At 65.9% G+C, this 112,449-nt stretch carries 94 protein-coding genes and 9 pseudogenes (1 of these 103 running past the window's edge); 51 read left to right on the top strand and 52 right to left on the bottom strand.

Annotated features, from left to right (window positions below; translation table 11 throughout):
• Positions 1-52: 52 nt before the first annotated feature.
• From JKF87_RS12365 to JKF87_RS12330, 10 genes and pseudogenes are all read right to left on the bottom strand, one after another.
• Positions 53-834 (bottom strand): annotated as a pseudogene (locus tag JKF87_RS12365) (transposase); the annotation flags it as partial.
• A gap of 56 nt (positions 835-890) precedes the next feature.
• Complete coding sequence (locus tag JKF87_RS12360) at positions 891-1,430, bottom strand: NADH dehydrogenase ubiquinone Fe-S protein 4 (protein WP_087139585.1); 540 nt, start codon at positions 1,428-1,430, stop codon at positions 891-893.
• A 1-nt stretch (position 1,431) separates the two neighbouring features.
• Entirely contained in the window at positions 1,432-2,052 is a 621-nt protein-coding gene (locus JKF87_RS12355) for a hypothetical protein (protein ID WP_201100191.1), read from the bottom strand.
• Between the two features lie 211 nt (positions 2,053-2,263).
• Positions 2,264-2,911 carry an HdeD family acid-resistance protein gene (locus JKF87_RS12350; RefSeq protein WP_201100190.1) on the bottom strand — a complete coding sequence of 216 codons (648 nt, stop codon included), beginning with the start codon at positions 2,909-2,911 and terminating at the stop codon, positions 2,264-2,266.
• Positions 2,908-4,089, bottom strand: coding sequence for a sigma-70 family RNA polymerase sigma factor (locus JKF87_RS12345; protein WP_201100189.1), 1,182 nt, complete (start codon positions 4,087-4,089; stop codon positions 2,908-2,910). Before JKF87_RS12345 ends, JKF87_RS12350 begins: the two co-directional genes overlap by 4 nt.
• Before the next feature lie 78 nt (positions 4,090-4,167).
• Positions 4,168-7,074 carry an ATP-dependent Clp protease ATP-binding subunit gene (locus JKF87_RS12340; protein WP_201100188.1) on the bottom strand — a complete coding sequence of 969 codons (2,907 nt, stop codon included), beginning with the start codon at positions 7,072-7,074 and terminating at the stop codon, positions 4,168-4,170.
• Between the two features lie 45 nt (positions 7,075-7,119).
• Positions 7,120-8,114: pseudogene (locus tag JKF87_RS18385) on the bottom strand (AAA family ATPase).
• Positions 8,057-8,272, bottom strand: a complete 216-nt coding sequence (locus JKF87_RS18380; RefSeq protein ID WP_307417921.1) for an AAA family ATPase — start codon at positions 8,270-8,272, stop codon at positions 8,057-8,059. Before JKF87_RS18380 ends, JKF87_RS18385 begins: the two are co-directional and overlap by 58 nt.
• The gene (locus JKF87_RS18375) at positions 8,251-8,688 is read right to left on the bottom strand and encodes an ATP-dependent metallopeptidase FtsH/Yme1/Tma family protein (protein ID WP_307417922.1); all 438 of its coding nucleotides are present in this window, start codon (positions 8,686-8,688) and stop codon (positions 8,251-8,253) included. Before JKF87_RS18375 ends, JKF87_RS18380 begins: the two co-directional genes overlap by 22 nt.
• Before the next feature lie 70 nt (positions 8,689-8,758).
• The gene (locus JKF87_RS12330) at positions 8,759-9,187 is read right to left on the bottom strand and encodes a MarR family winged helix-turn-helix transcriptional regulator (RefSeq protein WP_184274099.1); all 429 of its coding nucleotides are present in this window, start codon (positions 9,185-9,187) and stop codon (positions 8,759-8,761) included.
• Positions 9,188-9,443: 256 nt separating this feature from the next.
• Between JKF87_RS12330 and JKF87_RS12325 the strand changes: the two genes are divergently transcribed.
• The 5 genes and pseudogenes from JKF87_RS12325 (at position 9,444) to JKF87_RS18520 (ending at position 14,471) form a co-directional block, all read left to right on the top strand.
• Positions 9,444-9,815: an Hsp20/alpha crystallin family protein gene (locus JKF87_RS12325; protein ID WP_201100187.1), complete on the top strand. Its 372-nt coding sequence runs from the start codon at positions 9,444-9,446 to the stop codon at positions 9,813-9,815.
• 14 nt (positions 9,816-9,829) lie between these two features.
• Positions 9,830-10,239: pseudogene (locus tag JKF87_RS12320) on the top strand (Hsp20/alpha crystallin family protein).
• A gap of 20 nt (positions 10,240-10,259) precedes the next feature.
• A complete protein-coding gene (locus JKF87_RS12315; protein ID WP_201100186.1) occupies positions 10,260-10,751 on the top strand; it encodes an Hsp20/alpha crystallin family protein in 492 nt (163 codons plus the stop codon).
• Positions 10,752-10,865: 114 nt separating this feature from the next.
• A complete protein-coding gene (locus JKF87_RS12310; protein WP_035284124.1) occupies positions 10,866-11,345 on the top strand; it encodes a phosphate-starvation-inducible PsiE family protein in 480 nt (159 codons plus the stop codon).
• Between the two features lie 465 nt (positions 11,346-11,810).
• Entirely contained in the window at positions 11,811-14,471 is a 2,661-nt protein-coding gene (locus JKF87_RS18520; protein ID WP_275945256.1) for an excinuclease ABC subunit UvrA, read from the top strand.
• A 354-nt stretch (positions 14,472-14,825) separates the two neighbouring features.
• Here the strand turns inward: JKF87_RS18520 and JKF87_RS12300 are convergent, their stop codons facing one another.
• The 7 genes and pseudogenes from JKF87_RS12300 to JKF87_RS12270 all read right to left on the bottom strand — a co-directional run bounded on the left by JKF87_RS12300 (position 14,826) and on the right by JKF87_RS12270 (position 21,211).
• Positions 14,826-15,395, bottom strand: a complete 570-nt coding sequence (locus tag JKF87_RS12300; RefSeq protein ID WP_201100185.1) for a type 1 glutamine amidotransferase domain-containing protein — start codon at positions 15,393-15,395, stop codon at positions 14,826-14,828.
• Positions 15,396-15,569: 174 nt separating this feature from the next.
• Positions 15,570-16,697 (bottom strand): annotated as a pseudogene (locus tag JKF87_RS12295) (IS256 family transposase); the annotation flags it as partial.
• 320 nt (positions 16,698-17,017) lie between these two features.
• Positions 17,018-17,407: a response regulator gene (locus tag JKF87_RS12290; RefSeq protein WP_003167695.1), complete on the bottom strand. Its 390-nt coding sequence runs from the start codon at positions 17,405-17,407 to the stop codon at positions 17,018-17,020.
• Between the two features lie 149 nt (positions 17,408-17,556).
• Positions 17,557-18,708, bottom strand: a complete 1,152-nt coding sequence (locus JKF87_RS12285; protein WP_201100184.1) for a serpin family protein — start codon at positions 18,706-18,708, stop codon at positions 17,557-17,559.
• Between the two features lie 119 nt (positions 18,709-18,827).
• Entirely contained in the window at positions 18,828-19,214 is a 387-nt protein-coding gene (locus tag JKF87_RS12280) for a DUF3597 domain-containing protein (protein ID WP_003167697.1), read from the bottom strand.
• A 62-nt stretch (positions 19,215-19,276) separates the two neighbouring features.
• Complete coding sequence (locus JKF87_RS12275; RefSeq protein WP_201100183.1) at positions 19,277-19,894, bottom strand: OmpA family protein; 618 nt, start codon at positions 19,892-19,894, stop codon at positions 19,277-19,279.
• Between the two features lie 66 nt (positions 19,895-19,960).
• Positions 19,961-21,211 carry a mechanosensitive ion channel gene (locus tag JKF87_RS12270; RefSeq protein WP_201100182.1) on the bottom strand — a complete coding sequence of 417 codons (1,251 nt, stop codon included), beginning with the start codon at positions 21,209-21,211 and terminating at the stop codon, positions 19,961-19,963.
• 324 nt (positions 21,212-21,535) lie between these two features.
• On the opposite strand from JKF87_RS12270, the gene JKF87_RS12265 reads away from it, so the two are divergent.
• From JKF87_RS12265 to JKF87_RS12255, 3 genes are all read left to right on the top strand, one after another.
• Positions 21,536-22,543 carry a L,D-transpeptidase family protein gene (locus JKF87_RS12265; RefSeq protein WP_236261331.1) on the top strand — a complete coding sequence of 336 codons (1,008 nt, stop codon included), beginning with the start codon at positions 21,536-21,538 and terminating at the stop codon, positions 22,541-22,543.
• Positions 22,544-22,635: 92 nt separating this feature from the next.
• Entirely contained in the window at positions 22,636-24,687 is a 2,052-nt protein-coding gene (locus JKF87_RS12260) for an AsmA family protein (protein WP_201100180.1), read from the top strand.
• A 173-nt stretch (positions 24,688-24,860) separates the two neighbouring features.
• Positions 24,861-26,050, top strand: a protein-coding gene (locus JKF87_RS12255) for an IS3 family transposase (RefSeq protein WP_201100179.1) whose coding sequence is annotated in 2 segments (ribosomal slippage) — positions 24,861-25,119 and positions 25,119-26,050 — 1,191 coding nt in all. Because the reading frame shifts where the segments join, the coding sequence is not laid out codon by codon here.
• Between the two features lie 163 nt (positions 26,051-26,213).
• Here JKF87_RS12255 and JKF87_RS12250 read toward each other — a convergent pair.
• From JKF87_RS12250 to JKF87_RS12240, 3 genes and pseudogenes are all read right to left on the bottom strand, one after another.
• Positions 26,214-27,596 (bottom strand): sulfatase family protein, encoded by a 1,383-nt coding sequence (locus JKF87_RS12250; protein ID WP_201100178.1) that lies wholly within the window; start codon positions 27,594-27,596, stop codon positions 26,214-26,216.
• 23 nt (positions 27,597-27,619) lie between these two features.
• Positions 27,620-28,251: pseudogene (locus JKF87_RS12245) on the bottom strand (SUMF1/EgtB/PvdO family nonheme iron enzyme).
• Positions 28,170-28,535, bottom strand: coding sequence for an SUMF1/EgtB/PvdO family nonheme iron enzyme (locus tag JKF87_RS12240; protein WP_236261329.1), 366 nt, complete (start codon positions 28,533-28,535; stop codon positions 28,170-28,172). The pseudogene JKF87_RS12245 and the gene JKF87_RS12240 overlap by 82 nt, the downstream one beginning before the upstream one ends.
• 298 nt (positions 28,536-28,833) lie before the next feature.
• Between JKF87_RS12240 and JKF87_RS18350 the strand changes: the two genes are divergently transcribed.
• Entirely contained in the window at positions 28,834-29,844 is a 1,011-nt protein-coding gene (locus tag JKF87_RS18350; RefSeq protein ID WP_236261328.1) for a LacI family DNA-binding transcriptional regulator, read from the top strand.
• A gap of 57 nt (positions 29,845-29,901) precedes the next feature.
• Here the strand turns inward: JKF87_RS18350 and JKF87_RS12230 are convergent.
• The 4 genes and pseudogenes from JKF87_RS12230 to JKF87_RS12215 form a co-directional block, all read right to left on the bottom strand.
• Positions 29,902-31,587 (bottom strand): annotated as a pseudogene (locus tag JKF87_RS12230) (glycoside hydrolase family 3 protein); the annotation flags it as partial.
• A 385-nt stretch (positions 31,588-31,972) separates the two neighbouring features.
• The gene (locus JKF87_RS12225) at positions 31,973-32,935 is read right to left on the bottom strand and encodes a LacI family DNA-binding transcriptional regulator (protein ID WP_201100174.1); all 963 of its coding nucleotides are present in this window, start codon (positions 32,933-32,935) and stop codon (positions 31,973-31,975) included.
• A gap of 71 nt (positions 32,936-33,006) precedes the next feature.
• Positions 33,007-35,223 carry a beta-glucosidase gene (locus tag JKF87_RS12220; RefSeq protein WP_201100173.1) on the bottom strand — a complete coding sequence of 739 codons (2,217 nt, stop codon included), beginning with the start codon at positions 35,221-35,223 and terminating at the stop codon, positions 33,007-33,009.
• Positions 35,224-35,332: 109 nt separating this feature from the next.
• Positions 35,333-36,397, bottom strand: a complete 1,065-nt coding sequence (locus JKF87_RS12215; protein ID WP_201100172.1) for a LacI family DNA-binding transcriptional regulator — start codon at positions 36,395-36,397, stop codon at positions 35,333-35,335.
• A gap of 133 nt (positions 36,398-36,530) precedes the next feature.
• Here JKF87_RS12215 and JKF87_RS12210 point away from each other — a divergent pair, with 133 nt between their 5' ends.
• Positions 36,531-38,147: a carboxylesterase/lipase family protein gene (locus tag JKF87_RS12210; RefSeq protein ID WP_201100171.1), complete on the top strand. Its 1,617-nt coding sequence runs from the start codon at positions 36,531-36,533 to the stop codon at positions 38,145-38,147.
• Between the two features lie 232 nt (positions 38,148-38,379).
• On the opposite strand, the gene JKF87_RS12205 is transcribed toward JKF87_RS12210, so the two are convergent.
• Both JKF87_RS12205 and JKF87_RS12200 read right to left on the bottom strand, forming a co-directional pair.
• Entirely contained in the window at positions 38,380-41,328 is a 2,949-nt protein-coding gene (locus JKF87_RS12205; RefSeq protein ID WP_201100170.1) for a TonB-dependent receptor domain-containing protein, read from the bottom strand.
• A gap of 207 nt (positions 41,329-41,535) precedes the next feature.
• Positions 41,536-44,004, bottom strand: coding sequence for a glycoside hydrolase family 3 protein (locus JKF87_RS12200; protein WP_370874347.1), 2,469 nt, complete (start codon positions 44,002-44,004; stop codon positions 41,536-41,538).
• A 140-nt stretch (positions 44,005-44,144) separates the two neighbouring features.
• Between JKF87_RS12200 and JKF87_RS12195 the strand changes: the two genes are divergently transcribed.
• On the top strand, positions 44,145-46,121 hold the full coding sequence (locus JKF87_RS12195) for a glycoside hydrolase family 3 protein (protein WP_201100168.1): 1,977 nt from the start codon (positions 44,145-44,147) through the stop codon (positions 46,119-46,121).
• Here the strand turns inward: JKF87_RS12195 and JKF87_RS12190 are convergent.
• From JKF87_RS12190 to JKF87_RS12170, 5 genes are read right to left on the bottom strand one after another with little or no spacing between them, the layout of a single operon-like run.
• Positions 46,097-47,518 carry a tannase/feruloyl esterase family alpha/beta hydrolase gene (locus JKF87_RS12190; protein WP_201100167.1) on the bottom strand — a complete coding sequence of 474 codons (1,422 nt, stop codon included), beginning with the start codon at positions 47,516-47,518 and terminating at the stop codon, positions 46,097-46,099. The two genes, JKF87_RS12195 and JKF87_RS12190, sit on opposite strands and share 25 nt — an antisense overlap.
• Positions 47,515-49,506, bottom strand: coding sequence for an alpha/beta hydrolase domain-containing protein (locus tag JKF87_RS12185; protein ID WP_201100166.1), 1,992 nt, complete (start codon positions 49,504-49,506; stop codon positions 47,515-47,517). Before JKF87_RS12185 ends, JKF87_RS12190 begins: the two co-directional genes overlap by 4 nt.
• A complete protein-coding gene (locus tag JKF87_RS12180) occupies positions 49,506-50,825 on the bottom strand; it encodes a CitMHS family transporter (protein ID WP_201100165.1) in 1,320 nt (439 codons plus the stop codon). Before JKF87_RS12180 ends, JKF87_RS12185 begins: the two co-directional genes overlap by 1 nt.
• A 43-nt stretch (positions 50,826-50,868) precedes the next feature.
• Positions 50,869-51,174: an AtuA-related protein gene (locus JKF87_RS12175; protein ID WP_201100164.1), complete on the bottom strand. Its 306-nt coding sequence runs from the start codon at positions 51,172-51,174 to the stop codon at positions 50,869-50,871.
• Positions 51,174-52,496 carry an acyclic terpene utilization AtuA family protein gene (locus JKF87_RS12170; RefSeq protein ID WP_236261327.1) on the bottom strand — a complete coding sequence of 441 codons (1,323 nt, stop codon included), beginning with the start codon at positions 52,494-52,496 and terminating at the stop codon, positions 51,174-51,176. The genes JKF87_RS12175 and JKF87_RS12170 overlap by 1 nt, the downstream gene beginning before the upstream one ends.
• A gap of 103 nt (positions 52,497-52,599) precedes the next feature.
• Between JKF87_RS12170 and JKF87_RS12165 the strand changes: the two genes are divergently transcribed.
• The 24 genes and pseudogenes from JKF87_RS12165 (at position 52,600) to JKF87_RS12050 (ending at position 76,226) form a co-directional block, all read left to right on the top strand.
• Complete coding sequence (locus tag JKF87_RS12165; RefSeq protein ID WP_201100162.1) at positions 52,600-53,499, top strand: LysR family transcriptional regulator; 900 nt, start codon at positions 52,600-52,602, stop codon at positions 53,497-53,499.
• A 185-nt stretch (positions 53,500-53,684) separates the two neighbouring features.
• Positions 53,685-54,791, top strand: coding sequence for an IS110 family RNA-guided transposase (locus JKF87_RS12160; protein WP_201100161.1), 1,107 nt, complete (start codon positions 53,685-53,687; stop codon positions 54,789-54,791).
• A gap of 514 nt (positions 54,792-55,305) precedes the next feature.
• Positions 55,306-57,363, top strand: a complete 2,058-nt coding sequence (locus tag JKF87_RS12155) for a ParB/RepB/Spo0J family partition protein (RefSeq protein WP_201100160.1) — start codon at positions 55,306-55,308, stop codon at positions 57,361-57,363.
• A gap of 537 nt (positions 57,364-57,900) precedes the next feature.
• Positions 57,901-58,107: a hypothetical protein gene (locus JKF87_RS12150; RefSeq protein WP_201100159.1), complete on the top strand. Its 207-nt coding sequence runs from the start codon at positions 57,901-57,903 to the stop codon at positions 58,105-58,107.
• A gap of 604 nt (positions 58,108-58,711) precedes the next feature.
• Positions 58,712-59,008: a DUF736 domain-containing protein gene (locus tag JKF87_RS12145; RefSeq protein ID WP_201100158.1), complete on the top strand. Its 297-nt coding sequence runs from the start codon at positions 58,712-58,714 to the stop codon at positions 59,006-59,008.
• A 65-nt stretch (positions 59,009-59,073) separates the two neighbouring features.
• Positions 59,074-60,009, top strand: coding sequence for an ArdC family protein (locus JKF87_RS12140; protein ID WP_201100157.1), 936 nt, complete (start codon positions 59,074-59,076; stop codon positions 60,007-60,009).
• A gap of 137 nt (positions 60,010-60,146) precedes the next feature.
• Positions 60,147-60,428, top strand: coding sequence for a helix-turn-helix transcriptional regulator (locus JKF87_RS12135; protein ID WP_201100156.1), 282 nt, complete (start codon positions 60,147-60,149; stop codon positions 60,426-60,428).
• Positions 60,425-61,000 (top strand): DUF2840 domain-containing protein, encoded by a 576-nt coding sequence (locus JKF87_RS12130; protein ID WP_201100155.1) that lies wholly within the window; start codon positions 60,425-60,427, stop codon positions 60,998-61,000. The genes JKF87_RS12135 and JKF87_RS12130 overlap by 4 nt, the downstream gene beginning before the upstream one ends.
• Positions 60,997-61,533: a S26 family signal peptidase gene (locus JKF87_RS12125; RefSeq protein WP_307417942.1), complete on the top strand. Its 537-nt coding sequence runs from the start codon at positions 60,997-60,999 to the stop codon at positions 61,531-61,533. The genes JKF87_RS12130 and JKF87_RS12125 overlap by 4 nt, the downstream gene beginning before the upstream one ends.
• Positions 61,530-62,192, top strand: coding sequence for a lytic transglycosylase domain-containing protein (locus JKF87_RS12120; protein WP_201100154.1), 663 nt, complete (start codon positions 61,530-61,532; stop codon positions 62,190-62,192). Before JKF87_RS12125 ends, JKF87_RS12120 begins: the two co-directional genes overlap by 4 nt.
• A 252-nt stretch (positions 62,193-62,444) precedes the next feature.
• On the top strand, positions 62,445-64,169 hold the full coding sequence (locus tag JKF87_RS12115; protein ID WP_201100153.1) for a DUF3363 domain-containing protein: 1,725 nt from the start codon (positions 62,445-62,447) through the stop codon (positions 64,167-64,169).
• 21 nt (positions 64,170-64,190) lie between these two features.
• Positions 64,191-66,173 (top strand): conjugal transfer protein TraG, encoded by a 1,983-nt coding sequence (locus JKF87_RS12110; RefSeq protein WP_201100152.1) that lies wholly within the window; start codon positions 64,191-64,193, stop codon positions 66,171-66,173.
• Positions 66,174-66,181: 8 nt separating this feature from the next.
• Positions 66,182-66,631 carry a ribbon-helix-helix protein, CopG family gene (locus JKF87_RS12105; RefSeq protein ID WP_201100151.1) on the top strand — a complete coding sequence of 150 codons (450 nt, stop codon included), beginning with the start codon at positions 66,182-66,184 and terminating at the stop codon, positions 66,629-66,631.
• A 264-nt stretch (positions 66,632-66,895) separates the two neighbouring features.
• Positions 66,896-67,831, top strand: coding sequence for a P-type conjugative transfer ATPase TrbB (gene trbB, locus JKF87_RS12100; RefSeq protein WP_201100150.1), 936 nt, complete (start codon positions 66,896-66,898; stop codon positions 67,829-67,831).
• Positions 67,832-67,864: 33 nt separating this feature from the next.
• Entirely contained in the window at positions 67,865-68,182 is a 318-nt protein-coding gene (locus JKF87_RS12095) for a TrbC/VirB2 family protein (protein WP_201100149.1), read from the top strand.
• Entirely contained in the window at positions 68,182-68,448 is a 267-nt protein-coding gene (locus JKF87_RS12090; RefSeq protein ID WP_201100148.1) for a VirB3 family type IV secretion system protein, read from the top strand. Before JKF87_RS12095 ends, JKF87_RS12090 begins: the two co-directional genes overlap by 1 nt.
• A gap of 1 nt (position 68,449) precedes the next feature.
• Positions 68,450-70,893, top strand: a pseudogene (gene trbE / locus JKF87_RS12085) (conjugal transfer protein TrbE).
• 11 nt (positions 70,894-70,904) lie between these two features.
• Positions 70,905-71,633, top strand: coding sequence for a P-type conjugative transfer protein TrbJ (gene trbJ / locus JKF87_RS12080; protein ID WP_201100147.1), 729 nt, complete (start codon positions 70,905-70,907; stop codon positions 71,631-71,633).
• Positions 71,633-71,902 carry a putative entry exclusion protein TrbK-alt gene (gene trbK-alt / locus JKF87_RS12075; RefSeq protein ID WP_201100146.1) on the top strand — a complete coding sequence of 90 codons (270 nt, stop codon included), beginning with the start codon at positions 71,633-71,635 and terminating at the stop codon, positions 71,900-71,902. The genes trbJ and trbK-alt overlap by 1 nt, the downstream gene beginning before the upstream one ends.
• On the top strand, positions 71,899-73,263 hold the full coding sequence (gene trbL / locus JKF87_RS12070; protein ID WP_201100145.1) for a P-type conjugative transfer protein TrbL: 1,365 nt from the start codon (positions 71,899-71,901) through the stop codon (positions 73,261-73,263). Before trbK-alt ends, trbL begins: the two co-directional genes overlap by 4 nt.
• The gene (trbF, locus tag JKF87_RS12065) at positions 73,260-73,946 is read left to right on the top strand and encodes a conjugal transfer protein TrbF (protein ID WP_201100144.1); all 687 of its coding nucleotides are present in this window, start codon (positions 73,260-73,262) and stop codon (positions 73,944-73,946) included. The genes trbL and trbF overlap by 4 nt, the downstream gene beginning before the upstream one ends.
• Positions 73,946-74,899 (top strand): P-type conjugative transfer protein TrbG, encoded by a 954-nt coding sequence (gene trbG / locus JKF87_RS12060; protein WP_201100143.1) that lies wholly within the window; start codon positions 73,946-73,948, stop codon positions 74,897-74,899. The genes trbF and trbG overlap by 1 nt, the downstream gene beginning before the upstream one ends.
• Before the next feature lie 44 nt (positions 74,900-74,943).
• Positions 74,944-76,008: a TrbI/VirB10 family protein gene (locus JKF87_RS12055; protein ID WP_201100142.1), complete on the top strand. Its 1,065-nt coding sequence runs from the start codon at positions 74,944-74,946 to the stop codon at positions 76,006-76,008.
• Between the two features lie 2 nt (positions 76,009-76,010).
• Positions 76,011-76,226: a DUF2274 domain-containing protein gene (locus JKF87_RS12050; protein WP_201100141.1), complete on the top strand. Its 216-nt coding sequence runs from the start codon at positions 76,011-76,013 to the stop codon at positions 76,224-76,226.
• Positions 76,227-76,254: 28 nt separating this feature from the next.
• Here JKF87_RS12050 and JKF87_RS12045 read toward each other — a convergent pair whose 3' ends face one another.
• The 3 genes from JKF87_RS12045 to JKF87_RS12035 form a co-directional block, all read right to left on the bottom strand.
• Complete coding sequence (locus tag JKF87_RS12045) at positions 76,255-77,508, bottom strand: Fic family protein (protein ID WP_307417948.1); 1,254 nt, start codon at positions 77,506-77,508, stop codon at positions 76,255-76,257.
• A gap of 514 nt (positions 77,509-78,022) precedes the next feature.
• Entirely contained in the window at positions 78,023-78,940 is a 918-nt protein-coding gene (locus JKF87_RS12040; RefSeq protein ID WP_201100140.1) for a LysR family transcriptional regulator, read from the bottom strand.
• Between the two features lies 1 nt (position 78,941).
• Complete coding sequence (locus tag JKF87_RS12035; RefSeq protein ID WP_201100139.1) at positions 78,942-79,544, bottom strand: GntR family transcriptional regulator; 603 nt, start codon at positions 79,542-79,544, stop codon at positions 78,942-78,944.
• A gap of 432 nt (positions 79,545-79,976) precedes the next feature.
• On the opposite strand from JKF87_RS12035, the gene JKF87_RS12030 reads away from it, so the two are divergent.
• From JKF87_RS12030 to JKF87_RS12020, 4 genes are all read left to right on the top strand, one after another.
• On the top strand, positions 79,977-80,465 hold the full coding sequence (locus JKF87_RS12030; protein WP_201100138.1) for a helix-turn-helix domain-containing protein: 489 nt from the start codon (positions 79,977-79,979) through the stop codon (positions 80,463-80,465).
• Between the two features lie 93 nt (positions 80,466-80,558).
• Entirely contained in the window at positions 80,559-80,681 is a 123-nt protein-coding gene (locus JKF87_RS18510; protein ID WP_275945255.1) for a hypothetical protein, read from the top strand.
• A gap of 51 nt (positions 80,682-80,732) precedes the next feature.
• Positions 80,733-81,371, top strand: coding sequence for a lasso peptide biosynthesis B2 protein (locus JKF87_RS12025; protein ID WP_201100137.1), 639 nt, complete (start codon positions 80,733-80,735; stop codon positions 81,369-81,371).
• 176 nt (positions 81,372-81,547) lie between these two features.
• Positions 81,548-83,095: an asparagine synthase-related protein gene (locus JKF87_RS12020; protein ID WP_201100136.1), complete on the top strand. Its 1,548-nt coding sequence runs from the start codon at positions 81,548-81,550 to the stop codon at positions 83,093-83,095.
• Here the strand turns inward: JKF87_RS12020 and JKF87_RS12015 are convergent.
• The 5 genes and pseudogenes from JKF87_RS12015 to JKF87_RS12000 all read right to left on the bottom strand — a co-directional run bounded on the left by JKF87_RS12015 (position 83,037) and on the right by JKF87_RS12000 (position 90,021).
• The gene (locus JKF87_RS12015; RefSeq protein WP_201100135.1) at positions 83,037-85,520 is read right to left on the bottom strand and encodes an alpha/beta hydrolase family protein; all 2,484 of its coding nucleotides are present in this window, start codon (positions 85,518-85,520) and stop codon (positions 83,037-83,039) included. The two genes, JKF87_RS12020 and JKF87_RS12015, sit on opposite strands and share 59 nt — an antisense overlap.
• 6 nt (positions 85,521-85,526) lie before the next feature.
• Positions 85,527-88,475, bottom strand: coding sequence for a TonB-dependent receptor (locus JKF87_RS12010; protein ID WP_201100134.1), 2,949 nt, complete (start codon positions 88,473-88,475; stop codon positions 85,527-85,529).
• A gap of 72 nt (positions 88,476-88,547) precedes the next feature.
• On the bottom strand, positions 88,548-89,312 hold the full coding sequence (locus JKF87_RS12005) for a FecR family protein (RefSeq protein WP_236261353.1): 765 nt from the start codon (positions 89,310-89,312) through the stop codon (positions 88,548-88,550).
• Between the two features lie 63 nt (positions 89,313-89,375).
• Positions 89,376-89,519: pseudogene (locus JKF87_RS18340) on the bottom strand (DUF4880 domain-containing protein); the annotation flags it as partial.
• A gap of 16 nt (positions 89,520-89,535) precedes the next feature.
• Entirely contained in the window at positions 89,536-90,021 is a 486-nt protein-coding gene (locus tag JKF87_RS12000) for an RNA polymerase sigma factor (RefSeq protein ID WP_201100132.1), read from the bottom strand.
• Between the two features lie 73 nt (positions 90,022-90,094).
• Between JKF87_RS12000 and JKF87_RS11995 the strand changes: the two genes are divergently transcribed.
• Both JKF87_RS11995 and JKF87_RS11990 read left to right on the top strand, forming a co-directional pair.
• On the top strand, positions 90,095-90,376 hold the full coding sequence (locus JKF87_RS11995; protein WP_317134893.1) for a helix-turn-helix domain-containing protein: 282 nt from the start codon (positions 90,095-90,097) through the stop codon (positions 90,374-90,376).
• Positions 90,377-90,443: 67 nt separating this feature from the next.
• Positions 90,444-90,665: a helix-turn-helix domain-containing protein gene (locus tag JKF87_RS11990; RefSeq protein WP_201100131.1), complete on the top strand. Its 222-nt coding sequence runs from the start codon at positions 90,444-90,446 to the stop codon at positions 90,663-90,665.
• Between the two features lie 271 nt (positions 90,666-90,936).
• Here JKF87_RS11990 and JKF87_RS11985 read toward each other — a convergent pair whose 3' ends face one another.
• From JKF87_RS11985 to JKF87_RS11955, 7 genes are all read right to left on the bottom strand, one after another.
• On the bottom strand, positions 90,937-92,574 hold the full coding sequence (locus tag JKF87_RS11985; protein ID WP_201100130.1) for an Eco57I restriction-modification methylase domain-containing protein: 1,638 nt from the start codon (positions 92,572-92,574) through the stop codon (positions 90,937-90,939).
• Entirely contained in the window at positions 92,534-93,097 is a 564-nt protein-coding gene (locus tag JKF87_RS11980; protein WP_201100129.1) for an HNH endonuclease, read from the bottom strand. Before JKF87_RS11980 ends, JKF87_RS11985 begins: the two co-directional genes overlap by 41 nt.
• 25 nt (positions 93,098-93,122) lie before the next feature.
• Positions 93,123-93,818, bottom strand: a complete 696-nt coding sequence (locus JKF87_RS11975; RefSeq protein WP_201100128.1) for a hypothetical protein — start codon at positions 93,816-93,818, stop codon at positions 93,123-93,125.
• Complete coding sequence (locus tag JKF87_RS11970) at positions 93,811-96,243, bottom strand: sensor histidine kinase (RefSeq protein ID WP_201100127.1); 2,433 nt, start codon at positions 96,241-96,243, stop codon at positions 93,811-93,813. Before JKF87_RS11970 ends, JKF87_RS11975 begins: the two co-directional genes overlap by 8 nt.
• Positions 96,244-96,451: 208 nt before the next feature.
• On the bottom strand, positions 96,452-98,248 hold the full coding sequence (locus JKF87_RS11965; protein WP_201100126.1) for a hypothetical protein: 1,797 nt from the start codon (positions 98,246-98,248) through the stop codon (positions 96,452-96,454).
• Entirely contained in the window at positions 98,248-99,075 is an 828-nt protein-coding gene (locus JKF87_RS11960; RefSeq protein WP_201100125.1) for a hypothetical protein, read from the bottom strand. The genes JKF87_RS11965 and JKF87_RS11960 overlap by 1 nt, the downstream gene beginning before the upstream one ends.
• A 187-nt stretch (positions 99,076-99,262) precedes the next feature.
• Complete coding sequence (locus JKF87_RS11955) at positions 99,263-100,324, bottom strand: site-specific integrase (protein ID WP_201100124.1); 1,062 nt, start codon at positions 100,322-100,324, stop codon at positions 99,263-99,265.
• A 113-nt stretch (positions 100,325-100,437) separates the two neighbouring features.
• On the opposite strand from JKF87_RS11955, the gene dusA reads away from it, so the two are divergent.
• Together dusA and JKF87_RS11945 are read left to right on the top strand one after the other, a co-directional pair.
• Complete coding sequence (gene dusA, locus JKF87_RS11950) at positions 100,438-101,454, top strand: tRNA dihydrouridine(20/20a) synthase DusA (RefSeq protein WP_201100123.1); 1,017 nt, start codon at positions 100,438-100,440, stop codon at positions 101,452-101,454.
• Between the two features lie 221 nt (positions 101,455-101,675).
• Complete coding sequence (locus JKF87_RS11945; protein ID WP_307417954.1) at positions 101,676-102,176, top strand: 3D domain-containing protein; 501 nt, start codon at positions 101,676-101,678, stop codon at positions 102,174-102,176.
• Positions 102,177-102,257: 81 nt separating this feature from the next.
• On the opposite strand, the gene JKF87_RS11940 is transcribed toward JKF87_RS11945, so the two are convergent.
• From JKF87_RS11940 to JKF87_RS11930, 3 genes are all read right to left on the bottom strand, one after another.
• A complete protein-coding gene (locus tag JKF87_RS11940; protein WP_201100121.1) occupies positions 102,258-103,175 on the bottom strand; it encodes a hypothetical protein in 918 nt (305 codons plus the stop codon).
• A 91-nt stretch (positions 103,176-103,266) separates the two neighbouring features.
• Positions 103,267-103,590: an Mpo1-like protein gene (locus tag JKF87_RS11935; protein WP_201100120.1), complete on the bottom strand. Its 324-nt coding sequence runs from the start codon at positions 103,588-103,590 to the stop codon at positions 103,267-103,269.
• Positions 103,591-103,665: 75 nt separating this feature from the next.
• The gene (locus JKF87_RS11930) at positions 103,666-105,549 is read right to left on the bottom strand and encodes a DEAD/DEAH box helicase (protein WP_201100119.1); all 1,884 of its coding nucleotides are present in this window, start codon (positions 105,547-105,549) and stop codon (positions 103,666-103,668) included.
• Positions 105,550-105,768: 219 nt separating this feature from the next.
• Between JKF87_RS11930 and JKF87_RS11925 the strand changes: the two genes are divergently transcribed.
• The 3 genes from JKF87_RS11925 (at position 105,769) to bioB (ending at position 107,998) form a co-directional block, all read left to right on the top strand.
• On the top strand, positions 105,769-105,978 hold the full coding sequence (locus JKF87_RS11925) for a flagellar basal body rod C-terminal domain-containing protein (RefSeq protein ID WP_201100118.1): 210 nt from the start codon (positions 105,769-105,771) through the stop codon (positions 105,976-105,978).
• Positions 105,979-106,079: 101 nt separating this feature from the next.
• Positions 106,080-106,892: a glycoside hydrolase family 16 protein gene (locus JKF87_RS11920; RefSeq protein ID WP_201100117.1), complete on the top strand. Its 813-nt coding sequence runs from the start codon at positions 106,080-106,082 to the stop codon at positions 106,890-106,892.
• Between the two features lie 128 nt (positions 106,893-107,020).
• Complete coding sequence (gene bioB / locus JKF87_RS11915; protein ID WP_201100197.1) at positions 107,021-107,998, top strand: biotin synthase BioB; 978 nt, start codon at positions 107,021-107,023, stop codon at positions 107,996-107,998.
• Between the two features lie 9 nt (positions 107,999-108,007).
• Here bioB and JKF87_RS11910 read toward each other — a convergent pair whose 3' ends face one another.
• Positions 108,008-108,691 carry a winged helix-turn-helix transcriptional regulator gene (locus tag JKF87_RS11910; RefSeq protein WP_201100116.1) on the bottom strand — a complete coding sequence of 228 codons (684 nt, stop codon included), beginning with the start codon at positions 108,689-108,691 and terminating at the stop codon, positions 108,008-108,010.
• A 68-nt stretch (positions 108,692-108,759) separates the two neighbouring features.
• Here JKF87_RS11910 and JKF87_RS11905 point away from each other — a divergent pair, with 68 nt between their 5' ends.
• The 5 genes and pseudogenes from JKF87_RS11905 to JKF87_RS11890 all read left to right on the top strand — a co-directional run bounded on the left by JKF87_RS11905 (position 108,760) and on the right by JKF87_RS11890 (position 110,574).
• Positions 108,760-109,194: a VOC family protein gene (locus tag JKF87_RS11905; protein ID WP_236261350.1), complete on the top strand. Its 435-nt coding sequence runs from the start codon at positions 108,760-108,762 to the stop codon at positions 109,192-109,194.
• A 36-nt stretch (positions 109,195-109,230) separates the two neighbouring features.
• Entirely contained in the window at positions 109,231-109,731 is a 501-nt protein-coding gene (locus JKF87_RS11900) for a VOC family protein (protein WP_201100114.1), read from the top strand.
• Between the two features lie 3 nt (positions 109,732-109,734).
• A pseudogene (locus JKF87_RS18335) lies at positions 109,735-109,908 on the top strand (ATPase); the annotation flags it as partial.
• A 61-nt stretch (positions 109,909-109,969) separates the two neighbouring features.
• A complete protein-coding gene (locus JKF87_RS18330) occupies positions 109,970-110,197 on the top strand; it encodes an SRPBCC domain-containing protein (RefSeq protein WP_236261349.1) in 228 nt (75 codons plus the stop codon).
• Between the two features lie 29 nt (positions 110,198-110,226).
• The gene (locus JKF87_RS11890; RefSeq protein WP_201100113.1) at positions 110,227-110,574 is read left to right on the top strand and encodes a DUF1428 domain-containing protein; all 348 of its coding nucleotides are present in this window, start codon (positions 110,227-110,229) and stop codon (positions 110,572-110,574) included.
• A 3-nt stretch (positions 110,575-110,577) separates the two neighbouring features.
• Here the strand turns inward: JKF87_RS11890 and JKF87_RS11885 are convergent, their stop codons facing one another.
• Together JKF87_RS11885 and rpoD are read right to left on the bottom strand one after the other, a co-directional pair.
• Positions 110,578-111,336 carry an extensin-like domain-containing protein gene (locus tag JKF87_RS11885; RefSeq protein ID WP_201100112.1) on the bottom strand — a complete coding sequence of 253 codons (759 nt, stop codon included), beginning with the start codon at positions 111,334-111,336 and terminating at the stop codon, positions 110,578-110,580.
• Between the two features lie 97 nt (positions 111,337-111,433).
• Positions 111,434-112,449, bottom strand: the 3' portion of a protein-coding gene (gene rpoD, locus JKF87_RS11880) for an RNA polymerase sigma factor RpoD (protein WP_201100111.1). The gene runs 928 nt beyond the window's last position; the window shows 1,016 of its 1,944 coding nt (coding positions 929-1,944); its start codon lies off the right edge, out of view; the stop codon is at positions 111,434-111,436.

The raw sequence follows: 112,449 nt of genomic DNA, 5'->3' as shown, positions 1-112,449 counted from the left end.
CTCGCAAGCGGTGCGCTCGTGACGTCCATCACGAACCCCAAAAGGGGGTCCCTATTGCACGCCGATAGGGGGTCCCTTTTAGACGCCGATTGACAACCAGCGCCAGGCATTCGCGGGTGCAGTTGTCGATCACCGTCAGGATGCGGAAGCGCCGCCCGTCCGTCATCTGGTCAGAGACGACCCGGAGGGCGGCGCGTAGCAGCCAAGTCCAGCGACCAGCGCTGGTTGGCGACCAGCGGCAGGTCCAGCGGTCGCCGCGTGCCCATCGCTCGCTTCCGGCCGCCGCGCCGGCGCACCGTCAGCCGTTCCTCGCGATAGATCCGCTGAACCCGCTTCTTGTTGACCGCATGGCCCTCGCGCCGCAGCAGGACGTGCAGGCGGCAGTAGCCGAACGGCGACGCTCCTGGGCGAGGGCCCTCAGCCGGTCACGCAGGGCGCCGTCGTCCGGGCGCGTCGCCTGATAGCGCACGCTCGTCCGATCGACGCCCAGAACACGGCACGCCCGCCTTTCGCTCATCTCGTAGGCGGCTTGCAGATGACCAGCCGCCTCGCGCCAGCCGGCGGGCGTCACCACTTTTTTCCCAGCAGGTCCTTCAGGGCCACGTTGTCCAGCATCGCGTCCGCCAGCATCCGCTTGAGCCGGGCGTTCTCGTCTTCAAGCGCCTTCAGCCGCCGAGCCTCCGACACGTCGAGCCCGCCGAACTTGGCCTTCCATTTGTAAAAGGTCGCCGAGCTGACCCCGTGACGCCTACACACCTCCGCCGTCGTCACTCCGGCCTCCTGCTCCCGCAGGATCCCGATGATCCGCTCTTCCGTGAACCTTGATCGCTTCATTCTGTCCGTCCTTCGTTGGGGCGGACTCTAGCTATTCCTGGAGGAGTTTCAGGGGGTCACGTCACCGTCCACGCCGGAGGATCAGAGGCGGGGAAGGATTCGAGCGAGGCTTCGAGGACCGGATCGAAACTCTCCCTGTCGCTGGTAGACGGGTTGGCCGTGCTCTCATGCTGGACGCCTCTTGAGAGGCCGCGATCGGGGCGGAAGGGGACCCGGAAGGCTCCCGGGGCATCGACGCCCCTGTGCAGCCGGTGGCGCGTCTCACCCGCCCAAGGGTTCGCCATCCGGGCTCCCCCAGCGTCCTCGCGCACGACATAATGCCAGTCCTGCCGCTCTGCGAAGTCCACGGCGCTGTCGCGATCCGGAAACTTCAGCCGAATCGGACGATAGGGATCGCCGCTGGACGTGTATCCCATCAGCGGCTCGATCTGCGGCGGCCGGGACGGCTCGAACTCGAGAACCCAGTAGTTGGGCCGAGGCGCCGATGTCATCGCGGAACGGGCAGGACGGTAGATGATTGCCGTCGGCACGTCCCAGGATGGCTGATCGGTTCCGGGAATTTTCGGCGGGAATGGTGGGCGATTATGGCCGCGCATATCAGTTCTCCCGGGTGTCGGTGGATACGAGAAGGTGACGTTCGAGATCGTCGAGTTTTTCCATTCGCCTCGAATTCAGGCGAACGGCGCATTCGGTGTTCTGCGAAGGAAAGGCAGCAGCGTGCAGGACGTCCGACCGCATCGCTATCGTGAGATCGGCGACGGCATTCATCACGCCCTCTCCGTCCCCGTCCGAGAGCGTGCCGTCAGCAAAACCGGACTGCAAGCTCTCCAGTACCTGCTCGAAGCTGGACACGACCCCTGCACTCGCGACCACAGCCAGCTTGTGGCTGAGAACACGCAGTTCATCGATCAGCTTCGCATCGTGCCTTGCGGTTTCCACGATCTCTGCGACCTTCTCGATACAGGCCATGTAAATGTCGCATTGCTGCTGGAGGATGATGACCCTTCCTTCCTTGCGAAGCTCGAGATCGGTCTGGCGATTGAGAAGCGCCGCGGTCAGAATGATCGTCACGACAGCGCCGAGGAAGATGAGCGTCATCTCCTGCGCGAAAGGCAGTATGTCTTCGGCAAGATACATCGAACGAAAAACGAAAACGATTCCGATGCCCAAGGCAGCGGCCGCAGCAGCAAATGCCAAGTCAGGCAGGCGGTTCGACATCAGCACCCCGCATTTTCGGTGTCAGTTGGCATGCACGGCTTTGCATCGGCGTCCGGCGCCTCTGCGTCCCGGTGCCGCGGGAAGATTGGCGTCGGACCGCTGCCGAACGGATTGAAGCCGGTACTCAGGCAACGGTCGAAGATCGTTTCGTCCCATCGGGTGAAATCGTGCTCCTCGCCGGCAAGTCGCCCGTCATCCACCACAGGGCACCTCACGCCTTTGCCGATGGGGGAGCGTCATCGAAGGCCGCACCGTCCGAACGATCCGCCTTGCGAAGCCGTAGCCCGAGGAGGATCATCATCACCCCGAAGACCGCGGCGTAGAAGCCGATCAGCCAGCCGAGCGCGAGGAAGCTTTCGACCGGGCGCGTCAGCAGCATCCAGGTCACGACGACACCGAGAACGACCGAGAGAAGGCCGCTCAGGATCAGCCAGATTTCGCCGTTGATTTCCTTTCGCAGGCGGATCGCTGCCGCGATCTCGAGGGCACCCGAGAACACGGACCAGAAGGCAATACTGGCCCAAAGGAACGTCGCTAGGACGAGTGTGGCAACGAAGGGCGAGATCACGACGACGATTCCCGTGGCGATGCCGAGCAGGCCGCTGACCATGAGCCAACCCCACCGCCGGCCCTTCCGGATGTTGCGAATGGCGGAGATCAGGCCTAACACGCCATCGGCGAAGGAAAAGGTGCCGAATACCAGCGTCAGAGCCAGGAGCGATTGAGCCGGCATCAGGAACGCAAGCGCGGCGATGATCACCGCCAGCACGCCGCGCAGGATGACCAGCCACCAGTTGCGCGTCAGCGTGCAGAGCATGTCTTCGATGTCCCGGGCCGGGTTGAGCGAGTTGATGTTCATTCGATGCGTCCTCCTGGATGATCGGGCGAGCTTTCGGCATGCGACAGGATGGCCGCCTCGCCGTGCATCGCAATGACGATCCGCTGCCGTTCGAGGATCGGTTGGGGCAGGCGCGCCGTGCGGGCGATTTCCTGTTCCAGGTTCGCGGTTTCGACGGTTTCGCCCGCGAACCCGGCCTCGTTCAGTTTCGCGCGAAGAAAGGCGGCCGCGGACAGGGCGATCCGGTCGACCTCGGCCGCATCCAGGCCGAGCGCCGCGGCGGCCTCGGCCGGCGTGCTGTCGGCAAGGTGGATCCGCTCCAGCACGCGGCGCCAGAGCGCCGGAAGCTGGGCCATCGCGCGATGCAGCGACTGCGCCAGTTCATGCCGCTCAGCTTCTCTCTCGGGATCGGTCACGCTGTCGTCCGCGACGAGATCCTCGAGCCGCAACACGTCGTCGGGCTGGTGGAATTCGGACAATTCCTGATCGGCTTCGGTCGGATCCTCTGCGGGCTTCTCCGGCTCGGCGTCGAGCGAGGCGGCGTCCTCGGGCAGGGCCCGGCGGGCCGCACGTCCCTCCTCCTCGATGGTCTCGTGGGCCAGCCGCAAGAGCCAATCGCCGACCGAGAATTCCGTCGGCCGCGTCTCGAACCGTTCGAGCCCCTTCAGAACCATCGCATCGACCAGATCGTCGACCCCGAGCCTGCCCGGCGGCACCGATCCGCCGGCTTCGAGATAGGTCAGTTCGCGCCGGACGGCGTCATGGACCCGGTCCAGATGATCCTCGATCAGGTCGAAATACATCGCCCGCCGGTTCGACTCGGCCGCATCGCGTGCCGGGGGCAGAAGCGCGCCGATGCGGCGGCGACGGGCCGGGCGCTTCCAGTCCGGTTCATGCTTGAGGCGCGCCACATACCGGTCAACCCGCTGGCGCAGGTCGGCAAAGGCCTTGCGCAGGACAGGCTCGATCTCGACCCCCTCTTCCTGTGCCGCGATCACGCCCGAGGGCAGTTGGAGGCGCAGGCTGACCTGGATGCGCGTCTTGCCGCTCGTCTGGGAGGCGACGACTTCGAGCCGGACGAAATCCTCGCGGAAGCTTACAAGATGCGGTTCAAGTTGCCGCACCTCTTCCTCGATGACCTCAGGCGCGCGCTGTTGGCCGTGCCGGTCGAGATTGCGAAATGCTCTGATGACTTCCATGCCGTATGACCTTGCTTGTCGCTTTTTGACGAAATGAGCCGGCGCGACCGTCATCGCGCCGGCCAGTCCTTCACGACGTCATCCGGTAGACTTATCGCCCTTGGACTGCTCCTTATCATTGGCGTCGACTGGGACATCGGGCGTCGGAGCGTCCACCTTGTTTTCGGCAACTGCGCTGGACTCGCCGATCCCGGCTTGGGCCGGATCGTCCGGGCTGTCTTCACCGGTGTCCCTTGCGATCTTTTCGAACACGACCTTCTGTTCGTCCGCTGACCAGGCGACGCGGACCTTGTCGCCATCCTTGATCCGCCCCGAGAGCAGTTCGCGAGCCAACTCGGTCTCCAGCTCCGACCGGATCAGCCGGCGTAGCTCGCGGGCACCGAATTCGGGACGGAAGCCGACCGCGCCGAAGTGATCCACGACGCTCACATCGAGTTCGAGTTCGACGCCCTGGGTGAGGGCGGTCCGCTTCACCCGGTTGAGCTGCAACTCGACGATCTGGCGGATCTCCGACTGATTCAGCGAATGAAAGACGATGATCTCGTCGATCCGGTTGATGAACTCTGGCCGGAAATGACCGCGCAACACCTCCATCAGTTCGGATTTCTGCTTGGCCTCGTCGAACTCCCTGCTGCCCCGTTTCGTGAGGTTGCGCTGGATGATGTCCGAACCGAGGTTCGAGGTGGCGATGATGATAGTGTTAGTGAAGTCCACCACGCGGCCCTTGCCATCTGTCAGGCGGCCATCGTCGAACACCTGAAGCAGGATGTTGTAGACATCGGGATGCGCCTTTTCGATCTCGTCGAAGAGCACGACCGAGTAGGGCCGACGGCGCACCTTCTCCGTCAGCTGCCCGCCTTCGTCGTATCCGACGTAGCCCGGAGGTGCGCCAACCAACCGGGCAACCGAGTGGCGCTCGCCATACTCCGACATGTCGATACGGATCATCGCATCCTGGTCGCCGAAGATCACCTCGGCGAGCGTCTTGGCCAGTTCCGTCTTGCCAACCCCGGTTGGCCCGAGAAACAGGAAGGTCGCAGTCGGACCGGAACCTTCGCGCAGACCCGCACGCGCCAGGCGCACCGCATCGGCCACGGCGCGGATCGCTTCTTCCTGGCCGATGACGCGCTCGTGCAGCTTCTCCTCGAGCTTGAGGAGTTTGTCCTTCTCCTCGGTGGTCAGCTCCGTGACCGGAACGCCGGTGATCTTGGAGACGATCTGCGCGACGTGATCGGCGCGCACCTCGGCGGTCGCCGAAGCCTGGTCGCGCTTCCAGATTTCCAGAAGCTCGTCCAGCTCCTTCTGCTTCTGCTCCAGCTCCTTCTTCAGTTCTGCTGCTCGGTCGAATTGCTTGCGGGCTGCGGCATAGTCCTGCTCGCGCTTGATCTGCGCGGCTTCGGCCTCCAACTCCTGGACGTCCACAGGGCGCGCTGTGGCGCTGATCTTCACCCGTGCGGCTGCCTGATCGATCAGGTCGATCGCCTTGTCGGGCATGAAGCGGCCAGTGATGTAGCGATCAGAAAGCTCGGCTGCCGCGACGATGGCCTCGTCGGTGATCGTCACCTTGTGGTGCGCCTCCAGCGTGTCGCGCAGGCCGCGCAGGATCATGATGACCTGAGCTACCGTGGGTTCCTCGACATAAACCGGCTGGAACCGTCGCTCGAGCGCCGCGTCCTTCTCGATGTATTTCTGGTACTCGTTGAGCGTCGTCGCGCCGATCAGGTTCAGTTCGCCCCGCGCCAGTGCCGGCTTGAAGGTGTTGGCGATGTCGAGACCACCTTCGCCACCGCCCTGGCCGGCGCCGACGATGGTGTGGATCTCGTCGATGAACAGGATCAGGCTGTCCTTCTCCTCGGTGATCTCCTTGAGGATCTTCTGGACTCGCTCCTCGAACTCGCCGCGATACTTCGACCCGGCCACCATCGAGTTGATGTTGAGCTCGACCAGCCGCTTGTCGCGCAGCGCCTCGGGCACTTCGCCCGCGACGATCCGTTGAGCAAGTCCCTCGACGATGGCAGTCTTGCCCACGCCGGGCTCGCCGATCAGCACCGGGTTGTTCTTTTTCCGGCGGGCCAGCACTTCGATCGTCGTCTCGATCTCGCGGGCGCGGCCGATGACGGGATCGAGCTTGCCCTCGCGAGCGAGCTTCGTCAGGTCACGGCTGAACTGGTCGAGATCGGGCGTGCTGGAAGACGCCTCCACGCGGCCTTCCTCGGCTCCCTTGCCCACGACCTTGGTCACCTGCTGGCGAAGCGCCTGCGGTGTCAATCCGTATTTGCGCAGGATCGACGCGGCCAGGCCTTCACCTTCCTCGGCAAGGCCGATGAGAAGGTGCTCGGGACCCACATAGGAATGGCCGAGTTCGTTCGAGGCGATGAAGGCCCGGTTCAGCGCGTCCTTCAGGCGAGGACTTACGCCGATTTCGCCTTCCGTCTTGGCGTCTCCACGCTTCGCTTCCTTCTCGATCTGGCGCCGCAGATCGTCCACATCGACCTTGAACTGTTCCAGGATCGTCTTGACTACGTCAGACGAGGTCAATGCCAGAAGCAGATGTTCGGTATCGACCTCGCTGCGCCCGAATTCCCCGGCCTTCTGTGCGGCATCCTGCAGCAGCTTGTTGCCCTGTTCGCTCAGCCGGTCGGCGATGGTGCGTCCGCCGCCGCGCCGCGATCCACGCCGCGGCGCGCCCTCGCCGAAAGTGGCGTCGACGACAGCGTCATCGCCATCACCCATAGAGCCGAGCGTGCCGCCTCGCAGCGGACTGTCACCAAAGAGGCTGCCGAAACTGCTCTCGCCGAAGAACTCGTCAAGAAGGGAACGCCGTCCGAACAGGGACTCCAGTGGCGAGGCGCTGCGCCCCGACCGGCGCGCCATTTCGCTGTAATGCTGGTCGCAAAGCTCCATGTTCTGAACCCTGCCGTTCACCGAGGCGCGCACACGCGCCGTCGCCGGGCGACCGCAAATATCGCAAGCTCCGTTTGCCATTCGTCTTCTCCGTCTTCATTATCCAGTCAGGTGCCAGTGACAGTGTCACGCAGCGACCTGTCTCTCGTTGCAGGAGATCCTGCGCCGATTGCTCGAGAAGATCCAGATTGGTTTCAAGAAAGGTGAGGGTGCGCTTAAACACGCCATCCACGATGTCGCGCACCTTCGCGTCCATCCGCTCAGCATTGGCGTCGCTGTAGCGGCGGTTAGCCAGGAACACTGGTCGCCGGTGCCGAGAAAGCCGGGCCGATCGGTGTCGTAGCTGACATGCCCGAGGTCTTCGTCCATCCCGTACCGCGCGACCATGGCGCGGGCGATGTCGGTCGCCTTGACCAGATCGTCCGCCGCCCCGGTCGAGACATGATCGTAGATGATCTTCTCTGCTGCGCGCCCGCCAAGCAGGACTGCGATCTTGGTTTCGAGTTCCTCCCGCGTCATCAGGAAGCGGTCCTCGGTCGGCGCTGGATGGTGTAGCCGAGCGCGCCAATCCCGCGCGGTATGATCGAGACCTTGTGCACCGGGTCCACCCCCGGCAGAGCCATCGCCACCAGCGCGTGCCCCATCTCGTGGTGCGCCACGATCTCGCGTTCGCGCGGATTGAGCACGCGGTTCTTCTTTTCCAACCCGGCGATGATGCGTTCCACCGCATTGTTGAAGTCGTCCATCGTCACCGCATCAGCCTTGCGGCGCGTGGCGAGCAATGCTGCCTCGTTGACGAGATTGGCAAGATCCGCGCCGGAAGAGCCGGGAGTAAGAGCTGCGACCTTCTCGGCATCGACGTCTGGGGCGAGCGTCACTTTCTTCATGTGCACGTTCAAGATCTGCACACGCCCCGTCTTGTCGGGCCGGTCCACCAGCACCTGACGGTCGAAGCGTCCCGCACGCAGCAGCGCGGGGTCGAGAATCTCGGGTCGGTTGGTGGCGGCCAGGAGCACGATGCCCACTGAAGGGTCGAAGCCGTCGAGCTCGGTCAGAAGCTGGTTCAGCGTCTGCTCACGCTCATCATGGCCACCGGCGATCTGGCCGGAGGAGCGCGCCATCCAAGAGCGTCGAGTTCGTCGATGAAGATGATTGCCGGGGCCGATTTCCGGGCCTGCTCGAACAGGTCGCGCACCCGTGCGGTACCGACGCCCACGAACATCTCGACGAACTCTGATCGCGAGATCGAAAAGAAGGTCACGCCGGTCTCGCCTGCCACCGCGCGCGCCAGAAGCGTCTTGCCGGTTCCCGGCGGCCCGACGAGCGATATGCCTTTGGGGATATGAAGCCGCCAAAACCCTGCTTGTCGGCGAACTTGCGGAACAGCAGCATCCAGATTCCGAAGAAGACAAGCGCTGGCGCCACCCAGGAAATCAGTGTGCCGAAAAAAGTATTCTGAGGAACGCCCGTGATCTCGACGCCGGAGCGGTCGATCCGCTGCAGGATCCCGGGATCCACGACCGTCGTCACGAACTGGCTCTTGCCGTCGACGAGTTCGGTGAAGGCGCCGGTGATGGTGTCTGACCCGACCGCGACCGACGCGACCCTGCCGTCCTCGAGATAGGTTTCGAATTGGCTGTAGCTGATGGGAGCCACGGATTGCCAGCCGGCGATCAGATCCTGGATGAAGATCACAGCTATGAAAGCATCACCCAGTACCAGATGCTGTATTCGGTCTTCTTTTCCAAACGGTTTTTCCTTTTCCCTAGCGCCCGAGCCGCGCCCTGATCCGCTCGAGCAGCGCCAGCAGAATGCGCCTCTCGTCCGCCGACAGATCCTGCAGGATCTCATCTTCGAGCGCCGATTGCCGCGGCTCGAGCTCCTCCAGCATCGCCCTGGCCTTTGGCGTTGCCGTGACGATCTGCGCCCGTCGGTCGTCGGGTGACGCCCACCGCTCTACCCAACCGCCCCGTACCATGCGATCGACGAGCTGGCCCGCAGTGGCCCGGCCCACCTCCAGCCGCCCGGCCAGATCGCCGATGGTCAGCCCGGGCGAATCCTCGACATGTGCCGCCCCCATCCAGGACAGGCGGGTCAGGCCGCTGTCGCCAATCTCGTTGTCAATCCGCTGCTGGATGAGCTGCGCGACCCGGTGGATCGTCGTCCCGATCAGGGCGAGATCAGAAGTGATCAAGGGTATCTTTCCTCCGTCTGCATGAGAAACAGGATAGACTGCGGTCCACCCAAAGTGCAATGCAAGCACCATATATGCTTGCATAATAAATGGGCCCGCCTATCTTGATGGGCGGTCTCCGAACCGACATCCAGCCGGCACCGTTGCCCGGTCGGACCATGCCGCCGGTTCGGGGGCATCGATCAGCAACAGGAGGCCAGCAATGCTCTAGCCGACATATCTGTGCCGCAGCGATCCCTTCGCGCTGATGCCCTCCATGATGCGCGATCTCGACCGCGGCTTCTGGCCCCCGTCCCGCGCGGCGTTCCCGGCGGTGAATGTGTGGCAAGGCTCCGAGGCCGTCGCCGTCACTGGTGAACTTCCCGGTATCGAACCGGGCGACATTGAAATTTCGGCCAAGGACAACGTCCTGACGCTGTCGGGCGAACGCAAGCTGCCCGAGGTTCCCGAAGGTGCGCGCTGGCACCGCAACGAACGCGGTTATGGCAAGTTTTCCCGCGCTATCCGCCTGCCATTCACGGCTTCGGATGACAAGGTGGAGGCGAAGATGACGAAAGGCGTATTGCGGATCGCCATCTCCCGTCCCGAGGCAGAAAAGCCAAAGAAAATCGAGATCAAGGCAGCCTGATAGGAGCTGGAACGATGAGCACCGACATCACGCAAGCCACCGAAAAGACGCCGACCGACGCGCCCGAGACCGCCGGCGGCGGCGGCGGCGGCGGCGGCATCTACCGCCCGCTGACCGATATTGTCGAGACCGATCAGGGTGTCTCCATGATGCTCGAAATGCCTGGGGTCGCCGCCGATGCGGTCGAAATCACACTCGAAAACCGCGTGCTGACGATTCGCGGCAAGGTTGAGCCGATGCGGCCAGAAAACCTGGAACTTGCCTATGCCGAATATGGCGAGGGTGATTTCGAGAGGGCTTCACGCTTTCCGAGGATTTCGACCCCGACAGGATCGAGGCCGAGATGCGCGGAGGCGTCCTCACTTTGACGCTCCCCCGAGCCCCTGAAGCGCAGCCAAAAAGGATCGCCGTCAAAGGCGCCTGAAAATCGAAGGAGACACCATCATGCAGATCAAGGACCTGATCCCCTGGGCGCGCAAGGACGGCGCGCCAGACGCCAAGAGCAGCGAAGACGACTCGATCGCGACGCTCCAGCGCGAAATGAACCATGTGTTCGAGAACTTCTGGAACCGGGTCGGTCAGTTCGAATGGCCCTGGGGCAGCGGCGAAGCCAAATCTGACATGGTTGAGACCGACAAGGCGATCGAAGTGTCGATCGAGCTGCCCGGCATGGAGATGAAGGACCTCGAGGTGACGGTCAACGATGACATGTTGACTGTGAAGGGGGAGAAGAAGATCGAGCGCCAAGAGGAGAAGAAGGGATACTATCTCTCCGAGCGCAGCTACGGCGCGATCTACCGGACAATTCCGCTCCCCCCCGGTGTGGATGGCGAAAAGGCGCAAGCATCGTTCAAGAACGGGGTTCTGACGATCAAGCTGCCCCAGACTCCCGAGGCGCAGGCCAAGGTCAAGCGCATCGAGGTCAAGAACGGCTGATTTGCCACATGGGGGTCGCCGGTTTGCGGCGTCCCCTCCGCTCCGTGCGATATCGCACCGTCTGGCAAAGCCCCGGGGAGCCTGTCTCTCCGGGGCGGCTTTCTAGAGGCAATCATGAAAGACTCGCAACGATCCGGGCTGACCCGTGAACAATGGTCGGCGATGACGCTCTACGAGAAGTTCGAGCAAGTTGTCATCTTCGTCCTCAGCGTCATCATTGCGGCGATCATCGTGGCGTCGGTCTGGGCGCTGATGCGCGAAGTCGTGAACCGCTTGCTTCTGGGGGCATTCGACACGCTCGACTACGCCACTTTCCAAGTGGTGTTCGGCATGATCTTCACCGTGGTGATCGCGCTCGAGTTCAAGCGCTCCCTTCTTGTTGCGACCGAGCGCAGCTTGGGGATCCTCCAAGTCCGCACGATCGTGCTGATCGCGCTCCTCGCCATCGCGCGCAAATTCATCATCCTGGACCTCAGCGAGACGGAATCATCCAAGATTGCAGCACTCGCGGGCGCGGCGCTTGCGCTCGGCGCTGTCCACTGGCTGGTGCGCGATCAGGACCGACGCGAACTCGGAGGCCACGAGACGCGCTGACCAATACCTCCGCCAGCCACCGCCTGCTCAATTTCGTGCAATCGGCGCTGCTGCTCGGGCTCATCAGGTCATTCACTACTGACCCGCCGATCCGAAGCGGCGCGAGGCGCTCGGATCGACAACTCGGCCGTCATCATGGCCCGACCCCGGCCATGATGAAGCGCGCTCTGGCAAATGGGCAACGCGTCGCGATGCGGTAACAAGCGCCGAAGTGCGGTCGTTACATGCCGATAGCGGCACGGACCAGGGCCGCCTGGCCCAGGCGCTTACCAGCGGAGTGTGTCTGGCCTCGTCGCGCGACCCAACGGGAAAATGGTTTTGGTCTAATGCTGGAAAAATATTTCATAGGTGCCGAACATCGGGCCAGCCTGGCCGCTGGATGTATTGAGTCGGAAATGCATTCCTCTGTTACCCGACTGTGATGAACCCAGGGGCCGCACGGGCGTATAGGGCAGGAAGACTGAATTGAAGAACAAGAATATTCACGCGACGACGCCGATCACCGATCATGGGCATACGGGACCGTCCGCTTTCGTGCAGGTTCGCGGCGCGCGCCAGAATAACCTCAAAAATATTGACGTCGATGTACCGCGCGACGCCTTCGTGGTGTTCACCGGCATATCGGGCTCGGGCAAGTCATCGCTCGCGTTCGGCACCCTTTATGCCGAAGCCCAGCGGCGTTATCTGGAATCTGTTGCGCCCTATGCCCGTCGCCTGATCGACCAGGCCGGCGTGCCGGAGGTCGACGCGATCGACGGTTTGCCGCCTGCGGTCGCGTTGCAGCAGCAGCGCGGCTCGGCCAACGCGCGATCCTCGGTCGGCAGCGTGACGACGCTCTCCAGCCTGGTGCGGATGCTCTATTCGCGCGTCGGCGAATATCCGCGCCATCAGCCGATGCTCTATGCGGAGGATTTCTCCCCCAACACGGTCGCGGGGGCCTGCCCGACCTGTCACGGCATCGGGCGCGTCTATGACGCGACCGAAGAAACGATGGTGCCCGACGACACGCTGACGATCCGGGAACGCGCAGTCGCCGCCTGGCCGGCGGCATGGCATGGCCAGAACCTGCGCGATATCCTCGTGTCACTCGGCTATGACGTCGATACGCCGTGGCGCGACCTGCGGAAAAAGGATCGCGACTGGATCCTCTTCACTGAAGAGGCGCCGACGGTGCCGGTCTATGCGGGCCTGACGCCCGAACAGACCCGGACGGCGCTCAAACGCCGCATGGAGCCGAGCTACCAGGGCACCTTCACCGGCGCGCGCCGCTATGTGCTGGAAACCTTCGCCAACACGAAAAGCGCGCTGATGAAGAAGCGCGTCTCGCAATATATCATCGGCCGCGATTGCCCGACCTGCGACGGCAAGCGCCTGAAGCGCGAAGCCCTGTCGGTCAAATTCGCTGGCCTCGATATTGCCGAGTTCGGCGACCTGACGATGCTCAAGCTGAAGGACTTGCTGATGCCCGTCGCGCATGGCGCGTATGGGGCGGTCTCAGCCCCCTCAAAGGGCCATGTTCTGGAAAAAGCGGCCCGCGATGCAGCGGTCGAACAACGGGTTGCGGCGGGCGGCTCTGCGCACAAGAGCGCGCCCGACGTACGCCGCACGCCCAATCTCTCCGACGAGAAGCGGATCGCCGCCCAACGCCTTGCCTGCGAATTGATCGAGCGGCTCGAGCCGCTGATCGATCTTGGCCTCGGCTACATTTCGCTCGACCGCAGCACGCCGACGCTCTCCTCCGGAGAGCTGCAGCGCTTGCGGCTTGCCACCCAACTGTCGTCACAGCTTTTCGGCGTGGTCTATGTGCTTGACGAGCCTTCAGCAGGGTTGCACCCGGCAGATGGCGAAGCCTTGCTCACTATCCTCGAACGTCTCAAGGCGGCGGGTAACTCCCTGTTCGTCGTCGAACATGATCTCGACGTGATCCGGCGCGCGGAATGGCTCGTCGATGTCGGGCCAGGAGCCGGAGAAAAGGGTGGTGAAGTCCTCTACAGCGGGCCGATAGAGGGGCTTGCCCACGTCGAGACTTCGATCACCCGCCGCTACCTGTTCGCAGAGCCGCTCCGCAGTGAGCGCACACCGCGCGATCCCAAGGCGTGGCTACGCTTGGAAGGGATCAGGCGTAACAATCTTCAAGGTCTCGACGTTGAGTTTCCCATCGGCTGCTTCACCGCTGTCACCGGCGTTTCGGGATCGGGCAAATCCAGTCTTGTCAGTCAGGCGCTGCCCGAGCTCGTCACGGAACACCTCGGCGGCTCTCCGGTGGCCGAGGAGGAGGATATCGATCCTCTGCTCGACGTTGCTCAGAACGATACTGAAGGACGCATTGTCGCGGGCATGGAGCATGTTCGCAGGCTAGTGCGGGTCGATCAGAAACCGATCGGCCGCACGCCGCGCTCGAACCTATCCACCTACAGCGGCATGTTCGACCATGTGCGAAGGATCTTCGCTGATACGCCGCTCGCCCGCCGGCGACACTATAGCCCGGGCAGGTTCTCGTTCAACGTCGCGCAAGGTCGCTGCCCTGTGTGCGAGGGCGAGGGATACGTCATGGTGGAGCTGCTGTTCCTGCCGAGCGTTTTTGCGCCGTGCTCGACCTGTCATGGCTCTCGCTACAACCCGCAAACGCTCGAAGTCGAATGGAACGGGCGCAATATCGCCCAGGTGCTCGAACTGACGGTCGACGATGCGTGCGATTTCTTCGCTGACGAGGCGTCTGTGATGCGCTCCCTCGACGTGTTGCGGGAGATCGGTCTTGGCTATCTGAGGCTCGGACAGCCGGCGACCGAGCTGTCTGGCGGGGAAGCGCAGCGCATCAAGCTGGCGGCTGAACTGCAACGCGCTCAACGCGGCAACACGATCTACATCCTCGACGAGCCAACTTCGGGGCTTCACCCCTCCGATGCGGACCGGCTGATGCAACATCTGCAGGGCCTCGTCGACGCCGGCAATACGGTTGTAGTCGTAGAACATGACATGCGCGCCATCACACAGGCAGACTGGATCATCGATCTGGGACCGGGGGCCGGGGAAGACGGTGGCCGTATCGTTGCCAGCGGCGTCCCTGGCGTCGTTGCGGAAGCGGAAGGCAGTCTCACCGCCCCCTATCTTAAAGCGGCGCTGTAGGTCGTGAACCTAGTCGGTATCCAGGTCGCAAGAACAGCAGAGCTAGTGTGGTGGCGGTCGGTCGGCTGGGACCGTCCGGTAACGGTCGGGAGGCCACGAGGGGACCGAACCTGGAGTCGACTATGTGAAAGAACCCGGACCCTACAATGGGTCAAGCCTAGAAGCCTATCGGAGCCGCCGAGGAGTTCACCGCGGTTGACGCGACTTAACATTTGGATGCTCGTCCGGCGCGCCGTGGTCGTCTGATACGCGGCGTAGCGGATGACCATCATCAGCGGCCATCCGCTACGCCTGTCTCGCGTGGACCTTCTTCCGTGAGCGGGCCTCAAATGGTTTGCCGAGGCCGCCCCGTCTTTAGTTGCCGGCTGCGAGCCCAGCGCTCACGCCTGCCGCGACTTCCTCTATGAGTTTGGCACAGAAGGCGGGTAAATCATTGGGGTCGCGGCTTGTGACAAGGCCGTTGTCGACTACGACTTCGTCATTGACCCATGTACCGCCGGCGTTCTCGATATCGACCTTCAGCGTTGGGTAGGACGTCAAGGAACGCCCCTTAAGCACGTCAGCCTCAATCAATGTCCAAGGTGCATGGCATATAGCCGCAACCGGTTTTTTTTGATCGAAGAAAGCCCGGCTGAAACCAATTGCCTCGACGCTGCCGCGCAGCTTGTCGGCGCCGACAGTCCCTCCGGGCACAACAAGTCCGTCGAAATCGTCGGCTTTGACCTCGGAAAACGTCTTGTCGATAGTATAGCTGCCGCCCTCGTCAAGATCGCTATTGACTGTGCGAGCCTTGCCCGGCTCAAAACTGACCACGGTCACTTTGCCACCAGCGTCCTCGACAGCTTGCTTGGGCTTCGAGAATTCTGGTTCTTCCGTCCCGCGGGGTGCGATCAGAATGGCAACTGATTTGCCTTCCAAAGTCATAATTTATTTCCTATTCCGTCGAAAACTAAGGTCAGGCGCCCGGCTTGAGCACGACCTTCGTCCAACCAGTATCGCGCTCGTCGAAATGCTTGTAGGCGTCTGGCGGATGCTGTCCCATGGATTGGTGTAGCTGGCGCTGATCGTCACGGTGATGCTCGGCGCGGGCCTGCTTGATCAGGATGCCACGGCGGGCAGGCTAATGACGGGATCATCGCCTATCGCTGCGATGGTTTCCAGCGTCATGTATCGGGCGCGTTGGACCGCCCATTCGTCGTTCTGTTCCAGCAGCAAGGCCCCGACCAGGCGGATGATGGCCTCGTCGTTGGGGAAGATGCCCACGACATCCGTGCGGCGCTTGATCTCACCGTTCAGGCGCTCGATCGGGTTCGTCGAATGCAGCTTGGCCCGGTGCTCCTTTGGGAAGGACATGTAGGCGAGGACGTCGTGCTCGGCGTCATCCATCAGCGTGGCCAGCTTCGGCACTTTGGGCCTGATCTGGTCGGCCACGGCGCGCCACTGGGTGCTGGCGGCCTCGGCGGTGTCCTGGGCAAAGGCGGTGGCGATGAAGGCCGACACGACCCTGCGCCCGCTCTTTCCGGCATGGGCCAAGGCGTTGCGCTGGAAATGGACGCGGCAGCGCTGCCATGTTGCGCTGAGAACCTTGGAGACAGCGGCCTTGATGCCTTCGTGGGCGTCCGAAATCACCAGCTTCACGCCCCGCAGGCCGCGCCGGGTCAGCTTGCGCAGGAACTCGGTCCAGATCGGTTCGGCCTCGGAGGTGCCGATTTCCAGTCCCAGAACCTCGCGCCTGCCGTCAGTGTTCACGCCGATGGCGATGATGACAGCCACCGACACGATCCGCCCGCCACGCCGGACCTTGAGGTAGGTGGCGTCGATCCAGACATAGGGCCAATCGCCTTCGAGCGGGCGGTTGAGGAAGGCCTTCACCTTGCCGTCGATCTCTTCGCACAGGCGGCTGACCTGGCTCTTGCTGATCCCCGACATGCCCATGGCCTTGACCAGATCATCGACGGACCGCGTCGAGATGCCCTGGACATAGGCCTCCTGGATCACCGCCGTCAGGGCCTTCTCGGCCATGCGCCGCGGCTCGAGGAAGCCTGGAAAGTAGCTGCCCTTCCGCAGCTTCGGAATGCGCAGCTCGACAGTCCCGGCACGGGTCTCCCAGTCCCTGTCGCGATACCCGTTGCGCTGCGCCCGGCGTGCGGGGTCCTTCTCGCCGTAGGCCGCGCCCGTCACGGCGCCGACCTCCAGTGCCATCAGCCGTTCGCACGAAAAATCCACCGCCGACCAATGCCTCTGCGGGTGACTCCCATCGGATGCTCATGCGACACTGTGCTTCCGTGCCCGTCATTGGAGGAAAGGAATATGGCGCGTTACATTCTTGACTTGCAGAGCCCCGATCCCGGCATCACACCCTCGGAGACTCTCGCTGCAGAGTCGGACGATGAAGCGATAGAAATGGCTCGCCTTCGGCTATTGCTCACGAACGACTTCGCCGTCGTGAAGGTTCGACGGAAGGACCGGGTAGTCGGCACGTTTCGGCGCGATAGCGCCGCTCTCGATTTCACACCAGGCCCCTAAGCTGCGGGTCGTCGTGGCGATCAGCCGACGGCCGTCCTTTTCGGGAAGGCGCGGACGAGATCCGCGACGGCTTCCATCGTGTAGGGTTTGGCGATGAAGTGACCCCGTTCCGGCAGATCCTCCGGAGCCGGACGTTCCCTGCCGGAGGTGACGATCAGCTGAACGTCGGGCCTTTGCCGATGAACCTGGGACGCCAACGCCATGCCGTCGCGCGGGCCCGGCATGTTGATGTCGGTAAACAGGACCGAGATTTCAGGATGACGCTCCAGTATATCGAGCGCTTCTTCGGTCTCGGCCGCCTCGTATGTTTGGCAGCCGATATGATGAAACGCCTCGGTCGCGTCCAGACGCAGCAAGGCTTCGTCATCGACGACCAGAATGACCTGCTGCGGGGTGATGAGGGCGACCATCCTCACACAACCGGGTCTGACAGCCCTTGTTCCATATGGTTTTGTTCCGAGATTGCATGGCGCCCTTGAAAGCACATCCCTCCAAGCCAGAGACGCGTCAGGACGACGCATGTGAGGATGCGGCGCCCGGGGAATGCCACGTGTGGCCGCTAGGCTGCCGGCGCCTCCGGGCGGTTGATGCGGCCGAGGAAGAGAATGGCGCCGGTCTCCTTGTCGCGGATCAGAAAGAGGAAGGGGTGGTCGGCGCGGAAGGTCGGTGGCGGCGTCACAGGCGCGCTCGTCTGTTCGACGGCGATCCCGGTGGCCGCAGCCGCTTCCGTCCCCTTCTCATCGATCCTCAAGAAGGTCTTGTGCACCACCTGGCCGATCGCCAGAGGGGCGTCGGCGATGCCACGGAAGTCGGCGCCATCGGCGAAGGCGATCCCCATGCCCAGCATGGTCAGTTGCGGGATAAGATCGTAGCTGAGCGCCGTCTCGGTCTTTGGAAGATAAAGCAGGACCCGCCGAGGCTCCTCCTCATCAAGTGCAATGAGCCAGCCCGCAAGATTGGCGCTGAGTTGAGCCTCCACGTCCGACAGGCCGCCGCGCGTGCGCGGCAGGATCACAGTCATCGACAGCCGATCGCCCCTATAAGGGAGATCGATGGCCTGCAAGGCCCCGGTTTCCAGCAGGCGCAGGTACCCACGCTGATACATCATCGGCGTCGACAGGCGCGAGCCATCGGCCCGGTAGAATGTTTGGTCGCTTGTGTTGGAGGCGTTGAACGGTTGGGCCCAATCACCCAGGAAATAGACCGCGTTGGTGACGATCAGGCGCGTGGCGTCGTTGATGCTGGAAGGGCTGAGCAACTCCGGGATGCGCCTGCGCGTCTGTCCCGAGACCCAGGCGTTGATGCGCCCGGCCGCCTCATCAGGCGCGTCCCGAAAATCCACGGGCCGGGCCAGGGCGCCGTAATCCCGCTGGACGCTCTCAACGAAATCGGGTTTGAGGCCAAAGCCGTCCTGCACCCACACCGCGTTGGCGACGCTGAGCGTGGTCTGTCCGTCCTCGCGCTCGAGCGAACGCAACAGTGCGCCCAGGTCTGCGTCGAGCGAGGGGCTGTCGGGGAGACTGAGGCTGCTCAGGAGGGCTGTGCGCGTCTGGCCCCGGGCTCCCGCCGAGACCACCCCGAAGGCCCCCATCAGGCTGACCGGAGAGATGACGACATTGTCGTCTCCAGCGCGCAACTGGTCGTAGAGCCTCACGCCGAGCGTTTGCCCGCTGAGATCGGCCGGCGCGTTGACCGCGGGCGCATCGGTCAAAACAGGGTCATCGGGAAGAGATGCCGGAGCCGTCGTGCAGGCGGACGCCGCCAGGGCGAAGGCGGCCAGGGCTGCAGAGGCCCCTAACCGCGCAACGTCGCCCTGTCGCCGCCGGACCATCAGTCCCTCAGGCTTGCCGGGACCTGCCCGCCGTTCTCGGCCAACTTGGCCCAGACCGCACCGGAGAGGGCGATGTTCTGCTCCGCGGATCCGTGAGGACCGGCATGCACGCCGAGTTCCTCCGCAAGGTCCTTGCGAGCGGCGAGACTGGAGTCGAGATCCAGCAGCTTCAGGAGGTCGACGATGGAGGTGCGCCAGTTGCCGCCGCCGCCCTTCATCTCCGCCATCTGGGACAGGACCTGCTCGACATCGACCGGTTGGGAAGCGACAGGGGCCGCCGTCGGCTGCACAGGAGGGGCTTGAGGTGTGGGCGCCTGGGGCGCCGCCGGCGTCTCAGGCTTCTTGTGCCCTGTGATCTTGTCCCAGATTTTTCCGAAAATACTCATGATCGACCTCGATGTGCGTGTGTTGGGATCCCGGGCGCGGATCGCGCCCGGGGTCATAGGGATCAGCGTTGGACGACAACCAGTTCGGTGCGGCGATTCTCCGCCAGCCCGCCGGCCGTGGCGTTGCTGTCGACCGGGTTGGTCTCGCCACCCGAAAGCGACTCGATACGTCGTCCATCCACGCCTGAAGCGATCAGAGCCGACCGCACCACATCCGCCCGAGCCTGGGCCAGCGTGCGATTGGCGGCATCGGACCCGCGTGCATCGGCGTAGCCGTAAAGCCGGACGTGCGCGTTCGGATAGCGGCTGAGGACGGCGGCCACGGCCTGGATTTCGGGCCGATCCTGAGGACGGATCGTGGATGCACCCGTATCGAAGTTGACGCGCTCGAAGGCGAAGGTCCGCGGCGCGGCGTCAGTTCCGGCGAGATAGGCGTCCAGGCCTGAGACGCCGGCGGGGCTGGCGGGACCCGCGGTCGGCGGCAGAACGGGACCGGTTTCGACGGGGAACGCAGCGGCGTCCCTCACTGCCGGATCGACCGCCGCACGATCATCACCGCAGCGCGTGAGCAGGAGAAGCAGAAGCAGAAGGACCACGGCTCCGATGATCCACGGAAGGTATTTACGCCAAGAGGGCGCCACAGGATCCAGGCGGGGATCGCGATCTCGGTTGTCGGTCATGTCGGGCTCCTTGTTGGAAGCGAAGTCAAAAGACCGGGCCGCGAAATGCGGCCCGGTCCGGGAGGGTTATTGCGGCGGGATCTTCGTGACCTTGTCGGCCCACATCTGAGCCACTTTGCCCGCCGCGTCGCGTCCGCCGAGACCAAAGGCCAAGGCCGCGGCGACCGCCGCGGCTCCCAGGATCAGGCCGAAGGCGAGAAGAACGATGTCGTCGGCGATGCCCATGAAGCGCAGGCCCATGGCCGTCGCCAGCGCGATCGTGGCCCAGCGGACCAAGGTCGACGCGAAACCGTCGGCGCCGCCAGTCCCCTTGTTGATCAGGTTGGCCAGAACGCCGCCGATCAGGACGCCGGCGGTGATGATGATCCCGCCGACGATGACATGACCCGCCAGCGCCAGGATCTCCTGGAGGGTGACGGCGATCGTGCCGAACTGCAGCAGCTTGGCGGCCTCGACCGCGGTGAAGGCGACGATCGCCGCCATGGCGATCTTGCCGACGATGGACGACGGCGTCAGGGCCTTGGGCGTCTCTCCGCCGAGCGCCCGAGCCGTGGCGGGCGTGACGTCGCCGGCATAGGGCGCGGAGGCAGGAACGGGTTGGGCCGGCGTCTCGGCAGTGGCCGTGAGGCTGGTCAGGCTGGAGATGCTGCGATCGAAGCCGGTGGCCGGCAGGATGCGTTCGATCAGCTGGGCGACCCAGCGACCGATGAACCAGCCTACAGCGAGGACGATGGCGGCGGCGAGGACGTGGGGAATCGCCGCCAGGACGGTCGAGAGGACGGCCACGGCGGGAACCGTGAGGGATTCGATGCCGAGCTGTTCCAGGGCGGCGATGGTGATCGGGATGAGGATCAGGACGAACACCAGGGTACCGATGGCCGTGCTGACACCGGTCGATCCGGTCGCCTTTGTCAGACCGGCCTTCTCAAGCCAGCGATCGGCGTTGGCGGCCTGCAGGGCGGCCTCGACGACCCGCCTGGCCAGGGTGGCGACGACGAAACCGATGAAGAAGATCAGGACGGCGCCCAGCACGCTCGGGACGAAGGCGGCGACCTGGGTCAGAAGGGTGTTGAGGGGGGTGACGACCTGGCCGAGGTTGAGGACGCCGAGCGCCGCGACGACGCCGAAAAGCAGGATCAGCCAGAAGGCGACGTCGCCCAGGCTAGCGCCGATAGAATGTTTGGGATTATCGCTGGCGGTCGCTTTCGAGGCGCCCGGAATGCGGTTGATGCCCTTGGCCAGCGCCCATTTGACGGCCTTGCCGATAAACCAGGCCGCGACCAGGATGACCAGGGCTCCGAGCGCCTTGGGGCCCATTCGTAAATGAGCGCGTTCCAGCCGATGAACTCGTAGTTTGCCGTTTGCATTCAACCCTCCACGACGCTCCCTCGCAAGCGTCGCCGAACTAACGGTGCAAAGCTGAGGGGGTTCCGCCTGGCGATGGCTTTCACGCGGGGAACCGCCCATAAGCAGTCGGGTTGGTCGATCGCTACTCGTCGCTCACAGTTCTGGATTATGATGTTCATTCGCGTCATCCCGCTTTCACTGTTGGTAGGGCTGGCCGCCTGCGGCGCGCCGTCTCCTGACCAAGCGGCTCGGCCGGAACCTGCGCCCGTCGCTGTCGCTGCGCCAGAGCGTCCGATGGCCGCGGGCCTGTCGCGGCAGGCGATCGAGGCCGCGACATTCGAGCCGCCGGCGAAGCTGTCGCCTTCTAACGCGCCCGCGGCGACGCCAGGGTCGACGCCGCCTTTTGCAAGCACGCCGACGCAGGTCCCAGCGGGTGAGGACGTCGTTCCCACGACACCAGCACCGACCGCAGCCCTGATCCGGGCGCAGATTCTCCTGGATCGCTCGCCCTTTTCGCCCGGAGCCATCGATGGTCTGGACGGGGAAAACATGCGGCAGGCGATCGCGGCCTTTGAGACCGCCAATGGTCTGACCGTCGATGGGCAGCTCGACGCCGAAGTGTTCAGCCGCCTGGCGGCGGACAGCCGGCCCGTACTGAGCGACTACGTCATCACCGCCCAGGACCTTGCAGGTCCCTACATTGGGGCCCTGCCGGACGACCTTGAGGGCAAGGCGCGGCTGACTGCGCTCGGATACGCCACGCTGAAGGAAGCGCTGGCGGAGCGGTTCCATATGACCGAGGCCCTATTCGACGCCCTCAATCCCGGCGTCGATCTCAGCCGGGCCGGGCAGACCATCGTGGTGCCGGCGGTGGCGACGCCGTCGCTGGCCGAAGTCGTGAGGATCGAGGTCGACAAGACTTCCAGCCGGGTCACCGCCTTCGATCGCTCGGGCGGCGTCCTCGCCGTCTATCCCGCCACCATCGGCAGCAGCGAGCGGCCGGCGCCGACGGGGAACCTGAAGGTGGTCGGCGTGGCCAAAGCGCCCGACTACACCTACGACCCGTCGCGCCTGAGCTATAGCGATGGGAAACAGAAACTGGTGGTCGCCGCCGGGCCCAACAATCCGGTCGGCGTGGTCTGGATCGACCTGTCACGCGACACCTACGGCATCCACGGTACGCCGGATCCCGAACTGATCGGCAAAACCGCGTCCAATGGCTGCGTGCGCCTGACCAACTGGGACGCACAGCAGCTGGCGGCGGCGGTGAATCCCGGCATGGATGTGATCTTCCGCAACTGATCCGCCGCCCCGCACGCCACAGCTAAGGTCTTGATTTCCTGACACCAACCTTACGCTGATGCGTTGGAGCGCTGAGTAGGGAGATTTCGACCTTGACCGCGACATCCAAACTTCGACTGTCCTGGGACGCCTTTCGGACGAGAACCCTGGCGCGCGCGGGGGTTCGGGCCGGGGAATGGCGCGACTGGGTCAAGGCCAACGATCCCGTCTACAACAGCTTTCGTCATCCCGGGCGGACGGAGAAGATCGCAGCTTCGATTGTGATGCTGCTGATCGCCGCGATCGTGATCTTCTTCCTCCTGTTCGACTGGAACTGGCTGCGCGGGCCGATCGGCCGGTGGGCCTCCGCCAAATATGATCGCGAGATCGCCTTGCGCGGCGACCTGGACGTCAAGTTGTTCACCTGGGCGCCTACGGTGATCGTCAACGATCTGAAGTTCGGCGGCCCGCAGTGGGCCAAGTCGCGCGACACCGCCACAGTCTCGCGCATCGAGGCCTCGGTCCGACTGCGCAAACTGTTCGCGGGCCAGATCGAGATGCCTCTGCTCTCCTTCACCCAGCCCGAAGTCTATCTCCTCGCCACGAAAGACGGTCGCCAGAGCTGGGAACTTGAGCCGAACAAGCCCGACACCGGCGAAGGCATGAAGCTGCCGGTCATCCAGCAACTCATTATCCAGAACGGCCATATCGTCATAGACGAACAGAAACGGGGCCTGACCCTCGACGCCTCTGTCGACGCCCGCGAGACCGCCAACGACGACGACGCCGGCTTTGTTCTGGCCGGCGAGGGCTCGGTTAATCGCTCGCCCCTGACGCTGCGGATCGAGGGCGGACCCTTCATCAACATTCGCCGTGACCGCCCGTATCACTTCAACGCCCTGATCGAGGGCGCGCGGTCGAAGTTGACCGCCGACGGCGCGGTCACCCGACCCTTCCACCTGGGCCAGTTCACCTCAACCCTGACCCTCCAGGGGCAAGACCTCAGCGACCTGTACCTGCTGACCGGCGTGACCCTTCCCAATACCCCGCCCTACCGGCTGGCGGGGGCGTTGAAGCGCGACGACAGCACCTGGACCTTCAACGACTTCACCGGCCGGGTCGGGTCGTCCGACCTGTCCGGAGACGTCAAGGCCGAGACGGGCGGCCGCCTGCGGGTGGAGGCGCAACTCGCCTCGCAGAGGCTGGATATCGACGACCTCATGGCCATCTTCGGGGCCCGGACCCAGACGAATGCGGCCGGCACCAACACCACCACGGTCAGTTCGGGCGCGCCGGGCAAGCTGTTGCCTGACGCCACCTTGAACGTCGATCGCTTGCGGACGATGGACGGGAGCCTGACCTACCGGGCGGCTTCGGTGAAGGCCAACGAGATGGACATTCGTGCAGTGCGTCTGGGCGCAGAACTTGAAGCCGGGGTCCTTAACCTCAATCCGGTCGCCTTTACCTTCAATCGAGGAAGCCTGACCGGAACGGCGCGGATCAACGCCGCGCGGGACATGCCCTACAGCGCCATGGACTTCCGGCTTACCGGCTATCCGCTGGAATCCATCGTGCCTGCGAAGAATGGCACGGCGCCGATCACAGGCCAGGCCACCGGGCGGATGCGCCTTGAGGGACCGGGAAACTCGATCCATCGGTTCGCCGCCGCGTCGAAGGGTTCGGTCAGCCTGGTGGTGCCGAACGGAGAGATGCGCTCAGCCTTCGCCGAATTGCTCGGCATTAACGCCAGCGCGGGACTGCTCAAGCTGCTGCGCGGCGACCAGTCCAAGGCCGACATCCGCTGCGCTGTCGCCGACTTCAACGTCTCCAACGGCGTCGCCCGGGCCCAGACCCTCGTGGTCGATACGGATGTAGTTCTGGCCAAGGGCTCGGGATCGATCAATCTCGGAGCCGAGACACTCGACCTGAAGATCGACGGCGACTCCAAGAAGCCGCGTCTGCTGCGGCTCTGGACGCCCATTCTGGTCAGAGGATCGCTGACCTCGCCGCAAGTGGGTGTCGATACGGGTCAGCTAGTGACGCAGGGCGGTCTGGCGGCCATCGTCGGCGCTGTCGCGGCGCCGGTCGCGGCCCTGTTCGCCTTCGTCGACCCGGGGCTGGCCAAGGACGCTAACTGCGGCGCGCTTATCGCTAGCGCAAAGTGAGCCACTGGACGGGACGCGGGACCCTGCGCCGCGAATGAGCAAAAGGTTCTCGAGTACGGAGCGTCTACGTCGCGACCATTCGATCGCCAACTACCCGGCCGGACGGGACTGACGTGACCCCCTGAAACTCCTCCAGGAATAGCTAGAGTCCGCCCCAACGAAGGACGGACAGAATGAAGCGATCACGGTTCACGGAAGAGCAGATCATCGGAATCTTGCGCGAGCAGGAGGCCGGTGTCCCGGTGGCGGACCTGTGCAGGAAGCACGGGCTGAGCTCGCCGACCTTCTACAAGTGGAAGGCCAAGTATGGCGGCATGGACGTGTCGGAGGCCCGTCGTCTGAAGGCGCTGGAAGACGAGAACGCCAAGCTGAAACGGATGCTGGCGGACTCGATGCTGGACAACGTCGCGCTGAAGGATCTGCTGGGAAAAAAGTGGTGACGCCCGCTGCGCATCGAGAGGCGGCGGCGCACCTGCAGTCGGCCTACGAGATGAGCGAACGGCGGGCCTGCCGGGTGCTGGGCGTTGATCGGACGAGCGTGCGCTATCAGGCGACACGACCGGACGATGGCACCCTGCGCGATCGGCTGAAGGCCCTGGCCCAGGAGCGTCGGCGGTTCGGCTATCGTCGTCTGCACGTGATGCTCCGGCGCGAGGGCCATGCGGTCAACAAGAAGCGGGTCCAGCGGATCTACCGCGAGGAAAAGCTGACGGTGCGTCGGCGCGGCGGGCGCAAACGCGCGATGGGCACAAGGCGGCCGCTGGAGATTCCTCTGGTCGCGAACCAGCGCTGGTCGCTGGACTTCGTGTCCGATCAGATGACCGACGGGCGGCGCTTCCGCATCCTGACGGTGATCGACAACTGCACACGTGAGTGCCTCGGACTCGTCGCCGACACCTCGCTGTCGGGCCGGCGGGTGGCGCGCGAACTGGACGCCATCATCCTGCGACGCGGGCGCCCCGAGACGATCATCAGCGACAACGGCACGGAATATACGTCCAACGCCATCCTGGCCTGGGCCGACGGCACCGGCGTGGGCTGGCATTACATCGCGCCGCGCAAGCCCCAGCAGAACGGCTTCAACGAGAGCTTCAATGGCCGCCTGCGCGACGAACTGCTGAACGAGACGCTGTTCCGGTCCCTGCCGCACGCCCGTGCCGTGCTCGAAACCTGGCGGCGCGACTACAACGAAACCCGGCCGCACTCGAAGCTGGGATGGCTGACGCCGCAGGCTTACGCAGATGCGCTCAACGGACAGATCGGCCGGTCCGCTGCGCTGGTTGAAGGCTGCGCTGACCGGCCTCTTGCCAACCCCACCAACCCCAGTTCAGATCAGCAAAGGACTCTCGTTATGGCTGGATGAGAAACGGGGGTCACGTCAGTGGGCACCCTCGCCAAGGTCTGCCAGGGCCCGAGGACCATCTCAAATGAACGACCGATTCTATGTGCTATTTCTCATAATCGCGTTTATGTCGAAAAACGCATAATCAGAATTTATGTTTTAAATCGCATAAATATCAACTATGCTAAACCTCCTCCGTGTCCCAGACGCCGTGGTACTGGATATACTTCACCTGGTCCCGAGTGATGGAGAAGGTGGTCGGGGTCTGTGGGAATGTCCATTCCCAGTAATATTCGTAGACGAAATCTTCGGTGTCCCACGCCTGGGCGCTCGTCTTGCCTTCGACGAGGTCAAGGAAGCTCTTGCCTTCCATCTGCGTGGGCTCGGCGACGCCGGCCGCCTCCAGGAAGGTCGGCGCCAGGTCAAGATTGCGCACAACGGCGGAATTGACCGCACCCGCCGGAACGCGGCCAGGCGCATAGACGACCATGGGCACCCGCACCGACGGCTGGTAGGCGTTGCGTTTATCGATCAGGCCGTGGTCGCCGAACAGGAAGCCGTTGTCGCTGTAGAAGACGACCATCGTCGTGTCTTCCAGGCCATTGGCGCGAAGATAGGTCAGGATTCGTCCCAGGCTGTCGTCGACCGGGGTCAGGGTCCGGTAGATGTCGCGCACCTGCTCTCTCAGATCGCGATCCGTGTGATACGGGAAATCCGCGCCATGCCAGCTGTTGCGCTGGTTTCGCACCCACACCGGTTTTCCCCGGTTGTTGTCTGGCGTGTCCGCCATCGACGCCGGCAGTTGGATGTCCAGATCGTCGTACTGATGCGCATACCGCTCCGGCGGCACGGCGTCGGAGTGCACCGCCTTGTGTGACAGATAGAGGAAGAACGGCTTGGAGGGATCGCGCCCGCGTTCAAGCCAATCCATGGCGTAGTCGGTCAACTCATCGGTGATGTAGCCTTGCCGAGAAACAGACTGGCCATCCACGTTGAGCGTCTGCCTTTGGCCGGCCGCGACCTGGGCGGGGGACAGCATGTCTGTGGCGAAATAGGTCCCCTGCCCTTTGAAACTGACCCATCGGTCGAAACCGGCCCGGGGCGCGTCAGTGTCATTGCCCATGTGCCACTTGCCGAAGAAGGCGGTCTGGTATCCGGCCTGTTGAAGATATTGAGGGAAGAAGATCAGCCCCTCTTCCGAAGAATGATTGTTGTCGATGACACGGTGGTTGCGCGCGGTCTGCCCGGTCAAGATGGTCGCGCGACTCGGCGAACACAGCGACGACGTCACCACCGCATTGGGGAAGTAGGTTCCGTTCTGCGCCAGATAGTCGATGTTGGGCGTTTGCAGTCCCGGCGTCAGAAACCCCATCGCGTCGAAACGTAGATCATCGACCAGGACGAAGACCATGTTCATCGGCTGCGTCTGTTTCGCCTCGGGCCGAGCTGGGGTGGAGACTGCGATCGGCCGTTGCGCCGCCGCAACTTGGTCGGCCAACGCCGGCTGGGCTGCGAGACAGGTCGCGGCGAGCATGACGGCGCGAAGCCGTTTCAAGGTCGAGTTCATGGACGTCTCGTCAAAATGATGGATCAGGCCGCGCGAACCACGCAGCGAAAGCCGATGTGGCTGGTGGAGGAATCGACCGCTTGCGGATGTCGCGCGGCGGGGCGGTAGCGGCGGCAGTAGTTGTCTGCACAAAGGTGGGAACCGCCCTTGAGCACCTTTCGCCCTTGTCGATCATGCGGAAGGGTTGGATCCAGGCTGTCCTCGCGGCGCGGTCCGCGAGGATTGACCGGGGCGCAGCACGAAGGCGTCTTGCCGGCGGATGGACTGGCTAGGGCGTACCAATCGGCGGTCCATTCCCAGACATTGCCGATCATGTCGAACAGGCCGTATCCATTGGGCGGAAAGGCGCAAACCGGGGAGGTCGTGCGAAACCCATCCAGCACGAGGTTCTCATGCGGAAAGGCGCCCTGCCAATAGTTGGCGAGTATTTGGCCCTCCGGCTCCAACACGTCGCCCCAGGCGTAGTCCGCTCCGTTCAGCCCCCCCGGGCGGCGAACTCCCACTCCGCCTCGGTCGGCAAGCTCTTGCCCGCCCAGGCGGCGTAGGCCTTGGCGTCCGCGAAGGCGATCTGGGTCACGGGATGATCCTCGCGCCCCTCGACCGAACTGCCAGGTCCCTCGGGGCGGCGCCAATCGGCCCCGAGGCGAAATCCCACCAGTTGCCAGGATTGTCGAGACGAACGGGAGACGCGGGGCTGTTGAAAACGAGAGAGCCGGGATGGTCCAGAGCCGGATCCATGCCTGGATAAGCCGCTGGATCCGGCGCGATCTCGGCCAAGGTGACATGGCCCGTCTTCTCCACGAAGGCCGCGAACTGGGCGTTGGTGACGGGGGTCTCGTCGATCCAATACGGACCGACGCGCACGGGCCGCAGCGGCGCCTCTTCGGGATAGAAGGTCTCGCATCCCATGACGAAAAGACCGCCTTCAAGTCGGCGCATGTTTGAAAGTCGGTCGGCGTCCGACGTTTTCTGCCGACGCGATTTGGAAGCTGACAAAGCCTTGTCCTTACTCTTGCCGACAGTCGGCGACAGGACCTTTTCGGAGCCCGAGACAAACGCCAAACGCTTCCTACCGATCGACTGTCAGTTTATCGCTAAAACACATGGGCGGCGCAGGTTGTCAAATACTTCGACGCCCCACCCATTGACGATTGCGTGCGCAGGAGCCACGCCACTGCTGATGAAGGATGTCCGATCAGCCTTACGATCGCCCCGGCGCTCCACCCAGGCCGTCACCATGCAGGACGTGGCCGATCGGGCCGGCGTCTCGGTCATGACCGTGTCCAATGTCCTGACCGGGAGGAAGTTGGTCAGCGAGCCGACCCGCGCGACCGTGTTGGAGGCGATGGAGGCGCTTCGGTACGTTCCGAATATCGCCGCTCGCAGTCTTGCGAGCGCAGCACCGGAACGGATCGGCGTCCATTTCCGTGACGTGGAAAACGCGTTTCTCAGCGCGCTCGTCATCGGCGCGGTGAACGCCACGTCGCGGCTGGGCGCTCAGATGCTGGTTGGACGGTGGAGCTCGGATCCGGAGGCCTCGCCTCTCAACGTCCTGCGCCAACTCGTGCGGAGCGGCGCCCAGGGCGTCTTGATGGCGCCCCCCTTCTGCGAAGCCCTGACGGTTGAGGAGATGGCTGAGTTTCCGAACGTCGCGCTGATCGGGCTATCGACCGGCGAAACGCTTCCACGGCTGGCCAGCGTTCGAATTGATGATCGTCAAGCGAGCTTCGACATGACCAGCCGGCTCGTCGCCTTGGGCCATCGTCGCATCGGCTTCATCAAGGGTCCGCCTAACCACCTCAGCAGCGGAACGCGCTTCGACGGCTACCGGCAGGCGCTCCAAAGCGCGGGGCTCGAATTCGAACCCAGCTTCGTAGCCGAAGGCGAGCTGACATTCGATTCCGGCCTGATCGCCACGGCGAAGTTGCTGGGCGGAACGGTCCGTCCCACCGCCATTTTGGCGTCCAACGATGATATGGCCGCCGCCGCGATCAACATCGCCAAGGAAGGTGGATTGCGCGTACCCGAAGATCTGTCTGTTGCGGGTTTCGACGACAGTCCGCTCGCAATCCGGGTCGTGCCGAAACTAAGCTCCGTCAGACAACCAGTATCGCAAATGGCGGAGCAGGCCATACGCCTTCTGATCGATCAGATACGCGACCCCGGCGGTGCACAGGCGATGGTCACCCATATGGTCGACCACCAACTGATTGAACGCGATTCGACCGGCCTCGCGCCCGGCCACTAGCCGTGACTGTATCCGGGCGCCGGCTGAGGCCTCAGCGGCCTTTCGCCCCAAGCCATAGCCTTGCGGATACAGCGGCGCCGAACTGTCGTCGGGCCGTGCGGGATCCTGCGCCTGAACGGCGGCCATGCTCGACGGCAGTTCAAAGGGGAGACGCCCTTCCCCTTCCGCTCGACCGGTTACGACATCGAGCACGGCGGCGTCGCTGGCGCCGAAGGTGGCGATCAAGACGTCCGCCTTGTCGCGGACATTCGTGAGAATCGCCGGTCGATCCAGGTTCACGGCCACGGCGCTGCGGCGGGCTCGCCGCGCCTGCTTGATCGCCTCATAATCAGGATCGCCGTCACGGAAGTCCAACCGCCCCTCATTCTGACGCATGCCGAAAAAATGATACGGATGCAGGCGTTCAAATGGGGCGTTCACGCGCACGACCGCCAGATCGGCTTGAGCCGGATCATCGACCACGGTCCAGCCGCGGCTCAAGGCTTCGGCAGGGTCCAGATTATAGAGCCACACCTTTGACACCTGAACGTCCGATCCCACACGCTCAAGCACCACCTGCGCCTTGCGCTGCGCTGCGTCAGCCAGCGACTGGGAAGCCGGGTCCCCGACCACTCTCGCGGCGGCTTTGGGATCGACGTACGGACTGTCAAACAGACCAAGTTCGAACTTCAGTCGCATGATACGCCGCACGGCGTCGTCAAGGCGGGCGGTCGGCACGAGCCCTTCGCGCACGGCGTCCATGAGCATGGCGCCGTCGTTGACGCCGCCGAATTGATCGATGCCGGCGATCACCCCCTTGGCGAACCGCTGAGGTTGGCTGAGGGTTTCCACCCCCCACGGCATGCCGATATCCTTGCTCTGCTGAGGGTTCTCCGCAGTCGGCGCCGAACAGGCCGTGTCGCAATCGTTGGTGATCGCCCAGTCGGAGAGCACCAGTCCGTCGAACCGTTTCTCGACCCGCAAGAGGTCGGTCAGCAACTGCTTGTTGAACCCCGCCGCGACAGGTTCCAGCGGTTCTCCCTTAAGGGTCACGCCCTCTAGGATGGGATAGGTGGGCATCACGCCAGACGCCCTCGCGTTGAACGCGCCCTCAAACGCCGCGACGTGTCGAGCGAAGCTGGCGTTGTCCAGCCGGGCGACCCGTCCATAGACATTATGGCCGTCAAACCCGTTGGGCTGGGCGCCATAGCCGACCCAATGCTTGACGACAGTGGCGACCCCGGCCGCACCGGCGCCCGTGCGCCCTCCCTGGAACCCTTCCACATAGGCCTCCACCATTCGCGAGACGTGGGACGCGTCGGAACCGAAGGTCGCCGTCACGCGCGGCCAGCGGGGTTCGCTGGCTAGGTCAGCTTGGGGCGACAGGGCCATGTGGATCCCGACGGCCCTGTACTCGCGTCGCGCCGTATCGCCGAAGCGACGAACCAGATCCGTATCGCCGATCGCGGCGAGACCTAAAGTCTCTGGCCAAAGCGAGAAGCCGCCGCCCGCCGTGCTGGCGCCCAAGACCGCCTGAAAATGATTGCGCGGATCGGTGCTTATCGTAACTGGAATACCGAGTCGGGTCCCTTCTGCGATCCGCTGAACCGCATTGTTCTCCGCCGCGAGTTGTTCGGGCGGAACGACCAAGCGGGTGATAAAACTGTTGAGATGCCGCTCACCGATTAGCGTCCCGATCTGGGCGAGGTCATAGCGTTCTCCCCCATGCCCCAGAGCGTCTCCAGCGGGCAGACTGCCATGCATCATGGCCCCCACCTTTTCCTCCAGCGTCATCCGGCCCAGCAGGTCGTCCGTCCGCTCTTCGACCGTGCGACTGGCGTCCTCGTAGACGTCCATCCGCCCATTTTTGTTCAAATCCCGGAAGGACCCCGACTCCGCGTGCGCGGTCTGAACCGCCGCCGTCATGGCGGAGATGGCGCATAAGGCGATTTGCAATTTCATGAGCTGTTTTCATCCCAACCGCATCAAACTTGGTTTAGCGCTATACCTTGCCTCATGACATTGTTCAAACCGGCGGATTAAAGAGCCGATCGTTTACGCGCGCCGACGTTTCCTTGATCTTGCGAAATCCGAACGTTTGAGCGGCCGGGAAGAGCGCGGGCGTCACAGATGACCGGCGCATCATCACCTATGTGCTCGTGACGCCGCGTCCATCCTCAGACGTAAACACCGGCTGAAAACGAACGGGCGCCGCTTGGACTTCCTGGGTGAGGATATCCAGAGCAGCGTGCGCCATGGCTTCGAGCGGTTGAACGAGGCGCCTGATTTCGGGGGCCACCAGACTGACGCTGCCGCTGTCTTCCAGACACGCGAGTACCGGGCGTCGGCTGGCGGGCTGGGACTTGAGTGCTGTGAGAAGGCCGAGGGCCAGCGCGTCGTGGTCGGTCACGATCAGAGCGGGCGATTCGTCTTCCGCGACCAGGCGGCGCCCCCATTCCAGTCCAGCCCCGAAATCGCTGGAGGGCGCAGGGCAAAGTCGCACGGTGTTGGCGGCGGCCAAGACGGCCTCGCGTCTCTGGCGGGCCAGCCAGCCGTCCGCCTCACTGTGGACGAACGCCGCAGCGCCCCCGTCGACTGTCTCCAACAACGTGGTCATGGCCTGGGCATGATCGATCGAGACGAGGGCGCCGGCCAGCGCAGGATCGGCGTCGATGCGGACGAACGACACGGATCGCTCGGCCAGCATGGCCAGCACTCTCGGATCATCCGCCAAGGGACGCCAAAGGACCACGCCTTCAGGACGCAAGCGGTCAATCAGTCCCTCGACATAGGTGACCGCGCCTCCGCCAAGCGGGGGACGATCGACGATCAGATGTCGGCCCAGTTCGCGGCATCGCTCGACGGCGTGACGCTGGAAGCGCCCCGGCAGGTCGGACGTCCCATGACCGATCAACATAAGCACCATGAAGGATTGAGCGCGGGGAAGCCCCCGCGCAAAGGCGTTGCGTCGAAAGCCCAGCGTCTCAACCGCCTCCCGGACGCGTTGCGACGCCTCCGCGCTGACATAGGGCTGGTTGTTCAGCGCCCGCGACGCGGTCATCACCGACACGCCAGCCAAGGACGCGACATCCTTGATGGTCGGTCGGGTCAAGGGACTGAAACCTCACCTGTCATACGGTTGCTTCTGCGGCCTGGACTCATCGCTCGTCAATGGACCCGGCGTCACGGCCGAATCCGCGACGCACGAACCCGCGCCTCACCATTTAGGCGGGGAGACGTCGCATCGGTCCCGACAAACACCTTGTAGTCCCCGACCGGAACGGACCACCCAGGACGCTGCGTGTCCCAGTTCCCCAGCAACCGTCGATCAGCCGTCAAGGAAACGGTACGGCTTTCGCCCGGCGCAAGCGACACCGGCTCGAAGCCGATCAGGCGTTGCTGCGATCGGCCCGGCGACTCCGTCAAATAGACCTGCGGCACGTCCACTCCCGCACGATCGCCGGTATTGGCCACCTTAAAGCTGATGGTCAGGGTGTCGCCGCCTTCGACCTTCAGATCGCTGTAGGCGAAGTCCGTGTAGGACAGGCCGAAGCCGAAGGGGAACAGCGGGCGCGCGGCCTTGGCCTCGAACCAGCGATAGCCGACGTCGGACCCCTCGATCGTATAATCGACCGGAAAGCTCGGCCGCGCCTGGCCCATCGCGACGAGGCCGGCTGACGGCTGGTCGATGCCTGGAATGACAGGCCGAGGCAGTTGATCCACGGAGGCAGGGAAGGTCACCGGCAGTCGACCAGACGGATTGACGTCGCCGAACAGGATGTCGGCGATCGCCTCGCCGCCCTTGGCGCCCGAGTACCAGGCCTCGAGCACCGCCGGCACGCGCTCCAGCCACGGCATCACCACCGGCCCGCCGGTCTGGAGAACCACGATGGTGTTGGGGTTGGCGCGCGCCACGGCTTCGATCAGCGCTTCTTGATTGCCCGGTAGCGACAGGTCGGGCACGTCCACCGCCTCGGTGGTCCATTGACCGACGAAGATAATGGCCAAATCAGCCTTCGCCGCTAGGCCGACGGCCTCGGAGACATAGCGGCCGTGGGCGAACCGAACGGTGGCGTTCGGCGCCTCGGCCTTGATCGCCGCCAACGGCGACGACCCGTGATACAAGGCGTTGCTGAACGGCCCCATGGCGTTTTCGCCGCCGATGCGGACCGTGGCAGCCGGCCCGCCGGGCGCGGCGACCTGCGAAGATCCGCCGCCAGACAAGACGCCCACATCCGCCTGATCGCCGATCACCACGATGTTGCGGGCCGTGCGCGCAAGCGGCAGCAGATCACGCTCGTTCTTCAATAAAACCACCCCGCGTTCGGCCACGCGGCGCGCCACCTGAGCATGGGCGTCGAAATCGATGACGCCACCTGGCTGAGGCTGGTCGTCGAACATGCCGGTGGAGATCATGGTGCGCACGATCCGGTGCGCCGCATCGTCCACCCGTGTGACATACCGCGCGTCGCCGCCCGCCACCGCCTCGGTCAGCAGGCGTCCGAAATAGGGTTCCCGGTCAAGCTGCTCGCCGGACTGTTGATCCAGGCCGTTCAGCAGGGCCTCAGTCGAATGCACCGCCCCCCAGTCTGACATCACCCAGCCCTCGTAGCCCCAGTCGCGCTTGAGCACGTCGCTGAGCAGGGTCGGGTTCTCGCAGGCATACACGTCGTTGACGCGATTGTAGGCGCACATGACCGAACCGGGCTGGCCACGCTCGATCGCCAGTTGGAAGGCCAGCAGGTCGCTTTCGCGGCCTGCTGCCTCGCCGATGTTGGTGCTGTGGAAGTTGCGGCCGGTCTCGTTGCCATTGAAGGCGAAATGTTTGATGGTCGAGATGATGCGGTTGCTCTGAATCCCGCGAATAGATTCACCCGCTAGGACTCCGGCCAGAAGAGGATCCTCGCCCAGATATTCGAAGTTCCGGCCGTTGCGCGGGTCTCTGACCAGGTTGACACCGCCCGCAAGCAGGACGTTGAAGCCCTTGGCGCGGGTCTCGGCCCCGACCATGGCCCCACCCTCACGCGCAAGTTCGGGATCGAAGGTGGCCGCTAGCGCCAGGCCGGACGGCAGGGCGGTGGCGCCGTCGCCTCTGAGCCCGGCCACCCACGACACGCCTAGGCTGGCGTCCGTCTCCTTCAGAGCCGGCACGCCTAGACGTTCGACACCCGGCACATAGCCTGCGCCGGGAATTGCCCCTTCGGGGATCGGCGTGTCGCCGAAGAACGGCAAAGGCATGGTGCCGTGTAGCAACGACAGCTTCTCTTCCATTGTCATTTGCCCGACCAGGGCGGCGGCGCGCGCATCGGCGGCGGCGGCTTGGACTTGGGCCTGCGCATCGATCGGCGCGACCAAGGCGGTGGCGGCCAGAAGGGCGTGAGCGAAAGGTCTGAAAGTCATTTCCGTCCCCGTGGGCCCGCCTCGTGGCGCGCCTCATTGTTGTTAGACAACGTTACCATATCTAGTCGGTGGATTTTGGCAACTGGGATCGTAGGGTGGGGATCGAGTTTCAGCCGATCGGTACGGTATGGGGCGCTGCTGCGCTTTGGCCGTCTAACAGGCTATACGGCAACAGAACCGACGTCAGCCCCCTCCCCTCGACTAGAGCGTCGGCCACGTCCATCGCCGCCCATGCCATTTGCGTCAGCGGTTGGCGCACGGTGGTTAGGGTCGGCCAGCCCGCCATGACCGTCCGAAGCCCATCGAAGCCGACGATCGAAAGACTGGCTGCGGCAGGATCTTCGGACCGCAGCCGCGCGGCCCGGCGCACGCCGACCGCCATCATGTCATTGGAGGCGAAAACGGCGGTCGGAGGCTCGTCCAGATCCATCAAAGCCATCGCGGCCTCGAAGCCGGACGCCTCGGTGAACCAGCCCTGCCGAATCAGCCTTGGATCGATCTCGATTCCGGCGGTGCGCAGGGCGCGAACATAGCCCTGACGGCGCGCTTCCGCCGCGCCATGGCCAGGGTGGCCGCTGATCAGGGCGATGCGTCGATGCCCCAATGTCAACAGTCGCTGGGTCATCTCAGCCGCCGCCGCCTCGTCATCCATGCCCACGTAGAGGCAGCGGTCCAGGTCGAGGGTCGGCGCAATGCGAACCACCGGCGCGCCGGTGGCCTCCAGCGCCGAGATGACCCGCATATTGTCCGCCAGCGGCGTCGGCAGGATGAAGGCGTCCTTTGTCAGGCCGCCGGTCACGGCCCGGATCTCCGAGTCCAAATCAGCGTCCGCACGGACAATCTCGATCACCAGACTTGACCCGAGCGCCTGGCAACGGTCGATCAACCCTGTTTCCAGCTCGGCCAGATAAGCTTGGTTTTCGAGAAAGCCCTCGGCCGTCGCATAGGTGACAAGGCCGATCAGTCGGCTGCGCCCGCCACTCAGCCCGCGTGCGGCAAGGTTGGGCGTGTAGCCCAAGGCGACGACAGCCGCCCGCACGCGGTCGCGCACGTCCGCTCTTACCCCCGCCTCGGCGTTGAGGACACGCGACACCGTCTTGAAGGATACGCCGGCTCGGGCGGCGACATCCTTGATCGTCGGCTTGCGCGAGGTTGAAATCGGGGCTTTCGTCACGACTTGAGACTAGGCCGCATCAAAAGCGTTCGCCAGCCGGAAACCGGCTTTGGCTTGACGCCGCTTCGGAAAGCGATAGCGTGACCGGTAACGTTGTCAGCGCCAATCAGAGCGCCATCGGGAGGGACTACTCATGACCATACAATTTATCCGGTCTAGGCATCGCGTGGCCGGACGCCGGGGCGCCGCGCTCGCCGCCGCCTCAATCGGGGCTCTCATGCTCGCCGGCGCGACCGGCCAGGCCCAGGCCCAGACCCAGGCCGGCCCTGTCGCCACGACCACGACGGGCCAGGTCGCCGGTGTCACCGCAGAAGGCGTCACCGCCTGGAAGGGCATTCCCTTCGCCCAGCCGCCCGTTGGCCCGCTGCGTTGGCGTGCGCCCCAGCCGCCGCGCGCTTGGTCGGGCGTGAGGCCCGCAACTGAATACAGCAACGATTGCATGCAGATTCCCTTTGCTGCCGACGCAGCGCCGTTGGGGACGCCGCCGGCCGAAGACTGCCTTTATCTGAACGTCTGGAAGCCGGCTGACGCGCCAGCCGACGCCAAACTGCCTGTCGTGGTCTGGATTTATGGCGGAGGCTGGGTGAACGGCGGCGCTTCTCCCGCAGTGTATAGCGGCGCGCCGATGGCCAAGGAGGGCGTGGTCTTCGCCAGCTTCAACTATCGGCTGGGTCGCTTCGGCTTCTTCGCCCATCCCGCTCTGACGGCTGAGAACGCCGACAACGGCCATCTGGGCAACTACGGCTACATGGACCAGATCGCGGCCTTGAAATGGATCCAGGCCAATATCGCGGCCTTTGGCGGCGACCCCGACAACATCACCATCATGGGCGAATCGGCCGGGGGCGGATCGGTTCTGAACCTGATGACGACGCCCCTGGCTGCAGGCCTGTTCGACCGCGCTATTTCCATGTCGGCGCCCGCGCGCATGGACTCCAGCCTGAAGCCGCTGCACGCCGAGGGCAAGCCCGACGCCGAGGATGACGGCCAAGGCTTCGCCGAATGGGCGGGCGTCACCGGCGACGACGCTCAGGCGTTGGCGGCGCTTCGCGCTCTGCCAGCCGAAAAGATCGTCGAAGGCACCGGCATGGCCACCCGCCCCGTCGCGCCCGCCAGCGGCCCGATGATCGACGGCAAGATCATGGTAGGGGCCGACAGCGTCTTCCGCGCCCAGCAACAGGCGCGCGTTCCTCTGATGATCGGCGGCGTCACCGCCGATATCGGCTGGGGCCCGCCCCTGCCCCGCGACGAGATGCTGGCCCGCTTCCCTGACCCCGAAGCCGCCCGGGCCGCCTATGGCGACATCACCCCGGATGAGGCCTTCCGCTACTCCATCTATATGGACTCCTTCATGATCGAACCGGCTCGGTTCATCGCCCAAGAGCAGACCAAGGCAGGGGCGCCGGTCTGGCACTATCGCTACGGCTATGTGGCGGACACGATGCGCAGCGAATGGCCCGCCGTTCCCCATGCCACGGAAATCCCATTCTTCCTGGAAACGATCGACGCCCGGTATCCGGATAAGGTGACGCAGGCGGATCGCGAGGCCTCCAAGCTGATCGCCTCCTACATCGTCAACTTCGCCCGCGCCGGCGACCCGAACGGCGCCGGCCTGCCGAGCTGGCCGGTGTTCGACGCACAGTCTCAACCGGTGATGCGCTTCAACAACGATGGCGTCGAAGGCGGTCCCGATCCATGGCGTGCGCGACTGGACGTGACCCAGGCTGCGGCCGAAGCCACCCGCAAGTAACACGCAACCTTCCTAAGGGTGCTAAACTGACGGCGTCGCGATCATCGCGACGCCGTCTTCTTATGTCTGACAATTTGGCGACGGCGCCGCTCAGCCAAGCAATGCGCTGGCGGCGCACGCCCCACTGAACGTCCCTAGCGCGTCTCTTGCACTCGGCATCTCGGACAAAAAAGGGCCGCTGCAGAAAACCGCAGCGGCCAAGCCGGCGCTCAGGATGCCGGGGAAGAGACGCCTAGAAGCTGGCGGTCAGTTGGGCGCTGAACGTGCGACCGTAGGGGTGCGAATAGGCGCCGTTGAACACCGACTGGCTGGTGATCACGATCGGCGGATCTTCATCCGTCAGGTTCTGGATTGTCAGCGAGGCCCGAAGCCCCTTTACGAATCCACCCGCCGGCGCCCGGAATTCGGTGGCGTAGGCCAAGGTGGCGTCAGCCGTGACCCAGGCATCGACCTTTTGAGGCGTGATGGACGATCCCAGGGAATCGACCGCCAGATCATTCGTGTAGCCGCCCGTATAGTTGACGAACAGGTTGCCGCTGAACTCACGCCAGTTGGCGCCGAAGGACGCCCGGCCCCGCCATTCGATCGGCGTGCTGTAGAAGCCCAGGCGATCCTCGAACGGCTGCCCCTCCACGACCTGCTGCTCGTTGCTCATCGTCCAGCTGGCCGCCAGCGAGGCGTTGACCGACAACTCGCCGAACCGGCGATCGTAGAAGACGCTGGCGTCGATACCGTCCTGGCGCGTCGCCGCCAGATTGGTGTTGCGCTGGTCGATCAGCACATTGACGGCGCAGAAGTCTGGGATGCCGCCGTACAGCAGGGTGCGACCCAGGTATTGCTGCAACAACGGATCGGCCGTCGTCAGGTCGGCGTTCGAGCAGGTGGTCGGGTTGTTGATGGGGATGATATTGGCCGCAAAACCCCGATAATCGGGATAGAGGCCGGCCTGATACGCCCCCAACGCATCCGGAGACGCGATACGGCCCGTGTAGCGGATGTTGTAGTAGGTGGCGTTGAAGGTGAAGTCGCCCAGTTCGAGATCGCCCCCCACGGACCAGTTGGTGGCTTCTTCGGGCTTGAGGTCCGGGTTCGACCCCAGAACCAGCCCGACATTCGCCAAGGTCAGCCCCGCGCCCGGCAGGTTCAGGAAGCCGTTCGTCACGCGCGGGTCGCTATTGGACGACGGGAAGCCGAACGAGGACGAATAGGCGAACAGATTGACGTCCGGCAGCGACGGCGCCCGGAACGACGTGCCCCAGGACCCTCGAAGGCTGAAGGTGTCAGTGACATCCAGGGTCACGCCGATCTTGGGATTTGTGGTGTTGCCCACATCGGAATAGTCGTCATAGCGGACGGCCGCATCGACGATCAGGCTCTGGACCAGCGGCACGCCCATTTCCGGGCCGATAAGCGGCACGTAAAGCTCGCCGAAAGCCGACCATATGGTCCGATCCAGCTTACTGGTGGCCTCGGTCGTATCGAACTCGAAAGCATTCAGCGCCGTACGATTGGCTCCGTTGACATTGTAGTTGTAGGCTTCGTTGCGTTCGCCGCCGAAAGCCGCCCGCACCGTGCCGCCCGGCAGTTCGAACAATGGTCCGTTGAACTTGATCACGATGTCGTCCAGGCCGTTCCCGCTGCTCTGGATATTGTCGCCCAGCAGCGTCGCCAGCTGCGCGTCCGACAGCGGGGCGCTGCTCAGCGGATTGATGTCGCCTGTATTGATCCGATACTGCAGAGCCGTTGGGTTGAGATTCAACCCCGTCTGACAATAGTTGCACGCTTCATCCCGCCCGAAGGTATAGGACGCGTCCATCTTCCAATCAAAGGGCAGAAGCGCCCGGAAACCGGCGGTTATGCTGTAAGTTTCAGAGTAGTTGTTGAAGTTGCTCGTCCCGAAATCCTTAATGCCACTATATTGCACATTGAGGTTCGCCCCCGGCGCAACTCCGGGAATTCCGCTGATGTAGTAGGGATTCGGTGTCGCCGTGACGTTGCCGGCCGCATCATAAAGGAACGGCGACAGGGTGACGTTCTGGTTCACCGAAGCCAGAGAGCGCGAATAGGTCTCGCGCTTGCTGTAGGAGGCCTGCAGGAAGCCTTCGATGTGCCGGCCGAACTGCTGGTTGGCGAACAGCGAGAGTTGGTGTTTTTTCTGCTCGCCTACATAGTCGGTGTACTCGGCGGAATCCGTCAGATTGGGACGGTTCAACAACAGGTCCGAGGCGGACAGTCCGACGTTCGCGCCCGTCGGAAGACCGTAATAAGTGTAAGCGCCCGCTCTTGGCAGGGTCGGGTTCTGCGAACCGTCGGCGTTCTGGACATAGATGTTGGCGGGCCCGGAGACCGTCGCCGTCGTTCCGTTCAGCCGGTTGTCCGGCCCGCCGTATCGGGTCAAATCCTGCATCAGCAGCGGATTTTCCGATCGCAGATAGGCATCACGTGAGGTGTATTCATACGCCAGCAGCACATTGCCGCCGCCCATGCCGCCCAGATCGCCCCACATCTTGCCGGTCGTGAACGACGGAGAGTACTCGGTTCCGCCGGTCTGGTTGGTGACGCGAAGCGACGCCTCGACGCCTTCGAAGTCCTTGCGCAACACATAGTTGACCACGCCCGCGACGGCGTCGGAGCCGTAGAGCGCCGAAGCGCCGTCGGCGATCACTTCAACGCGTTCCACGGCGGCCAACGGCACCTGGTTGGCCTCAGTGAAGTTCGAGGCCGCGCCCGTTGCGACGAGACGGTGGCCGTCCACCAGCGTCAACGTCGCCTGGGCGCCGAGGCCGCGAAGGTTGATGGCGTTGCCCTGTTGGGAATTATAGGACCCCTGCGTCCCGCCTTCGCGGAAATCGCCGAGGTTTTTGACCTGCGGCAGGGTCCGGACCGCGTCGGCGACGTTGCTGACCCCGGTTCGCAGGATTTCCTCACGCGACAGGGTGACGGTTTCGCTGCCGACCGGCTTAACACCCGAGATGTTGGTCCCGACGGCGGTGACGACAATATCCTCGACGCTGGCGACATCACCGTCTTCCTCGGTCTGCGCGGCCTCGCCGGATTGGGGCAAAGGCGTCTGCTGCGCCCAGGCTGCGGGCCCAAAAAGGGTCGTGGCCAGCACGGCGCCCGCCGCAGTGGTCAGCCAACGCGCACGACGGTTACGGGTGGATTGAATGATCGTCTTCATGGTTTCCCCTCCTGACGCGCTCCCGACGCGCCTATTGTTTCGTTGCGGCGCAAGTCGGCGCCGAGCGCGGGTTCAGCCGCGCCATCTGTCTTGGAAAAACGGAAAGCCGCTTCCTTCCCTGCCGCCCGGACGCTCTGTCGGCGCCTCAAGCATGACAGCGTTCACATACCATCGAACAGCTGCAATGACAACGATACCAGACTCGTTTCACAGGGTCTTTTTGGGACAGGGGACCTCGGGCGAGGCCGGTGCGTCCGACAAGCGGATATCGGCGAGCGAGACGGTCAGCGGCGCCGTGGAAACGAGACTGAACGGTTGATCCACGGACCGCAGCTCCACGCCGCTTTGCGCCAGGCAGCGCAAAGGAATGGATATGGCGCGCCACTCGCCGACCGGTCCGGTCAGCGGCGCCAGATCGACGAAGGTCATGCCCATGCCCGTCCACAGGGCGCCGGTGATCGGCGTTTCGACACGGGCGCGGAACGTCAGGGCGCGATCGGCGCGCTCGGACAGGTCGATCCGGTCCCCGCCGATCCCAACCAGGGCCTGGCCCGAGAAGGCGAGCCGCAGGCTGTCTTCCTGGATCGCGCCGTCGGTCGGAGACCAAGCCACCGAGGCGCTGGCTCCGCGAGGCGACGTCACCGCCGTGACGCCCGCCGCATCGCGAATGCTCATCGTCCAGGGCGGCTGGAAACGGCCGGTGACGAAGAAGCGGTCCAGATTGACTGGCGGCAGATCGACGCCAGACACCTCGGGAAGCGTCCCGACCGAACCGGGCTTGGCGTAGGACAGGCCGTATCCATAGGCGAACAGCGGGTCATATCCCGGCTGGCCGACGTTGAGCGGCGTGCCCTCAGCCGTCCGCGGCCAGGAAAAGGTCAGACGGCCGGTGAAATCATGGGCGACCTTGCCCGACCGGTCCGCCACCAGCACATCGGCCACGCCCTGCCCTTGGGTTCCCGGCAGCCAGGCCGAAACGAAGGCGTCAGAGGCGTTGATCTCCGGGTTCATCCACAACGGGCGTCCCGTCAGGAAGACGGCCACAGTCGGCACGCCCGCCGCCTTCAACCGCTTCAGGATTTCGAGCGGTTTTTCGGGCCGGTAGTCCAGATGGCGAACGTCGCCCTGACCTTCCGCATAAGGCGTCTCGCCGAACACGACCACAGCGACGTCCGGCTTGTCCTGGAACTCGCCGTCGGCGCTGAGCGTCGCCTCACCCCCGGTCGCAGCCACAGCGTCCCTCAATCCAGCCCAGATCGACTGGCCGTTGGGGAAGTCGACGTTGCTGTTGCCCGTACCCTGCCAACTGATGGTCCAGCCGCCCGACGCCTGGCCGATGTCGTCGGCGTCGCCGGCCACCAGGACACGCGCGCCCGGCCGGATGGGAAGGACCGACCCCTCATTCTTCAGCAGCACCAGGGATTTTCGCACCGCCTCGCGGGCCAGCGCCAGATGATCCGGCGCGCCCAGACGATTCAACTCGCCCGCCAAGGCGTAGCGCGACGGTTCGAACACGCCCGCCTTGACCTTCACCCGCAGGATGCGGGTCACGGCGTCGTCCAGCACGGCCATCGGGATGCGCCCCGAGCGCACCTGGGCCAGGGTGTTGTCATAGAGGCCGCGCCAGCTATCCGGCGCCATATACATGTCCAACCCCGCCTCCAACGCCTCCGGGCAGCTGACGGTGGTGCAGCCCGGAAGTTGGCCGTGGGCGTTCCAGTCGCCGACGACGAACCCTTCGAAGCCCAACCGCCCCTTCAGCACATCGCGCAGGATGGTCGGATTGCCGGTGTGCTTGACCCCGTTCCAGCTGGAGAAGGACGCCATGATCGTCAGGGCGCCCGCATTGATGGCGTCCGGATAGCCGCCCAGGTGGATGTCGATCAGTTCGCGCTCGGTCACCTTGAAGTCGCCCTGATCATGGCCGCCGTCCGTGCCGCCGTCGGCCAGGAAGTGTTTGGCCGAACTGACGACACGTTCCGGGCCGATCGGCCGATCCGCCGACAGCACGCCCTGCAGACCTTCGACCATCGCCCCGGCGTAATCGACCTGAACGTCCGGGATCTCAGCATAGCCTTCCAGCGTGCGGCCCCAACGATCGTCCCGCGGCACCGCCAGGGTCGGGGCAAAGGTCCAGTCGGCCCCCGTGGCGGCGATCTCCTCGGCTGTCGCCGCGCCGATGCGCCGGATCAGGTCGGGATCGTGCGCCGCTCCCAGACCGATATTGTGCGGAAAGATGGTCGCGCCGAAGATGTTGTTGTGGCCGTGGACTGCGTCCACGCCGAACAGCAGTGGGACGCGCGCCCCCGGACGTTGCGCGGCGGCGGCGCGGAAGGCCGCAGCCAGATCGACCCACGCCTGGGCCGGGGCGCGGTCGTCGCCTCCCGGACCCGATGTGCCGCCCGCCAGGACTGATCCAAGCGGATAGGTCAGCAGATCTTCCGGCTTGATCGACGCGATGTCGGCCTGGATCGTCTGGCCGACCTTCTCTTCGATCGTCATCCGGGCCAGCAGGTCGCGCACAAAGGCTTCGGTCCGCGCGTCGGTCATAGCGGCGGGGCTGTGAGCCGCCGGCCACATCTCGGGGTGGGCCCGCGACGCCTCGGGAACGGGCGCCCCCGCGCCGGCCGACTGCATGGCGATCGTCAAGGCTGCGGCGATGGCGGTCGTGTTCATCATGATCTTCTCCCCCGCGGCGAACGCCGCGCTGTTTTCGCCCCTTGCGAGGTCTTTCGTTTTCGGTCCTGATAACCGGTTGATCTCACGCTAGGTATTGATGGTAACGTTGTCAACGCAACATCCGAGAGGCTGCGTCCATGCCCGTTTCCGTCCTGTCCCTGGCTCTGGCCGCAACCCTGGCCGCGGCTTCGCCTCCGCCCGAGCCTGTCGATGCCGCACCGGCGATCCTCAAGGACGGAAAAACCTTTCGCGACCTGGACCGCAACGGTCGTCTCGATCCCTATGAGGACCACCGGCTGGACGCGGACCGGCGCGTCGCCGACCTTCTGTCGCGCATGACGCTGGAGGAAAAGGCCGGCGCGGTGATGCACGGCACGGCGCCGACGCCTCAGAGCGTCCGTGGCGGCGTCGGCGCAGCGGAAACCTATGATGTCGCGCGGTTCGAGACCCTCAACCGCCAGCGCCATATCAGCAGCGTCATCACCCGTCTCAGCGCCGCGCCCAATGTCCTGGCGGCCCAGAACAACGCGCTGCAAAGCGTCGCCAGCGGGTCGCGCCTGGGCATACCGGTGACGATCAGCACCGACCCCCGCAACCATTTCCAGCGCACGGACGGCGCAAGCCTGGCGGCGCTCGGTTTTTCGCAATGGCCGGAACCTCTGGGCCTGGCGGCATTGGATGACGCCGAGATCGTGCGCCGGTTTGGCGACGCGGCGCGCCGGGAGTATCGGGCGGTCGGCATCCACATGGCCTTGTCGCCCCAGGCCGACCTGGCCACCGAGCCGCGCTGGTCCCGCATCAACGGCACGTTCGGCGAGGATCCCGCCCGCGCCGGCCGCATGGTCCAGGCCTATGTCGTCGGTTTCCAGGGCGCAGCAGACGGCCTGCGCCCGGACGGGGTCGCGGCGGTTGTGAAACACTGGGTCGGATACGGCGCCGCGCCGCAAGGCTGGGACGGCCACAACCATTATGGCCGGTTCTCGCGCCTGGGCGACACCGAACTGGCGACCCACATCCAGCCCTTCCTGGGAGCCTTCGCGGCGGGCGTGGCGGGCGTCATGCCGACCTACAATATTCTGCAGGGCGTCACCCTCGACGGGGCGCCGATCGAGCCGGTCGGGGCCGGCTTCAACCACGGGCTGCTGACCACGCTGCTGCGGGATCGCTACGGCTTCAAGGGCCTGGTCGTGTCGGACTGGGCCATCACCAACGATTGCGGCGACAACTGCCGCACGGGCGCGACGCCGCACGGCTTCGGCGACATCGCCATGCCCTGGGGTGTGGAGGATATCACCGAGACCGAGCGCTTCGCCAAGGGCATGAACGCCGGCGTCGATCAGTTCGGCGGCACCGAACAGACGGACCGGATGGTCGAGGCGGTCCACCAGGGTCTGGTTCCCGAAGCGCGTTTGGACCAGGCCGTCAGCCGAGTGCTGCGACTGAAGTTCGAACTCGGCCTGTTCGACCGTCCCTTCGTCGACCCCGCTGCGGCGGCGCGCATGCTGGCCGACCCGGCGCGTCAGGCCATGGCCGACGACGTCCAGCGCCGCGCCATGGTGATGCTGGAAAATCGCCTGCCCGTCCCCGTCTTGCCCGGCGCCCGCGTCTATCTGCATGGCGTCGCGCCGGAGGCGGCCCGCGCCGCCGGCCTGATCCCGGAGGACACGCCCGAGGCGGCGGATATCGCCCTGTTCCGCTTGGCCGCGCCGTTCGAAACGCCGCACCCCAACTTCTTCTTCGGCAGCCGCCAGCACGAGGGCGCTCTCGACTTCCCAGTCGACGATCCGGCCGTGGCGGACCTGCGGCGCGCCGCCGCCGCCACACCGACGATCGTCAGTATCTATCTGGATCGTCCCGCCGTGCTGACGTCGTTGAAACCGCTGGCCGGCGTCCTGATCGGCGAGTTCGGCGCCTCGGACGCCGCCGTGCTGGACGTGGCCATGGGTCGGACCCGCGCCGAAGGCCGGCTGCCCTTCGCCCTGCCCGCGTCGATGGATCAGGTCCGCGCCCAGGATCCCGCCCGTGCCGACGATCTGGGCGCGCCCCTCTATCCGCTCGGCTACGCCTGGATGGGACAGGCGGGCGCGCATCAGTCGTCCAGCCGTTCGAAATAGAGCGGACGTCCCGGCCGGCCGTCGGCGAAGCGCGTCTCCAGCCGCTCGGGCGCCTGGCCGGCTTCCACCCAGGCTTCCAGCGCCGCCTGCAGCCCTTGGGGCGCCGCACCCGGCCCGCCGCCGCAGTGGCTGACACCCGGCGCGATGAACAGGCGGTGGAAGGCGGCGCTGTCGGAGGTCGCCTGCCTCACGCCCTCGGCATAGGCGATGGAGTCGCGTAGCGGCACGACCGGATCGGCGCCGCCATGCCACTGGATCAGCTTGCCGCCCTTGGCGCGGAAGGCCGAAAGGTCAGGATTCTCGGCGTCAATCATCGTGGCGAGCCTCGCGTGCGCGCGGCGCCAGTCGGCGTCGAAATCGAAGTCGCGCCAAGTCCAGTCCGCATCATCGAAGGCCCAGACGCGCCAGAAGCCCTCGCGCGCCGGACGGGTCGGATCGCGGGGGTCGGCCCAATAGGCGGCCCAGCCCGCTTCGCTGCCCGGCGGCCAGCCGAAGGCGATGCGCTCACCCGTCCTGGGATTGGTCGCGCCCGCATACATCCGGCGCAGGGCGGCGACCTGTTCAGTCGTCAGACAGTCGGGCCGGTCGTCTCCGGCGCAATCCAGCACCGCCGGGTCGAAGGCGCAGTCCTGCGACGCCGTGACCCAAGGCTGGTCCGGGTCATCATCCGGACGTCGGCAGGCGGCGATGGACGCCTGGCTGATCATCGCCAGTTTGGACGCCGGCAGGATCTGGCGTCCGTCGGCGTCGTGGTTCTGCACGAATTGCCACAGGAAGGCGGCGTTCAACCGGGTGCGATAGTTGCCCGGCGCACCCGCCAGCACCCCGTCGAAGTCGTCCGGATAGCGCTGCGCCTCCATCAGGGCCTGATGCCCGCCGGTCGAACAGCCGTTGAAATAACTCCAGTCCGGCGCCCCGCCGTAGAAGGCGGCCACCACGGCCTTCGCCTGGACCACGCTGACATGAACGGCCCGATGGCCCCAGTCCACGATCGCCTCTGGACGGCCGACTGCGAAGTCAGGATCATCGCCCGTGTGTCCCGTATCGGTGCCGACCGCGACCGCGCCGTCGCGCAGCGCCTCGACCATGCCGAAATACGGCAGAGCCGAGCTGTAGCCCCCATTGCCGGACATCCGCAGCCGGCCGGTCCAGTCGCTCAGCGGCAGCCAGACCTCGAAGCCGATCTCCGACCCTCCGACAGGGCGCGCCTTTCCCGCTACACGGCAGAAGGCTGGCGTTTCCGGAAGCGAGCGGGTCGTCTCCGGCGGCGTCCAGGCGCCGGCGGCCACCACCTCAGTCGTTATCTCGGCGTGGTCCAAGTCGACGCTGGCGAGGGCCTCGCAGCGGTCCTGCGCGGGGGCCGTCGCGACCAACATGGCGGACACCAGATTGATCATGGCTGCACCGCGTGGACCAGGACATTGCTGGCCTGAGCCTCGACGATCAGCCGCTCAGCGTCCTGCGGCGTCAGGAAGCGCTGCGCCGTCAGGTCGGCGGCGGCGGCGCGGACCGCACGAACATAGCCCTCATGGTCGCCGTATCGCTCTTGCAGCGACAGGCGCGGATCGCCCGACGCCTCGCGCTCAGCGCGGGTTGGCGCGAACGGGATGAAGCCGCCCTGGAAGCCGCAGCCCCGCCCTGCGTAATAGCCTGCCGCCTGGACGTTCCAGCCCAGATAGGTCCCCAGGGGCGCGCGGTGCTGGACCGACATGGCGCCGACCCGTTCGTTGCCGTCGGCGTCCACGCGGGGAACACGGGAGGGCACGGCGCGGCTGACCGTCGGCGGCAGTCGCGTCTGGACACCCGACAGGTCGTCGGGATCGAACCCCTCGCCGAAATCATAGTGCAGGAAAGCGTTGAACTTTCCGTCCGGCGACACCGCTCCGGGGATGGAGGGGAAACCCATAGCGCGGGCTGTCGGTTCGACCAGTTCGCCCGTCGCCAGCATGGGATAACGGCTCGGCGGCGGCTCGATCCCCCGTGCCACCCAGGCCGTCAAGGTCCCGGTCAGCGCCCGCAGAGTATCGGTCGTGGGATTGGGATTGCCCGGTAGCCCGCAGCCATAGGTCTGCGATCCCGCCAACTCGAAGCCGCCCGCGCCGCCGCCGTGCGTCGTGCCGGGGAAATAGTATCTCCGCACGGTGTCCGGCAGGGGAATGTCGGCGGCGGCGTCTGTCCCGACCAGGTTGGGCGACATCCGCAACCCCCAGAACTCTGCCGAGGTGAAGGTCTCGAAAACCTTGGGACAGGTCTGGTCGCGGGTACAGCGCGTCAGCAAGCTGGTCGGTCCGCGGCCCCGGAACTTGTCGTCATAGACCGACCACCACAGCGGCCCCTCGCTGCCGGGTTCGTAAAGGCCGGCGGCGCCGCCGGGCACGGCGAAGCGGAAGTTCAAGGGCGTGTGTCGAGCTGCAATCTGCGGGTTCAGTCCGTCGAAGACGCGGCGTCCCTGCTCGTCCGTGTTGAACCCCAGGTGCAGGAAGCTGCGGAGGAAATTGCCCGCTTGGCTGACACCCACGCCGATGGTCCAACGCACCTCCCCCGCCAGCGGATTGCCGTCTTGCTCGGTCGCATGGCGCAGGAAGGCGACGAGGTCTCGCGTCGCAGCGAAGCCGACGCCCAACACCAGCGGATCCTTGGCCGTATAGGTCAGTTCGTAGGCATAGGCCGGGTCGAAGCCGTCGCGCAGACACAGCTTCGTCGGGTCGGGCACGCCCGGAAACGGCGTCCCGGCGCAGTCGGCGAAAGCCCAGGCATCGCTCGCCACCGTCTGTGCCGGCGCGTCGTCGCTGCGCTTGCGGATCAGCCTCGCCTCCGTCGTCTCCAGACTAAGCGGCGCCGGCCTCGCCGCGCCGCCGCCGAGACCGCCGCGAATAGGCAGGGTCAGGGCTCCCTCCGGCGCATCCACAAACCGCACCAGTACAGACCCGATCAGCGGTCCGCCGTCGGCCGCGTGTGCGACCGGAACCTGAAGCGTCTGCAGGGACGGCGCGGGCGCAATGTCGCCCTGCCAGCCGCTGGCGACGTGAATGTGCCCCTCGGGATCACCGCCCAACCGCATATTGCCTCGGTTGGGCGCGTCGTAGACCAGAAAGCCGCTGCGCCGTGCCGGATCAACTGGCCGACTGAAGGCGAAGGTGCCGGCGTAGTCGATCTTGCCACGCGCGTTCCGGGGCGTGAGCGCCAGATCGGTGATCGGGGCGTTTCGAGGATCGGCGGGATCCAACTCGCCTTCGAACCGACCCGAGACGCGTTCAAAGGCGCCGGCCTGGCCGAAGAGGCCGTCGATCGGCGCTCTCGCCTCGATCGTCAGCCGGGTCACCCCGGCCTGGGCGGGGGCCGCAAGAAGTGTCAGGACGACAACCGCTGTGGTCAGGCGTTTCATCACAGGGCTCCGGTAAGGGCGGCGACCGCGGTCATGACCAGGGTGGTCCCGAACGCCCATTTGAAGACGAACCGCTGGTGATCGCGCAGGGTTACGCCGGACAGGCCGATCAGGATGAAGGTGGATGCGGTCAGCGGGCTGAGCGGAAAGCCGGTCGTCATCTGCCCCATCAGGGCGGCCCGACCGATGGCGACGGGGTCGTGCCCCACGGCCGCAGCCGTCTCGGCGAAGACCGGAAGAACCCCGAAATAATAGGCGTCCGGCGTGAAGACCAGGCTCAACGGCATGCTGGTGAGCGCCACCAGTCCGCTCAGCCAGGGCGTCAGGAAGGACGGCAGGACGCCGGCGAGAACCCTGGCCATCGCCTCGATCATTCCTGTGCCGTTCAGCACTCCGGTGAACACGCCTGCGGCCAGGATCATTGAGACGACCAGGACCACGCTGGCGGCATGGCTGGCCAGTTGCGCCTGCTGCGCCTCCCAGCCGCGCCGGTTGACCGGGAGGGCGATGGCGAAGGCGCTCATGAACAACAGGAAGGGCGGAATGGCCGGCACGGGCACGACTTCGGCGTAAAGGTCGCGGAACAGCAGCACGATCAACACCACCGTCAGGACCGCATTGAAGACGAACAGTCTGTCCACGCGCACGGGTTCGCGCACCGGCGGCTCTACGGGCGCGACGCCGCCGGCTCTGGCTCCGACGACCGCCAGCCGCTGGCGCTCGCCCCGCCCCATCAAAAAGGCCGCCAGGAAGACCCAGGCGATCCCGGCAATCATCGCCGGCAGCAGCGGAAGAAAGACCTGCTCCACCCCAGCGTCCAGCGCCGTCATCGCCCGCGCGGTCGGGCCGCCCCACGGCAACAGGTTCATCACTCCCGCCGACAGGGCCACGACGGCCGGGAGGATCAGAGGGTTCATGCCCAACCGACGATGCACAGGCAGAAGCGCCGTGATGGAGATCAGGAAGGTCGTCGCCCCGTCTCCGTCCAACGCCACCAGCATCGGCAGGGCGGCAGTCGCCAGGCACAGCCGCACCGGATCGCCCCGCACCAGCCCGACCAGGCCGCGCACGATCGGCTCGAACAGGCCGACGTCGATCATCAGTCCGAAATACAGGACCGCAAACATCATCAGGGCTGCCACCGGCGCCACGGTCCGCAGACCGTCGGCGCTCATCTCGGCCAAACCGCCGCCGAAACCGCCGATCAACGCCGCAGCCACCGGCACCAGCACAAGCGCCGCCAGCACCGACGTTCGCGTAAACAGGATCAGCGCCAGGAAGACGCCGATGGTCACGAAGCCCAGTATCGCCAGATCCAAAACCCTATCCTCCCCCGAGCGTCGCGGACTTCGCCGCGTTTGCTCAATCCCCCAGTTCGACGCCGAGCAACCAGGCTCCCAGACATTTGCCGTGCGCGTCCAGTGACGCAGAGCGGGTGACGCCCCCCGCCAAGGCGCCCTCGATGACGAAATTCAGCGCTTTGAGACCCGGCAGTTCATGCCTGCGGATCGGTTGATCCGGGTCCAGGCACAACCTTTCGCGCACCCGGTCTTCGGTCAGGCCGCGCTGAAGCCGATCATAGTCCTCCGCCCGATAGGCGATGACGGCGATGTTGGACACGTCGCCCTTGTCGCCCGTTCGCGCATGCGCCAGGTCGCGCAACAGCATCAGCTGATCTCCCAATGCAGGGCCTGCGACACGCGCGTACGGTCAATCAGGCCGGACACGATGCCGATGACCGGCCGCACCGCCGTGGAGACGCCGCCGCCGCCGGACGGACCATTGGTGTAGAGCGCCGCCACCTCGCGCCCGATGCGACGCGCCTCGGCCTCGGTGCGCATGCGGCAGGCGGCCCGGGCGCGCACCTCGCTAGGCGCCGCCACGGCGGCGGCGCCTCTCGCCACGGCGTCGATCCCGATCAGGTCGAACCGGGCGTCCAGCGGCTCCAGCCCGCACAGGGCCAGCCGCTCGTCCACGATCGACAAGGCCAGATGCGCGCGCTCGACGCAGCCGGGACCAGCATATGAAATCTGTCCCTCGCCCAACCAGCCGTCGTCCACCCCGACAGAGACCTTCAGCTTTCTAGGGCGCGGGCCGCCGCCGCCGCCGCTCAGGGCCACCTGATCTTCCCCCAGGTCGGTGAAGACGATGGTGCTGAAGTCCGCGGTCACATCCGGCGTCAGATAGGCCTGAGGGTCGTGGAGTTCGTACAGCAGTTGTTCTGTGCAGGTGGCGACCGACACGCACCCACCCGTATTCTCGAGCTTACCCAGAACCGCAGAACCGTCGTCGCGCACCTCCGCGATGGGGAAACCCAGACGCGCCAAATCAGCGACGTCCTTGAACCCCGGATCGGCGAAATAGCCGCCCGTCAGCTGCCCGGCGCACTCCAGCAGGTGACCGACAGCGGTGCCGCGCCCGAGCCGATCCCAATCATCAGCCCGCCACCCGAACGCATGCACCATAGGCCCCAGAAACAGCGATGGATCGGCCACCCGCCCGGTCAGGACGATATGGGCGCCCTCATCCAGCGCCTGGGCGATCGCCTCATGTCCCAGATAGGCGTTCGCCGACACCACGTCCTCGGTCGGCGGCGGCTCCTGTCCGAACGGCTCCAGTTCATCGATCCGGTCGCGCACATCGTCGCCGACGACGGCGGCGATCTTCAAGCCGACAAGGCCGAGGTCTCGCGCCACCTCGGCCGCCCGCCGCGCTGCGCCCTGCGGATTGGCGGCGCCCATGTTGCTGACGATCCGCGTTCCATTGAGGTAGCAGGCCGGCAGCACCGCGCGCAGCCTTTCCTCAAGCAAGGGATCGTAGCCGCCGGCCTGGTCCGCCTGACGCGCGCCGACCGCCAGGGCGATCGTCCGCTCCGCCAGGCATTCGAACACCAGAAAATCCAGCCGTCCTCGCTCGGCCAGATCGACGGCAGGATCGATCCTGTCCTCTGAAAAGCCCGCCCCCGAGCCGATGCGTATCGCGGTCCCCATGAGAGGCATCAGGGCGCAAGCTTAGGCCAGACGCAAAGACCAATGACGGATCGCGCCATGCACAAAACGCATGACATCAGCTTTCATCATGCTAGGAACACCCATGCCGCTTAATCTGCGCGACCTTCAACACTTCCTCGCGATTGCCGAAACCGGCAGCTTCACCGAGGCCGGTGCGCGCCGCGCCCTGTCCCAGCCCGCTTTGAGCCGCGCCATTCGCCAGTTGGAAGACAGGCTGGGCGATCGCCTGTTCGACAGGGACGGTCGCGGCGCGCGCCTCTCGCCTGCGGGCGCGCGGCTGATGCCGATAGCGGTCCGCTTGGTGCGAGAAGCCGAACTGGGGCTGGAAGACGTCTCGGCCTTCATCAGGGGATCACGCGGCCGGCTCTGCGTCGCCGCCCTGCCCTCTCTGGCCGCAACGCTTCTGCCGGGTCCGCTCGCCGCCTTTCAAGCCGAGTATCCGGACATCGACATCAAGATACTCGACGGTCTGGCGATGAATGTCGAAACCGCTGTCCTGGAGGGTCACGCCGACCTCGGCTTGACGATACGCCCTCTGCCTAACATCGATCTGTCCTACCAAGAATTGCAGGAAGACCTCTTCGGCGCCGTGCGCGCCAACGATCGCCCGGACCTCGACGTCCGATCATGGGCTGACATAACAAAAACGCCCTTCATCGCCATGGCCTTGCGCAGCAGCGTCCGCCAGGCCACGGATCAGGCCTTTCTCCAGGCGGGCGTCTCTGTGCGCCCTCTCTACGAATGCGGCCACCTCGCCACCGTGGGGGCGCTCGTGGGCCGCGGCTTAGGCGTGACCGCGCTGCCGAAGTTGACCTTGCGCCTTCTGCCAGAGCCCGACTTTCTCTGGACCCCTCTGGATGCGCCGACGACCAAACGATCCGTCGGCTTCGTCACCCGCCCTGATCGGCGCTCTCCTACCGTCGAAGCCTTGATCCAACATCTTACGACTCCACATCATAGCGCGAATGCACAGTGGGCTTAAACCACGACCTCACGAACCGTTCGAGATCGACCGTTATTTTCCAGACCCGAATGGACGGGGAATCAGTCCGTATAGAATCGTCGCTGGCATTGATCTCGACGCCGCCCAGCTAAGTCCGTATGTCCTTTCACTCGTCCGGTCTGGTGCCGGATGCTGCAGCCTTCAGCAGCGCCGAGGAGGAAGGAATGGACACGGTCTTTGTTGGGCTCGATGTTCACAAGGTGAGCATCAGCGTTACGACGGCGGAGGATGGTCGCGACGGAGCCGTCCGGTTTTGCGGCGAGGTCGCCAACACGCCGGAACAGGTTCGCAAGCTCGCAGAACGACTATCGCGCTCGGGCGACCGCCTGGAGTTCTGCTACGAGGCCGGCGGCTGTGGCTACGGGATCTACCGCCAGCTGACGGAGATGGGGCATGGGTGCCTGGTCGCGGCGCCGACGCTGATCGCGCGCAAGCCCGGTGACCGCATCAAGACCGATCGGCGGGATTCCCAGATGCTCGCGCTCCAGCATCGCTCGGGCGGCCTGACAGCCGTCTGGGTTCCCGACGAAGTGCACGAGGCGATGCGCGACCTGGTCCGGGCGCGGGGTGATGCGGTGATGGCCTTGATGCGGGCGCGTCAGCAATTGCTGGCGTTTTTGCTGCGCCATGGTCGGAGCTACCCGGTCGGCAAGCCATGGACTCTGAGGCACCGCCGATGGCTGGCAGGTCAGGCCTTCGAACAGGATGCGCATCGCATTGTCTTTCAGGATTATGTGGAGGCAGTCTGGGCGTCTCAGGACCGTCGTGATCAGCTCGAAGCGCGGATCTCCGCCATGCTGGCAGGCTGGTCACTGGCGCCGTTGGTCGAGGCGCTTCGGGCGTTACGCGGCCTCGACACCATCTCGGCCGTCAGCTTCGTCGCGGCCGTCGGCGATCTCAGCCGGTTTGAGAATCCGCGACGCCTGATGGCCTATCTCGGCCTGGTCCCCTCTGAGCATTCCAGCGGCGACCGCATCCGGCGCGGCGGCATCACCAAGACCGGTAACCGTGAGGCGCGCCGCATGCTGGTGGAAGCGGCCTGGAGCTATCGCTATCCGCCGCGGGTATCGACCGGCAAGACCGACATCGTCTCTCGTCAGCCGAAGGTCGTGCGGGAAGTAGCGTGGAAGGCCCAGGTGCGCCTGTGCGACCGTTATCGCCGGCTCAGCGCCGGCGGCAAGCGGCCGACGGTCGTCATCGCCGCCATCGCCCGCGAGCTGTCCGGCTTCATCTGGGCGATCGGTCAGGAGGTGCGGCCAGCGGCGCCTTGAGCGCCGAGCCCTGGCCCGTCAGGCCGGGGGCGGAGCGGAAGGTCAGGGACATCCTCGAGAGCCCAGTGGGCCGGCCATGAGCCGACGCCCGAGCTAAGTCAGAGGTCAGCCCGCGACGAAACGCGTTCATGCGGTACCCAACACGCGAATGGAAGACTGATCGACCGTCGCCAGCGCCGCTCCGCCCCCAACCTGACGAAACTCTCACCCTGCCCATCTCCGCGCCTGCAGCGCGGAGGGATTTCGCACGCCCAGACACTTGAAAAAGGACATGGAGGGCTCCGCCCTCGCGCGGGTCAGGGTGAAGCGGCTCCGCCGCCGGCCCGACCGGTCTCCCCCACCTTCCGCGCGGACCAGGGGGCGAGCCATCCGATGTGGTTCACGCTTGTGCAGGTCGGGCGATCCCCCTCCGGTCGGTCCGCCCTGGCCCTTGCTACCCCGGTCTCGCCGACAGGCAGGGTTTCAGGCGCGCAGTCCGCGTGCCTGCAAACCCTTGCCCAAAGGAGGCAGAGACATGAACGCTCAATCCCACGACACCCCCGCGACCGCCGCGACGGACGCCTCAGCCCTGCTCGGCGCGACCCTCATCGTCCCGCTGAACCGGCTGAAGGCCTCTCCGCGAAATGCGCGCAAGACGCCGCATGCCACGGCGGCGATCGAGGCCTTGGCGGCCTCGATCAAGGCCAAGGGGGTACTGCAGCCGCCCGTGGTCGAGATCGAGCGGAAGGCTGACGGCACGCCTTCCGGGGCCTATCTGGTCACCATCGGCGAAGGGCGACGACAGGCGCTCCGCCTGCTGGCCAAACGCACGGCGATCAAGCGAACCCACCCGGTGCGGGTGACCGTGGACGAGACCAATGACGCCCACGAAATCTCGCTGGACGAGAACGTCACGCGCGAGGCCATGCATCCGGCCGATCAGTTCGAAGCCTTCCGGCGCGTCTCAGAGGAAAAGGGTTGGGGCGCCGAAGAGATCGGCGCCCGGTTCGGCGTCTCGGCCCAGGTGGTGCGTCAACGGCTTCGGCTCGGCGCGGTCGCGTCCGAACTGATCGCCGCCTATCGCGCGGGCGACCTCTCGCTCGAACAGCTGATCGCCTTCGGCGTCAGCGACGACGGCGTGCGCCAGCGCCAGGTGTTCGAGCAGGTCGGACCCCATGCCCCCTCCCACGCCATCCGCCGCGCCATGACCGAGACCAAGGTTCGCGCCGACGACCGGCGCGCCCGCTTCGTCGGCGCCGCCGCCTATGAGGCGGCGGGCGGCGTCATTCTCCGCGATCTGTTCACCGAAGATGGCGGCGGCTGGCTGGAAGACCCCGCCCTTCTCGACCGACTGGCCGCCGAAAAACTGGCCGACCTCGCCGAGGACGCCCGCGAACGCGAGGGCTGGGCCTGGGCCGAGGCCCATGCCGACTTCCCGCACGGAACCGGCTATGGCCGGGTCTGGCCCGAGCCGGTCGAACGCTCCGAAGCGGAGGTCTCCACCATCGCGGCGCTCGCGGAAGCCTACGATGCGATCATCGCCGAAGCGGGAGAGGACGGCTTGACGCCGGAACAGGACGCGCGGCTGGAAGAGATCGACAACGCCTTGCAGGACCACGGTCCCGACGTCGCCTATCGGCCCGACGACCTGTGCCGCTCGGGCCTGATCGTCACCCTCGGCCACGACGGTCTGGCGCGGTTCGAGCGCGGTCTGGTCCGCGCCGAGGACGCCCTGCGGCCCTCCGATCCGGACGCGACCAAGGCCGGTCTCGGGAGGGCGGCGGACGCCGACGACGCGACGACGACGGGCGACGAAGCGCGCAACGCCGAGGCCGACGAGGAACGAGCGCCGCTGTCGGAGCGGCTGGTGATGGACCTGACCGCGCATCGCACCGCCGGGCTTCGCGCCGCCCTCGCCGCCGCGCCGACCGTCGCCCTGACCGCGGTCGTCCATGCGCTGGCCCTGCAGGTCTTCTATCCCGGCCATGAGCAGGCCGCGCCGTTGCAGGTGCGGCTGATCCGGACCGGACTGGAACGGCTCGCGCCCGGCGTCATGGAGGGTCCGGCGGGCCGCGCCCTCGCCGAACAGGGCGAGGCGTGGGCCGCGCGCCTGCCCGCCAAACCGCAGGACCTGTGGGCGGTCTTGACGGCCCTGCCCGGCTCGGAGGTGCTTGACCTTCTCACCTATTGCGCGGCGCTCGGCCTCAACGCCGTGCGCGACCCGCATGATCGGCGCCCGGCGGCGTGGGCGCAGGCGGAGGTGCTGGCGACGGCCCTGTCGCTGGACATGACCGCCGTCTGGTCGCCCACGGCGGCGTCCTACTTCTCGCGCGTCTCCAAGGCGCGGATGCTGGAGGCCGTGACCGAGGCCCGTGACGCCGCTGAGGCCGAGCGGATCGCCGGGTTCAGGAAGATGGACATGGCCGAGGCCGCCGAACGGCTGGTCGAAGGCACGGGCTGGCTGCCGATCCTGCTCCGGACCGCGCCCGCCGAGCCGGACACGGTCTCGGAACCGAACGACGCCAGCGCGTCAGAGGACGAGGCGGATTCGGCGGCCGTCGATCCCGACGCCTATCCCTTCGCGGCGGAATAGGACGCCGCGAGGTTTGAGAAAGGGGCCACGCCCGAGAGGGCGCGGCCCTGATCTGTCCAGCCACCTATCCGCCGCCCTGCCAGTCCTCTGTCGATGGGGTCGATCCGGCATTCCGCCGGAAAGGGGTCAGCCGCATCCGCGCGCCCGCCGCGCGGGTGCGCGACCGCCCCGACCGTCCCGACCGGCGGACGGACGGACCAACCGGCCGACGGTCAAACCCGGCGGGCGGGCAGTCAAGACAGGCCAGACGACCAAGAGGCGTGACCCGTCACGCGTCCGCGCCGAGTCCGCGAGCGCCGGGAGACCGTCGTCGCCTCGCGGCGTCATCATCAGGCCCCGTCACGCCCAACGCGGCGGCGCGCGTCGCGCCCCCAAAAGACCAGTCGTAACCCCCGCCATAGCTGACGCGGCCGGGGCCATGCTACGCGCCCAAGGATTGCACGATCCGCGCGCCCCGCAGATAGTCGCCGAGCGGGCCTCGACGCGCCTTCAGGCCGACCGCGCCCGCCTCGCCGATGTCCGCCGACAGGAGAGGGAATGACCGTCGAACAGCTGATCGCCGTCCTGTCGCGCCTGCCGCCTCAGCTTCGCGTCATCATGCCGGGCGAGATTTTCGAGTTCGAGGACGTCCACGCCGCCTTCGTCGATCTCGTCTGGTTCGATGGTCAGGCGTGGCGACTGACCGACGAGCGACAGGCGGATCGGACCGAGGTCGTGCGACTCTTCGGACCGGACGCGCCCTGAGTCTCGATCCCGGCGACACGGCCTCGCCGCCTGCACCACAACCCGCCCTGAGCAGGCTGAAATCGCCGTCGCTCTCGACCATGCAGGCGTAGATCGGTGCCAGCAGACGGCATCGCCTGATCCGCTTTGTAGATCGTTGCGGTTCGTCTGAACGGTCGTCTTCCCCATCGGCGGTCGCGCGCCGCCTTCGCCGCCCCGGTTCCGGAGCGCCGCGTCCTGCGGTACCGATCATCGTCCGGCAGGCGGTCTGGTGCACACGCGCCTGTGGTCAGCCCCCCGCATCAACGCCGTCGCCTGCGCCGATGAAGGCTCCAAGCCTCGCCTTGTCCGCCTCTCTCGGACGGCCCGATCACGCCGCGCGTGGCCTCTCCTGGCTTGATCTGTCCAATCGTCCCCCGGTCTTCGCAACCGTCGACGACGACTTTCTTCCCCGGCCTTCGGCCTCCTCGCGAGACAAGAAAGACGTCGCCTCCCGGTCCTTTGCCAAGGCTTCGGGCCCCGCGGCGCCTGCGGCTGCGGGGCTGCGGACCGGCGTCCGCTCGGCCTGCCGATCGCCATCGAGGCCGCGGCTGGCGCGGCCCGATCCGCAAAAGGAGAGACGAACATGGCGACCATTGGAACCTTCACCCGCACCGACGACGCCTACGCGGGCGCCATCAAGACCCTGAGCCTGAATGTGCGCAACGCCCAGCTCCGGCCGAACGACAAGAGCGACGACAAGGCCCCCGACTATCGGATGTTCTCCGGCGCCATCGAGTTCGGCGCCGCCTGGAAAAAGACCTCCCAGGCCAACCGCGACTATCTGTCGGTCAAACTGGACGATCCCAGCTTCCCCGCCCCGATCTACGCCTCCCTGGTCGAGGTGGACGGCGGCTTCAGCCTGATCTGGTCGCGCAACTGAGCGCACGGGCGGCGGCGCCGAGGCGCCGCCGCCTTCCCTTTCAACCCTTGTCTGGAGAGGACGTCATGACCCGTCCAACCCCTTCCGCTCGTCCCGATGTCCACGCCGACATCACCACCGCCATCCTCGCCGATCTCGAACGCGGCGTCCGCCCCTGGGCCCGCGCCTGGACCGGCGCCGGCGCCGGCGCCGGCGCCGCCCAACGGCCCCGACGCTACGACGGCCAGCCCTATCACGGGATCAATGTCCTCCCCCTGTGGGCCAGCGCCGCCGATCGGGGGTTCGAACGCTCCACCTGGATGACCTTTCGTCAGGCCCTCGCGCTCGGCGGCTGTGTCCGACGCGGCGAGACCGGAACCCGCATCGTTTTCGCCGGACGCCGCGAAGGTCCCGCATCACCGTCCAACGACGCGGCCGCGTCCGACGACGACCGCCCCGTTACCGACGCCAGAGGCGCCGTCTTCCTGAAGCGCTACACCGTCTTCAACCTCGAGCAGATCGACGGTCTGGAGCCCCGCTATCCCGCGCCGGAGCCGTTCCCCGAGCCCATGCCCGACGCGCGGGCCGAACATTTCCTCTGCGCCGTCGGCGCCGACATCCGACACGGCGGCGACACTGCCTGTTATCTGCCGCGCGAGGATCGCGTGCGCATGCCGCACCTCGCACGCTTCGAAACCCTCCAAGCCTACTACGCCGTTCTCGCCCATGAACTGATCCATTGGACCGGCCATTCCAGCCGGCTGGACCGTCTGGGCGGCCTCGTCCGTTTCGGCGACAGCGCCTATGCACGCGAGGAACTGGTGGCCGAACTGGGCGCCGCCTTCCTCTGCGCCGACTTGGGCCTGTCTCTCCAACCCCGTCGCGACCACGCCGCCTATCTGGCGTCCTGGCTGAAGGTGCTCGGCGACGACAAACGCTTCATCGTCGCGGCCGCCGCCCATGCCGAGCGCGCCGCCGCCCTGCTGAGCGCCCTCGCCGGAACCCTCGACCCTCCAGGCTGAGGCGCGACACGGCCGATGCCCGCCCGGCATCGGCCGATGCCCGTCGGCCGACTACCCGCACACCCCGTCTCGCGAAATCCTGCGCGCGTCCGGTGCGTCGCCGCTCAGCGCCGCGCCTCCCGTCTCAGGAGACCGCCATGACCGACGCCGTCACCCCCATGCCGCCGCGCTTTCTGCGCACCCCCGAGGCCGCTCGCCATCTCGGTCTGTCCGGCCGCACCCTGGAAAAACACCGCTGCTACGGCACCGGCCCGATCTATCGCAAGATCGGCGGCCGGGTCGTCTATGCCCTGTCCGACCTTCAAGCCTGGGCCGATCGCGGCGCGCGAACCTCGACGGAGGCGGCCGTAGACGATCCGGTTCTGCCCGCGCGGCGCCCGGGATCGGCGGTCGGTTCGTCCTCGGGACTGGGGCGATGAGCGGCCCGCCGCGCAAGTCGGACGGGTCCGATCCGGTGCGCGCCCCCCGTCCCGCACCGCCGCTCGCGCTCGTCGCAGAGACAGCTTGCGTCGCGCGCGACGCCCTCACCTGGGTCGAACTGATCGACGACGAAGGCCGCGCCGAACGCTGGATCCGTTTCGGCGCCGTGGCCGAGACCCACAGGGTCAGCGCCCATAATCAGTTCGTCGGTTTCGCGCCGGGCGCCGTCTTCGCCTATGTCCGCTGGGCCTGCGGCCCGCGCGGCGCCGTGGGCGCGAGGCTGGATATCCTGCAGGCGGTGGAGCGCGGCGCGGCCCGTGTCGCCATCCCCGGCGTCACGCCCGGCGCCGTCAGCCTGCTGCGGCTGAACGGCTGGTCGCGTGTCCGTCACGCCCTGGCGGTGATCGACGCGGTCGCGGAAACCGGCGTCGCGCTCGAGGCGGTCGCGCCGGATCATTGGCGTCACGTCCACAACCGGATGACCGCCGGACTTCTGCCTCAGGCCTATAGCACGGCGCGACACCGGGCCCTGAAACTACGCCAGGCCCTGGCCGGGGACGGTCGCTCGTGAGCGCGCGTCCTGCCTCGCCTCGCCGCGTCCTGATCCTCGGCGCAGCCGCCGTCGGCGTCGGGGCCGTCGCCTTTTCCGTTGTCGCGCCGCCGACGCCGCGCCTGATCTGGAACGCCAGCGCCAGCGCGCCGATCGGCCTCTATCGGCTGTTCCCCGACGCGCCCCTCGTCGTCGGCGCGCGCGTCGCCTATCGCCCCACGCCGGACCAGGCCCGACTGTTCGCGCATCGCCATTATCTCCCCGACGGCCTGCCGTTGCTCAAACCGGTCGCCGCCGTCGCACCGTCGGTCGTCTGCCGCAAGGGCGAGACCCTCATGATCGACGACCGTATCGTCGCCCAGGCGCGGCGGAGCGATCGAGCCGGCCGCCCTCTGCCGGTCTGGTCGGGCTGCCGGACCTTGAGCGCGGACCAGCTCCTGTTGCTGGCGCCCGACAACCCCGACTCGCTCGACGGCCGATACTTCGGGCCGGTCTCCCGCACGCGAATCCTGGGGCCTGTGACGCCGCTGTGGCTGCACGGAGCGGGCCGATGAGGCGCCGCTCTTGGGGTTTGATCCTGGCGCTGGCCGGGATCGCGACCGGGCCGGGCGCCCTTGCCCCGGCGTCGGTCCACGCCGCGTCGCCGTCGGATTGGACGACGGATCGGGCGCCGTCCTCGCAACCCTACGAGGCGCTGATCGCCGAGGCGGCCGATCGCTTCGGCGTGCCAAGAACTTGGATCCGGGCCGTGATCCACGCCGAAAGCGACTTCGATCCGGATGCGGTCTCGTCGGCCGGCGCGCTCGGCCTGATGCAGCTGATGCCCGCCACCTATGCGGAGATGCGCAGCCTCCATGGCCTCGGCGCCGACCCTTTTCTTCCCCGCGACAACATCCTCGCCGGCGCCGCCTATCTGCGCCATCTGCATGATCGCTTCGGCTCGAGCGGCGTCCTGGGCGCCTATAACGCCGGCCCAGGGCGCTACGCCGAGCATCTACGCACCGGCCGCGCCCTACCCGCCGAGACCCGGATCTACGAACAGCGCGTGCGTCGCGCGCTCGCGCGAGAGGCACGCGTCGAGGCGGTCTCGGGCGTCGGAAATCCCTCGCCTGCGCCGCCCACAGCGCCGCCAGACCCCTATGCCTCGCCTCTGTTCGTCCGTCGTGCGGCGCCGGCGCCGTTCGCCGCCCCCGCCGCCGCCCTCACCCTGTGACGGTCCCCATCGGCGCTGCGCCGTCGACGGCTCGATCGCTTCCTCTGGGTGACCCGGAATGAACCCCAAGGTGGTCAGACAGCCCGAAAGACAGGGATGGCAAGATAAAAGCCGCAAGGTGCGGCCTGGGGTGAGGGAGGGATTTCCTCGCCGTTTCAACCGCTTGGCGCAAGGCGCGCATCGAAGCCGCACCTTGCCGGGAGACCGAACCGACGAGAATCGTTGGAAAACCCACACCTTGTCGAGGGCGTCATGACCCGCGACGAGGATTTCGAGCCGACGCCCGGCCGGATCCGCGATCGGGGCGTCTCGCGCCTGCCCACCGCCCTCAACCAGATCAAGGCGGCGACCCAGCGCGCCGGCGGACGCGGCTCCGGCTCAGGACGCGCGCTCGGCGCCGGGCCCAGCACCTTCGGCCGCGGTCGATCCGCCGCCCTGCTCGCCCGCCACGTCGCCGCCCGCCGGACCGTGGTGATCAAGGCGCGGGTGGTGCGGCAGGCGGCCGGTCGCGCCACCCTCGGCGCCCATCTGCGATATCTGGTGCGCGACGGGACCACACGCGACGGCGCCGCAGGCCAGCTGTTTGACGCCGAGGCCGACGGAGTGGACCGCAAGGGGTTCGCCGAACGGGCCGCTGACGACCGCCACCATTTCCGCTTCATCGTCTCGCCCGAAGACGCCGACCAGATGGCGGATCTGCGGGGCTTCGCACGCGACCTGGTCAAGACCATGGAGGCCGATCTCGACACGCGCCTCGACTGGGTCGCCGTCGATCACTGGAACACGCCCCATCCCCATGTCCATCTGATCGTGCGCGGCGTCGACGAAACCGGCGCCGACCTGGTCATCAGCCGCGACTATATCGCCCAGGGTCTGCGCGGCCGCGCCGAAGCCCTGGTCGAGCGCGAGCTCGGTCCCCGCAGCGAACGCGAGATCGCCCGAGGCCTGGCCAAGGACGCATCGGCCGATCGCTGGACCCGGCTCGACCGCCTCCTCGCTGCGGAGGCCGGGCGCAACGACGGCCTGATCGACCTGCGGCCGGTCGGTCGCGAAGCGGCGCCGGCGCCCTCGCCCGTGCGGCTGGCGCGGCTTCGCAAGCTCGAGGCCCTGGGCCTGGCGCGGCCCGCCGGCGTCGGACGTTGGCGCCTGTCGCCCGAGGCCGAGCCGACGCTCAAAGCCCTGGCGCGGCAAGGCGACATCATCGCCCGCCTGCATGACGCGATGACAGCGGACGGACGCGCCCACACCCCGCCGGTCTGGTCCGCCGAGGAGACCGCCCAGACGGTGATCGGACGGGTGGCCGCGCGCGGTCTGGACGACGAACTGACGGGCACAGGCTATGTGCTGATCGAAGGGCTCGACGGTGGCCTGCACCACCGCACCCTTCATGACGCCGCCCTGCCCGATCCCCCCATCGGCGCCATCGTCGAGGCGGCGCCGGCCAGGGGCGCGGGCCTGCGCCATCCGCATCTGCGCGTCCGCACCGATCTGGCCCTGGACCGTCAGGTCGAGGCGGACGGCGCGACCTGGCTTGATCGCCTCCGCGTCGATCCGAACCGGCCGGCCTTCGGCGCCGGATTCGGCGTCGCAGTCGCCGAGGCTTTCGAAAGACGAGGCGACTGGCTGGTCGCCCAGGGTTTGGCGACACGCACCGCCGACGGCGTGACGCCCCGCCCTCATCTGCTGGCCAAACTGTCCGCGCGCGAGCTCCAGGCCGCCGCCGCCCGTCTCTCCAATGAGACCGGCCAGCCCTATCGCCCGGACGCCCTCGCCTCTGAAGACGCCGTCTATCGCCGGCGCCTGATCCTGGCCTCGGGCCGGTTCGCCCTGCTCGACGACGGCCTGGGGTTCACCCTCGTGCCCTGGCGTCCTGCCATGGACCGCCATATCGGCCAGGCCCTGCCGTTCGAGCTTCGCGGTCGGAGCGGCCCCGGCGCGCCTCCCGTTCCCGCACGCAGTCGGGGCCCCTCGGTCTGACCCTCCACACAGGAACCGCCCATGTCCGCCGGACGCATTCTCTGGGGCCAGATCGGCCTGGTCCTCGCCCTGGTCCTCGCCGGCGTCATCGGCGCGGGCCAATGGACGGCCTGGCGGCTCGGTTATCAGGCCGCGCTCGGCGCGCCCTGGTTCGCTGTCGGCGACGTGCGAATCTATCCCCCCTTCGCCTTCTTCTGGTGGTGGTTCGTCTATGACGCCTACGCCCCGAACATCTTCCTCGAAGGCGCGGGCGTCGTGGTGTCCGGCGTCGCCCTCGCCGTGTCGTGCGCCTTCGCCATGGCGGTGTGGCGATCGCGCGAGGCGCAGGCCGCCACCACCTACGGCACCGCGCGCTGGGCGGGAACGACCGACGCCCGTGCGGCCGGGCTGCTGGGCGAGGACGGCGTTGTGCTGGGCCGGCTCGACGACCGCTATCTTCGCCATGACGGCCCCGAACATGTGCTGTGTTTCGCGCCGACCCGGTCGGGCAAGGGCGTCGGCCTGGTGGTGCCCAGCCTGCTGACCTGGCCCGGCTCCGTCCTGGTCCACGACATCAAGGGCGAGAACTGGACCCTGACCGCCGGTTGGCGCGCCCGCTTCGGTCCGGCGATCAAATTCGATCCGACCGACCCCGCCTCCAGCGCCTACAACCCGCTCGCCGAGGTGCGTTTGGGCGCGCGCGAGGTGCGCGACGTCCAGAACATCGCCGACATCCTGGTCGACCCCGAAGGCGCGCTCGAACGGCGCAATCACTGGGAGAAGACCAGCCACGCCCTCTTGGTGGGCGTCATCCTCCACGTCCTCTATGTCGAGCCGGACAAGACCCTGGCCGGGGTCGCCGCCTTCCTGTCCGATCCCCGCCGCCCGATCGAGGCCACGCTTCGGCGGATGATGACGGCCCAGCACCGCAAGGAAGGCCCGCATCCGGTCGTGGCCGCCGCCGCCCGCGAGCTCCTCAACAAGAGCGAAAACGAACGCTCCGGCGTCCTGTCCACCGCCATGAGCTTTCTCGGTCTCTACCGCGACCCGATCGTGGCGCGAGCGACGGCGCGCTGCGACTGGCGCATCGACGACCTCGTGGGCGGTGATCGGCCCGTCAGCCTCTATCTGGTCGTGCCGCCCTCCGACATCAGCCGCACCAAACCCCTCGTGCGCCTGATCCTCAACCAGGTGGGGCGCCGGCTGACCGAGGACCTGGAGGCGGTTCAGGGACGTCGGCGGCTGTTGATGATGCTGGACGAATTCCCGGCGCTCGGCCGGCTCGACTTCTTCGAGACCGCCCTGGCCTTCATGGCCGGCTATGGGATCAAGGCCTTTCTGATCGCCCAGTCGCTCAACCAGATCGAGAAGGCTTACGGCGTCTCCAACGCCCTTCTCGACAACTGCCACGTCCGCGTCGCCTTCGCCGCCAATGACGAACGCACCGCCAAGCGGATCTCCGAGACCCTGGGCACGGCGACCGAGCTGCGCGCCATGCGCAACTACACCGGCCATCGTCTGTCGCCCTGGCTCGGCCATCTGATGGTGTCGCGCCAGGAAACGGCCCGGCCTCTGTTGACGCCCGGCGAGGTGATGCAGCTGCCGATCGACGAGGCCCTGGTGCTGGCGGCGGGCTGTGCGCCGATCCGGGCGAGCAAGGTGCGTTACTACCGCGACCGCGAGCTGAGCCGCCGCGTCCTGCCGCCGCCTCCGCTGACGTCGGCCGGCCCCGGCGCAGAGAACGCCCACACCGGAGAGGGCGTGAATGGCGTGGCGCCGGAACGACAGGCCGGGCGATCTTCACCCCAGACCAAGCCGGCCGCGTGGGAGGACAGCGCCGCCGAGGGCGGACCGCGTCAGGAACCCGCCCTGGAGGCCCCCGCCTTCATCGACAGCCCCCTCGCCCCCACCGAGACGCCGGCCATCGATGACGACGAGGCGCCCGCCGTCGATCCGACCGACGCGACCCTGCGGCGCGCGGCGCGCCAGGCCGCGCTCGATCCCGACGACGGCATTCCCCTGTGAGGCCCCCGATGCGCAAACCCTTCCTCACCGTCTATCTGGATCCCAAGCTGCTCGAGGCGCTGGAGGCCTACGCCAAGAAGCGGGGCGCCCCGAAATCGACCGTGGCCGAGGCGGCCATCGCCGGATTCCTGACGCCAGACGCCGCGGATCAGAAGGAAGCGGCCGTGACGCGTCGGCTCGACCGTCTGGACCGGCGCGCGGATCGGTTGGAACGCGACCTCGGGATCGCCGTGGAGATGCTGGCCCTGTTCATCCGCTTCTGGCTAACCGCAACTCCGAGCCTGCCGGACGCGGCTCAGGCTGCGGCCCGGGCCAAGGGGCGGGAGCGCTACATCGGTTTCATCGACGCCTTGGGGCGGCGGTTGTCGCAAGGTCGATCATTCGCCAGAGAGGTCGCGGACGACGTCTCCGGATCGCCCGACGCGGGCTCGTCCACAGCCGCAGACGTATCGCCCTGACGGAGGACGGGACGCCCCAGGCGATCGCGGCCCTGAGCGCATCCGGGCGCGGGAGAAGAGACGCGCCCTCAGTCCGGTCGGCTGATCGCCGCCCTCTTGGACCGACGTCCCGAGACCCCGGTCTCAGCGGGGGCGCCGACAAACGCAAGTCATTGCACGCCCCTGTACGACGACGCCATTTGGGCTGTTGCAGACCGATCAAATTCGCTCCCCTTAGTCGTCCCGTTCGGGATCGCGTCACGGTCCCTCAGCCGGAGCGCCGCGATGATCGCCGACCGAAGCCTGCGCATGCTGCAGACCGCGCTCGGCGCCGCCATCGGCGCCCTGCTTGTGGATGACGATGTCGTCGAGGTGATGTTGAACCCGGACGGCCGCATCTGGACCGATCGTCTGGGCGTCGGGCTGGCCGACACCGGCCATCGCCTGTCCGCCGCCGACGGCGAACGCCTCATCCGTCTTGTCGCCCATCAGGTCGGCCTGCGGGTCGACGCCGACCACCCTCGGATTTCCGCAGAACTGCCGGGCGGGGAACGGTTCGAAGGCCTCATCGCACCGGTCGTGGCGGCGCCCAGTTTTGCGATCCGCAAACCGGCCGTGGCGGTGTTTCGTCTCGACGCCTATGTCGCCGCCGGGGTCATGACCGAACGCCAGGCCGATGGTCTGCGCGAAGCCGTTTCGAACCGAAAGAACATCCTGGTCGTCGGCGGCACCTCCACGGGCAAGACCACCCTGGTCAACGCCCTGCTCGCCGAAATCGCCGAGAGCGGAGACCGGGTGGTGCTGATCGAGGACACCCGCGAGCTCCAATGCGCCGCGCCTAATCTCGTGGCCCTGCGCGCCAAGGACGGCGCCGCCACCCTGGCGGATCTCGTCCGTTCCGCCTTGCGGCTTCGGCCCGACAGAATCCCCATCGGCGAGGTGCGCGGCGCCGAGGCGCTCGACCTGATCAAGGCTTGGGGCACGGGCCATCCGGGCGGCGTCGGCACCCTCCACGCCGGCTCCGCCATGGGGGCGCTCCATCGGCTGGAACAACTGACCCAGGAGGCCGTGGTCACCGCGCCGCGCGCCCTGATCGCCGAAACCATCGATCTCATCGCCGTGCTCGCCGGCCGGGGCGGCGCGCGCCGCCTCACGGAACTCGCCGTCGTCGACGGTCTGGCGACCGACGGCGCCTACCGGCTGACCCGCCTCGAACCCTGACGCCTTCCCAACCCCAAAAACTGGAGCTTCGCCATGTCCCGCCTGCCGCCCCGCGCCGTCGCCGCCCTCGCACTGGCCGTGGTCCTCGCCGCCGCCTCGCCTGCCCTGGCCGGCGGATCCGCCATGCCCTGGGAGGCCCCGCTTCAGTCGATCCTGGAATCGATCGAGGGGCCGGTCGCCAAGATCATCGCCGTGATGATCATCATCGTGACCGGCCTGACCCTGGCCTTCGGCGACACCTCCGGCGGCGCGCGCCGAATGATCCAGATCGTCTTCGGCCTGTCCATCGCCTTCGCCGCCTCCTCCTTCTTCCTGAGCTTCTTCTCCTTCGGCGGCGGAGCCCTGGTCTGATGACCGACCTGCTGCCCGACGACTTCACCGCACCACTCCATCGGTCCCTGACCGAGCCCATCCTCCTGGCCGGGGCGCCGCGGGCCATCGCCATCGTCAACGGCACCCTCGCCGCAGCGCTCGGCCTGGGGCTGAGGCTCTGGCTCGCGGGACTGGCGGTCTGGCTCGTGGGCCACGGGCTGGCGGTGTGGGCGGCGCGGCGCGACCCGGAGTTCGTCGAGGTCGCCCGCCGCCACCTTCGCCTGCCCGGCTATCTGGACGTCTGACATGCTGGACCTCAGAGAATATGCTCGACGGCCGCGCCGACTGGCCGACTTCCTGCCTTGGGCGGCCCTGGTCGCGCCTGGGGTGGTGCTGAACAAGGACGGGAGCTTTCAGCGGTCGGCGCGCTTTCGGGGTCCCGATCTCGACTCCGCCATGCCGAGCGAACTGGTCGCCGCCGCCGCTCGCCTGAACACCACGCTTCGACGCCTCGGCTCGGGTTGGGCCCTCTTCGTCGAAGCCCGGCGCGATCCCGCCGCCGACTATCCGCACAGCCTGTTTCCAGACCCCGTCTCCACCCTGGTCGAGGCGGAGCGCCGGGCGGACTTCGAGGCGGAAGGCGCCCATTTCGAAAGCGCCTATGTCCTGACCCTGGTCTGGATGCCGCCCGCCGAAGACGCCCGCCGCATCGAACGGTGGCTCTATGACGGGCGTCCCACAGGGCAAGCCGATTGGCGCGAGCATCTGACGCTGTTCACCGATCGCACCGATCGTTTGCTCGCCCAGATCGAAGGCGCGCTTCCCGAGATCGCTTGGCTCAACGACGCCCAGACCCTGACCTTCCTGCACGGCGCCGTCTCGCCGCGCCGCCAGGGGGTCCGGCCGCCCGAAACGCCGATGCACCTGGACGCCCTGCTGGCCGACAGTCCCCTCTCCGGCGGCCTAAGCCCCAAGCTGGGCGACGCCCACCTTCGGATCCTCACCATCAGCGGCTTTCCGACCGCGACCTGGCCGGGGCTGCTCGACGAACTGAACCGGCTGGCCTTTCCCTATCGCTGGTCCACCCGGGCCTTGTGCCTGGACAAGACCGACGCCGCCAAGATGCTGGGCCGCATCCGACGCCAGTGGTTCGCCAAGCGCAAATCCGTCGCGGCCCTGATCAAGGAGGTGATGACCAACGAGACCTCCGCCCTATTGGACAGCGACGCGGGCAACAAGGCCCAGGACGCCGACGACGCGCTGCAGGACCTGGGATCGGACGGGGTCGGCTATGCCGTGGTCACCGCCAGTCTCGCCGTCTGGCACACCGATCCGGCCGTCGCCGACGCCCGCCTTCGTGAGGCCGAGAAGCTGATCCAGGCGCGCGATTTCACCTGCACGGTCGAGACTCTGAACGCAGTGGACGCCTGGCTCGGCGGATTGCCTGGGCACCTCTACGCCAATGTCCGAACAGCGCCGATCTCCACCCTGAACCTGGCCCATATGATGCCCATGTCGGCCGTCTGGGCGGGCCCGGCGACCAATCCCCATCTGGATGGCCCGCCGCTCTTTTTCGCCCGGACCGAAGGCTCGACCCCGTTCCGCTTCTCAACCCATGTCGGCGATGTCGGCCACGCCCTCGTCGTCGGTCCGACCGGCGCCGGCAAGAGCGTGCTCCTGGCCCTCATGGCCTTATCATTTCGTCGCTATCCGGCCGCCCAGGTCTTCGCCTTCGACTTCGGCGGCTCGATCCGGGCGGCGGCGCTGGCCATGGGCGGCGACTTCCACGACCTGGTGGCCGCGATCTCGGGCGACGCCGCAGGACTGACGCTGCAGCCCCTCGAAGGCGTCGACGATCCGAGCGAGCGCAACTGGGCCGCCGCCTGGATGGCCGATCTCATCGCAAGGGAAGGCGTGAGCGTCACCCCCGACCTCAAGGACCGGATCTGGAGCGCCTTGGAAAGCCTGGCGGGCGCCCCGGCGGCGGAACGCACGCTTACGGGCTTCACCGCCCTGGTCCAGTCCCAGGAGATCAAACAGGCGCTATCGCCCTATACGCTGGCGGGGCCTTGGGGACGACTGCTGGACGGCGACAGCGAACACCTCGGAACCGGCGCCGTTCAAGCCTTCGAGACCGAAGGCCTGTCCGGGTCCGCCGCCGCCCCGCCGTGCTCGCCCATCTCTTCCATCGGATTGAGGCCCGGCTGGACGGCCGCCCCACCCTGATCATCGTCGATGAAGGCTGGCTCGCCCTCGAAGACGCCAGCTTCGGCGCCCAGCTGCGCGAGTGGCTCAAGACCCTGCGCAAGAAGAACGCCTCCGTGGTCTTCGCCACCCAGTCCCTGGCCGACATCGCCGACAGCGATCTGGCGCCCGTGCTGATCGAGAGTTGCCACACCCGGGTCTTGCTGCCCAACGCCCGGGCGCGCGAGCCCCAGATACAGGCCGTCTACCGTCGTTTCGGACTGAGCGACCGCCAGATCGACATCCTGGCCCAGGCGACGCCGAAGCGGGACTATTACGCCCAGACCCGCGGCGGCGACCGCCTGTTCGAACTCGGTCTGGGGCCGGTCGCCCTGGCCTTCTGCGCCGCCTCTTCGAGCGACGACCAGGCGACGATCGCCCGCCTTCTCGAAGAGGGCGGCCGAGCCGGGTTCGCCGGGGCCTGGCTGCGCCATCGCGGATTGCCGTGGGCGGCGGACCTGCTGCCCGACCGCCCTGCGCCGTCGTCAGACTTCACCACCCCCTAGGAGCCAACACCATGTTCCGTTCTCGCCTTGTCGCTCACGCCTGCGCCGCCGCTCTTCTTCTGGTCGCCGCGCCAGAACTTCTGGGGATCGATCAGACCGCCTCCGCCCAGGTGGTGGTCTATGATCCCACCAACTATTCCCAAAATCTCCTTCAGGCCGCCCGGGCCCTGCAGGCCGTCAACAATCAGATCCAGTCCCTCCAGAACGAGGCGATGGCGTTGACCAACCAGGCCCGGAACCTGGCGAGCCTGCCCGTGTCGTCCCTGGCCGCGCTTGAGGACCAGATGGCGCGCACCCGCCAGCTCATGCGCGACGCCGAGGGGCTCGCCTATGACGTCGCCGAGATCGAGACCGCCTTCGCCGCCCGGTATCGGCCGAGCGATCTGAGCCTGGACGAACAGGCGCTCATTGCGCGCGCGGAGCAGCGCTGGAGCGATTCCGTGTCCGGCCTTCAGGACTCGCTGAAGGTTCAGGCGCGCGTGGTCGAGGGCTTCGATCAGACCGGGACCGAGATGCAGCGTCTGATCGACGCCAGCCAAGGCGCCGTAGGCGGGCTTCAGGCGGCGCAGGCAGGCAATCAACTCCTGGCGCTCCAGACGAGCCAACTGGCGGACCTGTCCGCCCTCGTCGCGGCCCAGAGCCGCGCCCAGGCGCTGGAGGCGGCGGACCGCGCCGCCGTCCGCGCCGACGCCAAGGTGCGGTTCGCCCGGTTCATGGGCGAACCGACGGGGCCCCAGTGATGCGCGCCAATCCCATGGGCGCCGCCACGGCCGTGATCACCATCGCGGCGCTGGCCGCCGCCGCCTTGGCGGCGAGCGCGCCCCCGCGCCACGCTCCGCAGTCCGCCGCCGCGGCGCCTCCCCCTGTTTCAAGCGCCCTGGCGCGCTGCCGGACCCTCGGTGAGGCCGGGGGCGCCGACCCGACCTGTCAGGCGGCCTGGGCCGATCAGCGCCGACGCTTCTTTGCGGGACCGACGACAACCGCGTCCGCAGGGAGCGCAGAGCGATGAACGACGTCGGCGTCATCGATCGGTTCTTCGAAGTTTTCGGCCGCTACATCGACAGCGGCTTTGGCCTGCTGGGCGGCGAAGTCGCCTTTCTGGCCTCCACCCTGGTGGTGATCGACGTCACCCTTGCGGCCCTGTTCTGGGCCTGGGGGCCCGGAGACGACATCCTCGCACGGCTGGTCAAGAAGACCCTCTTCGTGGGCTTTTTCGCCTTTCTCATCGGCAATTTCCAACGCCTGGCCGACATCGTCTTCGCCAGCTTCTCGGGCCTCGGGCTCAAAGCCTCCGGCTCCGGCCTCTCCGCCGCAGACTTCATGCGCCCCGGCAAACTGGCCCAGACCGGCGTGGAGGCCGGCCGGCCGCTGCTCGAGGCCGCCGCAGAACTTTCCGGCTTCCCCGGCCTGTTCGAGAACTTCGTCCAGGTGATGGTTCTGATGGTCGCCTTCCTGATCGTGATCGTCGCCTTCTTCCTTCTCGCCGTCCAACTCTTCGTCACCCTGATCGAGTTCAAGCTCACCACACTGGCGGGCTTCGTCCTCATCCCCTTCGGCCTGTTCGGCCGCACCGCCTTCCTGGCCGAGAAGGTGCTGGGCAATGTCGTCGCCTCGGGGGTCAAGGTGCTGGTTCTGGCCGTGATCGTCGGCATCGGCTCGACCCTGTTCGAGAGTTTCACCCGCGACTTCGCCGGCGCTCCACCCACGCTGGAAGACGTGATGGCCATCGCGCTCGCGGCCCTGACCCTGATGGGACTGAGCATTTTCGGCCCTGGCATCGCCACGGGTCTCGTCTCAGGGGCGCCCCAACTCGGCGCCGGCGCGGCAGTCGGCGCCGGCCTCGCCGTCGGCGGTCTCGCAATGGCCGGCGCTGCGGGCGCGCGCTTGGCGGCGGCTGGCGGGTCCAGCCTCGCCGGCCGCGCCGGCGCCGGCGCCGCGGCCTCTCGCGCCACGCCGTCGCGCGGCGGCTCTTCGACAGGAGGGACCGGTCCCGCACGACCCACCGGCCCCTCCGGCGGATCGCCTCCGAGCGCGCCGCCTGTCAACGGCGCCGCTGCCGCCGCAACCGGCAAACCGTCTGCCCCCTCCGCCCCGACCACCCCGCCTGCGGCTTCCTCGTCGCCGGCGGCCCCCGAAACACCGTCGCCGACACAGCCCGCGACGCCCTCCGAGTCGTCGCCCGCCCCAGGCGACCCTGCCGCTCGAGCGGCGACGGCGCCCGCGGCAGGTGCGGCCAAGCCGGCCTGGGCCCGCGCCATGGAACGGCGCCAGGCGGTCAGCCGCGGTCTCACCACGGCCGTCCATGCCGTCCGGTCGGGCGACCATGGCGGCGGCGGCGGATCTGTCTCTCTGTCTGAGGATCGCTCATGACCCCCTTCAAACGGGCCTCGGCCCATTATGGCGAAGCGCCTGCGCCGGCCACGCCCTATCAACGCGCCGCACAGGCCTGGGACGAGCGGATCGGGTCCGCACGGGTTCAGGCCCGGAACTGGCGCCTGATCGCGCTTGTCTCTGTGGTCACGACAGGCGGCCTCGCCGCCGCCCTGGTCGTGCAGTCCGCTCGAGGCGTCGTGACGCCTTGGATCGTCGAGGTCGATCACCGGGGCGAAGCCACGGCCGTGGGTCCAGCCCTCGCCGGCGCGCGACCCGATGATGCGCAGATCGCCTGGCATCTGGGTCGCTTCATCGAGCAGGTCCGCAGCGTCTCCGCCGATCCGGTCGTGGTGCGCGAGAACTGGTTGCGCGCCTATGACTACGCCACCGATGCGGGCGCTCAAACCCTATCGGATCATGCGCGACGCAACGACCCCTTCGCGGAAATCGGTCGGGTGCAGGTCGGCGTCGAAATCTCCAGCGTCATCCGCGCCTCGCCGGCGTCCTTCCGGGTCGCCTGGATCGAGCGTCGCTATGTCGACGGCCAACTGTCGGACACCAGCCGATGGACCGCCATCGTCACGGTGACGATCCAGACGCCGCGAACTGCGGATGCGCTGAGGCGCAACCCGCTCGGCCTCTACGTCCAAGCTCTGAACTGGTCCAAGGAACTCTCCTGATGAAACGCCTCGCTCCGACGGCACTGACGGCCGTCCTCGCCCTGGGGGGCTGCGTCGCCCACGCCTCGCCCGCCCTGATCGCCGCCACCCTGTCTCCACCCGCCCCTCAAGCGAAGGGGGAGACGATCGACACGCTCTCCGACGCCATTGCGACCGGGCCCGTGCTGACGCCCATCGCGCCGACGATCGCAGATCCACGACCGCCGGAGGTTCGGATCCAGGACGCCAATGCGTCGGCGCGCGTCGAGCCCGCCCGTCTCGATTACGACCAGTCATCCCAGGTGTATATGTTCGCGCCGCATGCCCTTTATCAGGTCTATGCCTCGCCCGGCCGCGTCACCGACATCGCTTTGCAGCCCGGCGAGACCCTGTCCGGCGCGGGCGCGATCGCGGCAGGCGACACCGTCCGCTGGATCATCGGAGAATCCGTGAGCGGCGCGGGCGCCGAGATGCGCGCTCACATCCTCATCAAGCCGACGCGCCCGGACCTGACCACCAACCTGATCCTGCATACGGATCGCCGGACCTATCTGCTCGAGCTCCAGGCGCGGCCGGACGTCTATATGGCCTCGATCGCCTGGCGGTATCCGCAGGACGAGACTCTGGCGCTGAGACGGGCCGACGCCGTACGCGACGCCCTCGCCCAGGAGCCGCGGATCGATCTGGCGAGCCTCAACTTCGAGTATCGGATCGTGGGCGACGCCGTGCCTTGGAAACCGCTTCGCGCATTCGATGACGGCGCCCGGGTCTTCATCGAATTTTCCGATGACATCGACCGGGCGACGTTGCCGCCTCTGTTCCTGCACACCGAAGACGGCGCAGCGCTGGTGAACTATCGGATCCAGGGCCGCCGGCTCCTCGTGGATCGCCTGTTCGACATCGCGGAACTCCGCCTGGTCGAGGGGCGCCGCGATCAGGTGGTGCAGATCCGCCGGGCGGATGCGCGGCGATGAGCGAGGCCGTCCCCGTTAAACCTGAGACGGAGGTGGCTAAGGCCATGCGCCTGCGTCCATCGCCGCCGCCCGTGATGCGGCTGTCTCGCAAAGCTTTGTGGGTCGGCGGCGGGATTGTCGCCAGCATCGGCGGCGGTCTTTTGCCGTTCGCCCTCCGCGAGACCCCGTCGGCCGGCCCGCCGGCCGGTGAACTCTATCGCCCGGCGACGCCCCCGCCCGAGGCGGTGAGCACCCTGCCGCAGGACTATTCGGGCCCGAGATTGGGTCCGCCCCTGCCTGGCGATCTCGGTCACGCCATGTTGGACGCCAAGACGGCCGACACCACACCGCTCGAGGACGGCCGTGGCGCCGCAACGGCGCAGACCAGCGAGACGCCGGCCCAACAGGCGAAAAGACGCGCCGAAGACCAGGCGGTGCAGGAAGGGGAAGCCGCCCGCACCAGCGAACTGTTCCACGGGCGCGAGGGTCGCGGGTCGGGTTCGACTGAGAACCTACAAGCGATCAGCGACACCGCGCCGCCCTCGGCCCCCAGCCCCGAGACATCCGGGACCGGCGATCTATGGCCCGGCACCGTCATAGCCGGCGCCCTCATCACCGGCCTCAGATCGGATATCACTGGACCGGTCCTGGGCCAGATCACCGAAGATGTCGTCGACAGCAGGACCGGCGACCGCGTCGTCATCCCGAGAGGCGCGCGCTTGATCGGGGCCTATGACGCCCAGATCGATCACGGCCAGACGCGACTACGGCTGACCTGGTCGCGGCTGGTCCTGCCGGATGGACGTACCCATGCCCTCGACGCCGCCGTCGCGAGCGACCCCCAAGGCTATGCCGGGCTTGAGGATCGCGTGGACAACCGCTGGGGCGAGCGGATCAGAACCGCCGGACTGACGACGCTTCTTTCCGTCAGCGCCGCCGCCGCTGACGGGGATGAGGACGATCGTCTGGTCCGCGCCCTGCGGGAGGGCGCAGGGTCCGGCGTCGACCAGGTCGGCCGTGATGTGCTCGCCCAGGGCCTGTCCGTACCGCCGCGACTGACGGTGCGGCCTGGCTTTCCCTTCCGGATCATTCTGACCGAGGCGCTCACCCTCGCCTCCACGGGAGACTGACAATGTCCAAGTTGAAACTCGCCGGGCTGCAGGACGACACACCGGTGAAGGTAACCGTCGAGCTGCCCGCCAACGTCCACCGGGACCTGCAAACCTATGCCCGCATCCTCGCCGAGGCGGAGGGTCAATCGTTTCAGTTTCAGCAATTGATCGGACCGATGCTCAGTCGATTCATGGCGACAGACCGGAGCTTTATCGCCGCCAAATCCCGAAGCTGACTTAAGCCTCGGCCCTCGCCCTCAGACCTCAGCCCTGACCAAAAGTGTCTGCGTAGAGTCGTTCGACGCGTTCGGCCTCAGCCTGGGTGAGCGCGGCGAATTCTCGCGTCTGCGCGCGTTGGGACAGTCGGCCGTCGTTCTGCGCAAGGAATTTCTGAAGGAGTTCGATCTGCGCGGTCGGCATGTCGGCGATCCCCTGGATCCCCAGGGCGAAGGCGTCGAACGCTTCAAGGAAGCGCACCTCGTCGGGCAGGTCCCGCTCAAGCGTCTGCTGCACGCACTGGTAAAGGAAGGCGGCATGAAGGGTCGCGTCGAAATAGCGATAATAGTCTGCGGTCGCGTTCAGAACCTCGACGTTGCCTGAGGCGGTGGCGCGCCACTCGATCAGCGGAAGCAGCGGCGCCGAATAGGATTCCAAAACCCGCCTATAGGCGTCGATCTCGCGAAGAATCGCCGCGCTCACAGGGAAAACCAAACCTGGGGGACTGAAGCCCGCAGCGGCAAGAGCGTGATGGATCAGCCAGCGATGCAGGCGGCCGTTTCCATCGACATAGGGGTGGACGTAAACAAAGCCGAACGCCAGACTCGCGGCGGCGATGACCGGATCCATCCCGCCTCGGACCGTGCGATCCGCATAGGCGATCAGGCCCTCCATCAGATCTGCCAGATCCTCGTGACGGGCGCTGATGTGGTCGGGTATCGGCTGGTTGCTGTAGCGATCGTGAGCGCCGACGAAGCCTCCTTCAGTGCGAAGGCCCAGGCGCACAAAACGCGCATCCCCGATCACCACCCTTTGCAGCCTATTGAGTTCGGCAAGGCTGAGCGCGCGTGTCCCGGCCTGGGCGATCGCCTGTCCCCAACGCGCGGTTCGCTCGCCCGACGGGCTCTCGCCTTCGATGGCGAAGGATGAGCGGGAGTCGTTCAACAGGATGAAGGCGGCGGCGCGCGCCATCAGGTCGGGGCGAACGCGACCGACGGCGGCGCGCGCTGCGTCGCCGAGACCTTGCTCCACCAGCGCCGTAAGTTCCGGCGTTCTGCGCACCAAAGGACAGAAGGCCCGAACGCCGGGGAGATTGTTGATCACCCGATGACGCGGAGACGGCGTGCCTTCGCTCAAAGCAAATTGCTGGTCAGGATCCAGGATAGGGACCGCCCTCACCGTTCCGGGATCAGGGATGTCGAGCCGGCGCTCCGTGCGCCATTCGTACAGGAACCAGAGTCTTCGCGCGAAGCCGCCCGTGGGCGTCGCTCGAATCAGAACTTCGAACGCCTGCGGCGCCACGGCGTCGAACAGGGCGGCGAGGACCTGAAGGTCGATCCCCTCGTATCTGAAGGCGAAGACGAGTTGCGCGCCCATGTCCGCAGCGGGTTGATGGCGCGGCGTCAGCATCCGCCATTGATCGTCTGAACGCGGGTGATGCCGCTCCGCTATGGCGGCCAGCCGCGGCGGGAGAGGCACGCGCAGATCATACCGCTCGATCAGGGCGGCGTATCCCGCCGGGACGCCCGGTTCGGGCAAGGGCCTGCCGTGAAAATCCGTCACAGCCCGCGCAGACCAATCACCCATCTTCTTTTCCGTAAAAAACGTTCAGAGAGCCACGGCCAGATTGCGCAATCCGATCAGCGCCTGCGAATATCTATCACATAAATTCAATAATGTGAAAATCGATCATTCCGAGCTATTCTCTACGGTCGGCGCCGGACCAGATCAGACAAGGCTCCACGCACCTCGCCAATCCTCATGTCGATCAAACCACCGCCTATCCGCCTGGCGCGTCAGGCACGTCGATGACGTCCTAATCGCCGCTCTTTGACGAGGCGGCGAGCCGCTTGGCGGAACTGACGAACCGGCGAAGGGCGGGATTGTCATTGCCTGGAGACCAGGCGGCCGCGACGATCAGGGGCGCTTCCCGCTCAAAGGCGAGCGGTCTGAACACCAGTGCGCCATCCGACTTCAGGCTCGACAGAACGCCAGACCCAAGAAGCGTCAGTCCGAGTCCCATCCGGGTCTGCTCCAGCAGAAGGCCTGCGCCGGCATCCTGGATATCGACCTCCAACTCGGCCTGATGCCGACGGGCGATCTCCGAAAACAGGCTTCGGCCGATGTCGCGCTCGCTGATCAACAGCTTGGCTTTCGGGATGTCGGCGACGCAGACGACCTCTGCCGCAGCGCAGGGATGATTGACGGGCAGGGCGATCAGCAGCCGTTCACGCCAAAGCACGGAGACGTCGAGACCGGTGACCGTCATTCCCTCCGGAAGCATCGCCACGTCCAACCGCCGATCCGCAACGGCGTCGAGATGATCAATGGCGCGCCCCTCGACCATCTCGATCGTGACGGCGGGGTGGGCGCCGTGAAAGCGCTCGATCAGATTGAAAAGGCCGTCGCTCAACATCGAGAAGGTCAGACCGATCCTAAGATGACCGGATTGGCCCGCGCCCGCCGCTCGGGCGTCGGAAATGGCCAGACGAAGACCGTTCAGAACCGCGTCGACCCGACGCAGGAACTGCCGTCCGGCATTCGTGGGCTCAGCGCCGCGCGTGCTGCGATGGAACAGGGACACGCCCAGTTCCTCCTCGAGCCCGCGAATACGCCGGCTGACGGCGGACTGTTCCACCCCCAGACTTTCAGCCGCACGCCTGAAGCCGCCCAATTGCACCACCGCCATCGACCACCGCAAACTCGTCAGGTCGAGATCGACGGGGTTGGGCATGTCAGAGCTCGCCGTCGTCGGGCGGCGCATGGGCCACCTCGAAAGCGAGCTCCGCCGCCGCCGAAATGCGCGCTTGGTGAAAGCTGTCGATCAAGGCGATCAGCCGCTCCATGCGATTGTCCGACACGGCCTCGAGCATATCGCGTGTGGCTGTCTCCCGATCGCCAAGCACGTGATGTTCAGCGGCCTCAAGCCGCTCGAGGTGAAGACCGACACGACGAAAAGCCCGGGCGCGCACGCCGTTGCCGCCCCGTCCAACGATCCAGTCGAACAGACCAGGCAGGTCTTCTGGAAGTGCCGATCCAACCGAGGGGGCGGTCAGGGCCTCAAGGCTCAACAGCAGACAGTCCCGCCGAAATCCATACCAGTCACGAACAGCGCCGGCGTCGAGCCGCGACGCGGTATAGCCGGCGGTCGGGGCGCGTTCGACCAGTCCGGCGCCGCAAAGCCAGGCCAGGGCCTCGCGCACGGGCGTCGTCGATAACCGCAAGCGCTGCGCCTCATACTGAATGACGATCGGCGCGCCATCCCCGTATCGCCCTTCCGCGAGGCGATGACGCAGGGACTCCAAGGCGGTCGAGAACGGATCGCGGTTGCGGACCATGGCTCGCTCGAACTGTAATCGGAGCCGGCACTATCCGGAGGCGGATGATTCCCTCCAAGCTGGAAGGCGGCGATCATCGCCTCTCGCCCCCAATGTTTGCGCAGGCGCGCACCTTTTGTTCGCGCAGATCGTCAACGGGCTTCGCTCAGCACCCGGCCGGTTGTCTCCCCCGCCCTCAGAGACCGACGATCATTCGGTTTGAGCAGACTTGAGATCATCACGTCCGCCCGTCCCCTCTTTCTCTGGACTTTGCACCGCTAGCCGTTCCCACAGCGGCTCGACCTCATCCCACCGGCTGAACCGCGACCGTTTTGTTCGCTGTTGCGCCAAATATGCTCAGAACGCGTTGCGATCACCTCTTGCGTGACGCAACTTACCGTTGATCATTGTGACCCGTGCGTTCGACGCCGTCGTTCGAAGGAGTGCTTCTGCATGCCTCAGACGCCTATCGACTCCCTGCGCGACGGGCGGCTGCTGTCTCTGGCGATCAAGGACGTTCGCAACCATCTCCGCCTCAGCGCGCGTGAGGTCGCTGGTCGCATGAACATGGGACTTCGCGCCTACCAACATTTTGAAGCGGGGCGCAACAAGCCGAACCTCGAATACATCCACCGCTTCTGTGAAGTGACGAAGAGCGATCTCTTCGCCCTGCTGGGCGCCTTGATGATCGGCTCGCCGCAGTTCGCATGGCGCACCGCCGAGAACAAGTTGATGACCATCCTCATGGTCGCCTTAGGCGACTACAATGAGACGATGGGTGATCGCATCCTGGATCAGGATCCCCGCACCTTCATCATCGCCGTCGAGGCCATGTTCGAGCGACTGAAACGCGACGCCGACGAACGCGACGAGGAAGCCAAGCTCTGGTTGGAGCAGGGGGAGCGAACCCTGAGAACGAAACGTCCCAAGCCGGGGCGCTAAATATACGTCGGATATAGCTTCACCTCCGACGCCGGTCGGGTCTCTCTGATTGGAGCGCCACATCCGTGACGCGCTTTCAAAAGGAAGACCACCATGACCACCCAGACCCGTATCAAGCTGATCGCGTTCGGCAGCGCCCGCGCCCTGACCCAACAGGACGTCGAAGGCATGTTCATCGAACTGTCCGGCCGTCCCAGCAAGACGCCGGCAGCCTGAGCGCCAGTGGGGCGATCGACAGACCAACGGTCGCCCCATTTTGCTGACCCCATGGAAGTCGCCCTCGCCGAAGATGTGCATATGGCCTGGATCGGCCGCGACATTGTCGTGCTGAGCGTCAGGGAGGACGTCTATGCCTGCCTCGTCGGCGCTGCAGACGTCATCCGCCCAACGCCGTCCGGCGCCCTCTACATTCTTCACGAGGACGCCGCACGTGACCTTCACCAGGCGGGATTGATCACACTTCATCCGCCGACCGGGCCGCAGCCTGCCGCCATCCCCCCAGCCTCGGATCTGCACGGCGGCTCGACCTCGCTCCTGGCCTCCGGCGCGTTTCTGATTTCAAGCCTATGGCTCGGCCGTCGCTATCACCGCAAACCGCTCGTCGCCATCCTCGCGACAGCGCGGGCCATGCGCCCACATAACCCGCGCCCATTGACGGACGCCCGGCTGCGTCGGCTCGCCGCGACATTCGAGCGCGCCATTCCCTGGCTCCCGAGGCAGGAGGCCTGCCTCCACCGCGCCTTCCTCCTGTTCAGCCTTCTCGCCCGGCATAGCGTCGCCTGCGACTGGGTTTTCGGCGTGAGGACCTGGCCGTTTCTGGCCCACTGCTGGATCCAGGTCGGTGAGGTGGTGGTTGGCGACGACCTGGAGCGCGTGCGCCGCTACACGCCGATCCTCGTCGTCTGATGGACTGCCGCTTCCTTGTTCTCATCGATGCGACGGACGCGCGCTCGCCGACGTCGCTCCGCCTCTCCGCCCATGTTGCGCAGGCCGGCGGCGCCGTCATCCCACTAGGCCGCCGGGCCTGGTTGGCTGTGGGCGGGCCCCGCCCGCCTTCCGTGCGCCGGCTCGGGGACTGGATCGTGGTGGGCGAAACAGCGCCGACCGGGATCACACACGCCCTCCGGTCCCCGACGCCGCAGGAAGTCGTCGATGACTATTGGGGGCGGTACATCGCCCTTCACCTCGACGAGACCGACCATCCCTGTGGGATTCTCCGCGATCCATCCGGCGCGCTGGAATGCGTGATCTGGCGCGTGGACGACGCCATCGTCCTGGCCTCTGAGACTCCGGACTGGATGCTCGCCGCTACGCTTCCCAGCGTGGGCATGGACTATGACGGCGTGGGCCGTGTTCTTCGCAATCCGCTGGCGGCCTGGGACAGGCTTCTTTTGACCGGCGCCGAGTCCGTTCTGCCTGGGACCTATCAGCCGCTGCGCTCGGGGTGCGCGCCGCAGGTCCTTTGGTCGCCGTCGGACTGGGCGCGGCGTCGACTGGACCTTTCGATCAAGGACAAGAAGGCGGCGCTCAGGGACGCCGTCGATCATGCAGTTCAAGGTTTGGCGCGCGACGATACAGCGATCGCCTGTGAGGTATCGGGCGGGCTCGACTCCAGTCTCGTGGCCACCAGTCTTGTCAGCCAAGGCCAGACGGTCGGCGCCTGGCTCAACACCTATGGCGCCGATATCGAGTCAGACGAGCGACATTACGCGGCCGCCTTGGCCGATCAGCTTGGCGTCACGGTCACAAGCCTGCCGCGTCGCGAAGGCGGTTTCACCCGCGCCGCTTTGCGCGCCATCTCTCAGGGCCCCAGACCAGGCTACAACGGCATAGATTTCCTTCACGACCAGGACGCCGCGGTCATCTGGCGGACGCAGCAGATCAAGCGTGTCTTCACCGGCAAGGGCGGCGACACAGTCCTGATCTCAAGTTTCGACGAGCGGGTCTTCGCGGATCTCTACAAGGCGCGCGGCGCGGCCGCCCTGTTCGCACCCAGCCTGCCGCGGATCGCGCGCCGCACGGGCCGCTCCGTCTGGGCGATTGTCGCGGAAACCCTGCGAGGCGCCGACGCAGTCCATATCCGCCCGGGCTCGAATCTGCTCAGCCCCGACCTGCCGGTCGGCGACGTCCATCCCTGGCTGGCCGGCGACGAGTTCGGACCAGGCAAACGCGACCAGATCGCCGGCGTCGTCGATGGTCTGTGCTTCAGCGCGCCCTCCTTTCAGACCGAGGTCGTCGACATGGTCCATCCCTTGCTGGCGCGGCCCGTCGTCGAACTCTGCCTGCAGCTGACCACGACGGACCTGACGCTCGGGCGAAGCGATCGTCGCCTGGCGCGCGACGCCTTCGCGGACCGGTTGCCGTCTGAAATTCGGAACCGGCGAAGCAAGGGCGATCACACCGCCTTTTTCGGTCGAATGATCGCCAACAGCCTCGAGGTTCTCCGCCCTTTGCTTCTTGAGGGGCGTTTGGCCAAGGCAGGCCTGATCGACCGGGCCGGGTGCGAAGCCGCCCTGCAACTGGATGACCTGATCTGGCGCGGCCGCTATGGCGAGTTGCTCAATCTGATCATCATGGAAGCCTGGACGTCGACCTGGGAGGACCGCCTGGCGGCCCTGCGACAGAACTAGGGTCCAGGGTTTCGGCCAACCAACCCAGGATTTGGGCGTAGAGGTCCCGCTGATTGGCGGGGCTCCAGAGAAAATGGCCCTCGCCCCAATAGGTGATCAGCCGCGCCGCCTTGGCTTGCCGGTGGAGGGCGGAAAACATCTGTTCCGGCTCGCTCATGGACACGAAATCCCGATCACCGGTGATCAAAAGAACCGGCGTCTGGATCCGATCTGCGTTCAACACAAGACTTGCGTCCCGATAGGCTTGTGGCGCGCGCCAAGGCGGCGCGCCGATCCCGCCCTGCCCCACCTCGACCCAACCCATCCGATCCAATAACGAGAGCCCTTGCTGAGGATCGGCGCGCTCGATGGGTGAGAACTCTCCCCATTTGCTAAAGAAATTCGTTCCTGCGGACGAGGCGATAATGCTGCGATAGCGCGGGGTTTCCGTCGCTGCCTTCAAGGCGCCGTATCCGCCGAAACTGTGTCCGAACAAGGCGAGCCGATCCCATGGCAGATCGGGTTGCAATCCACGCGCGGCCGCGATGGCGAGGTCGAGGCTTTCGCGATAGCCGTCCGCAGGGCCGACCGCCGACGGATTGTCCGGCGCCGCCGCTTGCAGCCAGGCATAGCCGGCGGACGCGATCACCAGAGGATTCACCCCGACGACGAAGTCATCCAACTGAAAGGCGCGCCCCGCCGAAGCCGCGCCTGGATAGCCGCTGACGACCACGCCTTTGATCTGCGAGGTCGGCGTTTCCGGCGGCAGATAGAGCAGGCTGTGAGTTCGCCGGCCGTAGCGGTCCAGATGCGACACCGTCACGATCGTCGCCGTCGAACGACTTGTCATATTCAGGTTGACGACATCGAGCTGACGCTCCCGCCCCGCCCGGAGGAGCCAGAGCGCCGTTGCGCCCCGGTCGCTTCGGCTGATGATCGCCGCAGAACGGGACACAGCGTAAAGTCGATCTGGGGCGGCGGCGATGGGATCGCCCAACGTCGTCTCGTCGCCATCGGACGTGACGATGGCCAGATCGCCCCGACCAGTCTGGACGGGCGACCAGTCACGCGGCTCGGGCGCGTTCAGCCGCTGGCGCAAGACCTGTTTCTCCGTCGCCATTCCGGCCGCAGAGACCGCCTGATCAGGTCCAAGCCGAACCGTCGTTCCCGAGAGCGCCAGCCGCCAGACGGCGCCGTCTGCGACAAAGGTCAGACCGTCCGTGTCGGCGCCGCTGAAGGTCGCCGGGGCCGTCGCCAGACCCGCCGTCAGCGTCTTCGGCCTGTCTCCGCCAAGCCGCCACCAGTCGAACCGCCCGTCCTGAGTCCGGGCGTAGAGGATCGGATCTGCGCCCAACCAGGTCGCGCGCACGCCGTGCAGGAGATCGATCGCCTCGCCGACCACGAGCGGCTGTAGGCCGTCGTGGAGGTATCGGGTGACTTGACCATTGTGCGCAGAGACGGCTGTCAGCCCTCCGGCGGACCAGATTTGGTCGTCCCGCCGCGACCACACCAGAACCGCCCCTCCATCCTTACGCCAGCTCAGGAGATGCGGGGCTATGTCGAGCGGCTGTATCGGCGTCACCACCTTGCCCGACGAAAGGGTCACGACCGACAACCGCGAACGCACAGGAAACGCGCTCTGGACGAGGGGAGCCTCTGGGCTCAACGGGACGGGCGCCCCTGCGGTCAGGACGGCGATCCGCGCCCCGTCTGGTGCCATCGAGAAATCCAGGACCCGGCCCTCCGCAAGGCGGCGGAATTCGCCGGATTGAACGGACCACGACACCAGACGAGCAGCCTGCGCCGCCTGATCACTGCCGGCGACCCCGTCGTGGGTGTCCACGACAGTGCTGGTCCGTGTGCGACCCTCGGCCATTCGTCGCCACCGGGCCGACACCGAGGTGGGCGGACTATATTGCCGCATCAACCAGGGCAGCCCGAGGTCGTCCAGAACCGCGAGAACCAGAGTCTCGTCGTCGGCCCAGGCGGCGGTCGCGCCCGTCGCCGACAGGTTCGGCGTCAGCCCGGTCCACCGCACGGACCGATCCTGCATGTCGACGACGCCCGCTTCGAACCGGTCGCCCTGCAGGCGATAGATCAAGAGCCGACGTCCGGAAGGCGACCAGGGGCCGAGCACATGGCCCCGGCCTTCGGACGCATCGAGCAACCGCTGGGGCGGGCGATGATCGGACAGGCCGAAAACCCACAGTTCGGATGTGCTCCATCCGGACCAGTAAGAAAGGTCGAAACGGCTCGACATCGCCCAGCCGTCGCGCCGCTCGTAGACGCCCCAATGACCATCGGGAGAAAGAGACGCCTCCCCGAACGACGACATGGTCATCAGATCATCGATGGTGACCGCACGCGCCTGAGCTGCGGAGAGCCCAGGCGCGAGGATCAGCACCGCCGCGGTCCAGAGGGCCGCCGCGCGCCAGCATCCAAACATGACCTGCTACCAGCGCTTGGTCATCTGGAGGGCGACGACCCGGCCGAGCATGTCCGCCTGGCCCGGATCAAAGCCATAGCCGGTCGATGAGTTGTAAAAGGGCGGGTCCGCGTCGAACAGGTTCTGGACGCTGAGCGCGATGTCGATCTCCCGGAGCGGTCCGACGTCGGGCGCCCAGCGCAGTTGCGCATCGGCCGTATTCCAGGCGTCGATGCTTTGCCCCGTCGCATCGGTCGCCCCGGCCACATGGCTCCAGTGCAGCGATGCGCCCCATGCGCCTGACGTCCAGCTCGCCCCTGCCCGCGCGCGCAGTTCGGCGGGATAACCCACCTGCCCCAGACGATCCGTCGGTCGCGCCGCGGCCGTGAGCTGGGTCTCATAATCGAGCAGCTGACTGGCGGACGCGTCGAGATCAAACCTTTGGCCGCCGATCGTCAGGGGATAGGAGGCGGTCAAATCGACGCCGCGCACCGTGACGGCAGCGGCGTTGACCCATCGGGCGTCAAGGATGAGCCCATAGGAGGTCGCCGGAAAGGCGGTCAGCGCATAGCCCGGATTGGCCCGAAACCCTTCGACCAGGGCGAGATCCGCCGCGTCGTTCGACGGATCGACCCGGGTCACGAACGGCGCCAGTGCAGGGTCCGTCAGGGCGTTGGCGAGACTGGCGGCGAGAGGCTGCGAAATCCGGTCCGTGAACCGGGTGTCGAAATAGCTCACGGCGAGGCGTGCGCCGCTCTGCGGCCGATAGTCGAAGCCGGCCGTCAGGGTCTCCGCCTCTTCGGGTTCCAGATCGACATTGCCGCCATAGCGATAGATGGCGAGCACGCGGGCGCCCGTGCTGTCCGTCACGAAGGTCGGCGCGCCCCTCTCCGGGTCGAACATTTCCGGCAAGGCCGGGGCGCGGAAGGAGGTCCCATAGCTCGCTCTCAGCGTGAGCGGCTGCGTCGGCGACCAGACGATTCCGAGTTTGGGATTGGAGGTCGAACCCTGATCCTCATACGCCTCGATCCGCCCCGCAAAGGACAGTTCAAGCCGATGCAGGCCAGGCCGTTCGCCTTGGGTCACGAGCGGCACGCGCGCTTCGCCGAAGAGCGCCGACACGTCGCGCGACCGCGCGGGGGTCACGAGCCTGGTCGGCGTCACCGACGACAGGAAGGTTTCGCTTCGGGTGGCGAACCGCTCCTTGCGATACTGGGCGCCGATCGCCACGCGGATGTCTCCGGCCGGCAATCGCCACAGCGGCCCTTCGAACAGGGCGTTGACCGTCTGCGACTGGCTCCGGTCCAGGGCGCCGGAATAGCCCTGACCGACGAAGGCCAGAACCGCCGGATTGTTGGCGGCGCCTGCGCCGAAGGGATTGAAATAGCCGTCCCGCGCCGCGCTGAAAGCCGTGTCGGGATTATCCGCCACATTGCCGAGCGCTTCGGACAGGAAGCCGGCGTGAGCCTGGTTGCGGTTCCAGCTTTCGCCCCGCTCTTCCGCATGGGCGACATAGGTCGACAAGGACCAGTCCCGGCCGAGATCCAGATCGGCGCCGAGCGTCAAGCCGAGACTTTCCGACGCCCCTTCCTGGCGCGTCCCGCCGAGGTCGCCGGAAAACGAATAGGCGATCTGATGCGAGGTCGATCCGTCGGGCGAGACAAAGTGCGGGTTGGCGACGCCGACGTCCAAAAGCGTCACATAGGGAAAGCTGGTGAACCCGTAGTCGCGATGGCTGAAGCGGACATCACCAGACAGATCGACGCGGTCGCCGAGGGACTGCCGAAACCGGCCATACAGACTGACCCGCTCGATCTCCGGCAGGAGATCGACGCCCAGCCCGTTGGCCTCGAGGTTCGACGATCCCGTCGCGAAATCGGCCGGCGTCTCCGCAGCGCCGCTGGCCCCTGGCCGTATGGCGTAGCGAGACACATAGCCGCCGCGCGCCGGGTCATAGGCCACGATATTGCCGGGCGCGCTGAACAGCGTGCGCCAGTCTGACCCGCCGAACGGCCGCAGGTCGCCCGTGGCGGTATAGTCCCGGTCCAGGCTGCTGAGACCGTTGACGGTCTGATACTCGACGGAGAGGAGGGCGGCGCCGGAAGACCAGGCCTTCCCGGCCGTGTGGGCGATCTGCAGATCCTCAGCGCCGCCGCTTGCCGACGAAGCCCGGATGCGGGTCTCCTGCCCGTCAAACTGGCGCTTCATGATGATGTTGACGACGCCCGCCACAGCATCCGAGCCATAGAGGGCCGAGGCCCCATCCAGCAGGATGTCTACACGTTCAACTGCCGCCGACGGCAGGGCCGAAACGTCGGCGAACTCCGCCCTAAACCCGGTCCCCGCCAGACGCCGTCCATTGATCAGGACCAGGGTCGCGTCCGGCCCCAACCCGCGAAGATTGACACCTGTAGAGACGACCGAGTTCGAGCCGGAGCGATCGGCCAGGGTCAGTTTGGCCGAAGGCGACCCGCTCCCGGCGTAGTTCTGCGGCAAGGCGGTCAGCAAATCCGCCACCGTGCCGCGACCGCTAGCGTCCAGCGCGTCCCGATCGATTTGCACGACGGGCGACGCCAGTTCGCCCGACTGGCGCAACAGGCTGCCGGTGACAATGATGTCGTCGACCGCCGCTGGCGGGAAAAGAACTTCGGCGCTCGGCGTCGGCCCGGCGCGTCTCAGCACGATGACGCCCGGGCGAGTCTGGCGCCACGACAGACTGGAGCCCGCCAAGAGCCCATCGAGCGCGTCCGTCACCTTGAGCCGTCCAGAAACGCCCGACGTCTCGCGGCCGGCCACCATTTCGGTGGCGAACAGCAGTTGGTGTTCAGACTGGACGGCGAAAAGCGCCAGTGCGCCTTCCAATGGCCCTGCCGGAATGTCGAAAACGCGTTCGTCCTGCGCGATTGCGGGCGCCGCGAAAGCGACGCAGGCGGCGATGGCGACGGCGCCGAGCCGATGACGGCTGTAATGGATCATGATGTCCTCCCCGACGACGCATTGGTGCGTCGGACCAAGGACGGGTCAGACCCGGCGACACCCTGGTGGGGGTCAGGGATTTTTTGTCCGATGCGGGACGAGTTTGACCGCACCTCCCGGCTGGGGCTGGGCTTCAAGACTGAAAAGGTCCGACGCCGCAGAGACAAAGGCCGTGCGATCGCCGGCTCGGAAGGTGCCGCTGATCACCGTGTCAGCGACGTCCGGTGCGTCGAGCTCGATCTTGTGGGTCAGATAGCGGTTGACCTCGGACACGGCTTTCTGAAGCGGCGTGCCCGAAAACACCAATCGGCCATCTGCCCAGCTCGTCGCCGTCGTCGCATCAATCGGCTGCGCCTTGGCGCCTTGGCGCGTGGTGTGGGCGCTCTGGTTCGGCGTCAGGATCTGATCTGGACCACCGGCCGCCTGCACTCGCACCTTGCCCTCGACCAGCACCACCTCGACACCCTGGCTGCTGCGACGAACATCAAACACCGTGCCGAGCGCAGTAACAGTGGCTCCTCCGGCGGAGACCGTGAACGGACGCCGGGCGTCATGCGCGACCTTGAAAAGCGCCTGACCTTCTAAAAGCTCGACCTTGCGCCCCGCCCCATTCAGTCGGACGCGGATACGGCTGTCGGTGTCGAGACGGACAAAGGATCCGTCCGCCAGCTGGATGGATTTTTGCTCGCCGACATCGGTCTCGAAAGCCGTTTGGGCATAGTAGACTTGATAGACGCCGACGCCCACGCCGGCGAAGACCAAGGCCAGGACGGCGGGACCCAGCCATCCGCCCCCGAACGATCGCCGGGGTTTGGGGCGTCCGGCGTCCTGCAGCATGGCGTGGATCTCAGGATCGCCCTTCAGTTGGCCTATCCGATCCCAGTTCGCCTCCTGCCGTTTGTAGGCGGCGGCGTTCTCCGGGATTTCTCGCCAAGTGAAGAACGCCTGCAGCGCCTCCGTCGATACGGACTTGGAACCCAGTCGCGCGAACCAGTCCGCCGCCTCGCGGTCGGCTGCCGTCGCTGGTTTCTGACTCGCGCTCATCGCGGGTCCTCTCCGATCAGCGGCGCAGATGGTCGTCGCAGTGCTTTAAGGCGCGCGCCATGCGCCACTCGACGGTTTTAACCGCAATCCCTAGTCGCGCAGCGATCTGGGCATGAGTCAAACCCCCAAATCGCGAGAGGAGAAACACCTCTCGGTCCTTTTCAGGGATGGAGCGGACGATCTGCTTAAGGAGGAGGGTTTCGTGGGGGCTGTCGAAAGCAGCGTCCGAACCCGCCGACGCATCGTTAAGGTGCTTTTGGCGGACAGCCTCACGGGCGAGGCCGTCCAAGGCAAGGTTGGAGGCAATGCGCAGCAGAAGGGATTTCGGAGACCGTATGCCGCGGGCTTGATAGGGCCGTATCCGCAGATACGCTTCTTGGACCAGATCATCGGCGGCGTGTGCGCCAAAGCGCGCACCAAGCCGAGCCCGGAGCCACGCGGCATAGCGCCGATAAAGCTCATCGACAGACGATGATGGTGCTGGTTCAGCCTTCTCAGCCACGGGCCCGCCTGCGATTGCATGCTGGGCACAACCTACCGGAAGGGACGATTGGTTACTATAGTGACTGGATGGAATGTCGGCGTTCTTGGCGATTGTCGCCATGGATTTGCGCGAGATCCTCGGTCGCAACGTGCGGCGCGCCCGGCAGGATCGTGGCCTAACCATCGAGGCATTGGCGGACGCTGTCTGCCGCTCGCCCAGTTATGTCGGCCAGATTGAGCGAGCAGCGCGAAACCCAAGCCTAAAAGTGATCGAAGCGCTCTCGGTATGCCTAGGAGTGGAGGCGCACCATCTTTTAGACCCCGATGCGTCAAAGAAACCTACGAGTGTTCGCTCCGAATATCCGCCTCGGTAAAACACAATGATTGAGACAGTTACTATAGTGACTGGTCCGAGACGCGCGCTTGCTTGCGCTAGACCCTATGGGGTTAGCTTCCGATTTCGGACGGAACGTACGCGCTGCGCGGCATGCGCGCGGCATGACGCTTGAAGTGTTGGCCCTCGAGGTTGGGCTAGCCTACAGCTACGTCGGCGAACTCGAACGTGGTCGGCGTAATCCCACCCTTAAAATTGTCGAGCGAATTGCTGATGTGTTGGGGATCTCCCCGCTCGAGCTTTTGGCCAAAGACACAACAGCTAGTTGATCTAGTCATGTACCGCCGTCGCTGGTCCGCCCCGTGATCTTGACCATCACCTCCGGCCCTCGTCGGACGATTCGGCCGAGCCGCGCGCGGGGGGTATGTCGGGGAGAGACCGTGCGATCTGCCTGGCGGATCGGTCAGGCGAGACCGCCACTTTGCTTTCTTCTTCTCCCCGCGTTCGGTGTCGGTGAATTCGAAGAACCACCGGCCGAGATCAAACAGCGGGCGCTTTTGCCAGAAGATCGATCGTCTGATCGGAAGTTGAAGACTGGCCTTATTTCGGGGCGGGCTGTTTGGACAAGGTCCCGGACGCTCCATGACGAAGTCTATGAGCGCGAAGTGTCCGCCAGGCGTCATGCACGACAGCCATGTCCTCAACCGAAAAGCCATGCTGCTCGATCAGCCGCTGATCGCCGTCCAGCGCGAGCCGCTCCGGATCCGACCATCGCTCCGCGGCGGCGAAGTCCTTGAAGGCCGCAGGAGTCGGCTCGCTGTAGTAGAGAGGCAAGGCCCGAAACTCCTTCGGAGTCAGCTCGAGAACACCGCCGCCATAGAAGCGGCCCAGGACTTCGCAGAACAGCAGGGTCAAAGAGTTGTAGAAAGAGTAGCAGAGCGCCTCGACGGTTCTGCCTTCGCCCATGTGGATGACATAGGCGGTATCGGTCACATAGGCGTCGGCCTCGTTCACACACAGGCGCGGATAGGCGAAGGACCGTTTGAAGAAGAGGCCGCGGGATTTCGGCGTCATGGGAATGTGAAACCAGGTCTGGCGATTTCGCGCCTTGTACGACCCGTCCACGCCTGAAGCCTCGCCCTCCTCCACATACCGAACCGCCGCTGGGGTCAGGTCTTGGCGCGAAAACCCGTTGAAATCGATCACCTGGCTTGGCAGGGTCTGGCTCAATCGTGCGAAATCCTCGGCCGTGAAGATCGGCCCCGACGGAAGATAGGCGCTGCGTTTGAGGATCGGTTTCGCCCAGGCCGCAAGCTCTCGCCGTTCCACCGCTTCCCGCGTCAGGATGAAGTAGTCGTTCGCCGCGGTGACGATGCCGGTGTGGCTTCGACAGACATCGGCGACCGTCGGGGCTGTGGACTGGATTCGTCGCAGCAGGGCGGCGGCCTGATCGGTCAGAAGAAACGCCTTGAGATTGATGGCGATCGGAGACCCGGGAGCGTAATCGATCCGCGTGCCGTGCCCCAGGGTCTTCACCTCCAGATTGGCGACATCGTGCACGAAGACGCCGAGGTCCTGCGCCCGGCGGCGGGCGATGATCACGACCGCATCCTGATCGATCTGTTTAAACGCCTTCTCCTTGGGAACCAGAATGTCGATCCGTTCGAATCTGGGAAACACCTCGCGCTGAAGCGCCAGCCCATAGTCGACGTTCATGAGTTCATAGGGGACGACGAAGGCCAGGGCGCCGTCCTGCGACAGCACGCTTTCCGCAGCTATAACGAATGCGGCCCAGGCATTCTTCAGGTTCGGTCGAGGATAGGCTTGGCGCTTGCTAAGCGCATCTAGGGTCTCTGAGAAGCCGACGTCGAAATTCTTGCGCCGAATGTAGGGGGGGTTTCCGACAATAAGGTCGAAGCGCGACCCGGGCCGATCCAGCACATACTGAATGAAATCGCCGCAATGGGTCGCCAACCCCGGACGGCCAGCGGCGAGCGTGTTGAGCCGCTGAGGATCGATATCGATGGCCAAGGTCCGCTCGGGCCGAGCGCCATGGTCGGTCAAGGCCGTCAGAAAAGCGCCGTCGCCAACGCTCGGTTCGAGCACGTCCCCGCTCATGACGACGCCCAGGTGATCGAGAAGCGCGACAAGCGCGGCAGCGATCGGTGCCGGCGTGTAGACGACGCCGTTCAGCCGATCACTGCGCGGGCGCTCCAAAGACCTCTCGGCTGTAGTCATCAATCTGTTCGGAGATCTCTGCAATCGCTTCGAGGAGCGGGACGTAACGGGCGTCGTCGGCCTTAAGGCGATGACGGAGGGACTGCGCCCGCTCCCGAAGGGCATGGAGGGTCTGGATGGCCCAGATCAACCGATGCCGGTCCAGATAGAGTCGCAGGTGGGTGATCATATAGCCGCCGACTGCGGACTTGGCGACAAATCGCCCTTCAGCATCCCGCTCCAGATGGTCGTCAAAATCTGGAAGACACGGGTCAATGAACCCCGCCTGTCCGTCATGTGACTGATCCGGATCGTCGCCGATCCATTTGTCGGACTTGCCGCGATTGCAGTAAGGGCAGCTGTAGACGAGGTTCGTGTAAAGGAACTCGCGCGCCGGAAATCGCTTTTTCGGGGCGAAATGATCGACGTGATAACCAGGCAGGCCGCCGTAGAACCGGTCGCCGTCCCCGCAGTAGCCGCAGGCATGCAGGAAATCCTGCCGGAGCTGCGGCTTGTAATCCTGGTAGCGCGCCCGGTCAGGCACGTCCGGCGTGCGGATCGGGACGTGTCTAGGCACCGCGCGCCTCCTCGTCGTCAGGATACAGCGCTTCCAGGTCGGCGACCAGCCGCTGTGCCTTGCTGACGATGGCCGTCAAGGGCGCTAGGGCCTGTTCCTTCACTGCCGCCGGCACCCGTGTGGTTCCGCCGAGCATCGCCTCGAGCTCATCGTCGATATCGAGCAGTTTCTGGGCCTCGGACGGGCTCAGGGGACCGTTGGACCCGGCCTCGATCAGGGCGAGCAGGCTGGATTCTAGGAAAGCGATATAGGCTTGATGCGCCTCGATCTTGGTCTTGACGCGAAGGAAGAACGGCAAGGACTGGGGCGCCGCATCGGGATCCGGAGCCTGAAAAGACTCGATCTTCGAGTAGATCGAATTCACATCGACCTGAAGCGGCGCGGACCCGGCCGCGTCGGCAGCGAATCCCGTCGTCACGAAACACGGGAAGGCCTTTCGCTGCGCCTGGTAGGCCTGGACGAGCTCCGTCCCCGAATAGGCCACACCGGCCTTATGTTCTGACAGGACGTAGTCGGTGATCAACGCTTCGGGACGATGCGCCTCGATCTCGGAGATTGTGTCGGCCATGTCCGGCGAGGGGTCGAGGACGACGATGTCATGGGCCTCGAAATGCCCGGAAATAAAGACGGCGCGCACCATCTCGTTTCGCGCCGCTTCCTGCTCGTCGATATAGACCAGTCTAGCCATCCGTCCGCCCCGGCGCTGTCGGCAAGGTTATGTCGATGCGGAAGCCCCAACCGTCGCCCGGACGGAAGGCGCGGGCCTGGCCGCCATATTCGCCGACGATCGAGTCCAGGATCCACATCCCTATCCCGGTGCCGCCGGGACTTCCGTTCAAGCCGGTCTTCGTCGTTTCGCCGAAGTTGAAGATGCGGCGCTCTGCCGGGATCGTCGGGTCCAGGCCCGGTCCTGAGTCGGTGTAGCGGATGTCGATGGCTCCGTTTTCGCCACCTGAGACGACCACCCGGATAGATCGATGACCTGGATGCCGCCGGCTCACAAAGGCTTCCACTGAGTTCAGGATGAGGTTGTTGAAGATGCTGTCGAGGTCGATCTCGAAGCCCGAGAGAGAGGGATCGAAATCGGATTCGAACTCGACCTCGAACGCAACCTCACGGGACGCCAGGAATGGCCGCCACGTCGCCTCGATCTGGCGCAGGTGGTCACGCATGTTGATCGGCTTGCGCGTTCTTTTGTCCGCCCGCACGGAGGTCAGGGCGAAGTCGAACCATTGACGCACCTTCTGGTCGCTGGCGTCCCATTCGTTGAGCGTGTTGATCGGGTTGACCGCATCAGGAAGGCCGTCAAGCGCGCCCTGCGGGATCAGTCGGGTCAGGATGGCCTCAAGCGTCTTGGCGCGACCGCCCAGGCTGGTCTGCAACTGACCGATCTCGTGGGAGAAGGAGACCAGCACCGTGCCCAGGGTCGCCAGCGAACGGAGCATCCCCTGCTCGGTCTTGAGCTCGCGGATCTCGTCACGCTGGACCTTGTAGGCGACGGCCAGGGTGACCGCGTCCTCGGCCGTCGCCGTCCGCGGATTCTCATCGATCTTGCGCGCGATGACCGCGCCGGCCGACTTGGCCTCTTCACCCGGGTTGCGACGCTTGTCGAGTTCCAGAAGGTTGGAGAGGATGTGGCTCCGATCGTCCTCAAACTCCTTCACGAGGCGCACGATGAGCTGACGGAACAGACGGAAGCTCTCGTTCTCGATTACGCCTTCGCGGTTGGATTGATCGGAGAGGCCCGGATTGCGCGCCCGGGAAATCCTAACCGTGCCGGCCAGGCTCTGCGGGCTCACGCGCCAGCCCTTGCGAGACGCGGGCGCCGGGTTCAGCGCGACGCGCTGCCCAAGACTGAGCCAGTCATAGGCGCGACCGTTCGGCTCGCCATAGGGTCGAACGAGGAAGTCGTCGCGATAGATCTTGATGCCGCCCTGTTCGTCCAACCACTTTTTGCGCGGGCCGGGCTGGAAGCTCCGGTATGGATATTTCCGCTGGTCCTCGGCCGCAAGCTTGGCGCGCTTGTAGAACAGAAGCGTAAACTCGAACGGTCCGATAGCCTTGAGAGCGGCGATCTGCCGGTCTCCTTCGGACGGGAACCAGTCTGTAAACCGTCGTTCGTAATGGATCTCTCCGGCCCGGAATGCCTCCAGCTGGTATCGCGCCTCCGCCATGTCCGGCAGGTCAAACAGTTCGCTGGGCAGTTCGAACACGCTGAGTTCGTTGCGCGCTATGCGGATGTCGATGACGCCGTCGGACCGGACCTCGGCGACGAGTTTGTAGTCAAAATCATCGAGGGTCTCGGAGCGTACCTCCCCGTAGAAGTCCGGCAGTTGCTCGTCCAGGACCGTGATGGACAGCGGCTTCTGTTCCTCGGGCGGGACCAGCGAGGCTAGGGAATTGAAGAGCCTTGCGACGTCCTTGGCGGCCCAAGTGTCCCGAAGGGCGCTGATGCAGATGGCGGTGCCGGTATTCCAACTGCGCCCCGACGTTCGGGCCGCCTCGATGGCCGGCCAGCTCGGCAAGGTCTGGACGAGGGCTTGGACGGGTTGGTCCACGCTCGACAGAGTGGCCTGGACGTCGTCCAGCACCTTTCCGGCGCCGTCGAAGGCATTCCAGTCCACCTGCCAGTCGAGGGACGTCACGTCGCCCGCGGGATCCAGCGCCGAGGAATGGATGCGGCAGAACGTGCCAAGTCGGTCGAGTGCGAACCGCCCGATCCCCTTTGCGCCCGTGCGCACCCGACCGTCGCCGGAGAAGATATTCTCCTCCTTGAAGTTGGTGCCGATGACCATCCAGTGCTTCTCGATGGTGTCAGCCGTCATGCCGTCGCCGTTGTCGATGATCCAGAGGTCCCGGCTCTGGGCGACACGGGCGTCGGCTGCGGCCCGTTCGCCCTCGTCGATCGCCGAGCGCAGACGGTAGCCGCCCTCGACCGGTTCGTAGAAGGTCGCGGGATCGACAAGGTGAAGCGACAGCCAGACGTAATCGTCGGGATTGGCGATCTCCGGCAGGGCCGGGAACCGGTTGCGGAACAGAATGACGCAATGGTCCGCGTCGGCGTCGTAGGTGTTTTTCACCAGCTCGACGATCGCGCCTTCGGCGTTCGCCACATTCTCACGCCCGATAAGACGCGCAGCCTTGGCCGACACTTTGAAGGCGAGATTCTTTTTGCTCATGCCACGTCCATCGCCCTGCTCGCCTTTGATCGACCCGCCGGTGGCAGTTTCTCCTCGACGCCTACAGGTGCGCTCGGGGAGAGGCCATGGTCAAGGTCGTCTCGTCCTCCCGCAGGTTGAATCCGCCCCTCCATCGCCGTGGTCATCCGCCATGCGGACTGAACGTCTGCGACATCCAGGCGCTGATCTCGGCATGATGCAGCAGTAACCAGCCGTTGTCGTCGGCTGCTCGCGCCAAAGCCGGCGTAACGGTCTGATTTGTGACGATGACTTCGTTCGGCCGATCGAATGCCGCCCGCTCGAAGACGATACGCTCCAGATCGGGCACGGTGTTGGCCCACCATAGCCGTAACGCGTCGCCATCGCGCACCAAACCGATAGCCTGGTCCTCATCGCGCAGCGGCTCCCAACCATAGCCCGCCATCAGATCGAGGCAGAACTGCCGGTACCAGCCGGGATCACCCGCCGACAGCTGGACATCAACTGCCCAGCCGATGGCCTCGCGGGATCGGCCCGCGCCGATCCGGGACAGATATCTGACGCGGTACTCGCGGCCTCCGAAACGCACGGGCTCCTCGGGCTCGGTCTCGTCCACCCCGTAGGGCAGCAGCACCACGATCTCGCGCGCCGAGTCGAGCCTGAACTCCTCGCTGGCCATCTCATGAAGCAACCGCCGGGCCGTGCGCTCCCGGCCCTCGTCCCGGCACACCCGGACCGTACCGGCCAACGCGAAAACGCCAACTTCACGAACGCCGTGCCCGGCCCATTCGAGCTTCGGCAGACGGCCGTGACGGTTGAGCAGCGAGATCGCCAGAGCCTTGACAATTCGGCCTGCGAAACTGCTGGCCGCGAGATTATTAGGCGCGTGGCGCAGGTTGCGATCGCGGTGGTTGTTGATGACCCAGATGACACCGAACGTCGGAGCCAGGCGCTTGAGAGCTGCGACCTGGACCTTCTGGCGCTTTTGGGGCCCATGGCCGACCGGCCGGATCTGGATGAGGTGCTGGACGGCGCGGTGGGGGGCCGCCCGGGCGGCGTCAACCACGACCTCGATCTGTTCGGGATCGCTTTGGGCCACGGCGATAAAGAGCGGGCGATCCGGCGCCGCCCCCCCATTCCAGTCCGTTGTTCTCCCCAATGCCAGGAGGCCGTCTGCGGAGGCCTTGGCGTTCCACCGCATGGGGGAGCGTCGGAACTTGGGATCCTTGAATACAGACCGCGCGACGCCCCCTGTTCCAACGATGACAAAGTCGGCGTCACCTGCCCCTCGGCGCCCCTCCATGGCGAGTTTGAGGACCCGGATCTCCCGCAGGCCGAAGATCTTCATCAGGACGCGGGTCTCTTCCAGGTCGGGCAAGGCGGGCCAGGGTGCCTGCATGTGGAGCTCCAGCACATCCTCGCGCGAAAGGACGACCAGGTCCTCGACCGGCCAGCCTTCGCCGGTCTCCTGGGCGGCGGCCCGCACGTCCCGGCGGACGGCGGGCGCGAAGACCTGGGTATCGCGCCAGACCTTGCCCGCGCGATCCGACGCCAGGCTCAGGCGTCCGAACGCAGCCTTGATGACGCTCGGATGCCGGCTTCCCATCTCGAAGAACAGTGCGAGGTCGGCGGCGGCCAGGGGTTGGTCGGACAGACCGCCGGCGTCCAGCAAACGCGACACCCGATGCTCAATCTCCCGGAAAGTCCCCAGGTGGATGTCCCCGCGTTCGTCCCTGAAGGCGCAGAGCGCCGGATCGCGGACCTGAACCTCGACCGGTTCTTCCGCCGTGATCCAAAGCCTGCCCGAGGTCGAGATCAGGTCGAAGTCCACAACGCGGTCGTCGGCATCGATGCGCTGGACAAGTAGGCTGTTGGCACCGGCGGACGACTTGAACACCGGAAACAGAAGGGTCGGGTCGTCGTGCGCGCCGACGGTCAGAAACCCCGCAAGCCAGGCCATCAACCGCCTGCGCCAAGGATGAGGTCGCGCCGGGCGTAAAAAGCGGCGCAGATGTCGGTGATCGACCCCATGCATTCCGAGGGCCTTGTGCGCCCCATGGTATTGTAGGGCAGAAGATCGACGCCAGCGTCGCGCAGGCTTCGACCTGTCTGGGTCTCGACAAAGGACAGCGGCAGCACGACGGCGTCGAGCATACCCTGAAGCGAAATCGGCTCAGAAGTCTGGATTTCCACGCCGGATCCGCGGCTGTCGATCGCATTGCCGCCCTTGGCGCCGGCCAGGGCGGCGTAGGACCGGGCCTCCAGATGATCGGCCGGAATGTCCTTGTCGAGAGGGTCCCTGGAAAACAGATAGGCTTCGTTGGTCCCGAAGAACCGTCCCACCATGCGGGCGGGTGTCGACGTCTCCGCCTCGAGCGCGAAGTCGCCGAGCTTCATGCGGCGGTGCATGAAGGCGCCGTAAAGGCCACCCTGGAAAGCTCCGGAGTCGAACGGGAACACGCGTCGGATCTCTGTGATCGCCTCGTGCTTGAAGATCAGGCAGACGGGGAAATAGTGTTCGAGCGCCGTCGCCTCCTCGTTGACATCGGGTCTAAAGGCAGGACGCGCGTAGAAGAAATAGGTCAGCGCCTCGCCTGTGAAAACCGTACAGGGTTGGGGCTCCAACACGCCCGTCTCGACGATGTCGACGAACTGGAACGCGTCGGTGTTATGAACGAAGGGCAGCAGCGGGGCCACCGGCTGGGCCTCGCGCACGAGGCGGCCAAGACGTCCATTTCCGGCGTCTAGAGCATGCGTCATCTGTGGCTCCGCGAAAGCGCCGTTCAAGACGACGATCCAACGACACTTTGCATCACAATACGAATAGACCGAAACTATTCAGAGGCCCACCGATGGACATCCGTCGAAGGCACCGACGCTGCCTCAGCGGTCAGACAACGAAAGACTCTGTGGTGGTGCGGGCTATAAGAGCGGACAATCCGAGGTCCTAGAAGAGTCAAAGCCGATAATCGGGTCAGGCAGCCAGCGTGGCCGCAACCATATGCAGCGACTCCGGCTTAAGGTGCGTGTAGCGACGGAGCATCTTCCAGTCCTTGTGGCCGGTCACCAACGCCACCTGCGGGATTTGGAAACCCGCCTCAAACAGCCGGCTCGTCCCCTCATGTCGCAGGTCGTGAAAGTGAAGATCCTCGATCCCAAGATCTTTGCAGGCGCGGGTGAACGCAGTGCCGGCCGATCGATGGTTGAACGGAAAAATACGCAGGTCCCGGTTCGACCGAGGCGGCCCCTGCTCCTCTATCAAGGCAACCGGGTCATAGCCTGACACCTTCAGAAGCGGGATTTTCTGATCATTGCCGGCCTTTTCGCGTGGGTCTTTGCGATCCCGGATCGTCAGCATCTTCGTCCGCGCCGCGTAGTCTGACCACACGACCCGGAAAATCTCCTCCTGCCGCATGGCTGTGGCGATTGCGAAACGGATGACTCTTGCCATCGGAATGATTTGGCGTGGATTGCCTTCGAAGTGACCAATGAGCTTCTGCAGCTCTTCCTCAGTCGGTCTCCGATCGCGCTCGACGCCTTTGCCGACAAGTCCAAGGCGTTTGAGCGCCAGACGAGCCATGTTCACCGGTTCGGCGGAGATTGTCAGTCCGTGGACTGCGATCGCGTGTGTGATGACCAGCTTGATGGCGCCGATGTCGATGCTCAAAGTCATCGGCCCAGCCCCCTCCTTCGCACGCTCTTTGCCGAAGTCGATGAATAGCTGCCGATCAAGTTGACCGAGCTTCTTCCGCCCGAGACGCGCCTTGAGCATTCTCAGCGTCGCGGCTTTCGATCGCCGCGGCGCCTTACCGACCGATTTCATGTCGTCGATGTGCAGATCGATAAGCTCGCCGAAGGTGCGAAGACGCGCAGCGCGCTCAGGCGTCGGAACCTCACCACGATCGATCCGGCCCTCGGTCTCGGTGGCCCAGCGGCGCGCATCATCGCGTTTGAGGAAGGTCTCGCTTATATAGCGGCCTTTCCGTCTGACCTGGACCCGCCAAGTTCCGGACGGGAGTTTCGAATATGTCGCCATTTTCGTGTGCGCTCTGTGTGCACTGAGATGTCGAAAAGCCGGAAAAAACGTCGCAACACGGCGAAAAATCGAGTGCACACGTCACCAACCAACGTTTTGATATTACTGAAAAAATGTCGATAAATCAAGCACGTAGATTGGCCGTGGCCCCGATGATGGACTGGACCGACAGGCACTGTCGGGCGTTTCATCGGGCGCTGTCGTCGCGGGCGTTGCTTTATACTGAGATGGTGACGGCGCCGGCGGTGGTGCACGGGGATCGGGATCGGCTGCTGGGTTTTGATGCGGTCGAGCATCCGGTGGCGCTGCAGTTGGGCGGGTCCGATCCGGCGCAGCTGGCCGAGGCGGCGCGGATCGGCGTGGCCTATGGCTATGACGAGATCAATCTGAATGTCGGCTGTCCGTCCGACCGGGTGCAGTCGGGCAAGTTCGGCGCCTGTCTGATGCGCGAGCCGGAGCTGGTGGCGGACTGCATGGCGGCCATCATCGAGGCCGTTGATATTCCCGCCACCGTCAAATGCCGCATCGGCGTCGACGACCAAGACCCGGAAACCAGCCTGTTCGCCACCGTGGACGCCAGCGCCGCAGCAGGCGTCGACACCTTCATCGTCCATGCCCGAAAGGCCTGGCTGAAGGGGCTGTCGCCCAAGGAGAACCGGGACGTGCCGCCGCTAGACTATGGGCTGGTGCGCCGCCTGAAGCGCGAGCGTCCGCATCTCAGCATCTCGATCAATGGCGGGATTGGCTCGCTGGACGAGGCCGAGGCTCATCTGGACGACGCCGACGGGGTGCAACTGGATGGGGTCATGCTGGGCCGCGCCGCCTATCACGAACCGGCCCTGCTGGGTCAGGCGGACCGCCGCATATTCGGAGAGGCGGTCGAGGACGTGGACGCCTATGCCGCCATCGAACGCTATCGGCCCTATCTGATCGCGCGGCTGGCCGAGGGCGTCGCCCTGCCCGCCATGGCGCGGCATATGCTGGGCCTGATGCACGGCCGCCCTGGCGCGCGCGCCTTCCGTCGCATCCTGACGGTGGAATCAATCGGGCCAAACGCCGGGATCGAGGTGGTGGACAGGGCCGTAGAGGCCGTTCGTGAGGCGGAATCCCGCCGTTCAGAGGCCGCGTGAGTCCGAAAAACATCGCTTTGCAATCAAGCGACTAGGCGCCAAACGGCGCGTACGAAGGAGCATGCGGCCAGGCTGCGCCCATTTCTGGCCACAAGTTAACGCGAAAAAACCCGCGCTGGCAGCGTTGGGAGCCAGTGTCTCCGCGAGCCAGACGTATGATCGGCGCAACCGCTGCCTTCGCCATGTTTTGGGCTGCCCTGTCCTCAGTTACGAGTGGACCCGTGCCCTACAATGTCGCTGTTGCGGCGGATGAGTTCAGGGTTGAAACCCCTGTAGCCGACGTCGGTTCCACAGTTTCGTCCCCGGACGATCTGGCGCTGAACGAAGAACAGGCCGAGCTGATGGACGGCGATCCCGACTGGACGGCGTCGGCGCGCCTTTATCACGCAGGCGGCGGCGGGGCTTCGGGCAATGATTCCCTGGGTTGCCGTCCGGTGGCCATGCGCACGGTCGCAACCGACCCCCGCATCATTCCGCGCCGCACCAAGCTGTTCATTCGCGAGACAGTGGGCCTGCGTCTGGCCGACGGCTCCATCCACGACGGATACTGGTACGCCTCCGACACCGGCGGCGCGATCAAGGGCGAGAAGATCGATCTGTTCACCGGCCACGGTCGTGGTTCGATGGCCCAGGCCCAGCGCCTGAACATGCGCACCCTGACCATCGCCGATGCTGGCACGTTTGATGGATGCCCGCCCTCCTGGGAAAGCGCTTCGCGCTAAGCCGGGCGTCTTTCCAGAATGCAGAACGCCGGCGACCGCAGGGTCGCCGGCGTCTTCAATTCAAGCCCTTGAGGAACGGGATCAGTCGTCCAGTTCCGTGACCTGCAGCGTCGACTGGATCATGTCGTCGCCATAGGTGCCGACCCAGATGTCATAGCGGCCGTTCTGGGGGTTGGTGATGGTCACCTTGGGGTTCAGGTCGCCGCCGGAATCGTCATCGCAATAGAAGCGGCCGTTGGGGGTGTTGATCAGCAGGGTGGTGTCGCTGTCAGAGATATTTTTGAACGTCAGGTCGGCATCGCCTGCACGGTCATAAAAGACCTGGAAGTCCGGCGCCGCGCTGACATTGCCGACACAGCCCGACTTGGCGCGCGCCGCCGGGATGGAGCCGCCCGCCAGGATCTGTTTGGTGTAAGGGTCCGGCGTGAAGCCTGCGCGCAGGTTCACAGAACCATAGTTGGGCGTCAGGTCGACATCCGGACCGTCAGAATCACTGTGATCTTCACCGCCGCTGACGAGGGCGTCGGCGCCCAGTTCGCTGACCATCAGGGTCGATTGAACCATGCTGTCGTTATAGGTGCCGACCCAGACGTTGTAGCGCCCGCTGGTGGGGCTGCTGATCGTGATCAGGGGATCGAGATCGCCGCCGGAATCGTCGTCGCAGTACCAGCGGCCGTTCGGGCTGCTGATCAGCAGGGTCGTGTCTTCCGACGCCGTCAGTTTGAACGTCAGGTCCGAAGAACCGGCGCGGTAGTTGACCTGAAGGTCGGGCGCGGCGCTGACCAGGCCTTCACAGCCGGACTTGACCGAAGACGCCTGAACCGAGCCTCCCGCCAGCATTTCCTTGGTGTATGGGTCCGGCGTGAACCCGTTCCGCAGGTTCACGGTTCCATAGTTCGGCTCCAGCGAGGCGTCTGGGCGCCCGCCGCTTTTCTGAGCCAGGCTCACCCCCGGCGTCAGCAGCATGGCCGCCGCTGTCACGATGGCGATAGTCTTCATAGATGGTCCTCCGATTGCGACCCCAGGTCGCAGGCGACCATATCCTGTTTTGCGCCGCCGTGCAGGGCCGAAGCACAGCTGTTCGCCGGCGTCAGAAACGGCGCTTTCCGCTTATGGTTTCAAAGAAAAGTCGGAAATCGCCCATCAAGCTCCACAGCGGATATTTGAAGGTCGCGGGCCGGTTCTTCTCGAAGAAGAAATGCCCCACCCAGGCGAAGCCGTAGCCGACCAGAGGCATGGCCAGCAGCCACCACGGGTTCCGCGTCACGAGAAAGGCCGCAAAGGCCGCGATCACCAGGCCTGTCCCGACCACATGGATGCGGCGGCAGGTCCAATTGGAATGCTCGTGAATATAATAGGGGTAGAAGGCCTCGAACGAGGCGAACCGACCCTCTGGCGCGGACGGACTGGACATGCCGTCAGGTTGCGCCGGTATGCGGCCGGTTGCAAGAACCCCTCCCCCGCGTGTGCGAAGGAGGGGTTTGAAAAATCAACCGTTCGACTTGGACTTGCCGCCCTTGAAGCCGGGCTTAGGCTTGAAGGGCTTCTTGGCGAAGGGTTTGTCGCCGGAAGGCCTGCCGCCCTCAGCCGCCTTGGGGGCCCAGGGCTTCTTCTTGAACGGCGGGCGGGCGTCGCCCTCGCCGCCGTCGGCGCGCTTGTAAGGGGTCTTCTTGAACGGACGGTCGCCGTCTTCGCGACGCGGCTTGCCAGCGAAACGACCGGCCTTCATCGAACCCGGCGTCGGGGCTTCCGAAGGCGTGATCTTCACTTCGTCATTGGAAGCGGCGACGGCCTCGCGGAACGCCTTTTCGTGCGTCTTGGCGATTTCGAAGCGGGTTTCCTCCGGGAAGGTGCGGATGGCGCCGATCTGGGGCTTGGAGATGCCGCCGACGCGGCAGATCAGCGGGATCAGCCACTTGGGGTCGGCGTTCTTGTTGCGGCCCACATCCATGCGGAACCAGACCACGTCGTCGGCGCCCAGGCGTTCGCCCGGCCAGGGCTGAGCCGCCGTGCCGTCGTCGCTGCGGACCATGCGGTCGCGCTTTGCAGGGCCGCGGTCAGCGCCCGGATCGGACAGTTCTTCCGGCGCAGGCTGCTCCTTGCGCAGCAGACGCACCAGGGCGGCGGCGATCTCGTCGGGCGTGCGCTCGGCGATCATGCGCTTGGCGACGATCATGTCCTCGTCGGTGACGTCGGCCTCGAAGAACTCGGGCGACAGCAGACGGCCTTCGTCAGCCTTGCGGATTTCGTCGAAGGTCGGGGCGCCGGACCAGACGGCGTCGACGCCGGCCTCGTCCATCAGGCGCTCGGCCTTGCGACGACGCGAATGCGGGACCAGCATCACGGAGACGCCCTTCTTGCCCGCACGGCCCGTACGGCCTGAACGGTGCAGCAGGCCTGCGCGATTCATCGGCAGTTCGGCGTGGATGACCAGACCCAGGTCCGGCAGGTCCAGACCGCGCGCGGCGACGTCGGTGGCGACGCAGACGCGGGCACGTCCGTCACGCAGCGACTGCAGCGCATCGGTGCGCTCGCGCTGGCCCATTTCGCCCGACAGCGACACGGTCGAGAAACCGCGCTCCAGCAGCGAGGATTGCAGGTGACGCACGCTGTCGCGCGTCGAGCAGAAGACCATGGCGCGCGGCGCTTCGAACCAGCGCAGGGTGTTGACCACCGCGTGTTCGATCTCGTTCGGCGCGATGCGATAGGCGCGGTATTCGATGTCGGCGTGCTGGCGCGTCTTGTCGGTGGCGTCGATGCGCACCGCGTCCTTCTGATAGCGTTTGGCCAGGGTCGCGATGTCGCGCGCGATGGTCGCCGAGAACAGCAGGGTGCGGCGTTCGGCCGGGGCCTGGTCCAGAATGAACTCCAGGTCCTCGCGGAAGCCCATGTCCAGCATCTCGTCGGCTTCATCCAGGACGGCGACCTTCAGTTCCGACAGGTCCAGGTTGCCCCGGTCGATGTGGTCCTTCAGGCGGCCCGGCGTGCCGACGACGATGTGGACGCCAAAGCCCAGAGCGCGCGCCTCACGACGCGCATCCATGCCCCCGACGCAGGTGGCGATCTTGGCGCCGGAGTCGGCGTACAGCCACTGAAGCTCGGACGCGACCTGCATGGCCAGTTCACGGGTCGGGGCGATGGCCAGGCACAGCGGCGCGCCGCCGGGACCAAAGATCGGCTTGTCGCCCAACAGGGTCGGCGCAGCGGCCAGACCAAAGGCCACCGTCTTGCCCGAACCCGTCTGGGCCGAGACCAGCAGGTCGCGTTCGGCGTGCTCGCCTTCCAGAACGGCGGCCTGAACGGGGGTCGGCTCGGCATAGCCCTTGTTGATGAGGGCGCGGTCGAGCGCGGGGTGGACGGCGGGAAAGGGCATCGGATACCTGGGACAACGGACAAGGCGGGCGTCGAAACGACCGCGCCCGGCCGAGGACAGACCTCAGGCCGGGCGAATGAGAAGCGCCCTATACACGGATAAAGGCCTAAGCGGGGCGGAAAACGCCGTTCACCTTGTTCCTTCAGGCGATGTTGACCTGAAAAGCGCACTTATGACGCTGAACCCACCCTTGGCCGGATATCGCCCCGGAGGATCGTCATGCGGGTCCTGCCCATCGCCGCCGCCGGAATGCTGGACGCCCAGACGCGTTTCGAGAACAGCGCGCGTCGCACAGCGCAGACGCAGCCGGATCATCTGGCCGAAGAAATCGTCGAGCAGGTACAGGTCAAGATCGCCTTCCGCGCCAACGCCGCCGCTTTGAAGACCGCCGATGACATGACCGGCGCCCTGCTGGACATCCTGGCCTGAACTGACCGGATCGGCGGTCCGGCGAACGCGCGGCATATCGCCGGTTTGGCGCCAGACCTGTCCTGTCCTATCCCTGACGGGGAACGCTGAAGGGACCGTCGATGATTACAGGGCTGATTGCGGGTGTGATGCTGGCTGGCGCGCCCGCACAGGCGACGACGCCCGCGGGCCATGTCCTGGTCTGGGCGGACGAGTTCGATCAGGACGGCCTGCCGGACCCTTCGCGTTGGACCTATGACGCCAGCCGCAACCGCGAAGGCTGGCACAACAATGAAGCCCAGTATTACGCCGTCGAACGGCTGGAGAATGCGCGGGTCGAGAACGGCAGGCTGATCCTGACCGCGCGGCGTGAAACCCTGTCCGACGCGCCCGACTGGGGCGGCCAGGCCTATACATCCGCCCGCCTGCTCAGCACCGCTCCCGGCTGGACCTACGGCCTGATCGAGGTCCGCGCAAAACTGCCGTGCGGACGCGGCACATGGCCCGCGATCTGGATGCTGCCGGTCCAGCCGTCAGGCTGGCCGCTGGGCGGCGAAATCGACATCATGGAGCATGTCGGCCATGCGCCAGGCGTGATCCACAGCACGGTCCACACCCAGGCCTATAACCACATCGCCAAGACCGAACGCGGAGGCGCGGCCCAGATCGACGACGCCTGCCAGACTTTCCATCGCTACCAGGTGCAGTGGGGGCCCGAGGCGGTGACCTTCATGATCGACGACCAACCCTATTACAGCTTCGCCAACGACGGCGAGGGGCGACCGGAAACCTGGCCGTTCGACAAGCCGTTCCGCCTGATCCTGAACATCGCCGTCGGCGGCGACTGGGGCGGCGCCCAGGGCATTGACGACGACGCCCTGCCCCAGACCATGGAGGTCGATTATGTCCGGGCGTTCCAGCCCGTCACGCCCTGAATCCGTACCACGGGCCTTTCCACTCAGGTAACAACGTCTTCAAGTCCCAGCTTTGCGGCAAGTTGGACGGCTGCTAATTTGCGGACATGGCTGATGATCTGTCCCGCACCCTGACCGCCCGCCCCGATATGGCGCATCCCCGCCATGACTGGACGCTGGAGGAGGTCGAGGCCCTGTTCGCCCGCCCCTTCATGGAGCTGGTGTTCGAGGCCGCATCCGTCCACCGGACCTGGTTCGACCCCAGCCAGATCCAGAAGTCGCAGCTTCTGTCGATCAAGACCGGCGGCTGCGCCGAGAACTGCGGCTACTGCTCCCAGTCGGCCAGTTTCAAGACCGGACTGAAGGCCGAAAAGCTTCTGGACGCCGACGTCGTCATCGCCGAGGCCGCCGCCGCCAAGGCAGGCGGGGCCAGCCGCTTCTGCATGGGCGCCGCCTGGCGCGAGTTGAAGGACCGCGACACGCCGCGCCTGGCGAAGATGATCTCGGGCGTGAAGGCCCTGGGCCTTGAGACCTGCGCCACCCTGGGCATGCTGACCGCCGATCAGGCGCGCCAGCTGAAGGACGCCGGTCTGGACTATTACAACCATAACCTCGACACCGGCCCCGACTATTACGCCGAGGTCGTCACCACCCGCACCTATCAGGACCGGCTGGACACGCTGGAGCATGTGCGCGACGCGGGCATGAACACCTGCTGCGGCGGCATTGTCGGCATGGGCGAGGCGCGACGCGACCGCGCGGGCCTGCTGCACGCCCTGGCCACCCTGCCCGCCCATCCCGACAGCCTGCCGGTCAACGCCCTGGTCCCGGTGACCGGCACCCCGCTGGGCGAACGGGTTCTGAAGGCGGGCGAGATTGATCCGATCGAGTTCGTCCGCACGGTCGCCGTCGCCCGTCTGGTCTGCCCGCGCGCCATGGTGCGGCTGTCGGCGGGGCGCGAGACCATGACCCCGGAGATGCAGGCCCTGTGCTTCCTGGCGGGCGCCAACTCCATCTTCGTCGGCGGCAAGCTTTTGACCACGCCTAACCCGGAAGAAGACGAGGACGCCCGCCTGTTCGCCCTGCTGGATCTTCAGCCCATGCCGGTCGGCGCGACCGCGCGCTGACCGAGCCGTTCAGACGCCTGCCTTCTCCGGCAGGTGGAAGAAGCTGACATAACGCTCAAACACCGCGCGGTCGCCGCTGATCGCCATCGCGCCCTCGGCCTCAAGAACCGCCAGCGGCGCCTTGCCATAGACCGCCGCCGCCGTGACCTGGGGAGCCGTCGTCACCACCACGTCGGCGTCATCGACGGCGTCACGCCGCGCCTTCAGGACGCCCTCGCCCACCGTCACCCGAAAACTCTCGTCGCCGAAGACGAAGCCCAGGGTCATGTCGGCGTCGCCCGCCAGGGACGGGTCGAACATGGTCATGAAGGATTGCATGATCGAGACGGCGCTGATCGGCAGGGTCGGGTCGTGTTGCGGCGACCGCGCCGCCCAGCGCCCCAGCACCATGAAGACCGGCTCGATCTCATAGCCCCAGTCCGTCAGTTCATAGACCTGAACCGAGGCGGGCGGCGGCAGTTTGCGCCGCTGGACGATGCCCGACGCCTCCAGCCCTTCCAGCCGCTGGGTCAGGACGTTGGCGGATATGCCGTGCAGATCCTTCCTCAGATCCCCGAACCGACGCGGCCCCATCATCAGCTCGCGAACCACAAGCAGCGCCCAGCGTTCACCCACCAGATCAAGGCCGTGGGCCGCCCCACAGGCGTCGTGATATCTGCGGCCCGCCTTAGCAGTTATCTTTTCTAACTTCATAGTTGACTATGGTAATCTCGGGGCGCAGGTTTCGCAAACCCAAGCAGAGGAGAAACGCCGTGCCTCCGATGATTTTCATCAACCTGCCCGTCGCCGACCTGAACCGGTCCATTGCCTTCTACGAAGCGGTGGGCGCGACCAGGAACCCGATGTTCAGCGACGACACCGCCGCCTGCATGGTCATTTCGGACGTGATCCACGTCATGATCCTGACCCACGACAAATGGCGCACCTTCACCGACCGCCAAATCCCCGACGCCCATGTCTCGGCCCAGATGTCGCTGTGCTACTCGTGCGACAGCCGTGAGGCGGTCGACGCCGTCGTGGCCAAGGCAGGCGCTGCGGGCGGCCTGATCGACCCCAATCCGATCCAGGATCACGGCTTCATGTACGGTCGCGGCTACGCCGACCCGGACGGCCATATCTGGGAGCCGATGTGGATGGACCCCGCCGCCGTCGCCGCCGGACCAGAGACCTTCGCCGCCCAGGCAACCGCGAACTGAACCACCCTCCAGCAGCAACCATAAGGAGACGATGCGATGACCGACAAGATCATTCCCTGCCTCTGGTACGACCTGGGGCAGGCGCGGCTGGCGGCGGAGTTCTATGTGTCGCTGGGCCTGCCCGACAGCCATGTCGACCGCGTGGTCGACAGCCCCGCCGACAATCCATCAGCGCCGGCGGGCGCCGAACTGCTGGTGGAGTTCACTCTGGCGGGTCGGCGCTATCTGGGGCTGAACGGCGGTCCGATCTTCCCCCACACCGAGGCCGTGTCCTTCGTGATCGTGACCGAAGACCAGGCCGAGACCGATCGCCTGTGGAACGCCATCGTCGGCAACGGCGGCAAGGAAAGCGACTGCGGCTGGTGCAAGGACCGCTGGGGCCTCAACTGGCAGATCACCCCACGCCGCCTTCTGGCCTTCTATGACGACCCAGACCCCGCCCGCACCCGCGCCGCCTTCGAGGCCATGATGACGATGAAGAAGATCGACATCGCCGCCCTGAACGCCGCCGCCGACGCCGCACAGTCGAAAGCCTGATCCATGTCCGAACTCTACGAACTCAGCGTCAGCCGCCTGATCAAGGCCTCACCCGAGACGGTCTGGAAAGTCTATGTGGAGCAGACCGGCGAATGGTTCTGTCCCCGCCCCTGGACCACGCCGGTGGTTGACTGGGACCTGCGGGTCGGCGGGCGGGCCAATATCGTCCTGCAGTCGCCCGAGGGTGAACGCCATCCCTATTCCGGGGTCTTCCTGGAGATCGAACCGGCACGAAAAAATGGTGTCGACCGGCGCCATGACCGAGGGCTGGGTTCCGCAGGCGGGCGACCTGAACTTCGTCCGCATCGACACCTTCGAGGCCGAAGCGGGCGGCACGCGCTACACCTCCATCGCCCGTCATTGGGAGGAAAAGGCGATGGAGACGCACAAGGCCATGGGCTTCGTCCAGGGCTGGGGCGCAGTCGCCGATCAACTGGCCGAACTGGCCGAACAAGCGGATCGCTGAACGATCCCGCACTGGAGAAGGAAACGACCATGAGCTTCCTCGACATCACCGTCATCGCCGTGCCGACCGAGAACAAGGCCGCCTATCTGGAGCATTCGCGCACCAGCACCGTCGTCTTCAAGGAGCACGGGGCCCTGAAGGTCACCGAGACCTGGGGCGAGGACGTGCCGGAAGGCAAACAGACCGACTTCCGCCGCGCCGTGGCGCTGAAGGACGGCGAAACCGTCGCCGTCGGCTGGATCACCTGGCCCGACAAGGCGACCCGCGACGCCGCCTGGGAGAAGATGATGCAGGACGAGCGCTTAGCCGGTGCGGAAATGCCCTTTGACGGCAAGCGGATGATCTTCGGCGGGTTCGAAACCCTGATCGACGGCTGATCCTCAGCGGCAGAACTGGGTGTTGGTCGCCTCCAGATGCAGGTGGTCGCGGTGGACGGCGTTGTAATCCGGGCTCAGCGTCGTGCCGAAGATGCGGCAGGCGTCGTCCCGAATGCGGCGCATGAACCGCCCGCCTGCAGCCCCGCCCGGCCCATTCCCGTTCCAGTCGGCCAGAACAGTGATGCGGCGGCCGTCGCGCAGGCGCACGCCTGAGAAGTCGAACGCCGCCGCCTGGGCATGGGCGCTGACGCGGTTGCTGACGCCGCCATTATTCACATTGCGACAGGCGTAGGCGCCGAAATGGTCGATCTGCACGACGTCGGAGCCCATGATTTCGCGCGCCGCAGGCTCCAGCACCTGACGCCGCCAGATGCTGAGCGCCAGTGCCGTCTGGCACGTCATCTCCACATCGCCGGGCGCCATGCGCGCCACCGTGCCCATGTCCGGCCCCAGCACCCCGCCCTCCTTTAGGCCGCAGACGGCCGAGTTGGTGCGGTTCGGCACGGGGCTGAAGGTCACACGCGAGGCGCTGAGTTGCGCCAGACACTGGCCATAGCTGGCGCCCTCGCGGATCACGGCTGCGCGGGTCTGGTCGGTGACGCGCTGGTCGATCAGGGCGCCGACCAGAGGCGCCTCATAGCGGCTGGGACGGCCCGGATAGGGGGTGGTCGGCGGCGGCGCAGCGCGTCCGCAGCCGGTCAAGACGGCCAGCGCCACGAGCAGCGCCGCTCGCGGCCAATGGGAACGGACGGCCTGGATCATGGACGCCAGCCTAACTGATTCCGTGGCGGCGAAAGGGCGGCGCCCGGCCGCACCCATAGAAAAAGGGCGGCTCCGTCGGAGCCGCCCCTTATCATCTTCAGCTGTCCAGGAAGGACCGCAGTTTGCGTGACCGCGACGGGTGCTTCAGCTTGCGCAGCGCCTTGGCCTCGATCTGACGGATCCGCTCGCGCGTCACCGAGAACTGCTGGCCGACTTCCTCCAGCGTATGGTCGGTGTTCATGCCGATGCCGAAACGCATCCGCAGGACGCGTTCCTCACGCGGCGTCAGCGACGCCAGAACCCGCGTCGTGGTTTCGCGCAGGTTCGACTGGATGGCGGCGTCGATCGGCAGGACGGCGTTCTTGTCCTCGATGAAGTCGCCCAGGTGGCTGTCTTCTTCGTCGCCGATCGGCGTTTCCAGCGAGATCGGCTCCTTGGCGATCTTCAGGACCTTGCGCACCTTTTCCAGCGGCATGGCCAGCTTTTCAGCCAGCTCTTCCGGCGTCGGCTCGCGGCCGATCTCGTGCAGCATCTGGCGCGACGTGCGGACGATCTTGTTGATCGTCTCGATCATGTGCACCGGGATGCGGATGGTGCGCGCCTGGTCGGCGATCGAGCGGGTGATCGCCTGACGAATCCACCAGGTGGCGTAGGTCGAGAACTTGTAGCCGCGACGGTACTCGAACTTGTCGACCGCCTTCATCAGACCGATGTTGCCCTCCTGGATCAGGTCCAGGAACTGCAGGCCGCGGTTGGTGTATTTCTTGGCGATGGAGATCACCAGGCGCAGGTTGGCCTCGACCATTTCCTTCTTGGCCTGGCGGGCTTCGCGTTCGCCCTTCTGCACCGTCTGGACGATGCGGCGATAGTCGTCGATCGGCAGACCGGCTTCCAGCGCAACAGCCGCAACATCGTTGCGGATGGTGGCGATCTGGCTGGCTTCGTTCTCGCTGAACTTGGTCCAGCGCACGCCCTGTTCCTTGATCCGCTCGGTCCAGGTCGGGTCCAGTTCGGCGCCGAAATAGGCCTTCAGGAATTCGGGGCGCGAAATGCCGTAGCTGTCGGCCAGGCGCAGCAGACGGCCTTCCAGACCGATCAGGCGCTTGTTGATCG

Origin of the sequence: Brevundimonas nasdae, assembly GCF_016654005.1 — a bacterium.
Classification (GTDB): Bacteria; Pseudomonadota; Alphaproteobacteria; order Caulobacterales; family Caulobacteraceae; genus Brevundimonas; species Brevundimonas nasdae.
The sequence above is the reverse complement of the archived record's forward strand: the minus strand, read 5'-3'. Positions and strand labels throughout refer to the sequence as shown.

Excerpts from the sequence above, each read along its gene's own strand:
- JKF87_RS12360 (WP_087139585.1), bottom strand. The coding sequence starts at position 1,430 with ATGCGCGGCCATAATCGCCCACCATTCCCGCCGAAAATTCCCGGAACC.
- JKF87_RS12355 (WP_201100191.1), bottom strand. The coding sequence starts at position 2,052 with ATGTCGAACCGCCTGCCTGACTTGGCATTTGCTGCTGCGGCCGCTGCC.
- JKF87_RS12350 (WP_201100190.1), bottom strand. The coding sequence starts at position 2,911 with ATGAACATCAACTCGCTCAACCCGGCCCGGGACATCGAAGACATGCTC.
- JKF87_RS12345 (WP_201100189.1), bottom strand. The coding sequence starts at position 4,089 with ATGGAAGTCATCAGAGCATTTCGCAATCTCGACCGGCACGGCCAACAG.
- JKF87_RS12340 (WP_201100188.1), bottom strand. The coding sequence starts at position 7,074 with ATGGCAAACGGAGCTTGCGATATTTGCGGTCGCCCGGCGACGGCGCGT.
- JKF87_RS12325 (WP_201100187.1), top strand. The coding sequence starts at position 9,444 with ATGATGCGCGATCTCGACCGCGGCTTCTGGCCCCCGTCCCGCGCGGCG.
- JKF87_RS12315 (WP_201100186.1), top strand. The coding sequence starts at position 10,260 with ATGCAGATCAAGGACCTGATCCCCTGGGCGCGCAAGGACGGCGCGCCA.
- JKF87_RS12310 (WP_035284124.1), top strand. The coding sequence starts at position 10,866 with ATGAAAGACTCGCAACGATCCGGGCTGACCCGTGAACAATGGTCGGCG.
- JKF87_RS12300 (WP_201100185.1), bottom strand. The coding sequence starts at position 15,395 with ATGACTTTGGAAGGCAAATCAGTTGCCATTCTGATCGCACCCCGCGGG.
- JKF87_RS12290 (WP_003167695.1), bottom strand. The coding sequence starts at position 17,407 with ATGGTCGCCCTCATCACCCCGCAGCAGGTCATTCTGGTCGTCGATGAC.
- JKF87_RS12280 (WP_003167697.1), bottom strand. The coding sequence starts at position 19,214 with ATGAGTATTTTCGGAAAAATCTGGGACAAGATCACAGGGCACAAGAAG.
- JKF87_RS12275 (WP_201100183.1), bottom strand. The coding sequence starts at position 19,894 with ATGACCGACAACCGAGATCGCGATCCCCGCCTGGATCCTGTGGCGCCC.
- JKF87_RS12270 (WP_201100182.1), bottom strand. The coding sequence starts at position 21,211 with ATGGGCCCCAAGGCGCTCGGAGCCCTGGTCATCCTGGTCGCGGCCTGG.
- JKF87_RS12265 (WP_236261331.1), top strand. The coding sequence starts at position 21,536 with ATGGCCGCGGGCCTGTCGCGGCAGGCGATCGAGGCCGCGACATTCGAG.
- JKF87_RS12250 (WP_201100178.1), bottom strand. The coding sequence starts at position 27,596 with ATGAACTCGACCTTGAAACGGCTTCGCGCCGTCATGCTCGCCGCGACC.
- JKF87_RS12240 (WP_236261329.1), bottom strand. The coding sequence starts at position 28,535 with ATGCGCCGACTTGAAGGCGGTCTTTTCGTCATGGGATGCGAGACCTTC.
- JKF87_RS18350 (WP_236261328.1), top strand. The coding sequence starts at position 28,834 with ATGCAGGACGTGGCCGATCGGGCCGGCGTCTCGGTCATGACCGTGTCC.
- JKF87_RS12220 (WP_201100173.1), bottom strand. The coding sequence starts at position 35,223 with ATGACTTTCAGACCTTTCGCTCACGCCCTTCTGGCCGCCACCGCCTTG.
- JKF87_RS12210 (WP_201100171.1), top strand. The coding sequence starts at position 36,531 with ATGACCATACAATTTATCCGGTCTAGGCATCGCGTGGCCGGACGCCGG.
- JKF87_RS12205 (WP_201100170.1), bottom strand. The coding sequence starts at position 41,328 with ATGAAGACGATCATTCAATCCACCCGTAACCGTCGTGCGCGTTGGCTG.
- JKF87_RS12200 (WP_370874347.1), bottom strand. The coding sequence starts at position 44,004 with ATGAACACGACCGCCATCGCCGCAGCCTTGACGATCGCCATGCAGTCG.
- JKF87_RS12195 (WP_201100168.1), top strand. The coding sequence starts at position 44,145 with ATGCCCGTTTCCGTCCTGTCCCTGGCTCTGGCCGCAACCCTGGCCGCG.
- JKF87_RS12190 (WP_201100167.1), bottom strand. The coding sequence starts at position 47,518 with ATGATCAATCTGGTGTCCGCCATGTTGGTCGCGACGGCCCCCGCGCAG.
- JKF87_RS12185 (WP_201100166.1), bottom strand. The coding sequence starts at position 49,506 with ATGAAACGCCTGACCACAGCGGTTGTCGTCCTGACACTTCTTGCGGCC.
- JKF87_RS12175 (WP_201100164.1), bottom strand. The coding sequence starts at position 51,174 with ATGCTGTTGCGCGACCTGGCGCATGCGCGAACGGGCGACAAGGGCGAC.
- JKF87_RS12170 (WP_236261327.1), bottom strand. The coding sequence starts at position 52,496 with ATGGGGACCGCGATACGCATCGGCTCGGGGGCGGGCTTTTCAGAGGAC.
- JKF87_RS12165 (WP_201100162.1), top strand. The coding sequence starts at position 52,600 with ATGCCGCTTAATCTGCGCGACCTTCAACACTTCCTCGCGATTGCCGAA.
- JKF87_RS12160 (WP_201100161.1), top strand. The coding sequence starts at position 53,685 with ATGGACACGGTCTTTGTTGGGCTCGATGTTCACAAGGTGAGCATCAGC.
- JKF87_RS12155 (WP_201100160.1), top strand. The coding sequence starts at position 55,306 with ATGAACGCTCAATCCCACGACACCCCCGCGACCGCCGCGACGGACGCC.
- JKF87_RS12150 (WP_201100159.1), top strand. The coding sequence starts at position 57,901 with ATGACCGTCGAACAGCTGATCGCCGTCCTGTCGCGCCTGCCGCCTCAG.
- JKF87_RS12145 (WP_201100158.1), top strand. The coding sequence starts at position 58,712 with ATGGCGACCATTGGAACCTTCACCCGCACCGACGACGCCTACGCGGGC.
- JKF87_RS12140 (WP_201100157.1), top strand. The coding sequence starts at position 59,074 with ATGACCCGTCCAACCCCTTCCGCTCGTCCCGATGTCCACGCCGACATC.
- JKF87_RS12135 (WP_201100156.1), top strand. The coding sequence starts at position 60,147 with ATGACCGACGCCGTCACCCCCATGCCGCCGCGCTTTCTGCGCACCCCC.
- JKF87_RS12130 (WP_201100155.1), top strand. The coding sequence starts at position 60,425 with ATGAGCGGCCCGCCGCGCAAGTCGGACGGGTCCGATCCGGTGCGCGCC.
- JKF87_RS12120 (WP_201100154.1), top strand. The coding sequence starts at position 61,530 with ATGAGGCGCCGCTCTTGGGGTTTGATCCTGGCGCTGGCCGGGATCGCG.
- JKF87_RS12115 (WP_201100153.1), top strand. The coding sequence starts at position 62,445 with ATGACCCGCGACGAGGATTTCGAGCCGACGCCCGGCCGGATCCGCGAT.
- JKF87_RS12110 (WP_201100152.1), top strand. The coding sequence starts at position 64,191 with ATGTCCGCCGGACGCATTCTCTGGGGCCAGATCGGCCTGGTCCTCGCC.
- JKF87_RS12105 (WP_201100151.1), top strand. The coding sequence starts at position 66,182 with ATGCGCAAACCCTTCCTCACCGTCTATCTGGATCCCAAGCTGCTCGAG.
- trbB (WP_201100150.1), top strand. The coding sequence starts at position 66,896 with ATGATCGCCGACCGAAGCCTGCGCATGCTGCAGACCGCGCTCGGCGCC.
- JKF87_RS12095 (WP_201100149.1), top strand. The coding sequence starts at position 67,865 with ATGTCCCGCCTGCCGCCCCGCGCCGTCGCCGCCCTCGCACTGGCCGTG.
- JKF87_RS12090 (WP_201100148.1), top strand. The coding sequence starts at position 68,182 with ATGACCGACCTGCTGCCCGACGACTTCACCGCACCACTCCATCGGTCC.
- trbJ (WP_201100147.1), top strand. The coding sequence starts at position 70,905 with ATGTTCCGTTCTCGCCTTGTCGCTCACGCCTGCGCCGCCGCTCTTCTT.
- trbK-alt (WP_201100146.1), top strand. The coding sequence starts at position 71,633 with ATGCGCGCCAATCCCATGGGCGCCGCCACGGCCGTGATCACCATCGCG.
- trbL (WP_201100145.1), top strand. The coding sequence starts at position 71,899 with ATGAACGACGTCGGCGTCATCGATCGGTTCTTCGAAGTTTTCGGCCGC.
- trbF (WP_201100144.1), top strand. The coding sequence starts at position 73,260 with ATGACCCCCTTCAAACGGGCCTCGGCCCATTATGGCGAAGCGCCTGCG.
- trbG (WP_201100143.1), top strand. The coding sequence starts at position 73,946 with ATGAAACGCCTCGCTCCGACGGCACTGACGGCCGTCCTCGCCCTGGGG.
- JKF87_RS12055 (WP_201100142.1), top strand. The coding sequence starts at position 74,944 with ATGCGCCTGCGTCCATCGCCGCCGCCCGTGATGCGGCTGTCTCGCAAA.
- JKF87_RS12050 (WP_201100141.1), top strand. The coding sequence starts at position 76,011 with ATGTCCAAGTTGAAACTCGCCGGGCTGCAGGACGACACACCGGTGAAG.
- JKF87_RS12040 (WP_201100140.1), bottom strand. The coding sequence starts at position 78,940 with ATGCCCAACCCCGTCGATCTCGACCTGACGAGTTTGCGGTGGTCGATG.
- JKF87_RS12035 (WP_201100139.1), bottom strand. The coding sequence starts at position 79,544 with ATGGTCCGCAACCGCGATCCGTTCTCGACCGCCTTGGAGTCCCTGCGT.
- JKF87_RS12030 (WP_201100138.1), top strand. The coding sequence starts at position 79,977 with ATGCCTCAGACGCCTATCGACTCCCTGCGCGACGGGCGGCTGCTGTCT.
- JKF87_RS18510 (WP_275945255.1), top strand. The coding sequence starts at position 80,559 with ATGACCACCCAGACCCGTATCAAGCTGATCGCGTTCGGCAGCGCCCGC.
- JKF87_RS12025 (WP_201100137.1), top strand. The coding sequence starts at position 80,733 with ATGGAAGTCGCCCTCGCCGAAGATGTGCATATGGCCTGGATCGGCCGC.
- JKF87_RS12015 (WP_201100135.1), bottom strand. The coding sequence starts at position 85,520 with ATGTTTGGATGCTGGCGCGCGGCGGCCCTCTGGACCGCGGCGGTGCTG.
- JKF87_RS12010 (WP_201100134.1), bottom strand. The coding sequence starts at position 88,475 with ATGATCCATTACAGCCGTCATCGGCTCGGCGCCGTCGCCATCGCCGCC.
- JKF87_RS12005 (WP_236261353.1), bottom strand. The coding sequence starts at position 89,312 with ATGCTGCAGGACGCCGGACGCCCCAAACCCCGGCGATCGTTCGGGGGC.
- JKF87_RS11995 (WP_317134893.1), top strand. The coding sequence starts at position 90,095 with ATGTCGGCGTTCTTGGCGATTGTCGCCATGGATTTGCGCGAGATCCTC.
- JKF87_RS11990 (WP_201100131.1), top strand. The coding sequence starts at position 90,444 with ATGGGGTTAGCTTCCGATTTCGGACGGAACGTACGCGCTGCGCGGCAT.
- JKF87_RS11985 (WP_201100130.1), bottom strand. The coding sequence starts at position 92,574 with ATGACTACAGCCGAGAGGTCTTTGGAGCGCCCGCGCAGTGATCGGCTG.
- JKF87_RS11975 (WP_201100128.1), bottom strand. The coding sequence starts at position 93,818 with ATGGCTAGACTGGTCTATATCGACGAGCAGGAAGCGGCGCGAAACGAG.
- JKF87_RS11965 (WP_201100126.1), bottom strand. The coding sequence starts at position 98,248 with ATGGCCTGGCTTGCGGGGTTTCTGACCGTCGGCGCGCACGACGACCCG.
- JKF87_RS11955 (WP_201100124.1), bottom strand. The coding sequence starts at position 100,324 with ATGGCGACATATTCGAAACTCCCGTCCGGAACTTGGCGGGTCCAGGTC.
- dusA (WP_201100123.1), top strand. The coding sequence starts at position 100,438 with ATGTCGATAAATCAAGCACGTAGATTGGCCGTGGCCCCGATGATGGAC.
- JKF87_RS11940 (WP_201100121.1), bottom strand. The coding sequence starts at position 103,175 with ATGAAGACTATCGCCATCGTGACAGCGGCGGCCATGCTGCTGACGCCG.
- JKF87_RS11935 (WP_201100120.1), bottom strand. The coding sequence starts at position 103,590 with ATGTCCAGTCCGTCCGCGCCAGAGGGTCGGTTCGCCTCGTTCGAGGCC.
- JKF87_RS11930 (WP_201100119.1), bottom strand. The coding sequence starts at position 105,549 with ATGCCCTTTCCCGCCGTCCACCCCGCGCTCGACCGCGCCCTCATCAAC.
- JKF87_RS11925 (WP_201100118.1), top strand. The coding sequence starts at position 105,769 with ATGCGGGTCCTGCCCATCGCCGCCGCCGGAATGCTGGACGCCCAGACG.
- JKF87_RS11920 (WP_201100117.1), top strand. The coding sequence starts at position 106,080 with ATGATTACAGGGCTGATTGCGGGTGTGATGCTGGCTGGCGCGCCCGCA.
- bioB (WP_201100197.1), top strand. The coding sequence starts at position 107,021 with ATGGCGCATCCCCGCCATGACTGGACGCTGGAGGAGGTCGAGGCCCTG.
- JKF87_RS11910 (WP_201100116.1), bottom strand. The coding sequence starts at position 108,691 with ATGAAGTTAGAAAAGATAACTGCTAAGGCGGGCCGCAGATATCACGAC.
- JKF87_RS11905 (WP_236261350.1), top strand. The coding sequence starts at position 108,760 with ATGATTTTCATCAACCTGCCCGTCGCCGACCTGAACCGGTCCATTGCC.
- JKF87_RS11900 (WP_201100114.1), top strand. The coding sequence starts at position 109,231 with ATGACCGACAAGATCATTCCCTGCCTCTGGTACGACCTGGGGCAGGCG.
- JKF87_RS18330 (WP_236261349.1), top strand. The coding sequence starts at position 109,970 with ATGGTGTCGACCGGCGCCATGACCGAGGGCTGGGTTCCGCAGGCGGGC.
- JKF87_RS11890 (WP_201100113.1), top strand. The coding sequence starts at position 110,227 with ATGAGCTTCCTCGACATCACCGTCATCGCCGTGCCGACCGAGAACAAG.
- JKF87_RS11885 (WP_201100112.1), bottom strand. The coding sequence starts at position 111,336 with ATGATCCAGGCCGTCCGTTCCCATTGGCCGCGAGCGGCGCTGCTCGTG.